At 69.0% G+C, this 111,450-nt stretch carries 105 protein-coding genes and 11 pseudogenes; 65 read left to right on the top strand and 51 right to left on the bottom strand.

Annotation, left to right across the window (positions count from 1 at the left end):
- Window positions 1–68 precede the first annotated feature (68 nt).
- Window positions 69–284 carry a DUF4177 domain-containing protein gene (locus tag ACWDAG_RS36065; RefSeq protein WP_266964598.1) on the bottom strand — a complete coding sequence of 72 codons (216 nt, stop codon included), beginning with the start codon at window positions 282–284 and terminating at the stop codon, window positions 69–71.
- A gap of 139 nt (window positions 285–423) precedes the next feature.
- Between ACWDAG_RS36065 and ACWDAG_RS36070 the strand changes: the two genes are divergently transcribed.
- Window positions 424–1,167, top strand: a complete 744-nt coding sequence (locus tag ACWDAG_RS36070) for a GNAT family N-acetyltransferase (RefSeq protein ID WP_450699769.1) — start codon at window positions 424–426, stop codon at window positions 1,165–1,167.
- Between the two features lie 80 nt (window positions 1,168–1,247).
- Here the strand turns inward: ACWDAG_RS36070 and ACWDAG_RS36075 are convergent, their stop codons facing one another.
- The 3 genes from ACWDAG_RS36075 to ACWDAG_RS36085 all read right to left on the bottom strand — a co-directional run bounded on the left by ACWDAG_RS36075 (window position 1,248) and on the right by ACWDAG_RS36085 (window position 3,878).
- The gene (locus ACWDAG_RS36075) at window positions 1,248–1,436 is read right to left on the bottom strand and encodes a YbdD/YjiX family protein (protein ID WP_450699770.1); all 189 of its coding nucleotides are present in this window, start codon (window positions 1,434–1,436) and stop codon (window positions 1,248–1,250) included.
- Window positions 1,433–3,595 carry a carbon starvation CstA family protein gene (locus tag ACWDAG_RS36080; RefSeq protein ID WP_450699771.1) on the bottom strand — a complete coding sequence of 721 codons (2,163 nt, stop codon included), beginning with the start codon at window positions 3,593–3,595 and terminating at the stop codon, window positions 1,433–1,435. The genes ACWDAG_RS36075 and ACWDAG_RS36080 overlap by 4 nt, the downstream gene beginning before the upstream one ends.
- 61 nt (window positions 3,596–3,656) lie before the next feature.
- A complete protein-coding gene (locus tag ACWDAG_RS36085) occupies window positions 3,657–3,878 on the bottom strand; it encodes a DUF3311 domain-containing protein (protein ID WP_450699772.1) in 222 nt (73 codons plus the stop codon).
- A gap of 168 nt (window positions 3,879–4,046) precedes the next feature.
- On the opposite strand from ACWDAG_RS36085, the gene ACWDAG_RS36090 reads away from it, so the two are divergent.
- The 4 genes from ACWDAG_RS36090 to ACWDAG_RS36105 all read left to right on the top strand — a co-directional run bounded on the left by ACWDAG_RS36090 (window position 4,047) and on the right by ACWDAG_RS36105 (window position 8,826).
- Window positions 4,047–5,609 (top strand): sodium:solute symporter family protein, encoded by a 1,563-nt coding sequence (locus tag ACWDAG_RS36090; protein ID WP_450699773.1) that lies wholly within the window; start codon window positions 4,047–4,049, stop codon window positions 5,607–5,609.
- Window positions 5,606–6,235, top strand: coding sequence for a sigma-70 family RNA polymerase sigma factor (locus ACWDAG_RS36095; RefSeq protein ID WP_450699774.1), 630 nt, complete (start codon window positions 5,606–5,608; stop codon window positions 6,233–6,235). Before ACWDAG_RS36090 ends, ACWDAG_RS36095 begins: the two co-directional genes overlap by 4 nt.
- Window positions 6,232–6,522 (top strand): hypothetical protein, encoded by a 291-nt coding sequence (locus tag ACWDAG_RS36100; protein ID WP_450699775.1) that lies wholly within the window; start codon window positions 6,232–6,234, stop codon window positions 6,520–6,522. The genes ACWDAG_RS36095 and ACWDAG_RS36100 overlap by 4 nt, the downstream gene beginning before the upstream one ends.
- A gap of 156 nt (window positions 6,523–6,678) precedes the next feature.
- Window positions 6,679–8,826: an MMPL family transporter gene (locus ACWDAG_RS36105; protein WP_450699776.1), complete on the top strand. Its 2,148-nt coding sequence runs from the start codon at window positions 6,679–6,681 to the stop codon at window positions 8,824–8,826.
- 38 nt (window positions 8,827–8,864) lie between these two features.
- Here the strand turns inward: ACWDAG_RS36105 and ACWDAG_RS36110 are convergent, their stop codons facing one another.
- On the bottom strand, window positions 8,865–9,374 hold the full coding sequence (locus ACWDAG_RS36110) for a hypothetical protein (RefSeq protein WP_450699777.1): 510 nt from the start codon (window positions 9,372–9,374) through the stop codon (window positions 8,865–8,867).
- 173 nt (window positions 9,375–9,547) lie between these two features.
- Window positions 9,548–9,850, bottom strand: a pseudogene (locus tag ACWDAG_RS36115) (MFS transporter); the annotation flags it as partial.
- A gap of 391 nt (window positions 9,851–10,241) precedes the next feature.
- Here ACWDAG_RS36115 and ACWDAG_RS36120 point away from each other — a divergent pair.
- From ACWDAG_RS36120 to ACWDAG_RS36135, 4 genes are all read left to right on the top strand, one after another.
- Window positions 10,242–11,807, top strand: coding sequence for a cellulose binding domain-containing protein (locus ACWDAG_RS36120; RefSeq protein WP_450699778.1), 1,566 nt, complete (start codon window positions 10,242–10,244; stop codon window positions 11,805–11,807).
- A gap of 305 nt (window positions 11,808–12,112) precedes the next feature.
- Entirely contained in the window at window positions 12,113–13,357 is a 1,245-nt protein-coding gene (locus ACWDAG_RS36125; RefSeq protein ID WP_450699779.1) for an MFS transporter, read from the top strand.
- A 114-nt stretch (window positions 13,358–13,471) separates the two neighbouring features.
- A complete protein-coding gene (locus ACWDAG_RS36130; RefSeq protein ID WP_450699780.1) occupies window positions 13,472–14,230 on the top strand; it encodes a hypothetical protein in 759 nt (252 codons plus the stop codon).
- 93 nt (window positions 14,231–14,323) lie between these two features.
- Window positions 14,324–15,388: a YihY/virulence factor BrkB family protein gene (locus ACWDAG_RS36135; RefSeq protein WP_450699781.1), complete on the top strand. Its 1,065-nt coding sequence runs from the start codon at window positions 14,324–14,326 to the stop codon at window positions 15,386–15,388.
- Between the two features lie 60 nt (window positions 15,389–15,448).
- On the opposite strand, the gene ACWDAG_RS36140 is transcribed toward ACWDAG_RS36135, so the two are convergent.
- From ACWDAG_RS36140 to ACWDAG_RS36165, 6 genes are all read right to left on the bottom strand, one after another.
- Window positions 15,449–15,622, bottom strand: a complete 174-nt coding sequence (locus ACWDAG_RS36140; protein WP_351471370.1) for a hypothetical protein — start codon at window positions 15,620–15,622, stop codon at window positions 15,449–15,451.
- A 38-nt stretch (window positions 15,623–15,660) separates the two neighbouring features.
- A complete protein-coding gene (locus ACWDAG_RS36145) occupies window positions 15,661–16,017 on the bottom strand; it encodes a PRC-barrel domain-containing protein (protein ID WP_450699873.1) in 357 nt (118 codons plus the stop codon).
- A 30-nt stretch (window positions 16,018–16,047) separates the two neighbouring features.
- On the bottom strand, window positions 16,048–16,554 hold the full coding sequence (locus ACWDAG_RS36150) for a VOC family protein (protein WP_450699782.1): 507 nt from the start codon (window positions 16,552–16,554) through the stop codon (window positions 16,048–16,050).
- A 33-nt stretch (window positions 16,555–16,587) separates the two neighbouring features.
- A complete protein-coding gene (locus tag ACWDAG_RS36155; protein ID WP_450699783.1) occupies window positions 16,588–17,022 on the bottom strand; it encodes a helix-turn-helix domain-containing protein in 435 nt (144 codons plus the stop codon).
- A gap of 150 nt (window positions 17,023–17,172) precedes the next feature.
- Window positions 17,173–17,709, bottom strand: coding sequence for a dihydrofolate reductase family protein (locus ACWDAG_RS36160; RefSeq protein ID WP_450699784.1), 537 nt, complete (start codon window positions 17,707–17,709; stop codon window positions 17,173–17,175).
- Between the two features lie 132 nt (window positions 17,710–17,841).
- Window positions 17,842–19,338: an MFS transporter gene (locus ACWDAG_RS36165; protein ID WP_450699785.1), complete on the bottom strand. Its 1,497-nt coding sequence runs from the start codon at window positions 19,336–19,338 to the stop codon at window positions 17,842–17,844.
- Between the two features lie 168 nt (window positions 19,339–19,506).
- Between ACWDAG_RS36165 and ACWDAG_RS36170 the strand changes: the two genes are divergently transcribed.
- Window positions 19,507–20,493: a sigma-70 family RNA polymerase sigma factor gene (locus ACWDAG_RS36170; protein ID WP_450699786.1), complete on the top strand. Its 987-nt coding sequence runs from the start codon at window positions 19,507–19,509 to the stop codon at window positions 20,491–20,493.
- 156 nt (window positions 20,494–20,649) lie between these two features.
- A complete protein-coding gene (locus ACWDAG_RS36175) occupies window positions 20,650–21,342 on the top strand; it encodes a haloacid dehalogenase type II (RefSeq protein ID WP_450699787.1) in 693 nt (230 codons plus the stop codon).
- Between the two features lie 49 nt (window positions 21,343–21,391).
- Here the strand turns inward: ACWDAG_RS36175 and ACWDAG_RS36180 are convergent, their stop codons facing one another.
- Entirely contained in the window at window positions 21,392–22,243 is an 852-nt protein-coding gene (locus ACWDAG_RS36180) for a helix-turn-helix transcriptional regulator (protein WP_450699788.1), read from the bottom strand.
- Window positions 22,244–22,330: 87 nt separating this feature from the next.
- Here ACWDAG_RS36180 and ACWDAG_RS36185 point away from each other — a divergent pair, with 87 nt between their 5' ends.
- Both ACWDAG_RS36185 and ACWDAG_RS36190 read left to right on the top strand, forming a co-directional pair.
- Entirely contained in the window at window positions 22,331–23,122 is a 792-nt protein-coding gene (locus tag ACWDAG_RS36185) for an SDR family NAD(P)-dependent oxidoreductase (protein WP_450699789.1), read from the top strand.
- A gap of 241 nt (window positions 23,123–23,363) precedes the next feature.
- The gene (locus ACWDAG_RS36190; protein ID WP_450699790.1) at window positions 23,364–24,170 is read left to right on the top strand and encodes a hypothetical protein; all 807 of its coding nucleotides are present in this window, start codon (window positions 23,364–23,366) and stop codon (window positions 24,168–24,170) included.
- A gap of 7 nt (window positions 24,171–24,177) precedes the next feature.
- Here ACWDAG_RS36190 and ACWDAG_RS36195 read toward each other — a convergent pair whose 3' ends face one another.
- The 4 genes from ACWDAG_RS36195 to ACWDAG_RS36210 all read right to left on the bottom strand — a co-directional run bounded on the left by ACWDAG_RS36195 (window position 24,178) and on the right by ACWDAG_RS36210 (window position 28,116).
- A complete protein-coding gene (locus tag ACWDAG_RS36195; RefSeq protein ID WP_450699874.1) occupies window positions 24,178–24,822 on the bottom strand; it encodes a LuxR C-terminal-related transcriptional regulator in 645 nt (214 codons plus the stop codon).
- A gap of 65 nt (window positions 24,823–24,887) precedes the next feature.
- Complete coding sequence (locus tag ACWDAG_RS36200) at window positions 24,888–26,150, bottom strand: sensor domain-containing protein (RefSeq protein WP_450699791.1); 1,263 nt, start codon at window positions 26,148–26,150, stop codon at window positions 24,888–24,890.
- Window positions 26,151–26,335: 185 nt separating this feature from the next.
- Complete coding sequence (locus tag ACWDAG_RS36205; protein WP_450699792.1) at window positions 26,336–26,989, bottom strand: hypothetical protein; 654 nt, start codon at window positions 26,987–26,989, stop codon at window positions 26,336–26,338.
- A 389-nt stretch (window positions 26,990–27,378) separates the two neighbouring features.
- A complete protein-coding gene (locus ACWDAG_RS36210; protein WP_450699793.1) occupies window positions 27,379–28,116 on the bottom strand; it encodes an alpha/beta hydrolase in 738 nt (245 codons plus the stop codon).
- 355 nt (window positions 28,117–28,471) lie between these two features.
- Here ACWDAG_RS36210 and ACWDAG_RS36215 point away from each other — a divergent pair, with 355 nt between their 5' ends.
- Window positions 28,472–29,059: a hypothetical protein gene (locus ACWDAG_RS36215; protein WP_450699794.1), complete on the top strand. Its 588-nt coding sequence runs from the start codon at window positions 28,472–28,474 to the stop codon at window positions 29,057–29,059.
- A gap of 267 nt (window positions 29,060–29,326) precedes the next feature.
- The gene (locus tag ACWDAG_RS36220) at window positions 29,327–29,902 is read left to right on the top strand and encodes a transcriptional regulator (RefSeq protein WP_450699795.1); all 576 of its coding nucleotides are present in this window, start codon (window positions 29,327–29,329) and stop codon (window positions 29,900–29,902) included.
- Between the two features lie 509 nt (window positions 29,903–30,411).
- On the opposite strand, the gene ACWDAG_RS36225 is transcribed toward ACWDAG_RS36220, so the two are convergent.
- Window positions 30,412–31,002 (bottom strand): TetR/AcrR family transcriptional regulator, encoded by a 591-nt coding sequence (locus ACWDAG_RS36225; RefSeq protein WP_450699796.1) that lies wholly within the window; start codon window positions 31,000–31,002, stop codon window positions 30,412–30,414.
- A gap of 93 nt (window positions 31,003–31,095) precedes the next feature.
- On the opposite strand from ACWDAG_RS36225, the gene ACWDAG_RS36230 reads away from it, so the two are divergent.
- The 6 genes and pseudogenes from ACWDAG_RS36230 (at window position 31,096) to ACWDAG_RS36255 (ending at window position 35,617) form a co-directional block, all read left to right on the top strand.
- On the top strand, window positions 31,096–31,980 hold the full coding sequence (locus ACWDAG_RS36230) for an SDR family oxidoreductase (RefSeq protein WP_450699797.1): 885 nt from the start codon (window positions 31,096–31,098) through the stop codon (window positions 31,978–31,980).
- 274 nt (window positions 31,981–32,254) lie between these two features.
- A complete protein-coding gene (locus ACWDAG_RS36235; protein ID WP_450699798.1) occupies window positions 32,255–32,791 on the top strand; it encodes a hypothetical protein in 537 nt (178 codons plus the stop codon).
- Window positions 32,792–32,957: 166 nt separating this feature from the next.
- Window positions 32,958–33,110, top strand: a pseudogene (locus tag ACWDAG_RS36240) (helix-turn-helix domain-containing protein); the annotation flags it as partial.
- 276 nt (window positions 33,111–33,386) lie between these two features.
- Entirely contained in the window at window positions 33,387–34,523 is a 1,137-nt protein-coding gene (locus ACWDAG_RS36245) for a molybdopterin-dependent oxidoreductase (protein ID WP_450699799.1), read from the top strand.
- Window positions 34,520–34,930, top strand: a complete 411-nt coding sequence (locus tag ACWDAG_RS36250; RefSeq protein ID WP_450699800.1) for a hypothetical protein — start codon at window positions 34,520–34,522, stop codon at window positions 34,928–34,930. Before ACWDAG_RS36245 ends, ACWDAG_RS36250 begins: the two co-directional genes overlap by 4 nt.
- An 87-nt stretch (window positions 34,931–35,017) precedes the next feature.
- The gene (locus ACWDAG_RS36255; protein WP_450699801.1) at window positions 35,018–35,617 is read left to right on the top strand and encodes a hypothetical protein; all 600 of its coding nucleotides are present in this window, start codon (window positions 35,018–35,020) and stop codon (window positions 35,615–35,617) included.
- Here the strand turns inward: ACWDAG_RS36255 and ACWDAG_RS36260 are convergent.
- Window positions 35,601–35,827: pseudogene (locus ACWDAG_RS36260) on the bottom strand (response regulator); the annotation flags it as partial. The gene ACWDAG_RS36255 and the pseudogene ACWDAG_RS36260 overlap by 17 nt on opposite strands.
- 114 nt (window positions 35,828–35,941) lie before the next feature.
- Between ACWDAG_RS36260 and ACWDAG_RS36265 the strand changes: the two are divergent.
- The 4 genes from ACWDAG_RS36265 (at window position 35,942) to ACWDAG_RS36280 (ending at window position 39,676) form a co-directional block, all read left to right on the top strand.
- Window positions 35,942–36,670: a glycosyltransferase family 2 protein gene (locus tag ACWDAG_RS36265; protein WP_450699802.1), complete on the top strand. Its 729-nt coding sequence runs from the start codon at window positions 35,942–35,944 to the stop codon at window positions 36,668–36,670.
- On the top strand, window positions 36,667–37,311 hold the full coding sequence (locus ACWDAG_RS36270; protein WP_450699803.1) for a TIGR04282 family arsenosugar biosynthesis glycosyltransferase: 645 nt from the start codon (window positions 36,667–36,669) through the stop codon (window positions 37,309–37,311). Before ACWDAG_RS36265 ends, ACWDAG_RS36270 begins: the two co-directional genes overlap by 4 nt.
- Before the next feature lie 125 nt (window positions 37,312–37,436).
- Window positions 37,437–38,159, top strand: coding sequence for a methyltransferase domain-containing protein (locus ACWDAG_RS36275; RefSeq protein WP_450699804.1), 723 nt, complete (start codon window positions 37,437–37,439; stop codon window positions 38,157–38,159).
- Window positions 38,156–39,676 carry a glycosyltransferase 87 family protein gene (locus ACWDAG_RS36280; protein ID WP_450699805.1) on the top strand — a complete coding sequence of 507 codons (1,521 nt, stop codon included), beginning with the start codon at window positions 38,156–38,158 and terminating at the stop codon, window positions 39,674–39,676. Before ACWDAG_RS36275 ends, ACWDAG_RS36280 begins: the two co-directional genes overlap by 4 nt.
- A gap of 597 nt (window positions 39,677–40,273) precedes the next feature.
- On the opposite strand, the gene ACWDAG_RS36285 is transcribed toward ACWDAG_RS36280, so the two are convergent.
- The 4 genes from ACWDAG_RS36285 to ACWDAG_RS36300 form a co-directional block, all read right to left on the bottom strand.
- Window positions 40,274–40,783: a hypothetical protein gene (locus tag ACWDAG_RS36285; RefSeq protein WP_450699876.1), complete on the bottom strand. Its 510-nt coding sequence runs from the start codon at window positions 40,781–40,783 to the stop codon at window positions 40,274–40,276.
- A complete protein-coding gene (locus ACWDAG_RS36290; protein ID WP_450699806.1) occupies window positions 40,716–42,974 on the bottom strand; it encodes an NACHT domain-containing protein in 2,259 nt (752 codons plus the stop codon). The genes ACWDAG_RS36285 and ACWDAG_RS36290 overlap by 68 nt, the downstream gene beginning before the upstream one ends.
- A complete protein-coding gene (locus tag ACWDAG_RS36295) occupies window positions 42,971–43,345 on the bottom strand; it encodes a hypothetical protein (RefSeq protein ID WP_450699807.1) in 375 nt (124 codons plus the stop codon). Before ACWDAG_RS36295 ends, ACWDAG_RS36290 begins: the two co-directional genes overlap by 4 nt.
- 643 nt (window positions 43,346–43,988) lie before the next feature.
- On the bottom strand, window positions 43,989–44,384 hold the full coding sequence (locus ACWDAG_RS36300) for a winged helix-turn-helix transcriptional regulator (protein ID WP_450699808.1): 396 nt from the start codon (window positions 44,382–44,384) through the stop codon (window positions 43,989–43,991).
- A gap of 323 nt (window positions 44,385–44,707) precedes the next feature.
- Here ACWDAG_RS36300 and ACWDAG_RS36305 point away from each other — a divergent pair, with 323 nt between their 5' ends.
- Complete coding sequence (locus ACWDAG_RS36305; protein ID WP_450699809.1) at window positions 44,708–45,070, top strand: NAD(P)H-binding protein; 363 nt, start codon at window positions 44,708–44,710, stop codon at window positions 45,068–45,070.
- A pseudogene (locus ACWDAG_RS36310) lies at window positions 45,067–45,216 on the top strand (IS481 family transposase); the annotation flags it as partial. The gene ACWDAG_RS36305 and the pseudogene ACWDAG_RS36310, both read left to right, overlap by 4 nt.
- Window positions 45,217–45,351: 135 nt before the next feature.
- Here ACWDAG_RS36310 and ACWDAG_RS36315 read toward each other — a convergent pair.
- On the bottom strand, window positions 45,352–45,810 hold the full coding sequence (locus tag ACWDAG_RS36315; RefSeq protein WP_450699810.1) for a MarR family winged helix-turn-helix transcriptional regulator: 459 nt from the start codon (window positions 45,808–45,810) through the stop codon (window positions 45,352–45,354).
- A 63-nt stretch (window positions 45,811–45,873) separates the two neighbouring features.
- Between ACWDAG_RS36315 and ACWDAG_RS36320 the strand changes: the two genes are divergently transcribed.
- The 5 genes and pseudogenes from ACWDAG_RS36320 to ACWDAG_RS36340 form a co-directional block, all read left to right on the top strand.
- Window positions 45,874–46,242: a VOC family protein gene (locus ACWDAG_RS36320; protein WP_450699811.1), complete on the top strand. Its 369-nt coding sequence runs from the start codon at window positions 45,874–45,876 to the stop codon at window positions 46,240–46,242.
- Between the two features lie 278 nt (window positions 46,243–46,520).
- Window positions 46,521–46,745: pseudogene (locus ACWDAG_RS36325) on the top strand (LuxR C-terminal-related transcriptional regulator); the annotation flags it as partial.
- Between the two features lie 223 nt (window positions 46,746–46,968).
- Window positions 46,969–47,385 carry a glycosyl hydrolase family 18 protein gene (locus ACWDAG_RS36330; RefSeq protein ID WP_450699875.1) on the top strand — a complete coding sequence of 139 codons (417 nt, stop codon included), beginning with the start codon at window positions 46,969–46,971 and terminating at the stop codon, window positions 47,383–47,385.
- 505 nt (window positions 47,386–47,890) lie between these two features.
- Window positions 47,891–49,033 (top strand): terpene synthase family protein, encoded by a 1,143-nt coding sequence (locus ACWDAG_RS36335; protein WP_450699812.1) that lies wholly within the window; start codon window positions 47,891–47,893, stop codon window positions 49,031–49,033.
- A 517-nt stretch (window positions 49,034–49,550) separates the two neighbouring features.
- A pseudogene (locus ACWDAG_RS36340) lies at window positions 49,551–50,014 on the top strand (LysR substrate-binding domain-containing protein); the annotation flags it as partial.
- 165 nt (window positions 50,015–50,179) lie between these two features.
- Here ACWDAG_RS36340 and ACWDAG_RS36345 read toward each other — a convergent pair.
- A complete protein-coding gene (locus ACWDAG_RS36345; protein WP_450699813.1) occupies window positions 50,180–52,861 on the bottom strand; it encodes an NB-ARC domain-containing protein in 2,682 nt (893 codons plus the stop codon).
- A gap of 202 nt (window positions 52,862–53,063) precedes the next feature.
- Here ACWDAG_RS36345 and ACWDAG_RS36350 point away from each other — a divergent pair, with 202 nt between their 5' ends.
- The 3 genes from ACWDAG_RS36350 to ACWDAG_RS36360 all read left to right on the top strand — a co-directional run bounded on the left by ACWDAG_RS36350 (window position 53,064) and on the right by ACWDAG_RS36360 (window position 54,350).
- Window positions 53,064–53,243, top strand: coding sequence for a hypothetical protein (locus ACWDAG_RS36350; protein WP_450699814.1), 180 nt, complete (start codon window positions 53,064–53,066; stop codon window positions 53,241–53,243).
- Between the two features lie 100 nt (window positions 53,244–53,343).
- Window positions 53,344–53,829 (top strand): hypothetical protein, encoded by a 486-nt coding sequence (locus ACWDAG_RS36355; RefSeq protein WP_450699815.1) that lies wholly within the window; start codon window positions 53,344–53,346, stop codon window positions 53,827–53,829.
- 62 nt (window positions 53,830–53,891) lie between these two features.
- A complete protein-coding gene (locus ACWDAG_RS36360; RefSeq protein ID WP_450699816.1) occupies window positions 53,892–54,350 on the top strand; it encodes a hypothetical protein in 459 nt (152 codons plus the stop codon).
- Window positions 54,351–54,497: 147 nt separating this feature from the next.
- On the opposite strand, the gene ACWDAG_RS36365 is transcribed toward ACWDAG_RS36360, so the two are convergent.
- Window positions 54,498–55,724 carry a cytochrome P450 gene (locus ACWDAG_RS36365; protein WP_450699817.1) on the bottom strand — a complete coding sequence of 409 codons (1,227 nt, stop codon included), beginning with the start codon at window positions 55,722–55,724 and terminating at the stop codon, window positions 54,498–54,500.
- 41 nt (window positions 55,725–55,765) lie between these two features.
- On the opposite strand from ACWDAG_RS36365, the gene ACWDAG_RS36370 reads away from it, so the two are divergent.
- Complete coding sequence (locus ACWDAG_RS36370) at window positions 55,766–56,830, top strand: 2'-5' RNA ligase family protein (RefSeq protein ID WP_450699818.1); 1,065 nt, start codon at window positions 55,766–55,768, stop codon at window positions 56,828–56,830.
- A gap of 17 nt (window positions 56,831–56,847) precedes the next feature.
- Here the strand turns inward: ACWDAG_RS36370 and ACWDAG_RS36375 are convergent, their stop codons facing one another.
- The 3 genes from ACWDAG_RS36375 to ACWDAG_RS36385 all read right to left on the bottom strand — a co-directional run bounded on the left by ACWDAG_RS36375 (window position 56,848) and on the right by ACWDAG_RS36385 (window position 61,107).
- Complete coding sequence (locus tag ACWDAG_RS36375; protein ID WP_450699819.1) at window positions 56,848–58,467, bottom strand: prenyltransferase/squalene oxidase repeat-containing protein; 1,620 nt, start codon at window positions 58,465–58,467, stop codon at window positions 56,848–56,850.
- A gap of 1,469 nt (window positions 58,468–59,936) precedes the next feature.
- The gene (locus ACWDAG_RS36380; protein ID WP_450699820.1) at window positions 59,937–60,296 is read right to left on the bottom strand and encodes a nuclear transport factor 2 family protein; all 360 of its coding nucleotides are present in this window, start codon (window positions 60,294–60,296) and stop codon (window positions 59,937–59,939) included.
- 25 nt (window positions 60,297–60,321) lie between these two features.
- A complete protein-coding gene (locus tag ACWDAG_RS36385) occupies window positions 60,322–61,107 on the bottom strand; it encodes an SDR family oxidoreductase (RefSeq protein WP_450699821.1) in 786 nt (261 codons plus the stop codon).
- A gap of 97 nt (window positions 61,108–61,204) precedes the next feature.
- Between ACWDAG_RS36385 and ACWDAG_RS36390 the strand changes: the two genes are divergently transcribed.
- On the top strand, window positions 61,205–61,723 hold the full coding sequence (locus tag ACWDAG_RS36390; protein ID WP_450699822.1) for a winged helix-turn-helix transcriptional regulator: 519 nt from the start codon (window positions 61,205–61,207) through the stop codon (window positions 61,721–61,723).
- Between the two features lie 456 nt (window positions 61,724–62,179).
- Here ACWDAG_RS36390 and ACWDAG_RS36395 read toward each other — a convergent pair.
- Window positions 62,180–62,425 (bottom strand): annotated as a pseudogene (locus tag ACWDAG_RS36395) (GNAT family N-acetyltransferase); the annotation flags it as partial.
- Window positions 62,426–62,598: 173 nt separating this feature from the next.
- On the opposite strand from ACWDAG_RS36395, the gene ACWDAG_RS36400 reads away from it, so the two are divergent.
- The 3 genes from ACWDAG_RS36400 to ACWDAG_RS36410 are packed head-to-tail and all read left to right on the top strand — an operon-like array spanning window position 62,599 to window position 63,520.
- The gene (locus ACWDAG_RS36400) at window positions 62,599–62,949 is read left to right on the top strand and encodes an antibiotic biosynthesis monooxygenase family protein (RefSeq protein ID WP_450699823.1); all 351 of its coding nucleotides are present in this window, start codon (window positions 62,599–62,601) and stop codon (window positions 62,947–62,949) included.
- Window positions 62,946–63,302, top strand: a complete 357-nt coding sequence (locus tag ACWDAG_RS36405; RefSeq protein WP_450699824.1) for a hypothetical protein — start codon at window positions 62,946–62,948, stop codon at window positions 63,300–63,302. The genes ACWDAG_RS36400 and ACWDAG_RS36405 overlap by 4 nt, the downstream gene beginning before the upstream one ends.
- Window positions 63,303–63,304: 2 nt before the next feature.
- Complete coding sequence (locus ACWDAG_RS36410) at window positions 63,305–63,520, top strand: hypothetical protein (RefSeq protein WP_450699825.1); 216 nt, start codon at window positions 63,305–63,307, stop codon at window positions 63,518–63,520.
- Window positions 63,521–63,593: 73 nt separating this feature from the next.
- Here the strand turns inward: ACWDAG_RS36410 and ACWDAG_RS36415 are convergent, their stop codons facing one another.
- Window positions 63,594–66,269 carry a glycosyl hydrolase gene (locus ACWDAG_RS36415; protein WP_450699826.1) on the bottom strand — a complete coding sequence of 892 codons (2,676 nt, stop codon included), beginning with the start codon at window positions 66,267–66,269 and terminating at the stop codon, window positions 63,594–63,596.
- 657 nt (window positions 66,270–66,926) lie between these two features.
- Between ACWDAG_RS36415 and ACWDAG_RS36420 the strand changes: the two genes are divergently transcribed.
- The 3 genes from ACWDAG_RS36420 (at window position 66,927) to ACWDAG_RS36430 (ending at window position 69,053) form a co-directional block, all read left to right on the top strand.
- Complete coding sequence (locus ACWDAG_RS36420) at window positions 66,927–67,913, top strand: terpene synthase family protein (protein ID WP_450699827.1); 987 nt, start codon at window positions 66,927–66,929, stop codon at window positions 67,911–67,913.
- Between the two features lie 98 nt (window positions 67,914–68,011).
- Window positions 68,012–68,143 (top strand): hypothetical protein, encoded by a 132-nt coding sequence (locus ACWDAG_RS36425; protein ID WP_450699828.1) that lies wholly within the window; start codon window positions 68,012–68,014, stop codon window positions 68,141–68,143.
- A 619-nt stretch (window positions 68,144–68,762) separates the two neighbouring features.
- The gene (locus ACWDAG_RS36430; RefSeq protein WP_450699829.1) at window positions 68,763–69,053 is read left to right on the top strand and encodes a hypothetical protein; all 291 of its coding nucleotides are present in this window, start codon (window positions 68,763–68,765) and stop codon (window positions 69,051–69,053) included.
- Window positions 69,054–69,520: 467 nt separating this feature from the next.
- Here the strand turns inward: ACWDAG_RS36430 and ACWDAG_RS36435 are convergent, their stop codons facing one another.
- Both ACWDAG_RS36435 and ACWDAG_RS36440 read right to left on the bottom strand, forming a co-directional pair.
- Complete coding sequence (locus tag ACWDAG_RS36435) at window positions 69,521–69,865, bottom strand: hypothetical protein (RefSeq protein ID WP_450699830.1); 345 nt, start codon at window positions 69,863–69,865, stop codon at window positions 69,521–69,523.
- Between the two features lie 15 nt (window positions 69,866–69,880).
- Window positions 69,881–70,210 carry a hypothetical protein gene (locus ACWDAG_RS36440; RefSeq protein ID WP_450699831.1) on the bottom strand — a complete coding sequence of 110 codons (330 nt, stop codon included), beginning with the start codon at window positions 70,208–70,210 and terminating at the stop codon, window positions 69,881–69,883.
- 477 nt (window positions 70,211–70,687) lie between these two features.
- On the opposite strand from ACWDAG_RS36440, the pseudogene ACWDAG_RS36445 reads away from it, so the two are divergent.
- Window positions 70,688–71,595, top strand: a pseudogene (locus tag ACWDAG_RS36445) (peptidoglycan-binding protein).
- Window positions 71,596–71,625: 30 nt separating this feature from the next.
- Window positions 71,626–71,871 (top strand): holin, encoded by a 246-nt coding sequence (locus ACWDAG_RS36450; RefSeq protein WP_450699832.1) that lies wholly within the window; start codon window positions 71,626–71,628, stop codon window positions 71,869–71,871.
- A 292-nt stretch (window positions 71,872–72,163) separates the two neighbouring features.
- Here ACWDAG_RS36450 and ACWDAG_RS36455 read toward each other — a convergent pair whose 3' ends face one another.
- A complete protein-coding gene (locus tag ACWDAG_RS36455; RefSeq protein ID WP_450699833.1) occupies window positions 72,164–72,682 on the bottom strand; it encodes a cupin domain-containing protein in 519 nt (172 codons plus the stop codon).
- Window positions 72,683–72,764: 82 nt separating this feature from the next.
- Between ACWDAG_RS36455 and ACWDAG_RS36460 the strand changes: the two genes are divergently transcribed.
- Window positions 72,765–73,379 (top strand): TetR/AcrR family transcriptional regulator, encoded by a 615-nt coding sequence (locus ACWDAG_RS36460; protein WP_450699834.1) that lies wholly within the window; start codon window positions 72,765–72,767, stop codon window positions 73,377–73,379.
- 540 nt (window positions 73,380–73,919) lie between these two features.
- Here ACWDAG_RS36460 and ACWDAG_RS36465 read toward each other — a convergent pair.
- Window positions 73,920–74,471 (bottom strand): SigE family RNA polymerase sigma factor, encoded by a 552-nt coding sequence (locus ACWDAG_RS36465; protein ID WP_450699835.1) that lies wholly within the window; start codon window positions 74,469–74,471, stop codon window positions 73,920–73,922.
- A gap of 371 nt (window positions 74,472–74,842) precedes the next feature.
- Complete coding sequence (locus ACWDAG_RS36470; RefSeq protein ID WP_450699836.1) at window positions 74,843–75,319, bottom strand: hypothetical protein; 477 nt, start codon at window positions 75,317–75,319, stop codon at window positions 74,843–74,845.
- 292 nt (window positions 75,320–75,611) lie between these two features.
- On the opposite strand from ACWDAG_RS36470, the gene ACWDAG_RS36475 reads away from it, so the two are divergent.
- Window positions 75,612–79,436, top strand: a complete 3,825-nt coding sequence (locus tag ACWDAG_RS36475) for an nSTAND1 domain-containing NTPase (RefSeq protein ID WP_450699837.1) — start codon at window positions 75,612–75,614, stop codon at window positions 79,434–79,436.
- Between the two features lie 127 nt (window positions 79,437–79,563).
- On the opposite strand, the gene ACWDAG_RS36480 is transcribed toward ACWDAG_RS36475, so the two are convergent.
- The 7 genes and pseudogenes from ACWDAG_RS36480 to ACWDAG_RS36510 form a co-directional block, all read right to left on the bottom strand.
- Complete coding sequence (locus ACWDAG_RS36480) at window positions 79,564–79,923, bottom strand: hypothetical protein (protein WP_450699838.1); 360 nt, start codon at window positions 79,921–79,923, stop codon at window positions 79,564–79,566.
- 334 nt (window positions 79,924–80,257) lie between these two features.
- Window positions 80,258–81,694 carry an NAD(P)/FAD-dependent oxidoreductase gene (locus tag ACWDAG_RS36485; RefSeq protein ID WP_450699839.1) on the bottom strand — a complete coding sequence of 479 codons (1,437 nt, stop codon included), beginning with the start codon at window positions 81,692–81,694 and terminating at the stop codon, window positions 80,258–80,260.
- Window positions 81,695–81,743: 49 nt separating this feature from the next.
- A complete protein-coding gene (locus tag ACWDAG_RS36490) occupies window positions 81,744–82,892 on the bottom strand; it encodes an MAB_1171c family putative transporter (protein WP_450699840.1) in 1,149 nt (382 codons plus the stop codon).
- Window positions 82,893–82,952: 60 nt separating this feature from the next.
- A complete protein-coding gene (locus tag ACWDAG_RS36495) occupies window positions 82,953–84,152 on the bottom strand; it encodes an MAB_1171c family putative transporter (protein WP_450699841.1) in 1,200 nt (399 codons plus the stop codon).
- Window positions 84,149–84,700, bottom strand: coding sequence for a toxin (locus tag ACWDAG_RS36500; RefSeq protein WP_450699842.1), 552 nt, complete (start codon window positions 84,698–84,700; stop codon window positions 84,149–84,151). The genes ACWDAG_RS36495 and ACWDAG_RS36500 overlap by 4 nt, the downstream gene beginning before the upstream one ends.
- Window positions 84,701–85,004: 304 nt before the next feature.
- Window positions 85,005–85,899: pseudogene (locus ACWDAG_RS36505) on the bottom strand (IS630 family transposase); the annotation flags it as partial.
- 136 nt (window positions 85,900–86,035) lie between these two features.
- Window positions 86,036–87,469 carry a glycoside hydrolase family 43 protein gene (locus ACWDAG_RS36510; RefSeq protein WP_450699843.1) on the bottom strand — a complete coding sequence of 478 codons (1,434 nt, stop codon included), beginning with the start codon at window positions 87,467–87,469 and terminating at the stop codon, window positions 86,036–86,038.
- A 423-nt stretch (window positions 87,470–87,892) separates the two neighbouring features.
- Here ACWDAG_RS36510 and ACWDAG_RS36515 point away from each other — a divergent pair.
- From ACWDAG_RS36515 to ACWDAG_RS36530, 4 genes and pseudogenes are all read left to right on the top strand, one after another.
- Window positions 87,893–88,213 (top strand): annotated as a pseudogene (locus ACWDAG_RS36515) (DUF6000 family protein); the annotation flags it as partial.
- A 118-nt stretch (window positions 88,214–88,331) separates the two neighbouring features.
- On the top strand, window positions 88,332–88,538 hold the full coding sequence (locus tag ACWDAG_RS36520; protein ID WP_450699877.1) for a hypothetical protein: 207 nt from the start codon (window positions 88,332–88,334) through the stop codon (window positions 88,536–88,538).
- A gap of 33 nt (window positions 88,539–88,571) precedes the next feature.
- Window positions 88,572–88,811, top strand: a complete 240-nt coding sequence (locus ACWDAG_RS36525; RefSeq protein ID WP_450699844.1) for a hypothetical protein — start codon at window positions 88,572–88,574, stop codon at window positions 88,809–88,811.
- A 476-nt stretch (window positions 88,812–89,287) separates the two neighbouring features.
- Entirely contained in the window at window positions 89,288–90,274 is a 987-nt protein-coding gene (locus ACWDAG_RS36530) for an aldo/keto reductase (protein ID WP_450699845.1), read from the top strand.
- Between the two features lie 416 nt (window positions 90,275–90,690).
- Here the strand turns inward: ACWDAG_RS36530 and ACWDAG_RS36535 are convergent, their stop codons facing one another.
- On the bottom strand, window positions 90,691–92,313 hold the full coding sequence (locus ACWDAG_RS36535; RefSeq protein ID WP_450699846.1) for an alpha/beta fold hydrolase: 1,623 nt from the start codon (window positions 92,311–92,313) through the stop codon (window positions 90,691–90,693).
- A 243-nt stretch (window positions 92,314–92,556) separates the two neighbouring features.
- A complete protein-coding gene (locus ACWDAG_RS36540) occupies window positions 92,557–93,093 on the bottom strand; it encodes a TetR/AcrR family transcriptional regulator (RefSeq protein WP_450699847.1) in 537 nt (178 codons plus the stop codon).
- A gap of 75 nt (window positions 93,094–93,168) precedes the next feature.
- Between ACWDAG_RS36540 and ACWDAG_RS36545 the strand changes: the two genes are divergently transcribed.
- From ACWDAG_RS36545 to ACWDAG_RS36560, 4 genes are all read left to right on the top strand, one after another.
- Complete coding sequence (locus tag ACWDAG_RS36545; protein WP_450699848.1) at window positions 93,169–94,218, top strand: aldo/keto reductase; 1,050 nt, start codon at window positions 93,169–93,171, stop codon at window positions 94,216–94,218.
- The gene (locus ACWDAG_RS36550) at window positions 94,215–94,934 is read left to right on the top strand and encodes a DUF998 domain-containing protein (protein ID WP_450699849.1); all 720 of its coding nucleotides are present in this window, start codon (window positions 94,215–94,217) and stop codon (window positions 94,932–94,934) included. Before ACWDAG_RS36545 ends, ACWDAG_RS36550 begins: the two co-directional genes overlap by 4 nt.
- Window positions 94,935–94,945: 11 nt before the next feature.
- Window positions 94,946–95,968, top strand: a complete 1,023-nt coding sequence (locus tag ACWDAG_RS36555; protein WP_450699850.1) for an SDR family oxidoreductase — start codon at window positions 94,946–94,948, stop codon at window positions 95,966–95,968.
- A gap of 573 nt (window positions 95,969–96,541) precedes the next feature.
- Window positions 96,542–96,931, top strand: a complete 390-nt coding sequence (locus tag ACWDAG_RS36560; RefSeq protein ID WP_450699851.1) for a hypothetical protein — start codon at window positions 96,542–96,544, stop codon at window positions 96,929–96,931.
- Between the two features lie 218 nt (window positions 96,932–97,149).
- On the opposite strand, the gene ACWDAG_RS36565 is transcribed toward ACWDAG_RS36560, so the two are convergent.
- Together ACWDAG_RS36565 and ACWDAG_RS36570 are read right to left on the bottom strand one after the other, a co-directional pair.
- Window positions 97,150–97,488, bottom strand: coding sequence for a hypothetical protein (locus tag ACWDAG_RS36565; protein WP_450699878.1), 339 nt, complete (start codon window positions 97,486–97,488; stop codon window positions 97,150–97,152).
- Complete coding sequence (locus ACWDAG_RS36570; RefSeq protein ID WP_450699852.1) at window positions 97,382–97,684, bottom strand: transposase; 303 nt, start codon at window positions 97,682–97,684, stop codon at window positions 97,382–97,384. The genes ACWDAG_RS36565 and ACWDAG_RS36570 overlap by 107 nt, the downstream gene beginning before the upstream one ends.
- 162 nt (window positions 97,685–97,846) lie before the next feature.
- Here ACWDAG_RS36570 and ACWDAG_RS36575 point away from each other — a divergent pair, with 162 nt between their 5' ends.
- The 3 genes from ACWDAG_RS36575 to ACWDAG_RS36585 are packed head-to-tail and all read left to right on the top strand — an operon-like array spanning window position 97,847 to window position 98,672.
- Window positions 97,847–98,122, top strand: coding sequence for a hypothetical protein (locus tag ACWDAG_RS36575; protein WP_450699853.1), 276 nt, complete (start codon window positions 97,847–97,849; stop codon window positions 98,120–98,122).
- Window positions 98,098–98,256, top strand: coding sequence for a hypothetical protein (locus tag ACWDAG_RS36580; protein ID WP_450699854.1), 159 nt, complete (start codon window positions 98,098–98,100; stop codon window positions 98,254–98,256). Before ACWDAG_RS36575 ends, ACWDAG_RS36580 begins: the two co-directional genes overlap by 25 nt.
- Entirely contained in the window at window positions 98,253–98,672 is a 420-nt protein-coding gene (locus ACWDAG_RS36585) for a hypothetical protein (RefSeq protein ID WP_450699855.1), read from the top strand. Before ACWDAG_RS36580 ends, ACWDAG_RS36585 begins: the two co-directional genes overlap by 4 nt.
- Before the next feature lie 62 nt (window positions 98,673–98,734).
- Here ACWDAG_RS36585 and ACWDAG_RS36590 read toward each other — a convergent pair whose 3' ends face one another.
- Window positions 98,735–99,271, bottom strand: a complete 537-nt coding sequence (locus ACWDAG_RS36590) for an AAA family ATPase (protein ID WP_450699856.1) — start codon at window positions 99,269–99,271, stop codon at window positions 98,735–98,737.
- A 444-nt stretch (window positions 99,272–99,715) separates the two neighbouring features.
- Here ACWDAG_RS36590 and ACWDAG_RS36595 point away from each other — a divergent pair, with 444 nt between their 5' ends.
- From ACWDAG_RS36595 to ACWDAG_RS36620, 6 genes are all read left to right on the top strand, one after another.
- Window positions 99,716–100,378, top strand: a complete 663-nt coding sequence (locus tag ACWDAG_RS36595; RefSeq protein WP_450699857.1) for a GAF and ANTAR domain-containing protein — start codon at window positions 99,716–99,718, stop codon at window positions 100,376–100,378.
- Window positions 100,379–100,479: 101 nt separating this feature from the next.
- A complete protein-coding gene (locus ACWDAG_RS36600) occupies window positions 100,480–100,977 on the top strand; it encodes a GNAT family N-acetyltransferase (RefSeq protein WP_450699858.1) in 498 nt (165 codons plus the stop codon).
- 723 nt (window positions 100,978–101,700) lie between these two features.
- Window positions 101,701–102,213, top strand: coding sequence for a hypothetical protein (locus tag ACWDAG_RS36605; protein WP_450699859.1), 513 nt, complete (start codon window positions 101,701–101,703; stop codon window positions 102,211–102,213).
- 88 nt (window positions 102,214–102,301) lie between these two features.
- On the top strand, window positions 102,302–103,144 hold the full coding sequence (locus ACWDAG_RS36610; RefSeq protein ID WP_450699860.1) for a DUF4097 family beta strand repeat-containing protein: 843 nt from the start codon (window positions 102,302–102,304) through the stop codon (window positions 103,142–103,144).
- 60 nt (window positions 103,145–103,204) lie between these two features.
- On the top strand, window positions 103,205–104,206 hold the full coding sequence (locus tag ACWDAG_RS36615; protein WP_450699861.1) for an ATP-binding cassette domain-containing protein: 1,002 nt from the start codon (window positions 103,205–103,207) through the stop codon (window positions 104,204–104,206).
- Window positions 104,203–104,994: an ABC transporter permease gene (locus ACWDAG_RS36620; protein WP_450699862.1), complete on the top strand. Its 792-nt coding sequence runs from the start codon at window positions 104,203–104,205 to the stop codon at window positions 104,992–104,994. The genes ACWDAG_RS36615 and ACWDAG_RS36620 overlap by 4 nt, the downstream gene beginning before the upstream one ends.
- A gap of 334 nt (window positions 104,995–105,328) precedes the next feature.
- Here the strand turns inward: ACWDAG_RS36620 and ACWDAG_RS36625 are convergent, their stop codons facing one another.
- From ACWDAG_RS36625 to ACWDAG_RS36635, 3 genes and pseudogenes are all read right to left on the bottom strand, one after another.
- Window positions 105,329–105,847 (bottom strand): hypothetical protein, encoded by a 519-nt coding sequence (locus tag ACWDAG_RS36625; protein ID WP_450699863.1) that lies wholly within the window; start codon window positions 105,845–105,847, stop codon window positions 105,329–105,331.
- Between the two features lie 104 nt (window positions 105,848–105,951).
- Window positions 105,952–107,907: an amino acid transporter gene (locus ACWDAG_RS36630; protein WP_450699864.1), complete on the bottom strand. Its 1,956-nt coding sequence runs from the start codon at window positions 107,905–107,907 to the stop codon at window positions 105,952–105,954.
- Between the two features lie 741 nt (window positions 107,908–108,648).
- Window positions 108,649–109,525 (bottom strand): annotated as a pseudogene (locus tag ACWDAG_RS36635) (HAD-IC family P-type ATPase); the annotation flags it as partial.
- 473 nt (window positions 109,526–109,998) lie between these two features.
- Here ACWDAG_RS36635 and ACWDAG_RS36640 point away from each other — a divergent pair.
- Complete coding sequence (locus ACWDAG_RS36640) at window positions 109,999–111,411, top strand: hypothetical protein (protein WP_450699865.1); 1,413 nt, start codon at window positions 109,999–110,001, stop codon at window positions 111,409–111,411.
- The last annotated feature ends 39 nt before the right edge of the window (window positions 111,412–111,450 follow it).

The raw sequence follows: 111,450 nt of genomic DNA on the forward strand, positions 1-111,450 counted from the left end.
CTGCGCCCCCGCGGGCGGCGCCGCGGGCCCCCCCCCCCCCGACGCTGGAACCAGTGGTACGGCCGACGCTATGCGCGGGGCCGTTCGAAGGTGAGGAGCAGGCCTTCGACCGCGCCGGGGCCGATACGTCCCTTGACGTCGGCGGAGGTGATCGCCTTGAGGCCCCAGCCGTCCTCGGCATGCTTGTTGAGAACCTTCTCCAGCTTGTCGCTGTCCAGCGCGTCACCGATCAGCGACTCCCGGAAACTGACGACCTTGTACTCGTAGGTGTAGCCGTTGCTCATGCCTGCACGCCCTCCGGTGTGTTGTTGCACTGCCCGAGGTCAGCCAATCATGCTGCGAGGCCGGCCACACTTGCGGGAGACGTGCCAGGTGCTCGCCGTGCCATCCAGTGACCTCTTCCCCTCTGACAGGATCGAGGCCATGTCGATCGATCCTGTCCCGGCCAGAGCCCGCCGCTTGTGGGAAGGACTCGCCGGAGTACCGGTCCTGTTTCCGCCGCCGGGCGGGGTCGCCGTGGTCGTCTCCCCGGAATCCGGGATGTGCCCGGCCGGCTGGGTCGGCGCAGTGGCCCTGTGCGGATCGGCGATCGTGACTGCGCCCGGCGACAGCACCATGGCGATCGTTCGCGACGCACTGCTGGGACTCCCGGCGGAGGCGGTCGTGGACGCGGCTTCGGTCCGCGCGCTGCTGCCCGTGAGCAGAGTGCTCGGTCCGGCGGTGTTGTCGTACGTGTCCCCGGAACGCTTCCGGCCCGTGCACCCTGGTGCGTCGAGGGTGGACCAACTACCCGCCGATGACCAGGAGTTGAGGATCCTGGAAGAGGCAGCTGGGTCCGAGGACGCCAGTGAGGCGGGCCTGGACGAGATCACGTCGCCCGCGTTCGTGGTCCGTGAGCGCGGTCGGGTGGTCGCCGCTGCCGGCTACCGTGTCTGGCCGTCCAGCACCGCCCACATCAGCGTGCTGACCGCACCACAGGCGCGCGGGCGCGGGCTTGCCCGGGTGACAGGCTCCGCAACGGTCGCACACGCCCTGGCTGCCGGGCTGCTGCCGCAATGGCGCGCCCGGCGCCCGGCCTCCCGGCGCGTTGCGGCCGCACTGGGCTTTGCGGAACTGGGCACACAACTCAGCATCGAGATGGCCCCGCGCTCCCGCCCGCGACCGTGAACGCGCCTTCCACGCCCACGGGAGGGGTGCGCATCACGCAGGGACGCGCACCCGCCCCGTCACAGCCGTTGCCGAAGGCGTCAGCAGCAGCGGCTGTGCGGATGGTCCTCCCGGTGGAGAGCACGGAGCACCTGATATTCGCGGCGGGTGGGCACCGGAGCGAGCGGGTGGTGACGCCGGTGCCGCTCGCAGTAGCGGTCGTACTCCGCCTCTCCGGTCAGCTCACGCAGATACCAGCGCACGCTCCGCGCCCAGGCCCGAGGGTTCATGAGCCCGCCCCCACCAACGGTTCGCCGGCCTGCTCGGGCCGGTCGATGCGGGACTCGACGTACGGCGCCTCGGTCGTCGGCAGTGGATGCGGCGACCGTACGGCCCGTGCGCACACCACCGCCGCGTTGACGATCACCACGGCGACCAGCAGCAGGAACAGGGCGATGAGGACGCCGTCCACGGTGGAGTTGGCCACCACGGTGTGCATATCGGTGGGGCTCTTCGCGGGCGGCAGGACCTGACCGGCGTCGACGGCGTCGGCGTAGCGCGCCCGCTGGGCGAAGAAGCCGACCTTGGGGTCGTCGGAGAAGATCTTCTGCCAGCCGGCGGTGAAGGTGACCGCGACCACCCAGGCCAGCGGGACGGCGGTGACCCAGGCCCAGCGCAACCGCCCGGACTTGATCAGGACCGTGGTGCACACGGTGAGGGCGACGGCGGCGAGGAGCTGGTTGGCGATGCCGAAGAGCGGGAACAGCTGGTTGATTCCGCCGAGGGGATCCGTGGCCCCGGTGTAGAGGAAGTAGCCCCAGGCGGCCACGACCAGACCGCTGCACAGCCAGATGCCCGGCTTCCAGTTGACCCGGCCGAGCGGCTTGACGACGTTGCCCAGCATGTCCTGCAGCATGAAGCGGCCCACCCGGGTGCCCGCGTCGACGGTGGTGAGGATGAACAGCGCCTCGAACATGATCGCGAAGTGATACCAGAAGGCCTTGAGCGCCGTGCCGCCGAAGACGCCGGAGAAGATCTCCGACATGCCGACGGCGAGGGTCGGTGCACCGCCGGAGCGGGCGATCAGGGACTGTTCCTCCACGGCCCCGGCGGCGTGCGTCAGCTGGTCGGGGGTGATGGTGAAGCCCAGGCCCGCGACCGCGTGCGAGGCGGACTCGGCGGTCGTGCCCAGCAAGCCTGCCGGTGCGTTCATCGCGTAGTACAGGCCCGGCTCCAGGGTCGCCGCCGCTATCAGCGCCATGATCGCCACGAACGACTCCATCAGCATCGCGCCGTAGCCGATCATCCGGACCTGGGACTCCTTCTGGATCAGCTTGGGAGTCGTGCCGGAGGAGACCAGGGCGTGGAAGCCGGACAGGGCGCCGCAGGCGATGGTGATGAAGAGGAAGGGGAACAGCGCCCCGGCGAACACGGGCCCGGCGCCGGTCGAGGCGAACTTGCTGACCGCGTCGGCCCGCAGCACCGGGGCGGCGACCACGACGCCGACCGCGAGCAGCACGATGGTGCCGATCTTCATGAAGGTGGAGAGGTAGTCGCGGGGCGCGAGCAGCATCCACACCGGCAGGACGGAGGCGACGAAGCCGTATCCGACCAGACAGAACACGAGCGTCGTCGGGCTCAGGGTGAAGACGTCTGCGAGCGAGGAGTTCTGGATCCAGCTGCCGCCGGCGATCGCGAGCAGCAGCAGCGCCACTCCGATGAGGCTGGCCTCGACGACCCGGCCGGGCCGGATGCGATGCATCCAGACACCCATGAACAGGGCGATGGGGATGGTCATCGCCACGGAGAAGGTGCCCCAGGGGGAGTGGGCGAGCGCGTTGACGACCACGAGTGCCAGCACGCCCAGCAGGATGATCATGATGGCGAAGACGACGATCAGGGCGGCGGCTCCGCCTGCCCGGCCGATCTCGTCACGGGCCATCTGCCCGAGGGACCTGCCGTCGCGCCGCATGGACAGGAAGAGCACCACCATGTCCTGCACGGCCCCGGCGAAGATCACCCCGGCCACGATCCACAGCGTGCCGGGCAGATACCCCATCTGTGCCGCAAGGACCGGTCCCACCAGCGGTCCGGCGCCGGCGATCGCGGCGAAGTGGTGGCCGAGCAGCACCCGCCGGTCGGTGGGGTGGAAGTCGACGCCGTCCTCCAGGCGCTCGGCCGGCGTGGCCCGGCTGTCGTCCGGCCGCAGGACGCGGCGGGCGATGAAGCGCGAGTAGAAGCGGTAGGCGATGGCATACGAGCCGAGCGCGGCGACGACCAGCCACACGGCGGAGATCTTCTCGCCGCGGGCGAGCGCGAGGACTCCCCAGGCGACCGCGCCCAGCAGCGAGACGGTGGTCCACAGCAGGACCGACCGCGGGGACATGCGGGAGCGGCCCGGACGTGGCGGCACCGGGAGACCGGTTCCGGGCATGGCGGACGTGGGCATGGCGGCTCCTCACCTCAAGGGTGATCAAAGGGCGATCAAGTGACAGAAAGAGCTGTACGGATCAGGGACCGTGACGGTCGTGCCTGGTCAGCGCATAAGCGGCGAGCAGGCACAGGCCGCAGCCCGGCACCCACGCGAGCTGGTACCAGTAGAAGAACGGCGTCCCGGCCAGCCGCGGGCTCGCACCGGCGTACCAGGGGACCCACAACAGACCCGCGGCGGGTGCGAGGAGCAGTACGGCGATCGCGACGCGCCGTGGTCGGTGCTGACCGGTCCGTGCCATGACCTGCGCTCCTCTCCCCGTCGCTGTCGGTCTGTGCAAGAGTTGCCCACCCCCCGGAAGTGGTTGACAGCGGATGTCCGGGAGATTTCCCGCCGGTTCTCTGTCATCGGAACGGGCCGCGTGCGCAACTCTTCGGCAAGGGCTCAGGCACACCAAGGACGGTGACCCATGGCGGACGGTGCCATGACCGCGACGTTCCTCGCCGTGATCGGCGGAGCGTCGCTGCTCGCCGTCACCGCACGCCGTCTGCACCCCACCGACCGGCTGCCGTCCCTGGAGGGCTGGGCGCTGGCCGACCGCAGCCTCGGCCCCGTGTGGACCTGGCTGCTGCTGGGCGGCACGATCTTCACCGCGTACACCTTCACCGCCGTACCGGGACTCGCCTACGGCAACGGGGCGCCCGCCTTCTTCGCCGTGCCGTACACGGTGATCGTCTGCCCGATCGCCTTCGTCCTGCTGAGCCGTCTGTGGACGGTGGCCCGCCGGCACGGCTACATCACCGCCGCCGACTTCGTGCGCGGCCGCTACGGGTCGCCGCCGCTGGCCCTGGTGGTCGCGCTGACCGGGATCCTCGCCACGATGCCGTATCTGGCGCTCCAACTGCTCGGCATACGGGCGGTGTTGACGGCCGGGGGCGTGTACCCGCGGGGCGTGACCGGCGACCTGGTGATGGTGGCGCTGTTCGCGGGGCTCGCGGTGGCCACCTACCGGCACGGACTGCGGGCACCCACGGTCATCTCGGCGCTCAAGGCCGGCGCGGTCTTCGTGTCGGTCACCGCCGTGTGCTGGCTGGTCCTGGAACGGCTCGGCGGCCCCGGCGCGGTCTTCGACGGCGCAGCGCGACGCCTCGGCGGCACGGACGCGGCCCACTCCGCCCTGCTGCTGTCGCCCCAGCAGCAGCCCGCCTACGCCACCCTCGCCCTGGGCTCGGCGCTGGCGCTGCTGATGTACCCGCACGTCCTGACGGCCGCTTTCGCCGCCGACGGCCCGCGCACACTCCGCAAGGTGTCCGTGGCGCTGCCCGCCTGGACGGGGCTGCTCGCCCTTTTCGGCTTCCTCGGCATCGCCGCCCTCGCGGCGGGAGTACGGGCGCCGAAGGGCGGCGCCGAGGCGGCCGTACCGATGCTCGTGGACCGGCTGATGCCGGCGCCGTTGGCCGGACTCGTCTTCGCCGCGATCACCGTGGGGGCGCTGGTACCGGCCGCCGTGATGTCGATCGCCGCCGCGACCAGCTTCGTACGCAATGTGTACGTCGAGTACGTCAACCCGACGGCCACGCCCAAGCGGCAGGTACGTATCGCCCGGGCGGTGTCGCTCACCGCGAAGGTGGGCGCGGTCGCCTTCGTGTTCGGGCTGCGCGATCAGGACGCGATCAACCTCCAATTGCTCGGCGGGGTGTGGATCCTGCAGATCTTCCCCGCGGTGGCGATCGGCCTGTTCACCGGTCGTCTGCATCCGCGGGCGCTGCTGGCCGGCTGGGCCGTCGGCATGGCCTGCGGCACCTACCTGGTGGTGCGAGAGGGCTTCTCGTCCGTCGTGCCCCTCGGCTTCGGCGAGCGGCCGCTGCAGGTCTACGCCGGCCTCGCGGCGCTCCTGCTCAACCTGGTTGTCGCCGTGGCCGGCACCGCGGCCCTCGAACGCCTCGGCGTTCCGCGCGGCGCCGACGCCACCCACCTGCCGTCCCGCCTGACCGTCAGGCGGCGCCCCGAGACGGGAGCGAACAACCCGTGAGACGCAGACAGCACCCCCGCGTGACGCTGCCGCAGGCCGTGGCGGCCGCGGTCACCGAACCACGCATCCCGCAGCCCACGGCCGCACCGCCCGACGCTCCCGAGGCCCTCACACCCGCACCGCGGGACCCGGCCGATCTGGAGCGCGAGGCCGCCCTTGCCCGTCTGTTCGAGGTGCACTACGCGTCGATGCTGCGCCTGGCGGTGCTCCTGGGCGCCGACGACCCGGAGAACGTGGTCGCCGAGGCGTACTACCAGATCTACCGCAAGTGGCGCCGACTGCGGGAGCCCGGGGCGGCCGAGGCCTATCTGCGCTCCACGGTCTGCAATCTGACCCGGATGCGGATACGTCATCTGCAGGTCGCCCGCAAGCACGTCGAAGGACCGCCGAGCGATCTGGTCGCCTCCGCGGAGAGTACCGCCCTGCTCCACGACGACCAGCGCGCCCTGATCGACGCGCTGCAGCAGCTGCCCGCACGGCAGCGCGAGGCACTCGTCCTGCGTCACTGGCTCGGACTCAAGGAGAGCGAGATAGCCGCCGCCATGGGCATCTCCTGCGGTTCGGTCAAGACACACACCGCGCGCGGCATCGCCGCGCTGAGCCAGGTGATGGAGGCCCGGCGATGAACGACACCTCACCGGACCGCACGGAACACGACGGCACCGAACAGGAGCTGCGCGAGGCCCTTGAGGCCTTGGCCGACGGTGTGCAGGCCGCCCCCGACGCCTACCGCACGGCCCGCGGCGACTGGCTGCGCCGCGAGCGGCGCCGCCGCCTCGTGCTGGCCGCCCTGATCGCGGTGGTCTTCACCCTCGCCACCCTGATCGGACTGTGGGTCCTCAACCAGACACCGGCCCACCCCGGCGTGATCTTCTCCGGCGCGGGCAGCCCTGGTGCCCTGGGAGGGGGCTGACCGGTCGGAGCTGAGACCACCGCCCGCCGAGCGCCCGTACGACGGCTCAGGCCGACACGGACACCGGATCGCGCAAACTTCGTCGATCCACCTGATAGTGAAGGAAGGGGGCGCAGCGCTAAACTCCCGCAACCTAAACGTGGGGAAGGTCCGGGTATGCGACGGTGGGCCGAGTTCGTTCTGAGGCATCGCAAGGCGGTTGTGGCGTTCTGGGGACTGGTGCTCGTCGCCGGCATCCTGCTGGCCGGCCGGACGACGGACCGGCTGACGATCGACTTCTCCCTGCCGGGCCAACCCGGCACGGTGACGGCTCACCGCATCGAGCACGCGTTCGGCAGCGGCGGTGACACGAACCCCTATCTGGTCTCGGTCACACTCCCCGCAGGACAGAAGATCACCGGTCACGAGAGCGACGTCGGGCGGGCGTTCACAGCCGTCGGCACAGCAGCCCCCGGCCTGCGCGTGATCGACGAGGCGAACACCGGGGACAAGGCGTTCCGGACGAAGGACGACCGCACGGCCTACGCCCTGGTGTTCTACCGGTTCAACCCGTCACCCAGCCAGAAGCTCCTGACCGATCCGATCCGGTCGGCGGCACAGCACGCCGTGCCGGCGGGCGCTGTGGTCGGCGTGACGGGGGAGGATGTGCTGGCCTCCGGCGGCGACAACGGCGGCGGGCCGGGCGTCCTCGGGGAGACGCTCCTCGGCGCCGTCGGGGCGCTGGCCGTACTCGCCTTCGTGTTCGCGTCCTTCCTGGCCCTGCTGCCGCTGGTGGTGGCCGCGGTGTCGATCCTCGCGACCTTCGTGATGCTGCTGCCGCTCACCTACGCCACCGATGTGTCGTTCATCGTGCAGTTCCTGGTCGCCCTCATCGGCCTCGGTGTGGCGATCGACTACTCGCTGCTGTTCGTCACCCGCTGGCGCGAGGAGCGCGACCACGGCCGGGAGAACCACGACGCGGTCGTCGTCGCGATGGAGCGCGCCGGGCACGCCGTGCTGTTCAGCGGTGTCACCGTCGCGATCGGTCTGCTGGCGCTGGTGGTCCTGCCGGTCCCGTTCATGCGGAGCATGGGTTACGGCGGAGCACTCATCCCCCTCGCGAGCGTGCTGACGACGCTCACGCTCACCCCGGCGATCCTGGGCGGCATCGGGCCGAAGGTCGACTGGCCGAAGATCCGGCACGAGAACCGGGCCAGCCGCTTCTGGAGCCGGTGGACCACCGCTGTCGTACGACGCCGCTGGATCGCGGCCGCCGTGGCGCTCGGCACGCTCTTCGCCCTGACCGGAGTCTTCCTCGGCATCAAGATCGGGCTTGCCTCCTCCGAGTCGCTGGCCAAGAGCGGACCGGCCTACGAGAGCCTGCAGACCCTGGAGCGGGGCGGTGTGCCGACCGGCGCCCTGACCCCCATGGAGGTGCTGGTCCGCACCGACCAGGCCCGCACGGCCGCCGCCCGGTTCGCCGAGATCGACGGTGTGAGCAGCGTGCTCGTGCCCTCCGGGCCGGCCGGCAACCGCGCCGGGCAGAGCATCGTCGTCGTCGTTCCCGACCACGAGACCGTGAACTCGAAGAGCGTCGGCGTCGTCAAACGGGTCAAGACCGCAGCGGACGGCCTGCCCGGCGTCGTCGGCGTCGCCGGTATCGGCGCGGCACAGATCGACTTCATGCACGCCGTCTACGGCAACTTCCCGCTGATGCTCACGATCATCGCGCTGCTGACCTACGTCCTGCTGGTGCGCGCCTTCCGCTCCCTGCTGCTGCCGCTCAAGGCGGTCCTGCTGAACTTGATCTCACTCGCGGCGACCCTGGGCCTGATGGTGATCTTCTGGCAGGACGGTCACGGCTCCGACGCGGTCTTCGGCATCGCGGCCACCGGCGCGATCACCTTCTGGATCCCGCTGATGGTCTTCGCGTTCCTGTTCGGACTGTCCATGGACTACGAGGTGTTCATCCTCTCCCGCATCCGCGAGGAGTACGACACCGGCCGCTCCACCGACGCCGCCGTGATCGAGGGGATCGGCCGCACCGGCCGGCTGGTCACCAGCGCCGCGCTGATCCTCTTCCTCGCCTTCGCCGCGCTCGCCTCCGGCCCCGGTACTGATCTGAAGACGCTGGCGACGGGCCTCGGCATCGGCATCCTTCTGGATGCGACCATCGTGCGGATGTTGCTGGTTCCGTCACTGGTCTCGCTGTTCGGCCCGTGGAACTGGCACCTGCCCGGCTGGGCGGCCCGCCTGCTGCGAGTGGCACCCTCGTATCCGCACCCGGAGACGGTCACGTCCAGGTCGCAGCAGCCCACGAGCTGAACTCCGGCCCGGCAGACGGCCGCCGTGCAGCGGACCCTTCAGGCGTCCAGGTCGGTGGCCTGCTCGTCGCTGCACGCCACGGCCTTGGCGGAGGGCCACTGCGCCAGCGAGATCATCCCCATCACCCGGCGGATCAGATAGAACGCCAGGGGCAGTTCGGCGCACACGGCCAGCGCCGCCGACAGCCAGATCTCCGAGGTACCGAAGGCGAGAGACACGTCGAACCACGCGTCGCAGATCAGCAGCAGGGCCGTTGCGAGAGCCGCCAGGATGACGGCGCGGTGCCGCAGCCATCCCAGAAGGGCGGTGGAGGCCATCGCGACCACGAGCAGGACGTCGAATCCCACCCACGTGACGCGCCAGTGGTGGACCTGGTACCCGGAGGGCAGGGTCACCCCCAGCAGCACGGTCCAGGGGACGAGAGCGACGGCGCAGACGGTCAGCAGTTCCAGGGTGTGCCGCCGGTGCCGGCGTATCCGCTCGAGCAGGTCGCTGTCCGGAGTCGGTACAGCGGCCCGTATGCGGTCGCCGGTCTGTGTGTCGCTCATGTCGCCCGTTCCGTTCTCGACTGTTCCGGGGTGACGCCGGTCGGGGCTGCTGTGCAGGCGTCCTCTCGTGGAACAGCAGTACGGCCAGGTTAATGCCCGCCCCGAGGACGGCAGGAGCCGGTCATGGCACGTGGGAGGCAGGAAGCGGAAGGGGGTCGCCCCTCCTGTGCACGTCATGTCGTGACGTTCACGCTGCCGCGTGGAGCGTCTTCGTCGGTGTGCGGAGTGACGACGCCTCGTCTGCGGGCGCGGTCCATCTCGCGCCATTCCGGCCGCAGTCCCGTGAGGTTCGTGGTGAGGAAGTACACGGTCCCGCAAGCGAGCAGCACCGGCACCAGGCCGACGGAGGCCACCGCCGCCCCGGCGAGCAGCCCGCCGAGAGGGATACCGGCCCAGGCCAGCGAGTCACCGAGCGCGTTGACCCGCCCCAGCATCCGGCGCGGCACTCGTTCGAAGAGGACGGCCCCGCCCTCCGGGGTCGAGTCCGGGTTGCGGGCCGGGACGAAGGTCTGGGGTGTCAACGCTCCGGTCGCGGTGGACGGCGTGCACCGCCACTTCGCAAGCCTGCGTGAAGCGGCACCCGAGATACTCGCCCTCGTGACCGGCGCACACCCGGGTTCCGCTGTCTGTGCGACCAGGGAGCCGACGAAGCGCGGCGAGGGATCTTTCCGGTCGTGTGAACCGGTGAGGAGCGGGCGCGTGTCGATCTCGCGCGTCCTTCCCGCCGAGGTCGCCATGCCTCCACACCATCTCCCGCGCCGGGCGTATGGCTTGACGGCCGGCCCATGGCTGAGTATGTACATGCCAGAGGATTGGTATGGACCAACTCTGCGGCTTCACGCGCCCACCCCCCAGTGGAGGCAGCACATGCGAAGACCATCGGTACTTCTCACCCTGTTCGCCGGGCTGCTCCTCCTGGTCCTGGCCCCACCCGCTTCCGCCGCGGGCCCACCGAACGCGGCATTCTCCAGGACATCGACGTGGGACGGCGGTTACCAAGGCGCATACACCATCACGAACGCCGGCAGCACCACCCTGTCGGGCTGGAGCGTCGAGTTCGACCTGCCCTCCGGCACCACCGTCGGCTCGTACTGGGACGCACTGCTCACCCAGAGCGGCAACCACTACACCTTCAAGAACCGTGAGTACAACGGCACCTTGGCGCCGGGCGCGTCCACTTCCTTCGGATGGGTGTCCAACGGCACCGGCACGCCCACCGGCTGCAAGCTCAACGGCGCATCCTGCACGGGTGGTTCGAGCACCGACACCACCCCGCCCAGCGTCCCGTCTGCGGTGACCGTAGGCTCCGCGACCGCCTCCTCCCTGACCGTGCGGTGGAGCGCCGCGACCGACGACTCCGGATCCGTCGCCGGATACGAGATCTCACGCGACGGTGGCACGCCCGTTACCGTCACCGGCACCTCCTACACGGCCACCGGCCTGCAGGCCGCCACGAGTTACGCCTTCCGCGTGCGGGCCCGCGACGCCGCGGGCAACGTGTCCGCCTACTCCGCGGCTGTCAGCGGCACGACCACCACCGGCGGTCAGCAGCCGAGCGGCGGCCTGTTCACCGCGCCGTACATCGACATGGGAGCGTGGCCCACGCCGAGCATGCCCGACATGGCCTCCGCGAGCGGCGTGAAGAACTACTCGATGGCCTTCATCACCGCCTCCGGCTGCAAGGCCATGTGGTTCAACGCCTACGACCCGCGCGACGGCTGGGCCAAGGACCAGATCGACACCATCCGGGCCGCCGGGGGAGACGTGAAGGTCTCCTTCGGTGGCGCCAGCGGAATCGAACTGGCCCAGGCCTGCGGCTCGGTGGACGCGCTGTACGCCGAGTACAACGCGGTGGTGACCGCCTACGGCCTGAAGTACGTCGACTTCGACATCGAGGGCGCGGCCTCCGCGGACCCGGCCTCCGTCGCCCGCCGCTCCCAGGCCCTGGCACGCCTGCAGCAGGCCCACCCGGGGCTGCGGATCTCGCTGACGCTGCCCGTCCTCCCGGAGGGGCTCACCGCGGACGGCCTGAACGTGGTGCAGTCGGCGCGCGACGCCGGCGTCGACCTGGACCTCGTGAACGTCATGGCCATGGACTACTACCGCGGCGTCGACTACGGCGACGCCGCCGTCCAAGCCGCACAGAGCACCTTCACCCAACTGAAGTCGCTCTACCCGAGCAGGACCGACGCCCGGCTCTGGGCGATGGTCGGAGTGACACCGATGCTCGGACAGAACGACGACGGCCACATCTACGACCAGGCCGACGCCCGCCAGCTGGTCTCCTTCGCCCAGGGCAAGCACCTGGGAGAGCTCGCCTTCTGGGAGGCCACCCGGGACCGCAACGCCTGCACGGGCGCGCTCTACCAGTGCACCAACATCCCGCAGTCCCCCTACGAGTTCGGGAAGATCTTCGCCGCCTACACCGGCTGAAGCTGCGTAGGCACGCCGCCTCGAGCGGGCGCAGGCGGCTTCATCGGCGCATCGGTGCCGGCCGGTCGGACACGACACATCACCGTCCGACCGGCAGGCACCGTCATGACGTAGATCACGTCGAAGTGCGGCTCGATCTTGGAATGCGCGGTCTCCTGCCGGTGCTGCACTGTTCATGGGCTTGCCCTGTTCGGGGATGCGCAGGGCAATGGTGCTCGACGCGGCCGGCCGTGGGTTCTGGACGACCTCGGCGGTTCTCCGCTTCCTTGTCGCTGCACGCTTGCGTTGAAAGGTTCACCCGCACCATGCCTCTGGCTCTGCTGGCCCTGGCTGTCGTCGCCTTCGGCATCGGCACCACCGAATTCGCCACGATGGGGCTGCTGCCCCAGATCGCCGACGGCGTGGGTGTGTCGGTGCCACACGCCGGCAACCTCGTGTCGGCGTATGCGCTCGGTGTCGTCGTCGGTGCCCCCGTGCTGACCGGCATCGGTGCGCGCATACCGCACAAACGGCTCCTGCTGCTCCTGTCGGGACTGTTCGTGGTCGGCAACATCGCCTCCGCGCTCGCACCTGACTTCGGTCTGCTGTTCGCCGCGCGTTTCCTGGCGGGGCTGCCGCACGGCGCACTGTTCGGGGTCGGCGCGGTCGTCGCCTCCCGACTGGTCGCCCCCGAGCGAGCTGCCCGCGCCGTCTCCAAGATGTTCCTCGGACTGACCGTCGCGAACATCGTCGGCGTGCCCGCCGGAACCGCTCTCGGTCAGCAGTTCGGCTGGCGGTCCGCGTACGGTGCCGTCGCCGTCATCGGCCTCGTCGCCCTCGCCGCCCTGGCCCTCTTCGTCCCTCACCAGCCACGAGGCGCCCAGTCCGGTATCCGGCACGAGGTGCGGGCCATGGGGAACAGGCAGGTCGCGATCGGCCTGGGCACGGCCGTGGTCGGATTCGGCGGGTTCTTCGCCGTCTACAGCTACCTGGTGCCGATGCTGACGCACCTGACGGGCATCTCCGACTCCTCGACCACCCTGGTCCTCGCGCTGTACGGCGTCGGCATGACGCTGGGCACGCTGACCGCAGGCCCCCTCACGGACCGTGCCCTGCGCCCGACGCTCTACGGGGGCCTTGCCCTGCTCGCCGCAGCTCTCGTGACCTTCTACTTCACAGTCCACAGCACGGTCCCGGCCCTGGTGACGATCACCTTCATCGGTGCGATGGGCGCCTTCGTCACCACGCCCATCCAGATGCTCCTCATGGCCAAGGCGAAGAACGCGCCCACGATGGCCGCGGCCTCCAACCACTCCGCCTTCAACCTGGCCAACGCGGGCGGCGCCTGGCTCGGCGGACTGGCCATCTCCGCAGGCTGGGGCTGGGCTTCCCCCGATCTCGTCGGCGCCGCCCTTGCGGTGGCGGGCCTCGGCCTCGCTGTCACGGGCGGCCTCATGGACCGGGGAGGCCGCCGCTCCGAGGTGATCACCTCATCCGCAGCGGAAGCCTCGACGGACGCGGGACACGCCACTACAGCCCGAACGTCGGCAACGCCCGGCGAGCGGACGTAGCGGCTCGCCTTCGACGCCCCCACCGGCCGCGCCCCGCGACAGTGAGCCGGGAGCAACCCGCAGAGGCACTTCTGGCGTGGTTGTGGGGGAGAGGCGGGGGCGAAGGGGGCGGGTGTGCAGTTCATCGAGGTGACCGGCCTGGCCGGGGTGCGATCGGCCGTCATCAGGTTCACGCGGCCGGGGTCAGGGCTGACCTTCGTGATCTTTCCCATGGTTCACCTCGGGGAGGCCGCCTTCTACCGGGAAGTGGCGGCACGGTTGCGTCGCGGCTGCGACCTGGTGGTCGCCGAAGGAGTCGGGGAAGGCTCGCCCGGCGCCGACTCGCTGGTCGCCTCGTACCGGCGGCTGGACGGTAGTGAACGCCTGGGACTGGTCGTGCAGGACATCGACTTCGAGGCGCTCGGACTGCCCGTGGTCTGCCCCGACATGAGCGGTGCGCAATTCCAGGAAGGGTTTCGTCGGCTGCCACTGAAAGAACGCGCGATGGTGGCCACGGTCGTGCCGGCCATGACAGCAGGCATGCGGCTGCTGGGGACGCGTCGCTGGCTCGCCCGGCACCTCGCGGTCGAGGACCTGATGAGCGAGAGCGAGGAGGCCGTGGCGGACTTCTGGCCGGGCCTGGACGACCTGGTTCTCCGCCGCCGCGACCGATTGCTGGCCAAGGCCCTCACCGACCTCGACCGGGCTTACGCGGGACGGACCGCCCCGTTCACCATCGCCGTCGTCTACGGCGCCGGCCACATGCGTGCCGCCGCCGAGACCCTGACCGGCCTCGGCCACCACGCCGCGGACGCCGAGTGGATCACCGTATTCACCCTCGACCCACCCGACAGACCCGAGCGCCGAGCCGATAAGGGCAGGCCCGCGAGCTGATCGACCGGCCACGGCCGATGCCGGCTCAAGCGATCCCGGTCAATGGCAGGCGCGCGTCGGCTTGAGCGTGCGCCATGGGGATACCCGGCGGGTATGACCAAGCTGCACCTTCCAGGCCGGAAACACCAGGACGACCCTCACGATGCCCCGGCTCCCCGGGCGCCGTCGCCGGAGGAGGCAGGACCGGACCGGGAGGTCGAACGGGCCGCTCCGGACACGCCGGCGAAGCTGCCGAAGGGGGCCTGGGCCGCCGTACTCAAAGGCAGCCTGAAGGAGTTCAAGGACGACGAACTGGCGGACCGGGCCGCGGCACTGACCTACTACGGCGTGCTGTCCTTGTTCCCGGCCCTCCTGGTGCTGGTCTCCCTGCTGGGGATCACCGGCAGGTCGGCCACCGACAGGGTGCTCAGCAACCTCAGGCAGCTGGCTCCCGGCTCGGCACGGGACATCATCACGCGAGCCGTCGAGCAGCTGCAGAACAACTCCGGGACCGGCTCGGTGATGGCCCTGGTCGGGATCGTGCTGGCGGTGTGGTCGGCATCCGGGTACGTGGCCGCCTTCATCCGTGCTGCGAATGCCGTCTACGACATGCCGGAGGGCCGGCCGGTGTGGAAGATCCTGCCGGTGCGCATCGGTGTGACCGCCGTGCTCATGGTGCTGGCGGTGATGAGCGCGCTGATCGTCGTCTTCACCGGTGGGCTGGCCCGCCAGACCGGGCAGGCGCTCGGGATCGGGGACACCGCGCTGACGGTGTGGTCGATCGCCAAGTGGCCCGTTCTGGTGCTGCTGGTCTCCATCATGATCGCGATCCTGTATTGGGCCACCCCGAACGCCAAGGTCAAGGGTTTCCGGTGGATCACACCAGGCAGTCTGCTTGCTTTGGCGATCTGGCTGGCCGCCTCCGCCGGGTTTGCGTTCTACGTCGCCAACTTCGCGTCGTACAACAAGACCTACGGCACCATGGCCGGCGTCATCGTCTTCCTCGTCTGGTTGTGGATCAGCAACCTCGCGATCCTCCTGGGCCTGGAGTTCGATGCCGAGAGCGTGCGGCAGCGGGCCATCGCCGGCGGTCACCCGCCCGAGGCCGAGCCCTACACCCAGCCGCGCGACACCCGGACCTGGGACGAGGAGGACATCCGCCGCCTGGACGACATCTGACCAGGCACGATCCCGGCGGCGAGGGCGAGAGATGGCCGACCCTCGCCGCGGCTGTCGCAGTCAGCGCGCCAGGCGGTGCTTTCGGCCGCCACGGCGGAAGCGCACAGCGCCGTACGTGAGGTCGGCGAGCAGCACGACGGCCCCGATGATCAGCAGGTAGAACAGACCGTGCGCGGCGAATCCGATGATGCCCAGAACGAGGGCCACGAGGATGAGGAACAGAAAGAGACTCATCGGCGCTCCAGTGGGTTCATCGCCTTCTCAACGGCGGCTCAGCGCCGGGCCAGGCGGCGTTCACCGCCTGCTCCCGGGGCGTAGTCGAGTTCGTAATGTGCGAAGATCTCCGGCTCGTCCGTGGCAGGCAACTCACCGTCGGTGTCGATCGCGGGAGCCTTCTTCACCACGTCCTTGGGGTGAGCGATCTTGAGATAGCCCGGTCCGACGGTCGCACCGCAGAGCGGCACGAAGACCAGGCGGCGGCGGGTGGGAAGACCCACGGTCACCGTCGCGAAGAAGGGCTCGTCGGTCGCTGTGTCGACGTAGACGGCCTCCAGGGTGCCGATCTTGTGACCGCGGGGGTCGACCACGCCGTGACCACGCCATTCACGAATGTCGCCTGCCTCGAACATCATGGACCTCCACATGAGGGGTACCCCTCATCATGTCCCTGATGTCCCCGCCGGCAGCCGGTGTGCGGCCAGGCGGAGGGGGCGGCCTTCTGCGCCGGATGAGTGCCGATCCGGATCGAATTCCATTACCTGTGTGAGCCGGATGTTGTTGCCCGAGGGGTCGCGGAAAGACGTGTCGATTCCGTACGGCTGCACTGTCGGCGGGTCGTTGAACTCGACACCTCGGGCGGACAGCTCGTCATAGGCGGCCTTGCAGTCGTCGGTCTCCAGAAACAGCGTGCCGCCCGCGCCCTTGGCCACCAGATCGGACAGCTGGGCACTGCTCGCCTCGTCCAGCATCGGCTGCCCCGGTACGGGCATCAGCACCAGCGCAGGTCCGTCCGCGCCGGGCGGGGCGACACACAACCAGCGGAAGCTCCACGCCTCCATCGTCACGTCCGCCCTGACCTCCCAACCGAGCTTGGTGGTGTAGAACTCAAGCGCCTCGTCCTGGTCGTGCACCCAGAACTGAGCATTGGCGATCTTGATCGTGGCCATGTCCGCTCCTTGGTCGATTGCCTGGGGACGACGCTAGGGAGTCGGCGATGCGGTGTCTTCTCGAAACGTGCGGTGCTGAGGCCGTGCATAGGCCATCGCCACACAGCGGGGGATGCGCACATGCCGTGCGGCGGGCGGATGAGCCGCCCGGTAGGCCTGCGGGGTCGTCCCGTACATCCTGCGAAAACTCGTCGTGAACGAGCCGATGCTCTGCGCGCCGACGGCGACGCCGATCGCGGCCACCGTCCAGTCGGTCGCAAGCAGCAGGTCGGCGGCCCGTTCGAGGCGGCGGGTCAGCAGATACTGGTGCGGCGACTCGCCGAACGCTGCCTTGAAGCGGCGGCTGAAGTGGGCGGGGGACAGCGCGGCGGCCGCAGCCATGTCGGCGACGGTGAGCGGCTCGCTGTAGCGGGCGTCCGCGAGATCCTTGGCACGGAGCAGATGACGGCCGATCGGTACGTGGACCACACGGCCTATTGTGCGGTCACCGGTAGGCCGTCGCGGCCGGGGCTTCCGCCTGGGTCGTCTCCAGCACCTCGGGGCCCGTCATACGCCGGAGAGCAGGGACGCGAACCCGCGACGGCGGGCGGGCACCCGCAAGGCCACCCTGCCGACGATCTACGCGCGCGGCACATAGGTGAGGATGACCGACCCGTTCCGCAGTCGCTTCTCGTCGGTGAGCCTGAGGCCCAGCTTCGTGGCGTCCGCGTATTCGAAGAGTCGTTGCCCTGAGCCGGCCACGACGGGCATGAACCAGAAGCGGAACTCGTCGATCAGGTGGTCTCGGATGAGTGTGGCATCGAAACGAGTGGTGCCGTACTTGATGAGGTCCTTCCCCGGCTGCCTCTTCAGTTCCGCGATCGCGCCGGACGGGTCGGGACCCAGCAGGGTGGCGTTCCATTTCGTCTCCGCCAGCGATCGAGACGCGACGTACTTGGGCATGGCGTTGATGCGGTCGATGTAGGGGTTGCCGGTGACATGACCCCAGTTCGCGTAGAAGTTCTCGTAGGTCATCCGGCCCATGACGAATGCCTCATGGTTGTCCAGCTGTTCAAGGGACAGCTCCGAGGCCTCGGCGTCGAAACTGGCCCAGCGCTCAGGGGCTTCGATGACGCCGTCCAGCGTGACGAGCGTCGACTCGATGAGCTTGCGCATCGTTGTTCTCCTTCTCTGAGTGGTCGAGCGGTGAAGTCACCGCTGCGATGGTGATCTGCTGGGCCGTCGGCAAGCCGCGGAAGGTGCCAGGCCAGGGCCGCCGGTCGGCGCAGGTCGGGCGCCGATCCCCCGTTAGTCAAGGGGGGCGGGTTGCGGGACTTGGCGGTGCTGGGTGGTTGTGGTCTGGGCGATGCCGGTGCGCCGGATGAGGAGGAAGGCGATGGGGATGGCGGACAGGGTGATGAGTCCGCAGACCCACAGGGCGGTGTGGAATCCGCCGGTGAGTGCGTAGGTGATGGAGTGGCCTCGGGCGTGGAGGTCCTGGGTTCGTGTGGCCGCCACGGTGGAGGCGATGGCGATGCCGATCGCGCCGCCGAGTTGTTGGGACGAGTCGATGAGGCCGGAAGCGACTCCCGCGTCCCGTTCGGTGACGCCGACCAGGGCTCCGATGGATACCGGGATGAAGATCCAGGTGACGGTGCCGGTGAGGAAGAGGGGCCCGGCCAGGTCCGCCCAGAAGCTGCCATGGGCGGGGGCTCGGGTCGCCCAGAGGATCCCGGCTCCGGTCAGGGTCAGTCCGGCCGCCATCACCAGGCGGATGGAGGTGCGGGTGACGAGCATCTGCGCCGGCCCTGCGAGGACTACTCCGGTCAGGCCCACGGTGAGCCAGGCGAGGCCGGTGTTCATCGCGGAGTATCCGAGTACCTGCTGCATGAAAAGGGTGCCGATGAAGATGTACCCGTAGAAGCCGGCGCCGAGCAGGAGTCCGACGGCGTCGGCCCCGGCGAGGGTCTTCAGCCGGAACAGCCGCAGCGGCAGCAGCGGCGCCTGCGACGTGGCCTCGATGGCCACGAACGCGGCCAGTAGGACCGCCGACGACGTGAGCAGGGCCACGGTCCGGGCGGCTGTCCATCCGACGGTCGGTGCCTGTGAGACCGCGTAGACCACGATCACCAGGGCCCCTGTCACGCTGATGGCGCCCAGGGGGTCGTAGCGGCGGCGTACTCCGTGCAGCCTGCTCTCCGGCACCACCCGCCGGGTCAGGAGCAGCGCGGCCCCGCCGACGATCACGTTCAGGTAGAAGATGTACGGCCAGCCCGCGTACCGGGTGAGGGCGCCGCCGGCCAGCACGCCGACGGTCGCGCCACTGGCGCCGATGGCGCCCCACAGACCGAGTGCCTTGTTGCGCTCGGCGCCCTCGGGAAACATGTTCATCACGATCGACAGCGCGGCGGGCAGCACCATGGCGGCGCCCAGGCCCTGAACACCACGCATGATGATCAGAAACGTGCCGCCTGCGGCCAGCGCGCAGGCCAGCGAGGCCGCGGTGAACAGAGCCAGCCCGGCTGTGAACACGCGCCTGCGCCCGAGCAGGTCAGCGGCTCGGCCGCCGAGGAGCAGGAACCCGCCGAAGGTGAGCGCGTAGGCGGTCACCACCCACTGCAGGTCCGCCTGCGCGAAGTGCAGCTCATGGCCGATCGTCGGCAGTGCGACGTTGACGATCAACATGTCGACCGCCGTCATGAAGTACGCCACGGCGAGCAGCGAGAACGCCCGCCACCTGCGCACCTGGCCGGATGCGGCGGCCGGGCCGCCGCCGATGTCGTTGCTGAGGTCTGTCGCGGTCATGTCTGCCTCCGTTCGTTGGTCATCAGGTCCGTAGGTTGAAACACCGGCCGTCGTGGCGATTCGCCGATGAATTCGCGCCGCAGGCGGTGTTGCACTGTCAGGAGGCGCAATCCACCGGCCCAGGTGGGTAGTGAGATGCCCTTTGGACGGTGAAAGGACGGGTCCGCCATGACCGAGGGAACCCTCGCCCGTGCCCAGGCCGGCGACGGCGAGGCATTCCGCGAGCTCATCGAGCCCTATCAACGTGAGTTGCAGGCGCACTGCTACCGGATTCTCGGATCGGTCCAGGACGCCGAGGACGTGCTTCAGGAGGCTCTGTTGGCTGCATGGCGCTCGATCGGCCGGTTCGACGGCCGATCACTTCGGGCGTGGCTGTACCGGATCGCCACGACCCGTTGCCTGAACTACCTGCGCGGCGAATCCCGCCGCCCGCAACCGGCTGACCCGCTTGATCAGGACACGCGCTGGAGCGGGCCGGTGCGGTCCGACGAGCCGTGGTGGCTGCAGCCCTACCCGGACGACCTGAGCGGCCTGGCCCCGGGCCCCGAGGCGCGCTACGCGACACGTGAGTCGATCGCTCTGTCGTTCGTGGCGGGCCTGCAGCATCTGCCACCCCAGCAACGAACCGTCCTGGTGCTCCGGGACGTGCTCGGTTTCTCAGCCGCCGAGACCGCCGGCATTCTTGGCACCACCCCGACAGCCGTCAACAGCGCGCTCATCCGAGCCCGGGCGAACCTCCCGCCCACCCCTGACCCGGACGAGGTGCCGTTGCCGCATTCCCCCGCCGAGGCCGCCATCGTCGACCGGTTCGTCACCGCGTTCGAGCGCCTCGACCTTGACGAACTTGTAGCACTTATCGCCAGCGACGTCAGGCTCACCATGCCACCCGAGCCTTTCGAACTCCGCGGACCCGAGGCCGTCGGCGAATTCCTCCTGCAAGCCCACCTGGGCCAGGACCTCAAACTGGTGCCCACCCGCGCCAACGGCCAACCCGCCCTGGTCCTTTACCTCCCAGACCCCGTCGCACCCCTGTGGCGGGCCAACGGCCTGGTTGTACTCACCCTGCGGGGCAACCAGATCAGCGCATTCACCCGCTTCGGCAACCTGGGACTGATCGCCCGCTTCGGATTTCCGCGCACGCTCCAGAGAGCGTGAACACTCAGCAGAAGCACGGCGGAATCGGGAGGCAATTCCGACGCCGACCCGACGGTGATCACCGGGGGTTCGGCTCGTATGGTGTGGAGCCGCTCGACTACGCCAACAGGGCGCGTTTGCACAGGAGTTCGAAGCCCAGCACGAACAGGAGACCGGATGGCCGAGATCTGTGACATCGAGGTCGTCGTCTTCGACGTCCTCGGAACGATGGTCGACGAACCCGGCGGGCTTCGAGCGGCACTTCGCGAGGCCGTGCCCGCGTCCGACGATGCGTCTGTCGACGAGCTGCTCACCTTGTGGCAGCAGCATGTAGAGCTTGAGCAGCAACGCATCGCGCAAGGGCATCGTGCGTACGCCACCACCGAGGTCATCGATGCAGAGGCAGCTCAGAGGGTGGCCGACCATGCCGGACTCGCCGGTCCGGCGACCGTTGCCCGGCTGGCCACAGCGGGTCAGCGACTGCCTCCCTGGAACGACTCTGTCGCCGGCCTCGAACGGCTGGCGAAGCAATTCCCCGTGCTCGGGCTCTCCAACGCCGGCCGCACCGCCCTGCTGCGCCTCAACGCACATGCCGGGCTGCGCTGGCACCAAGCCCTTTCCAGCGAAGCCGTCCTGGCCTACAAGCCGGCACCGGAGGTCTACCGGCTCGCCATCGACACCGCCGGATGTCCACCAGAACGCGTGCTCATGGTGGCCGCCCATGGCTGGGATCTTCGCGGAGCGCAGGCAACGGGGATGCGGACAGCCTACGTTCAGCGACCGGCCGGGGATCCGCCGACGAGTTCCGATGTCTTTGACTTGCGGTGCAGCGGACTGGACGGGCTGGTCAGCGCGCTGACGGCGAGGTAGGCAGACCGGCCCTGTCGGCGATGGTGCTCGCGGTCGGCGGGCTGTGGTGCTAAGGCAGATAGTGACTGGCCTCTGTTCCGAGGACGTTCAGCAGGGCGAGGGCTTCGGCGCCGGGGGAACCCGGCGGCGCGGTGAACAGCACGAGGTACTGGTCGCGGTCGGCGAGGGTGAGGGTGTCGCAGTCGACGGTGACGTCGCCGACGGTCGGATGGCGGAAGGTCTTGGTGAGCATCGGCGCGGCCTGTACGTCGTGGCGGTCCCAGAGCCGGGCGAAGTCGGGGCTGGTGTCGCGGAGTTCGTCGATGAGGCCGCTCACCGCGGGATCGGCTGGATAACGGGCGAGGGTGGTGCGGAGCTGCATCACAACGCCCAGCCGGAAGTCGGCGGCATCCGAGATCCCGTAGAGGTTCGCTTCGCCGGGCTGCGGTCCGGGGAAGGCCCGGCGGGCGAGGTTGCGGTCCTCGGGGGCGAGCGGGGTGAAGTCCTCCATGAGGGCGGCCGCGAGATCGTTCCAGGCCAGGATCTCGCAGGCGGCGGACATCACGAAGCCGGCCGTCTGCGGAAGCCGCTGAAGGAGTGCGAGGACGCTGGGGCGGACGTCGCGCCGGTGCAGTCCGGTGCGGTTCGGCGCGGTGCCGGCCAGGGTATGGAGGTGGTCGGACTCGGCGTCGGTGAGCCGCAGCGCGCCGGCGATCGCGGCCAGGACGTCGCCGGAGGGGCGTGGCGCCCTGCCCTGTTCGAGGCGGACGTAGTACTCGGTGGACATGTGGGCGAGGACCGCCACCTCCTCGCGGCGTAGGCCTGGTGTGCGGCGTCGCGGCCCGGAGGGAAGCCCGACGTCCTGCGGGCGGAGCCGCTCGCGACGGGTGCGGAGGAATGCCCCGAGTTCCTGCTTGTCCATATGCCCAGTGTGCGCGCGGCAGCGACGGCGGATCCTGGTACAGCCTGTGCCTGTATCCGGTCCGGGTGCGGCCTGACGCTGTGTGGCATGACGGACCACACGAACACCACTGACAATGCACCCGGCGGCCTGCTCACCGGCAAGGTCATCTTCATCACCGGCGCCAGCCGCGGCATCGGGGCGGCCGCGGCCCACCTCTTCGCCTCCGAGGGCGCCGCCGTCGTGCTCGCCGCCCGTGGCAGCGACGCCCTCGAAACCATCGTGAAGGAGATACGCGCCGACGGCGGCACCGCCGACGCCGTCACCATGGACCTCGCCGACCGTACGAGCATCCGCGCCGCCGTCGACCGCGTCGAGGAGCTGCACGGACGCCTCGACGGTGCCTTCAACAACGGTGCTGTGATCCAGCAGCCCGGCCCCGTCGACGCCACCACCGACGAGGACATCGACAATCAGTTCACCGTGAACTTCCGCGCGCACTGGACCGCCATGAACGCCGAGGTCGCCCTCATGCGGCAGGGCGGCGGCGGAGCGATCGTCAATACCTCCAGCATCGGCAGCCGCCGCGCCAACCCCGCCCTGCCCGCCTACGGGGCCATGAAGCGTGCCCTCAACAGCCTCACCGAGACCGCCGCGGTCAACCTGGCACCCGCGGGTATCCGGGTCAACGGCATCACCCCCGGCGGCACCGCCACGAAAATGATCGACGAATGGGAAGCGGCCACTCCCGGCATCATCGAGGGGATGACCGCCAGGATCCCGCTGGGCCGGATGGGTGAGCCCCGGGAGATCGCCGAGGCAGCCGCCTGGCTGCTCAGCGACCGCGCCTCGTACGTGACCGGCGCGATCGTCCCGGTCGACGGCGGCGCCGGCGCCTGAAATGGGGCGGCTCGGGTCCGAGCCGCCCCTTCACCTCTTCAACGAACTCGCCGTCAGCGGACGCTGACCAGTGGATCGGCGCATGGCCGGGGTATGGCAGGCCACACCCCAAGTGGATGGCGGACCACAGTGACCGGGGGAGCGCCGGTGCGACATGGTCGTCCGCATGACAACCACGTCACGACCCGCCGGCACGCACGGACCATCCCGATCCGCAGATTTCCCTGGTCGCGCAGTCGCTGTGCGCGTCGTCGTCGCCGCGGCCCTCGTCCCGGCTTTCGTCTTCGCCCCCGGCCCATTGGCGGCGAGGATGTCGGGCGGCGGCTTCGGCGACCGGCGTCACTTCATCGACAGCCTCTCCGCGTCGTTGGTCGCCTACTGGAACTCCGGGGACCGGAGCTTTTCCCCCGGCCTGGAGAGGGTTGTTGATTACTGGCTCCACTACCACATGGTCAAGGCCGCGATCGCTGCGAGCCTGCTGGCGGTGCTGATATCGCTTGCCGTTCTGCTCTGGAAAGCCTTTCTCCGGGCCGACGGGCTCGGAGCGGGACGCAGGGCCGTACTCGCGACGGCCGGGGTCGTCGTCACGGCGCTCGCGCTGGTCTCGTTGGCGGCGGTCATGGCCAACACCCAAGGGGCGATAGCGCCGTTGTCCTCACTGCTGTCCATGCTGCCGATGCATTCGTCGCACGGAGAACTCGCCAATGCGCTTCAACAGATCAGGCAGCATTTGACGGACTATCCGAACGCCGGTGACCGAACTCCGCCTGCCATCGAAGTGATGGTCAGTGACTTCGCCGTGTACCACGTGGTGATAGCCGTGGCCGCGGTGACAGTGGCGGTCGTCCTCATAGTCATGAGCGTGGTGTCTTGGAGGCGGTTTGCCAGGGCAGAGGCGTATGACAGGCGAACCAGGCGCGTGTTGAGGTCGTTCGGGCTTCTCTGGGCCGTGTTGTCGCTGCCCTTCATCGTTCTCGCCGTGGCCAACGTATCCGTCGCTGCCGACCCGGCGCCGGCGCTGCTTGCCTTCTTCAAGGGCGGATGGTGACGGATGGTCAGGCGTTGAGGTAGGCGAGGACGGCGAGCACCCGGCGGTGCTGGGCGTCGTCGGGCGGGAGGCCGAGCTTCGCGAAGACGTTGCCGATGTGCTTCTCCACCGCGCTGTTGGAGAGCACCAGCCGTCGCGCGATTGCCGAGTTGGAATGGCCCTCGGCCATCAGTGCCAGCAACTGCCGTTCGCGCGCGGTCAGCACGCCCAGCGGGTCCCCCCGGCGCTGCCCGGCCAGCAACTGGGCGACGACCTGCGGGTCGAGCACCGTAGCACCACGGGCGACGCGGTCCAGGGCGTCCAGGAACTCCTCGACCTTGGAGACCCGGTCCTTCAGCAGATAGCCAACGGCGCCGGAACCGTCCGCGAGCAGGTCGGAGGCGTAGGACACCTCAACGTACTGGCTGAGCACCAGCATCGGGGAGCCGGGCAGCTGCCCGCGGGCGGTGATCGCTGCCCGCAGGCCCTCGTCCGTATGCGTCGGCGGCATCCGCACATCGACGACCGAGACGTCCGGGCGGTGCGCGAGCACCGCCTCGACCAGGGCGGGGCCGTCACCGACCGCCGCAACCACCTCGTGACCGTCCTCGGCGAGCAGACGGACCAAGCCCTCGCGCAGCAGTACCGCGTCGTCGGCGACGACGATCCGCAGCGGGTCCCGGGCAGCAGGAGCCGACTGTGCTCCCAGCGGTACTTCAGGTGTTGATTCGTCCCGAATCATCGACATTGCAGCTCCGCGGTCACCGTTGTCGGACCGTTCTCGGGACTGCTGACCCGCAGGCGGCCGCCGACCGCCTGCACCCGATCGGCCAGTCCCTGCAGTCCATGCCCTTTGGCCAAAGCCGCTCCGCCCACCCCGTCGTCCGTCACCCAGACCCGCAGTACTCCGTCGGTGTGGTGCATTCCGACCGTGCACCGGCGGGCGTGGCTGTGCTTGGCCACGTTCGTCAGCGCCTCGGCGACCACGAAATACGCGGCCGTCTCGACGGCGGCGTCCAGCCGACGGCTGATGGGATCCGCGTCGAGTTCGGCAGGGATGAGGCAGCGCGCGGTCAGGGCAGAAAGCGCCGCCCGCAGTCCTCGGTCGGTGAGGATGGGCGGGGCGATGCCTCGTGACAGGGCCCGTAGCTCGTCCAGTGCCTGCTGAGTCTGGATGACAGCATCGGCGAGTGCGGCCCGGGCCAGTCCCGGATTGCGGTCGAAGTGATGCTGGGCGCGTCCCAGCTCCATCGCCAGCCGGACCAGCTGCTGTTGGGGCCCGTCATGGATGTCGCGTTCGAGTCGGCGCAGGGCAGCGGCCTCGGCCGTCACCGCCGCGACGGCCTGCGCGCGGGCGGCGTCGCGCTCCTGCTCCAGTCCACTGATCCTGCGGTGCAACGCGGACATGTTGGACAGCAGTGCCTTGCCGAGACCGGCTTGGGCGGCAACGCATACCCGGGTCACGAGCGGCAGGGTGAACAGCGCCAGCACGGCGATCGTGAGGGCGAAGGCGAGCCGCCCGGCCGGCGACGTCAACCCCAGACTCAGGGCGATGTGGGACCGATCGCTGCCCGCGTACAGAGTCATCGGCCGCAGTGATCCGGGCGCGACCTGGCCTCTGCGCAGAGGGTAGGTGGCGGTCGCGACTCCCACGAACCACCACAGCGCCGTCACCACCGAGGTGACCAGTACGACCGGGAGCACCATCACCGCGTGCGCCAGGTCGAGCCACAGCCCCGGGTCAGCCGCATCGGCAGGCTCCTTCGACCTCGACCTCGGCCGCCGGCCCGCGCCCGGCGCCCCGCCGCCCCGGGAACGCACCTTGCCGATCCGCCACCACTCCAGATCGCCGGGCCACCGCACCAGTGCCGACGCCCGGGTCGCGACGGCCGACCCGCTCGGCACCAACGAACCGACCGCTCCGACGCACAGGCCGCCGACCACCAGCAGCAGACCGACAACGGCACTCAACGGCGCCGTGAGGAGATACAGCGATTCCACGATCGTGCGACGCCCGACGCGGACGATGAACCCAGCGCTTGGCCGCCACCGACCCGCGACCGCGGAAGGCAACGACGCAACCATTCCCTCAGCATAAAGTCGCTGCCACCCAAGCCTTCGGCGACGCCTGGGACTTCAAGGAGACGACGGCCGGACTGCTCCACCCGCCTGGAGACGCCGAACGGTCACTGCGCTTTCTCAGGTTGAGCCTCTTCTTGCTGCTGTGATGCGGTTGTGGATGGCGGCGTGGGCTGGCGGGTGTCGGGGGCGATGTAGTAGACGGAGCTGCCCTGCTTGGTGCGCTGGGCCTGGCCCTTGGCGACGAGGTTTTCGAGCGTGGTGCGCACCACGGTGTTCTTGATGCCTCGCTCGGGGTGGGCCTGGTCGAGGGCAGTGGCGACCTCGGCCGTGGAACGCGGTTCGTTCTGCCCGGCGAGGTGTTGGCGGATGAGTTCGACCAGCGAGGGCTGTGTGGTTGTCGTAGCTGCGACGGGGGCCTTGTCGGCCGACTTACGCGTTCGTGCGCGGCTGGGCGCGGTGGTGGTTTTCGTGGCGCGGGCGGTGCTCCTCGACCGCGTGGCGGCTTTCTTTCGAGGAGCGGGCACGGCGGCCTTTTGGGGTGTGGCGGCAGGCTTGTCGGGGCCGAGAGTGATGCCGAGTGCCTGCTGCATGTTCATCAGCACGGTGTGGTCGTGCTGCAAGGTGGCCAACTGCTCCTGCAGCGCGGCGATTTCTCCGCTGACGCGTTCCTGCTCTTTGAGGTTGCGCTCGAGGTCGCTGGTGACCTGGGTGGCGTATTGCGAGGTCAGTTCCGTGGAAGCGGTCGTGTTCTCGGACATGATGCCGACCTTTCCTTGAGGTCGCGGCCGACTTGGGCCTGCGGCGGCCGCAGCGGGCCCAGGGGAGTGGCCCCCGTGTGCTGCACGACGAAGCGGGCTGCACCGCAGCACAGGGCTTGGCGTGTAGAGATAGTACGGACAGGGAGAGCAGATTGTTCCGCACGGCAACCGCCTATCTCTGACCCAATTCGGGTAGCCGGACCACGTTGCTGTGATCCGGCTACCCGACTCAAGGGGCCAGTCCCCGGCACCACCTACCTGCGCATGGTGACCGCTTTGCCGCGGACCCCGGTCGCCGCGGCGCCGTCGCCCCGACCGATCCGGCGCGGATCACCATGCCAACCGGGCTTACGGTCTGCTGATGGCCTGCCTGGCGGCTCGGCCTTACTTCACTTCAGGTGCCGGGTGAAGAACTGGGCGGCGGCCTCCCCCGCGAACTGCGGGACGCCGGTGTGACCGCCCATATTGGCGTGCAGGGTTTTCTCCTTGGAGCCGAAAGCGTCGAACAGGTCCAGTGCCGCCTGCCGATCGTTCCCTTCGTCGTCCCACTGCAGCAGGACGTGCAGCGGAATGGTGACCCGGCGGGCTTCCTCGAACGTGGCGCGAGGCACGAAACTCCCGGCGAAGAGACCGGCAGCCACGATGCGCGGCTCGACCACCGCCAGCCGGGTCCCGATGGAGATCACTCCCCCCGAGTACCCGACCGGACCGCCGATCCCGGCCAGTGACAGTAGGGCGTCCAGGGCGGCCTGCCATTCCGGGACTGCCTTGTCGACGATCGGGAGGATGAGGGCATCGATGATCTCGTCACTGACCGGCTCGTCGGCTTCCAAGGCCCGGCGCAGGGCGGCGCGGGCCTGCTCGGCGGCTGCCCAACGGGGCCGGTCACCGCTCCCGGGGAGCTCGATGGTGGCCGAGGCGAAGCCGTCCGCCGCGCAGTGCCGGGCCCGGGCCACCAGCCGGGGGTACATCTTGTGCAGCCCGCCGGGGTGGCCGAGCAGGATCAGCGGCGCCGGCGCGGACGCAGACGTGGGCGTCCACAGGATGCCGGGAATCTCACCGAGGGTGAATTCGCGTTCGAGGACGCCGTCGTCGAGGCGCTGTTCGGAAGTGAAGTGAAGGGCCATGATCGTGCCTTTCGGGGAGCGCTGTTGAACGGCACTCCCGGACGACCTATCGCCCGACCGTGACCCCGGAGGGGAGCACCCATGTCGATACGTTCACGGGTACCACCTCCTCGTTCTCTCGCACGGCCTCCGTGAAAGTAGCAGGGCCGCCGTGGTCCGCCAAACGGTTTCTTGCCCGGGCTCCGTGGCTGGATGCCAAGAAGTCGGAATCCTGCGTTGAGCTACCGGACGACCTGTATCTCCCCTTCTCATCGCCGGCAATGACGCTGCATCAACGTGTTGCGAGCTCGAAATCGACAAGCGCTTCAGGGGTGGGTCGTGAGAAGGTGCGGTTCGATCTGAGGCAGGGGGAAACGTGGGGCTGACCTACGGTTACGACATCTATCTGCGCCCTCGGAATGTCGCCAGGGCGTTGGCCAACCTGGCCGAGTTGGCGCCACCGGCCCGAGTCGTGCCGCCGCTTGAGATCACTCTGCCCGGCGGTGACCGGCTCGTCCTCCCGTTCACGTCCCGTTTCAAGAGCGAGCCGGTCGACTGCTCCACGAGCAGCACGCTCGAGCTCGACACGTCCCTCATGTTCGACGTCGATGATGCACTGCGTGAGTACGCGCGGACGAACGGCCGTGAGCCCGAGGCGGACGGGCGCATCCAGATCGGGTACATCTACGCGACGATCCGGTTCGAGTCCCTTCTGCACCCTGGCTATACGTCGGTGGAGTGCTGGGCAGCGTCATCGGGGATGAGCCGCCTGTTTGCACGGTCGGCCAACATCAGGAAGCTGTTCACAGACCTCACCGCCGACAGCGGCGGAGTGTGCTGCCTGTTCGACACTGGCGACGGTGGCCCCGAGCAAGTGTGCTGGCTCAACGGTGAACCCACCCAGGAGACAGTCTCCGGTCCCCGCTTTCCAGATCGGCGAGCGCTCGTGGCGGCTTGGCGGTGACCTGGAGCGCGTCGGCGACCTCGGCCCATCCCCTGGGGCTCGGCATCGCGTGCGAGACCGGCTTCCACAACGCACCGGCCGGGTGCCCATGACAGATCACCATGGACCGTCGGTAACGCTCATCGCACCTCAGGTGGCACACCGGTGGGACTCCGGCAGAACTCGCGACAGCGGCAATCCGGACGGCCGAATTCCTGTAGTGTTGCCTTGCGCTGGACTGGACGCTTGTGAGCGTCGCAAATTGCCCGAAGTGCGAGGAGTCGAGAAGTGCCGGAGAGGAATATCGATTTCGGCAAATTCGGCGCACGCGGTATCAAGGGACATGAAGCCGTGGCCCGCCAGCTCGACTCGCTCGCCAACTTCATCTCCACCCCGATCACCCAGCGGCGCGGACTCCTCGCACGCTTGCACTACCTCACCCGTACCGACCACGCCCGCGAAGCGGCCCGCGATGCCGGCCTTACCGTCACCGATCGCACCCTCAAGGCCTGGCTGGACGGCGAGCGGAATCCGTCGAGGAAGAACCTGGAGCGCGTTGAGGCCGTGTACTACACGGTGCGCCGTCACAATGTGGCCCGTTACCTGCTCAACCGTCTCAACAGGGAGGGGCGCGGCACACGTGTCGAGTTCCACCCGCTCAATCAGTCCCAGGTCCCGCGGCCCCATCAGCGTGAGCTCAGCTTCAGGACCCTCAATGTGCGGCACTGGGACCGCATTGTCGAGGCCTGGGCCGCCGATGATGACGAGGCCTTGGACAATGCCTGGGTGAGCGATGCTGTGGTCGACTTGGGCAGTGAGTGGGGGCAGTACGAGTACGTCTCGAACATCGGTTTCGCAGCCTGAGTCATTTCCATGACGTGGTGTGCTCGGAATGGGATCACGAGTAATTGGCGACGTCCCGCAGCTGCACCTCCTCGTCCTCGCCCACGATGGCGAGGGCGTTGCCGCTGGGGCTGAACCCCACGTCCGCTCCGGTTCTGGCGCATGACTACAGGACTTTCTGGCAGCTCCAGGATGCGAACCCAGCTCCAGGATGCGGACCCACCCAAGGCGCGGGAGGCCGATACGGCCAGCTGCTGACACGGCAGACCTGCCTGGCCCCCACCCGGCTCCAGTACCTCCACCATCCGTTGGTGATGATCCGGCGCCAGGACGAACAGACGAACCACGCCCATCTCTCCCGCCGATGACCGGAGTTCATGCCCGCCCCGCCCGCACCAGACAGATCGGCATCGGCTGCGAGTGGGTGAAGGTGTCGCAGCGCAGACCGGCATGTCCGGTGTCGGCCAACCGGTAGGGGCGGACGTCAGATGGTGCGCAATGGTGCGCATGGTGAGCGCGGTCGGAGCCGGTCAGGAGCTGGGCGTCGGCCGGTCCGCTCCGTAGCGGAGGCCGTCGAGGAGCAGGTCGAGGAGGCGTCCGGCCCGTTCGCGTTGGCCGGGAGCACTGGTGATCAGCGCGACGCCGGCCAGGCTGAAGCCGACATCGAAGGGGTCGATGTCCGGGCGCAGGAGACCCGCGTCGGCGCCGGCGCGCAGCAGGGTGCCAAGTGCGGTGCCGAGCTTGTCGAGGGTCTCGGCGAAGGGGTCCGCACCGGATGCGACCGCGGCCCGCAGGGCGTCCGCCATGCCCTGCTTGGCGGCCAGGTAGTCGATGAAGTCGTCCATCCACAGGCGGATGGCCCGGTCGGGCGGGTTGTCGGCGAGCAGCTTCGCGGCGCTGTCGCAGACGCGGGCCAGTTCATTGCGGTAGGTCGCCTCGATGAGCGCCTCCCGCGTGGGGAAGTGGCGGTAGAGCGTGGCCGAGCCGACGCCCGCGGCCTTGGCGATTGTGTCGATCGCGACGTCCGGACCCTTCTCGGAGAAGGCGCGCACGGCTGCTTCGAGGATGCGCTCCCGGTTGCGGCGGGCATCGGCACGCAACGCGCCCGGCTTGGTGGTCAAGTCTGATCCCTTCGTCCAGGGACCAGTCTAGCTGGACAACCGGGGAGGTCCCCGTTTACCGTTGCGGCTAACCGGGGAACTCCCCGGTTACGGGTGTCGGCCCGTCGCGCTCCCCAGGCAAGGAAGACCCTCATGACCTCCCCGAAGACAGTTCTGATCACCGGTACGTCCTCCGGTATCGGCCTGGCCACCGCCATCGGCACCGCCCGGGCGGGCTGGGTGACCGTCGCCACCATGCGTGACACCGGCAAGGCCGAGGCCCTGCTGAAGGCCGCCGTCGAGGCGGGTGTCGCGGACCGGGTCCAGATCAAGCGCCTGGATGTGACCGACTCCGCCGGCATCACCGCCTGCCTGGACGAGGTCGTCGCCGAGCACGGCCGCCTGGACGCGCTGGTCAACAACGCCGGCGCCGCCCAGGTGGGCACCATCGAGCAGAGCAGCGTCGACGACGTCCGCGCGGCCATGGAGGTCAACTTCTTCGGCGTGGTGGCGGTGACCCGGGCCGCGCTGCCGCACCTGCGTGCGTCGAAGGGCCGGTTGATCACTGTCACCAGTGTCGGCGGTGTCGTCGGCCAGCCCTTCAACGAGGCGTACTGCGCGGCCAAGTTCGCCGTCGAGGGCTTCATGCAGTCCCTCGCGCCGGTCGCCGCCACCGTCGGCGTCGATGTCTCCGTGGTCGAGCCGGGAGCGGTGGCGAGCGAGTTCGTCGCCAATCTCGGAGTGGACGTTTCGACGCTGCCGGCCGCCGCCGGGCCGTACGCACCGGCGCTCGAGGCCTACCTCACTCGCACCCGGCAGTCGTTCGCCAACGCCCAGAGTCCGGCCGAGGCGGCCGCCCCGATCGTCGACGCCCTGACGGTCGCCCACCCGCCCTTCCGCATCCAGACCTCGCAGTGGGCCCGCGACTTCGCTGCCACCGCCCTCGCCGACCTCGACGGCTCTGCCGTCCAGGCTCTCACCAGTGCCTGGGTGCGCTGACCCGCCGACCCGGCGAAGAAGGCGTCATCTTTCAACGCCTGAATGCATGGAGGACCTCCCGCGACCCGGACTACGCGGCCAGGAAAGCCCGCGCCCAGCACTTCTACGCGCCGTTGCGGGCTGCTGGGTGTTGGTGCCGCTCCAGGAGAGGGCAGTGTCGATGTCACGTCCGGTCCAACCATCGGCGTGCGCTCCACCGTGTTCGCGGAGGCCGCCCTCGCACGCGAGATTGAGCAACTGCTGCAAGCCGGGTACCGAAGGAACGGGGAATATCTTGGCCCGTAGAAAAGACGCCAACAGCGGACAGGCACAGGAAGTCTCGCTGTCACGCCTTCGCGACAAACGCTTCAACGGCTACCTCAGGATCCGGCTTCCGCATGAACTGGACACAGAGGTCGAGATGATCGTCGTCGCGTATATGCGCGGATCCGCGCCAGTCAGGCAGAAAATGGTCGAAGGCGTCGACAGGAGTGCCGCTGCAACACTTAGCGCGTATGGCCAGCGGATGGCGTCCTCGGCAGTCCGGACCATGTCCGTGGAGCCTCTCAAGCGCGGTCTTGTCGCTGTAAGTCTGGCGGAGGGGCGGCTCGACCAGCCCTACGACAACTTGTTCGTGCTGGCTGCCCTCAACGATGGTGCGACCCTCATCGGAACCACCCTCCAGAGCCTGCTCGCCGACGTGGCGCGTGTAATGCCTCAAGCCGGTTCGAAGGCCATTCAGGATTTCGACCAGCGACAAGAACGAGACAAATCACTTGAGTCCATGGGGCTCAGAAGGACGGGCAGCGGACAGACGTTTCTCTACGAATAACCCCTGTTCCTGACCGGCCGGGGGATCTGTACGGAATCTGCTGAGGCTGGCAGGAGTCACCCCTCCATACTGCGCAGTCGGCGGGAGGTCCTGGACACCACCATCGCTGCCGCAGTCGGCGCCGGTGGGCTGGCCACGGTACGTGCCGCCGCCCTGCGCGACACGGCCCAACACCGTCCGCTACCGGCTGCGCCGTGTCGAGGAGCTGACGAGCCGCTCCCTGTCCGATCCGCGAGCCGCGGCGGGCATCGGCGCGGCACTGCTGGCGGTCCGCCGGGCGGCCGCGTCACCCAGTGACTCGACTGCGCATGGCCAGTGACGAAGGTGTCGTCGAGTTCCGCCGGCTGAAGTGTTTCTCCGCCTCCTGCGGGTCGTATGCGTTGCTGGGGGCCGTACTCGGCCGGCCGCCCCGCGAGATGACACCCGCCCAGCCGCAATCGAAACGGACGGCATCGACCGTACTTGAACTCGGGTTCTGAGGGTCTTGGCCGCGCGTGCCCATGCGCATGGCCAAGGCCCGACCTTCGACGACGTCCCTGTTCCGTAAGGGGCTGAGGCGTTCCAGTGCGGCCCTGCGGCGGCTGAGATGGACAGCATGAGATCGCGCTATTTCCCGCCGGTGTTCAAGGGCAGACTCCACGATGCCCGCACGGCGACCTCGATCGGGCGTTGGCTGGGCCTATCCTTCGCCGTGTGCTTCGTCACCGGTCTGATCAGTCATTACATGCAGCATCCACCGGGGTGGCTGGCCAACGACCTGCCGAGTCGGCCGGTGTCGGGGTACCGAGTCACGCAGGGCCTGCATGTTGCTTCCGGCATCGCGGCGATCCCCCTGTTGCTGGCCAAGCTGTGGACGGTGTACCCGCGGCTGTTCGCCTGGCCGCCGGTTCGCTCGGTACGGCATGCGCTCGAGCGGTTGTCGGTGGCCGTGCTGGTGGCGGCTGCCGTCCTGGAGGTGGGCACCGGCCTGCTGAACACCGCCCAGTGGTACCCGTGGCCGTTCCCCTTCGTGGAGGTGCACTACGCCCTGGCCTGGCTGGTGGTGGGAGCACTGGTCCTGCACATCGCGGTCCAGGCACCTGAGATCAAGGCTCACTGGAGCCGCCGCTCGCCGGGCACGCTGGCTCTGCCGGCCGAGGACGGCCCTGATCGGCGGTCGTTGCTGGCCGCGGTGGCGGCGGCGGTCGGCGCGGTCACCGTGACGACGGTCGGCCAGTCCTTCACCCCGCTGAAGGACCTCACCCTCCTCGCACCGCGCCACCCCGATCACGGCCCCCAGGGCCTGCCCGTCAACCGGACCGCGGCCGCGGGCGGTGTCGGCACGGTTCACGGCGAGCGCTATCGGCTGACGGTTGCCGGGCCGCGCCCCTACACGCTGACCCTGGACGAGTTGCGCGCCCTGCCTCAGCACGAGGTCGAACTCCCCATCGCCTGCGTGGAGGGCTGGAGCAAGTCGGCGCACTGGACAGGCGTGCGGGTCGTGGACCTGCTGGAGCGGGCGGGTGCGCCCGAGCACGCGCGGGTACGGGTCGTTTCGCTGCAGACCCGGGGTGGATACCGGGTCTCGGAGATGGGCCACGAGCACGCGCGCGACCCGCTGACCCTGATTGCGCTGCGCCTCAACGGCGAGGAACTGGCACCCGACCACGGATACCCGGCACGTCTGATCGCTCCGAACCGACCGGGCGTGCTGCAGACCAAGTGGGTCGGGCGACTTGAGGTGCTGTCATGAGGACGACCGTGCTGCGGGTGCTGGGGGGCGCCGCCGGGCTGGCCCTGATGGGCGTCGGCGTGTCCCACCTGCTCGACGTGCGAGACGTGACGGATGTGCTGGTGTGGCTGGGCGGCGCGGTGGTCCTGCACGACGCGCTGGTCGCACCAGTGGTGCTGCTGGCCGGGCTGGTGCTGGTACGCGGCGGCGCGCGCGGACTGGTTCGCGGAGCCCTCCTGGTTGCGGGGGCGTTGACGGCGGTGGCCCTGCCTGTCCTGTTGCGCCCGGGTCCCAAGGCCAATGCCACGGTCCTTCCGCTGGACTATCCGCGCAACTGGTTGCTGACCCTGGCCGCGGTGGCCACGGTCACGGCGCTGCTGGCGACAGCGAAGGGAGTGCGCCGCGCTCGACGGCAGCCACCGCACTGAGCGCTCGCGGCCCCTCGGGTCTTACGGGTGTCTTACGCGCCGATCGACCGGGCCGGGCCCGGCCCGCCGGACTCGTACGGTGACGCGATGCGAACGCTTCGTACGACCGCACTGGTGACCGCTCCGCCCCTGCTGCTGGCCCTGGCGGGTCTGGTCCATCCGCGCCACCTCACAGCGGCGACAGCCGGTCACTGGGCCGAGCTGCACAAGGTACTGCTGCCGGTGTTCCCTCTCCTGGTACTCGGTCTGCTGGTGCCGGTATGGGGCAGGCCCCGGCGTGACATCGACGGTTTCCTCACCGTGCTGGCCTGGGCCGGTTGTCTGGACTTCGCCGCCTACTACTCCGGGTTGGACGCAGTGGCAGGCATCTCCGCCGGGACGGTGGTGGACCGTGGTGTGCACGGCGCGGTCGGGCGGCTGTTCGCGACCGGCGACGAGCTGGGCCGGGCAGGGGTGTACGGGCTGACGGTCGCCGCCCTCGCCACCTGTGCGGTGCTGTTCCGGCGCCACGGGGTCCGGGTGCTGCCCGGCGCCGTAGTTGTGCTGGGGGCGTGCTGGTCGTTCGTCGACAGCCATATCTTCTGGCCGCGGGGCGTGTTCACCATGCTCGGCTTCGCCGTCGGCTTCGGCCTGCTGACGGTTGCGGCTTCCAGGGCCGGCGATGCGCGGCCAGCTCCCTGGGACTGAAGGGCTTGGTGACATAGTCGTCCGCCCCGACCTCCAAGCCGAGGATCCGGTTCCTTCTCCTCACCCCTCGCGGTGAGCATGACCACGGGCAGTGGTCCGCTTTCGCGGATGCGGCGGCAGATCTCCCAGTCCGTCGATACCGGGCAGCATCAGGTCAAGTACCCCGGGGTCGGGGGGCTTTGCGGTGGCTCTCGCGACAACGCCCTGGCCCGTCAACATGCGCGGCACCGGACGTCAGAGACCCGTAAGGACTGCCGCCCACGTCAGAGATCCGTAAGAACAGCAAATCCCTTTTGTGGCTTTTGCATCCGTAGGGTTTGTGGGGTGATCAAGACTCCCCCTCCTTCCCCTGCCCAGGTCGACGTGGTGCTGCCCTGTCTGGACGAGGCCGAGGCTCTGCCGTGGGTGCTCGACCGGATCCCGTCCGGCTGGCGCGCCATCGTGGTCGACAACGGATCCACCGACGGGTCGGCGGACATCGCCCGCGCCCTCGGCGCCACCGTGGTCTCCGAGCCGGTGCGCGGCTTCGGCGCTGCCTGCCACGCCGGCCTGACCGCCACCACAGCCGACGTCGTCTGCTTCTGCGACTGCGACGCCTCGCTCGACCCCGCCCTGCTGACGGGCATCGCCGCGCCCGTCCTCAACGGCACCGCGGATCTCGTGCTGGGTCGGCGCCGCCCCACGACCTCCAAGGCGTGGCCCCTGCACGCCCGGCTGGCCAACCTGGAGCTGGCCCGGCTCATCCGTCGGCGTACCGGGCTGCATCTGCACGACCTCGGCCCGATGCGTGCCGCCCGCCGCGAGGCTCTGCTCGCCCTGGACCTGACCGACCGGCGTTCGGGCTACCCGCTGCAGATGGTGGTGCGCGGCGCCGATGCCGGATGGCGGGTGCGCGAGACGGACGTGCCCTACCACCCGCGCACGGGTCGCTCGAAGGTCACCGGCACCTGGCGGGGAACCTGGCAGGCCGTACACGACATGAGGGCCGTACTCGCCGAAGCGCCCGCTCCTGTGCCGACTGCTGCCGCGAGCCTCACGGGAGCCGGACGATGAGCGCCCGGCCGCCGGTGACCCTGCTGGTGATCGCCAAGGAACCGGTGCCAGGCCGGGTCAAGACCCGCCTCTGTCCGCCCTACACGCCCGAGGAAGCGGCCACGCTCGCCGAAGCCGCCCTCACCGACACCCTCCACACGGTCCTCCAGACGCCTGCACAGCGCCGGATTCTGGTGCTGCAGGGCTATCCCGGCCCCTGGCTGCCGCCCGGCTTCGAGGTCGAACCCCAGATCTCCGGTGGCCTGGACGAGCGCATCGCTGCGGCCTTCGCGCACTGTGACGACGGCCCCGCGCTCCTGGTCGGCATGGACACCCCGCAGTTGACCGCCGATCTTCTCGCCCCCGTCGGACAAGATGGCCACGACGCCTGGTTCGGACCCGCGGCCGACGGCGGATTCTGGGCGCTGGGCTTCGCCGACCCGGCCCGTGCCGGGGACCTCGTGCGAGGCGTTCCGATGTCCACCGACCGCACCGGGGCAGTACAGCGACTCAGGCTCCTCGAGGCCGGGTTGGACGTGGGTGTGCTGCCGGTTCTGCGCGACGTGGACACCGCGGCCGACGCCGCCTCGGTCGTATCGTCCTGCCCCCAGGATTCACTCTTCGCCGCCACCCTGGCCTCGCTCGCGGAGAGTGCCCGATGAGCGTCACAACAACGGGCATGCCGTCCTCCGCTGCCGAGAGGACCGAGTCCACCACTGCGGCACTACGGGCTCACGTACCGCTCCCGACCCAGCGTCAGACGCCGTCACCCCACACCGATCGACCGATGCCCGCCCGGCCGGGTGAACCGTGGACCGACGACCCTTACGTCCATGCCCTGCGCACCGCCCGCGGCCCGCTGTACCTGCGCCGCCTGACGCCGCCTGCCGACGGGGGAGCAGAGCTGCTGCCGCTGGACGTGGAGCGCTGGTGTGCCCCGCCCGACGCCGCGGACACGAGTGTCCTGCGCCGCTGCATCGGCCCTGTACTGGACGTCGGCTGCGGCCCCGGCCGCATGGTGGCCGCTCTGGCGGCGTGGGGGATGCCGGCGCTCGGCGTGGACGTCAGCCCCGCTGCCGTGGCCCGGACCCGGCGACACGGCGGAACCGCTCTGCGGCGGTCCGTCTTCGACCGCATGCCCAGGGAAGGCCGTTGGCGCACCCTCCTGCTGCTCGACGGCAACATCGGCATTGGCGGCGACCCCGAGGCCCTGCTCAGGCGCCTGCGTGCCCTCGTCGCCCCAGGCGGGTGCCTGGTGGCCGAAGCGGCTGCACACGACGTGGACGAGCGCCTCACCGTCCGCGTCGAGGACGGTGAGGGGCGCCACGGCCGCCCCTTCCCATGGGCTCGCCTGGGGACCACCGCGCTGGCGTACGCCGCCGAGTCGGCAGGCTGGATCCTGACCGGCCGTTGGACGGCTGACGGACGCCCCTTCCTGGAACTCCACAGCCCAGGACCGCGGTATCAGGACGACGCTCACCTGGACGCCGGAAGGCCTGACCAGCCATGACCGACACCGCCGCCCCGCACGAGCGGGCCTTCGTTGCGTCCGCGCAGCCGCCGTCCTCCCGGCGTACTTCGTCGACGGGCCGCGCGTCGGCCCGGATCCGTGTCCCCATCACCGTCGTACTCCTCGCGGCGCTCACCGCCACGGTCGTCGACACGCTCCGTGCGGGCGACAACCACAGTGCTCCCGGACGTCTGCTGATCGGATACGCGATTTCCTGGGCTCTGTTCGCAGCCGCAGTGTGGACCGTTCGAAAGGTACGAGGGCGCACCGCAACCGTCCTGGTGCTGACCGGTGCGGCCGCCGTCGCGGTGGCGGCGCTCGCCACCCCACCGCGCACCAGCGACGACATGTTCCGCTACGCCTGGGACGGCAGGGTCCAGGCCGCCGGAATCTCGCCGTACGCACACCCTCCGGCAGCCCCCGAAGTCTCGCGGCTGCGCGACAACTGGCTTTTCCCGCCCAACAGTTCCTGCACCGCCTGGGGCCTTCACCGCACCGACAGCGGCCTGTGCATCCGCATCAACCGGCCCACCGTCCCCACCATTTACCCGCCCGTCGCCGAGGAGTGGTACCTCGCCGTTCACGCCCTCTCCCCACCGGACAGCCGTCACAAGCCACTTCAAGTAGGCGGAGCCGTTCTGGCGTTCGGTACCACAGTCGCCCTGCTCCTCGTGCTGCGCCGACGCGGCGACCCGCAGAGGGCACCGGCGCGGGCGGCGCTGTGGGCGTGGTGCCCGGCGGTGCCCTTCGAAGCGGTGAACAACGCACACATCGACACCCTCGGGGTCCTTCTCCTGGTCCTGGCGCTGGGCACCAGCACGGCAGGAACCCGCCGCGGAGCACTGCTGGGTGCCGCGATCGCGGTGAAGATCCTCCCCGTGCTCGCCCTGCCGGGAGCGCTGGCGGGACAGCGCAGCCCGAAGCGCGTCCTGCGCGTCGCATCGGCCGCCGTCGGCACGGTCGCGCTCGCCTACCTGCCGTACGTCATCGCTTCGGGCAGCGGCGTGCTCGGCTATCTGCCCGGCTACCTCCACGAGGAGGGCTACGAACCCGGCACCGTCCGTCGCTTCGCCCTGCTGCGACTGCTGCTGCCGGACTCGGCTGCCGGACCGGCCGCGGCGGTACTGCTGGTGCTGACGGCGCTGTACGTGTGGCGCCGCGGAGACCCGGACCGCCCCTGGAGCGGTGCCCTGCTGGTCATCGGGACCGCACTGCTGCTGTTCTCGCCCAGCTACCCCTGGTACTCGCTGCTCATCGTTGCCCTCGTAGCCCTGGACGGCCGCTGGGAATGGCTGGCCGTCACACTCGCCGGCACGATCCTCTACCTCGGCGGGCGGCTGTGGCCGGGGTTCCCCTTGCAGGCATGGGCCTATGGCGGCGCCGCTCTCACTGTGGCGCTGGGTTTCTGCCTGAGAGGTGTGAGGGCAAGACGCGGCGAGCGCAACGACCGTGCGTTCCAACGGACAGTGCTCAGGCCGGCCTTCCGTGGCCATGGCGCCGGCAGCCCACGAAGCTGATGTCCGAGTCGTCGACGCCGTGCTCCTTCACGAAGTGTCGCCCAAGGGCTGTGGGCGGGCCGTTCTTGTCGGCGACGAAGGGGCTGAACCGCCCAGGTGGCGGGTCGGCCCGCGGCACGGCGGTCAGGACGTGCCGCCGCGGCGACTTGTCCGTCGTGATGTTTGCCCTGCTGCCGAAGGCGGCAGGGCCGGTGCTCGACCGGTTTGCCGAGCTCGACGGGCTGGTGGCGGTCGAAGCCCACTCCTGTGTACGGGAGTCAAGGCGCCCGGACTGCTCGACGGTGTCCCGCCGGATGCACAGCCGTACGTGCGCCGACTGGCTGAAATGCCCGCGGGGGACGCCGGGTGGCGGTGAAGATGACGGTGCGACGGTTCTTCTGTGACGCCGCCGGCTGTCTGCGGCGGACGCTCGTCGAGCAAGTTGAGGGCCTGACCGGCCGGTAAGCCCGTGCCGGGCTAGGAGTGGTGAAGAGACCTACTGATCTACTGGCCGAGACGACACGTCGCCCACAAGCGCTGCGGCAGACGCAGTTCTGCCTGGACCGACTACCGCGGCACACTCATCGGTGGTGCGGCTGATCGGTGTCGTGGCATGGGTCAGCAGCTCGCCGAGGCGGGCAGGTCGCCGTACTCGTTGCCCTTGAGGTAGACGGCGCTGACGTAGCCCTCGGCGAGCTTCACCCAGACCCTGTTGGTGAAGCCGTAGTCGCTGACGGGCTCACCGAACTCCCAGCAATAGGCGCCGCGCGGCTGACCCGCCGCCACGGTACCAACCGTGCAGAACGCACGGGCCGGCCCCGAGCGGACGTTGACGGTCTCGTACGGCACGACTGCATACGGCGCGGCCATGACGCGGGCGGCACGACCCGGATCCCGCGGCACCCCCAGGCTGCCGCGACCGCCCTCGTTCGCGCCGAACGCCTCCCTTCCGAGGCGGACGCCGAACCGGGACTCTTCAGCAGCTACCCGGCCGGCGCCCTGCACCACCAGCGCGCCCAGGCCCTCGCCACCCTCAACGAGGATGGTCTGAGGTTGCGGTTCAGTGGCGACGACTGGATTGGCCTTGGCCCTCGGGGGCAGGGGGAGGTGGCGGGCGCTGATCGCCACATGCCTCATAGCGGTGGGCGAAGTAGCTTTGAAGTCGGGCGTGGCGGAACTGGTAAACCGCTCCGGCCTGACGCAGCATCCCCCGCCGATGGGCGTCGTCGATGAATGCGATCAGCGCCCAGGGCAGCCGTCCGGTCATCGGCAACCAGATCCGTGAAAGGATCAACCATCGTCCCCAGGCATCCATACTGAGCCTGACTACGACCCCCCACACGAACCCGCCCACGAGCGCGTTCGCGAGCCCTCCCAGCGACCCGAATGCGAGCCCGAACGCCAGCCAGCCCACGAAGGACTGGAAGACCGCGGTTTTGCGGTTGGCCGTCAACAGCTCTGAGGGGCTGACCGCGATTTTGATGTCGGTGGGGGTTTGGAGCGCGAACGCAATCCCGAACACCAGTCCGACGACGAGGCCGACGGGGAACCAGGTCCAGAGGAGGGCCCACATCACGTCCATGGGCCCGAACGCGCGCCAGTCTATGACCTGGCTCGCCAGCACGCCCGCGAGTCCGCTCGCGAGCCCGATGACGAGCCAGGCCGCCCATCCGAAGAACACCCCATCCGCGAGCTGCTCCAAGGCTTCTCTTGCCCGGCCGCGGATGTGCAGCTGGATGCGTGAGGGCTCGCCCCCTTGGGACCGGAGCCCGAACCGGAGCCCCAAGGAGAGCCCGGCCACCAGCCCTCCCGCGAGTCCGCTCACGAGCCCGTACACGAGCCAGGCACGCACGCCCCCGCTGAACGGAAACGCGAGTCCGATCACCCCGTCCCAGCCCAGGTGCGCGCGTGCGAGGACGAATCCGATCAGGAGCCCGTTCGCCAGCGCGTTCGCCAGCGCGGCGGCGAGCCCGAACGCGAGTCCGCCCACGAGCATCCGTGTCGTGCGGGTGATGGTGTTGCCCAGTTGCCACCAGGCAAGGTCTTTGGTGCCGAGCCGGTCCAGGTGCCAGGCGAGGTAGCCGAGCCAGTGTTGGACGCGGTCGGGGTCCCAGCTTCGGTAGCCGTGGTGGCCGGAGCGCTGGTCGAGGGGCGGGTGCTGGTAGACGGCGGAGGTGAACGCGCCAAGGAGATGATCTTCCAGGTCCCGGGCGGTGCCGAACTGATGGGTGTCGAGAAGATCGGCGGGGTCCCGGTCCGGGGTGTCGCTGTAGATCGTGCGGGCAAGGACGACCATCAACGGGGTGGACAGGACTGCGGTGAGGTTGGCCTCTGCCGGGTTGCTCGGATGTTTGCGCAAGCGGGCCAGGACCGGGTCCCACATCGTCGCGGTGGCGGTGGCGGTGGCGGTGGCGGTGGCGGTGGCGGTGGCGGTGGCGGTTTTGCGGGTGGTGCGAGGCAGATAGTCGGCCAGGTCGGCCCAGGTGAGGTCGTCCAGTTCGATGGCGGCCGCGGCGGTCAGGACGTCGACGGCTGCGACGGCGGCGGCGTACTCGTCGGGACGGCTGGTCAGCAGCAGCGGCATCCCGGTGGCGTTCAGCGCTTCCAGTGCAGCACGGTGCAGCCCGTCGGCAATCTCATCAAACCCGTCCAGCACGGGCAGGATGCGGCCGAGCTCGACCAAGGCGGCGGCCAGACTCGATCCGGTAGGGCCGGGCGCGGCGAGACCGGGGTGGTCGCGCAGGAGTTGGTCGGTCAGCCAGTCCCGCAGCGAGGTGGTGGCTGGGTTCCACGACCCGAGGCTGAAGATCACCGGTACGAGATCGGTGCTGGTGCGGACGTCAAGGAGGTCGAGGACGAACCGCAGGGTCAGCACGGTTTTGCCCGAGCCGCCCCGGCCCAGGACCACCAGCCGTCCCGACGGTAGTTGCTGGTGGACGTCGACGACCCGGTCCAGGCGGCCGGTCAGGGCCAAGGGACCAACGGTGACCCCGGCTGCGCCACGGCGGATATTGGCCCAGTGATCTGTCAGGGCCTCGGGTGCCAGGTGCCACCGCACCGGCAGCGGGAACGGGTCATGTATCCGCTGCCGTTCCTCCTCACGCCGCCACTGCGCTTCGACCGCCTGGGCAAGCTGGTCGGCCGCTCCCGTCAAGCGCTGGTTCTCCCTCAGCGCACGGGTGGCCGAACCCTCCCGCCAGGCGGGCTGGGACGCCGGCGCCCCGTAGTTGATGGTGACGTCGCCCATCACGCGGCCGACGAAGGTGCCTGAGCCGTGGTTGTGCTGGTCACCGGCTTCCCGGCTTTGTCCGTCAGTCACCGGGAGCTGTCGTGGTTGATGGTGAGGCCGCCGAGCACGTCGCCGGCGATGAACGTTCCCGATCCCTCATTGCGCTGTACTTGCACGGTGGGGGCAGCGGACGGCGAAGTCGCCAGAGAACGCAGCTCTGCAAGGACCTCTGGGCGGCGTTCCGCGTGGGCTGCGAGGAGTGACGCCAAGGCGATACGGAGGTCGTCGTCGGCGACTCCCCGCGACAGTGCCGCCCGTGCCGCATCGCGCTCGTCCTGGGTGCCGTGCCGAAAGAGGCGGTCAACCGTCGTACGAGCGCGGCCCCATCCCAGGCGAACAGCGTCGGCGAGAATCGTTGCCGCGGCACCGGTGGCGATGGCGAGCAGTTCGGCATCAGGCATGACCGCATGATGCCAGTCCATCAACTCCCCTGTGGGGCCTTCACGTTGGCTAGGGAAAGCTGTAAACCAATGGGGCAATGCCAAGCCTGCCGCCTCGCGGACCCGGACCGGCGCACTCACAGCTGGGTGCCCATGGCGGCGGATCCCTATCCTGCTCGGACCTCAGCCTTCACCACGTCCATGCCCGGGCCCGCGCACCAACTTGTGTACCTGTCGTCGATTCCGGATCGCCATCCTCCAACGAGACGCCAGCAGACTGTTCCGCTTCGGCGTGCAGCGAACAGTGGGCTTGGCCAGCCCGGCGGCCACCGCCCCCAGCAAGGCGCGCTGGCCAGCGGCGAGAGGGTCGGCTGAGGGGTCGACGAACCTGGTCAACGGAGGCAGTTTGCGACCGGCCGAGCGGGCGGCAAGGCGCTTCCCCCGCCCGGTCATGATCCTTTGGGAGATAAGGCGCGCTTCGGCGATCAGGCCGCCGAGCGCGCCCCAACTCGCAGCTTCGACTACATGCACCTGCGCCGCCACCCGGCGAGAACTTGTCCGGCCTCGCGCGGACTCGTTGGCTCAGTGTGTGCCAGAACGGAAGCTGGAGGGTCTGGTCTTCCAACGACCAGACCCTCTGTTGTGGCGCGTAGTTCAGTGGACGTTAAGTGTTGCGGGACAGCACGTTGTTGACAGGCGAACCGGCTTCCGGGCGGTCTGCGCGCTCGCGGGCGTCGACGAGTTCGTCCCAGTGCTCGGCGGTCCAGGCGTAGACGTCCAGGAGAACGGCGAGGAGGCTTTGTCCGAGTGGGGTGAGGCAGTAGCCAGGGGACTCGGCGTCGGTGTCTCGGGTGATGAATCCGTCGCGGTCGAGTGACCGCAGTGCTCGGGTGAGCTCTTTCGGGCTCGTTCTCGGTAGCGCCCTGCGCAGCTCGCTGAACGGCTGAGTTCCCTCGCCGAGCAGGCGCATGACCAACGGCGCCCACTTGTTCTGCATCCGAATCGGCAACATCGAGGAGGGACACAGTTCGTCGAACGTCTCGGGCGAGATCCGGTTCATGGTCCAAGGGTAGGTACCCAATCGGTAACCGGGTGCCTGTCTAGCGTCGAGCGCATGACGAAAATCGTGATCTTCGGGGCAGGTGGCAGGACCGGAAGTACCGCGGTGGCCGAGGCGAGCGCACGAGGCCACCACGTGACCCCCTTGAGAAGTGCTGACGCAGACATCACCGACCCGCAAGCGGTGGCACGGGCCGCGTTGGGGCACCATGTCGCGATCGCGGCCGTGGCGCCCGCTGAGGCTGACCCGAGAGCCTTCTTCCGGGCCGCGGCACACGGCTTGGTGACCGGTCTGCAGAACGCGGGGTTGCCCGGCTGGTCTGGGTGGGCATCGCCTCTCTGCTGCCCGGTGCATCCGGGGTCCCGGCCGTCGACACCGACGATTTTCCCGCGGAGTACCGGCCGTTCTCGCTGGGGCACCGTACTGCGCTGGAGGCAATCAAGGCGTCCGGCCTGCAGTGGACAGCAGTGAGCCCTGCGGGAGACTTCGCCCCGGGCACGTCGCCCGCCGACGGATACACCCTCACCGAGGTCGGGGATCTGACCACGCGCATCAGCCGCGCTGACCATGCCCGTGCCCTGGTCGACATGGCTGAGCGGGCCGACCTGCGTCGACAGCATCTCGGGGTGATCCCGCTGTCCGCCTGCGCGAAGGCATCCATTGCTGGTGGGGGCAGACAACTGTGACCCACCGCAACGCGCCCCTTTCGCCGGAGGGCCGCCGTCGCCTGATCGGACGCTGCGCGAGTCGGCCGATCGCCCGCGTCGCAGCGGAGATGGTGATCTCACGGGCGTGCGCGTCCACGTGGGTGAACCGCTATCGCCGCTACGGTTAGCTCGGCCTGCTGGACGGCTCGTCGCGGTAGAGGGTGTAGTCGGGGTCTGTCGGTTTCCGGGGGTGCCGACACGGATTTCCGGCGCGGCTGCGCTCCTGTGCGAGCGCGACGAGACGTGCGCCGCGGAACGAGCTATGCACCCTCGTTGTCACCGCGCAGGGAATGGATCATGCTCTGCAGGATCCGGAACGCGTCTGACTGCTCGGTCTCGGTCAGGCCGGCCAGCATTCTGGTCTCGATGGACCGGACGGCTGCGCTCGCCTTCTCGAGGCTTCGTCGGCCGCGAGGCGTGAGCCGAGTGGGAAGCGCCTTCCCGACGGGTGCCGCCGCAGGCCTGGTCACGTAGCCGTCTCGTTCCAGGGCCTGGAGCAGCACGTTCATCGTCTGCCGTGTCACGAACGCGCCGCGCGCGAGCTCGGAGTTCGACAAGCCCGGTCGTTGCGCCAGCAGCTCGAGGCAGGAGTAGTGCGTCACGCTCATCCCGAGCGGCCGCAGTACTTCCTCCATGGCCGCGCGGAGGGCGCTCGACGCTTCTTTGAGCAGGTAGCCCAGTGACGTCTCCAGGTCGACGCCGACACCTTCTTGACTCATGTCAGCATTCTGACATAGCTTGCCGCGTGTCAGAAAACTGACACGAAAAGAAGGAGCGTCCTCATGCCCGCCACCGGCCCCGACTTCATCTCGCTGCAAGTGCGCGACCTTGACGCGTCGCAGGCGTTCTACGAGCAGTACCTGGGCCTCGTCCGCTCGCCGGCCGGACCTCCGCACGCCGTCGTCTTCGAGACGAAGCCGATCGCGTTCGCACTCCGCGACGTCATTCCCGGCACCGACCTCGCATCCGTCGCTCAGCCCGGCATCGGTGCCGCGATATGGCTCCACGCCACCGACGTCCAGGACATCCATGACGCGCTCGTCGCCGACGGCCGCACCATCGTCTCCGCACCGATCGACGGCCCCTTCGGTCGAACCTTCACCTTCGCCGACCCCGACGGCTACCAGGTCACGCTCCATGACCGCGCTTGATCGGTCCAACGCCACCGGCCGATCATCAGTGTGACGCCATCTTCTGCCTCACTGACCTGACGACGTTCTGCCGGCTGGAGGACCTCGGCTTCGAAGGGGTCGGCCAACAGCTGCATCCCGACCACGCCGTGTTGCTCTGCCGAGTGGTCGACCCTGATGAGGCTCCGACGCGTCAGGCCCGGCATATCGGATCAGCATGCCGCGCGGTCTAGGCTGGGCCGAAATCCACTGTCAGGCCGGGCTCGAAAGATCGCTAAATGGGGTCGAACACCGCTGCCGACCAGCGACTTGACACCCTGACCAGCCGCGAACGCGAGGTCATGCGGCTGATTGCTGCCGGGCGCACCAACGGTGAGATCGCCACGCAGTTGGTGGTCTCCCCGCTGACCGCGAAGACCCAGGTCAGCCGCATCATGGCCGAACTCGGCGCCCGGGACAGGTCTCAAGTCGTGGTCCTGGCCCACGAGTACCGCATGGTCAGCCCCGGTTTGCTCAAGGACTGACACCACGCCTGCCGCCAACCGCCCAGGGGCACCTGCAGGTTCATCGCTCGTCGCGCATGAGAGTGCGTTCTCATTCCGTCGCGCGGACCGCAGGAAGACGGCGCGTCTGCGTAGCGAGTGGCAGAAGTGCCACGTCGCTGAGACGCCACGGGGCAGCTGCCCAGACTGGCACACCACGAACCTGGAGAAGAACATCACGCCGGTCTACGCCCCCAGCGTCGGGCTGACGCCGCAGACCGACAGCACCGACCGGCTCACGGGCCAGTACATCCGGTACTGGGACGACACCACGAAGACGTCGTGGCTGTGGAACGCCGAGAAGAAGGTGTTCCTGTCGACGGAGGACGAGCAGGGCATCGACGCGGTCACCGATCTGGTCAAGTCGACCGGGGCGGGCGGCGTGATGATGTGGGAGCTCGGCGGCGACTACGCCTGCCCGGCGGACGTCCAGCCGGACACCCCGTGCGGGATGGGGTACACGCTGACCACCCGGCTGAACGAGAAGCTGGAACCGTGCCCCTGCACGCTGGAAAACCAACTGAACGGGAAAGACGAGCCAGGCTCGCAAGCGGTGACGTGCGCATCGGCGACCAGTAGAACTGGTACCGGTTCAGCTCTGGTTCCCCAGCAGGGTTGTTGACTTCAGGTTCGCCTGGGGCGCTGCCGGCGAGATCGCGCCCGGTGTGCAGGTCGGGTCCTGGAGCGGTTCGCCGTGCTCGTGAGCTCGGGGAGGTTGTGGGGAGCGGCTACGTCGCCGGGTCATCAGTGCCGTGACGCCGACGAAGCCAGCCGCCCAGCACACTCGCCGTCGAGCCGAGTGAGTCACGGGCGGGAGGTCGGCACAAGCCCAGGATGAGGAACCGGCAAAGCCGCAGGCGAGACCTCGGCTGACCGGCGTACGCGGGCGCACAGGCCGAGTCGTTGAATTTGTCGACTGTGCTTCAAGCAGCGTGCTACGCGCCTTGCTGCGCGGAACAGACGGGGGAGATCCTTTCGATTACGTGCTGAGCCAGGACACGGCCTCCCGGCCGGACATGGCGCACGAAACCCCTTCGACGCGCTTCCGCAGCTCCGTTGCACTCCGCCCGGAGCCGCAGCGCCGTGCTGGGTGAACAGCCCTGAGCTGAAAGCGCCGGAGATACCCCATGTCCAACCCGCAACCGGCAACCGACGCGGCCGCCATGGCCCAAACTGCGCGAGACGACTCGGTGTGCATTCCGCCGGTGTGGTGCCCGATCGCACCACGAATCAGTCCCTACGCCGCGCAGATCGAGGACGGCATCCACCAGTGGCTCTCACGGTTCGGGCTGGAACAGCAGACACGCCAGCGAGCCCTGGCGACCCTGTCCGGGGAATGGGCCGCACGAGTCGCGCCAGACGGCGCTGTCGAACGTCTCCAGATCTTCGCCGACTGGGTCTGCCTCGCCTTCGTCCTCGACGACTACTACGTCGACAGCGGTCCGATCATGGACCGGCCGGACCTGTACAACCCCATGGCCGCACGCATGCTGGTCCGCCTGCTTCAGCCCGACGTCCCTGTACTGGATGACAACCCGTTCAGCGAACCGTTCGGCGACATCGTCGCCCGCTTCCAACAGGTCGCCTCACCGCTCGTGTTCCACATGTGGCTCCAAGGTCACGCCCTGTGGCTCATGGGAAGCGCCTGCTCGGTCAGTGACCGCCGCGCCGGCCGCATTCGAAGCTTGGACGACCATCTGCTCATCGGCCCGCTCGACAAGGCCGAAACGGTCACCACCGCGATGATCGAGGTGGCCGAAGGTACCGAACTGCCTGCTCACGAGCGAAACCGGCGCGAGGTCCGCGCGCTGCAGCAGTCAACCAACATCCTGATCACCGGTTACAACGACATCGCCTCCTACCGGCACGAGATCCATCAGCAATCACCGGAGTCGAACCTCGTACACATCATCCAGACGCATCACGACCTGACCGGGCAGCAGGCCATGACCGCCACGGTGGCCCTCCTCAACCACGTCATGCGCTTCTTTCTCACCCTCCGCCGCCAGCTCACCCCCACGGCCGGCCCAGAATTGCTTCGGTTCATGGACCAGCTCGGACACAAGATCCGCGGCAATATCGACTGGCAGCGCACGGTACCCCGCTACACCACCGTCCTCGACGTCCCTGACAGCGGCAGCGCGCACCCGCACCTGCTCACCGCACGCGCAGGCAAGCCCCTCTACGACTTCACCGACGCTCCGGAAGGAGACGAGTTCTCCCTCCCCGCGTCTATCGGCTGGTGGTCGGACCTCATCACCGGAATTTGAAAGGTCATGCCTCTGCTCCTGGTCCCCGGGTGCAGGTTGGCTCGCGTAGCTGCCACGAGCTGTTGCCTGGGTGTTCGCGGAGGCCGCGTGGCGGGGTGAGGGCGAGGACCCGGGCGGTAGGTGTGCCGGGCCTTCGGCAGTCGTCGCAGAGTTCGACCCCGCCGAACTTGCGGTTGCTTCGGCGCGGTAGGAGGTGCGGTGGCGGCAGTTCGGGCAGGGCGGGGTGTCGGCGCGTTCCACACGGGCTGCCCCTCCGAACTCGGACAGCGGAACGCCCGCTTCACCGGTCCACGCACACGCACACGGCCCGTCGGCAGCGTGCATGTCAGCCGCTGCAACATCCGGTCCACGAAGACCAACAACAGGATGCCCCGGTCGCCAGGCAGGCGATGGCGCCCAGGTAAGTGGCGACACGCAGTCCGTTGTGCTTCTCCTGTACGTCGGCCGCCTTCCTCGGCAAGAAGGTGTGTTCGAGTCGGCCGAAGTTCTTGCGGGAAGCCAGTCCGACGACTTCAGGGGCGGGGCGCTGGACCTGGCCGTCGTCAGCGACTACCCGTCCGGTCTGCCGTCGGCCGACGGTGTCACGACGACCGTGCTGTGCGAGGACGAGCTGTTCGTGGCTCTCCCACGCGAACACCGCCTGGCCGGAGCCGAGGCGGTCGATCTGTGTGAACTGCACGACGAGGCTTGGCTCCACAGCGCGTACGGCGATCGTCCCACGATGCTCGCCGACGCCTGCGCGCGGGCGGCCTTCACGCCCAGGAAGATCATCCGGATCGCGGAGTGGACGGCGAAGTTCGGCTACGCGGCCGCCGGGTTGGGAGTGGCACTGGTTCCCTCGCCGGCCGCACGGGCGGTCCCGACGAACTCGTCCTGTGCCGCCTCACCGACCCGGCCCTGCGCGTCCATGTGGCGCTGCCTGCTGCCGCGCTGCCGGCGGCACTGGAACGGCAGGGTCTGCTGCGCGACGCCGTTGACTGAACCGTCTCCGAGCGGTCAGGTGGGGTGCGAAGTGGTCCCTCGATCTGGTTTCGGAGACCGGCGGGGGAGGGCACCGGGCAGAGCTCGCCGGTCACAGGCTTCGTGTGCGGCCCTGCGACTGCCTCTGCGGGGCGGATGCGAGGGCTTGACGGAGACTGACGAACCTCACCGGGCCTCGCGAATGCCGCAGCGGGCCAGCGCCTCGGCGACCTCGCGTGTACGCGGGTGGTCGCTGCCCTGGACACGGATCAAGTCGGCCAGCAGCGAGGTGAGAAGCGTGGCTGCCCCGCCACTGTCGCCCGAGACTTCCAGGAGTTCGGCGCGTTGCTGGCGGGTCCGCAGCGCACGTGGGTGGTCGGGGCCGAGCACGCTGTCGACCCTGGGCTGGAGGTCGGCCAACTCTGCGAGCGCCGTGGCCGTCGCGCCGGCGAGGCCGCGCCAGTAGCTCAGGTTCACGCGGTAGGTGAGAGTGGTCGGATGGTCGGCGCCGAGCGCGCGCTCGGCGTCCTCGGCCGCGGCGGTGAACTCCTCGACAGCGAGCGTGCGTTCGCCTGCCAGGCCCCGCCAGTACGCGAGGTTGTGCCGGGCGATGAGGGTGTCCCGATGGAGGCGGCCCACGGCGGACTCCAGTCGTGCCACCGCCCGCAGGTAGATGTCGACCGCTGCATGAGCGTCGCCCGCCTCGCCGGTCCACCTGCCCAGGTCGGCGAGGGCGCTCAGGGTGAGCAGATGTCCAGGGCCGTGCCGCTGTTCCAGCACCTCGACGAGGGAGGCGCAGGCGTCCCGCGCGCCGATGACATCGCCGGCCAGGCCACGGCAGAGAGCAGCGTGGCTCCGCGCGTCGATCACCAGGGCATGGGCCGTGCCGAGTACGGCGGCTGCCTGGCCGGCGAGTTCGGTGAAGTCGTTCAGGGCGGCGGCCACAGCACCCTCTTCCATCCGGAAGCGGGCCTCATACAGCCGTACCGTCAGGGTGTCCGGGTCCTTCGGGCCCAGGATCCGCTCGGCTTCACGCCGGATGCGCTCCAGCGATGTGCGTGCCGACACCGCGTCCCCCAGCTCGCCGACGGCCAGGGCGACCCGGCACCGCAGGTACAGGACATCGGGGTGCTCGTCCCCGAGGCGGGTCCGCGCCGGCTTCAGCAGCTCCTGGCAGACGTCCCGCGCCGCCGCGTCACGGCCGAGTCCGGCCAGATAGGGGCCGATTCGGCGCAGGACAGGGTGCATGCGCCCGTCCCACAGCAGGTCACCGCCCGTCGTACGGCGCAGAAATTCGACGCTGCGGTACAGGGCGGCCTCCGTCTCAGGCTCGTTTGCGCACTCCGCCGTGGACGACCAGAGCTCTTCGACCGCGTCGGCGGCTGCCACCGCCAGGCGCGCTCGGACCTGCTCCGGCACGCTCTCGCGCGCCGCGCGCTGCACGAGGGCGTGTACGTCGACCGAGGCAGGTGTGCGGGACGGGTCGTGGGTCACCAGGCTGAGCCGGTGCAGAGCGCGCAGTGAGAGGAGCACGGCCCGTTCGCCGGGCTGCGCCGGGCTGCGGCCTGTGTCGCCGTGGTCGTCCGCTCCTTGCACGATCCACCGGCGGGCCGCCGTCGTGTGCAACACCGCTTCCGTGATGCCGTCCGGTGCGAGCATCGACAGGAGTTCCAGGGTGGCCCTGGCGCTTCCGGCGGGCGCGAGAGTCTCCGCCCGGTCCAGGGCGAGCTGCCAGACGGTGGCCACGGTTTCGTCGTGTTCGTCGGCCGGGGAGGTCGCCGGCAACAGATCGGAGAGCGTCTGCCGTTGGTCCTCCACGAGTTGACGGTACGTGGTCAGGGGCAACTCGGTGTCGATGAGGAACGCCGCCGCCTGGGACAGCGCGAGCGGGAAATGGCCGAGCGCGTCCGCCAACGCACGCAGTTCCCCTTCGTCGTCCCCGACTTCGTCGGCCGTGAGCCGTGAGCGGAGGTAGTCGGCGGCCTCCTTGGGCGCGAAGGTTCCGACCTGCACGATCCGGGAGGACGAACGGATCAGCGCCGCGTCTCGCCGACGGGTCGTGACCATGCTCTTGCCGTGGTCCCCGGTCGGCCGGATGCCTCGCAGGTCCGCCGGTTCGTCGACGTCGTCCAGGACGACCAGCCAGGGCCGCGTCGTCGAACGCAGCCAGGCCAAAAAGAGGTCGGCCTGGGTCTCGTCGTCCCAACCGCTTCCACCTTCCCCGCCGGTGACCACCCGCCACGCGCGCGCGTACGCCGTGAACACGGACTGGCGGGACGAGGCGGGTACCCACACCCGTACCCCGCGGGGCTGCCGGAACCGGTGGAAGGCGGCCGCGGCGAGTTGCGACTTTCCCACTCCGCCCGCCCCCGTGAGGACGATCTCCCGGACTGCGTCGTCCCGCAGCGCGACGTCGATCGCACTCGACAGAGCCGCCCGCTCCCGCAACGAGGCCGCGTCGCTCGGCGGCCGCCCGATGACCACCTCGTCCGCGGTGTCTCCGGCCCGGTCGGCGGCGATACGCGGTGCGGGCACCGCAGGGGAGCGGGCCTCGTACGCCGCGCGCCACAGCCGCTCCCAACCAGCGATCGAGGACGGCGGACCAGCGGTGCCCGCCAGCGACTCGACGGCGCGCACGAGGGCGACCACGGCATGGAAGTCACGAGGCACCGACCGCCCGCTCAGCCACTCACCGAGGCGGCGGGCGTTGACGCTGACGCGACGCCCGGACGGCAGCGCCGTGCGGCTCGCTCGCCGGGCCAGCACCTCGTCCGACAGATCCGGCACGTGGCGCCGAAGTCGCGTCAGCGCAGCAGCGAACGCCGCTCTCGGCGGCTGCTCCGACTCCGGGGGCTCCGGCTCTTCCATCTCAGCAACTCTAGGCGGAACGCCGGGATCAAGGGACCGGTTCCCTCCTCCCGGTCCGGCCCGGTCCGGGGACTTTCCGTACCGTTCCCCCGCCCGCTCCGACCTGCCCCGATGCCGCCCGGGGGAGATTGCGCGCAGAGGGCCGGGTCGGTGGCCGATTACGGTGCCGCTCCATCGGATCCGACACGACGGAGGCAGCGACATGGCGCAGGAACAGACGGGCAGCAACCTCGGCGGTTGGAGGGCACTGGTCCTCATCGGGGTCCTCGGCAACGCCGTCGGCCTCATCGGCGGTGCACCGGTCATCACCCTCGTCGCAGCCCCAGTCGCGATCATCGGACTTATCGGTCTGATGTCGGCACGGCGCAAGCAGCGGCCGTAGCGAGCAACACAAGCGAGCAACACAGCGGAGAACCGAGCGGGGGATTCTGGATCGATCACGACATCGGTGCGCCGCACATCCGTCCTGACGGGGGAAGAAGATGCTTGCGTTCTCGGGGCTGGGGTGTCTGCCCATCGCGCTGCTGGGTGCCTTGTCGGTCATCTGGTTCCGCATCATCGACGCGCGAGGTGGCGACTGGGCGACCGCCTGCCTCGTCGCCGTTCCGTTCGCCCTTGTGCTCGGTCTGGTCGACCTGGTGGCGGCCGAGTCTCTCAACCGCGCACCGGACCCGGGCCGGTTGCCGGAAGGCGATGAAACGGTATGGACCTCCCGGCATCGGGCAGGCGGAACGCCTCTGCAGTGCTTCTCGCCGTACTTCTTGGCGGCGGCCGGTCTCTTCTGCGTCGGCTGGACGATCCAGTGGGTGCACTGGGGCGACACCGCGCCGAGGCCATCACCATCGCCGAGCGCGGCAGGTTCGCGGGTGCTCGACGCTGGGCCTTCCGAGATCGCCTGCCGGCTCTCGCCGGGCGCTGGAAGCCCGCCCCCGTGCAACGCCTGTACATCACACCGGCCGAGGTGTTGAACAGCCCGTCCCAGGCCGGACTCCGCGACCCTTTCGCCGTGATGTCCGGCATCCATGGAGGCGTGAGATTCACGATCGCGGACGCCTTCGAGCCCGAACCCTTCGCGCCCTTCCGGGCCTGGCAGCAGCACCATGTGACCGTCTGCGCCGTGCACTTGGACACCGCCTTCCGGTCCCTTCGGGTCGCACTGCGCGGCAGGCCCGGCCGACGCACCCGATACCCCCTCGAAGTTGAAACCCTGCGGCCCGACTTCGCCGAGGCACTGGTCACCGAGGAGACCATGGAGGCGATGCTGGCCGCGGAGACGATGGAGTGGTCCATCCAGGGACGGGACGTCCTCACCGTGCTCAGGGACCACCCGGCCGACACACAGGACGGCTCAACCGGGGATCAGCCGGCCGACTACGACCTCGATGCCGTCCGCGCGATCGAACGGCTCACCTCCCTCATCGCCAGGCTGCCGACCAATCTCGCCCCATGGGCTCACGACGCCCTACCGGGCCTGCCACTGGAGGATTGAAACGGCGAAGCCCCCAGGGGCTGAAGACGACGCGGCTGTCGGGGAGTAGAAGGTCTCCTCCTCGCCTTTGTCGGTGCGGACGGGCACCGTCCCCGCGCCCGCGAGGACGGTCCCACGATCATGCCCGAGTTCGGTGCTTGGCCGCGGTCACCATTCGACGGGGAGTGACACCAGGCCGTACACGGTGGCGAACCTTCGGAACGGGATCTCCTCGAAGGGGACGGCGAGCCGTAGTCCGGGCAGGCGGCGGAGCAGCGCGGGGAAGGCGCGGCGCATTTCTGTGCGGGCCAGGGGCGCGCCGAGGCAGAAGTGGATGCCGTGGCCGAACGCCAGGTGGTGGTCGGCGTCGCGAGTGATGTCGAACCGGTCGGGGTCGGCGTACAGGCCCGGGTCGCGGTTGGCGGTGGACAGCGAGAGCATCACGTGGTCACCGGCTTTGATCAGTTGTCCGCCGAGTTCGATGTCCTGGGTGGCGGTGCGGACCAGTCCGGTCTGGGCCACGGAGAGGTAGCGGAGCATTTCCTCCACGGCGGGGTTCACCGCGTCCGGCTCGTCGCGTACGGCGTGCAGGGTGTCCGGGTTCGTCAGCAGCAGGAGTGTGCCGAGGCTGAGCATGTTGGCGGTGGTGTCGTGCCCGGCCAGCAGCAGGAGGTTGGTGATTCCGGTGAGTTCCGTGTCGGTGAGCTCTGCGCCGTGCTCCCGGATCAGCCCGCCGAGGATGGTGTCGTCGGGGTTCTCACGCTGACGTGCCACCAGTGACGCGATGTACTCCCACATCGGCGCGAAGGTGTTGACGAGCTCGTCCTGGTCCAGTGTCTGGTCGAAGGCGTGGTGGGCGCGGCGCTGGAAGTCGGCGCGCTCGTCCTGCGGCACTCCGATCATCTCGCAGATCACCAGGGACGGGATGGGCAGTGCGAAGGAGGTGACGAGGTCGGTCGGGGGACCGGCTGCTTCGATGGCGTCGACCCGTTGGCGGACTATCTCGGCGACACGCTCGCCCAGCAGGTTCATCCGGCGGGCCGAGAACGCGGAGGTGACCATGCGGCGCAGCCGGGTGTGTTCCGGGGGGTCGTAGCCGAGGAAGCTGCCTGGCTGGCGTGCCGGGCTTGCGATGGCCGCGGGGCCGGTGGCTTTGGGCCTGATGAGGGTGCGAGGGGTGAGGGCGGTGCTGAACCGCCTGTCGCTGAGCACTTGGCGGGCGTCGGCGTGCCGGGTGACCAGCCACACGGGTTCACCGTTGGGGGCGAGTTGTCGTGTGAGGCTTTCCTCCTCGCGCAGGCGGAGCAATTCTTGAACGGGGTCGAAGGGCCTGGGGTGCTCGCGCCGGTAGGCAAGCGGCACGGGTGCGGCGCCGGTCGCGGTGTGATCGGCCATGGCGGGAATCCATTCGGTGCGTGAGTGGCTGAGGGGCGGGTATGGAGCGGTATCTCGCGGGCGGCACGCTCTGGCCTCAGGGCTGGTCCAAGCTGCGGGTGTACTTCACTCCCCGGCTGGCCGAGATCAAGCCGCTGGTCGATGCCTGTCGCCCGGTGCTGGAGGGGTGTGACTTCGTCGCGCCGATTCGCGACGAGTGGCTGCACGAGACCGTGGCGGTGGTCCAGGACCGGCCCGCTTCCTCGGTGACGGCCGAGGAGTTCGCGCGGTTCGAGTCCGTTTTGCGGCAGCGGCTCGGCGGACTTCCCGCCTTCACGGTGACCGCCGGGGGCGCGCTCGCCAGCCGCCACGGGGCCATGCTCGACCTCACTCCGGACGCCGAGTTCGTCGAACTTCAGCGGCGCGCCCGGTCGGCCGTCGCGGAGGTGTTCGGCGACGAAGCGGCCCGCTACGACGGCGGCCGTCCGCACATCGCCTTCGCCTACGGCAGCGGGCCCGGCGACTCGGGGCTGCTGCAGGGCCGGCTGCGCAACGCCACCGACCTGCGGGTACGGCTCACCGTGGACGAGGTACGGATCGTCGAGGCCGTCCAGGATCCACGGCGCGACGAGATCCGCTGGCAAGAGCGGGCGTCGGTGCCGCTGAAGGCCGGGCAGACGACGGTGGATGGGAATCCGTTCGATGTGGCCGTGTTCCTCGACCGGCCGCTCACCGCGCGGGTCGCGACGCACGGTCCGACCGTGCGGCCGATGTGGTACCTCTTCGAGGACCGGGTGTTCTGGTTTCTTACCGGTCCCTCGACATCGCTCAGGGACCGGGTGCGCGCCGAACCTGCCATCGCGGTCGTGGTGGACGTGTGCGACCTCGACACCGAGGAGATCAGGTACGTGTACGTGCGGGGACGCGCCGACGTCCTGCCGTACGACGTCGACAGGGTTCGCCGACTGCTCTGCCGCTATTTCGGCCCCGACGAGTCCCGCTGGGACGGGAACGTGGTACGGCGCTATCTGCGTGATGCCCCCCACGATGACCGGTTCGCCATGATCCGGCTTCAGCCGGCCCGTTGGACCGTCCGGGAGATCGACCATGACCGTAACCGCCGCTGAGCGCCACCTCGATGACATCACGGCTCACTCAGTACATGGCCCAGCGCGAGGAGGGCGTACGCGTCGGCCAGCACCGGAAGGTCATGCGGGAGCGGACGCGGGCCTGCCGAGTCGGGGATGGAGGTGAATCCACCGTCGCACTGCTGCTGGGAGATCAGCCACGTCAGGCCGTCACGGGGTACGGACGGTGGCACGGGACCGCAGCAGGTGAGCGCGAGCAGGGAGTAGGAGGTGCTCAGTACGTCGCTGGGCTCGCCCCTGCGCTGCCCCCAGCCTCCGTCCGCGTTCTGCGCACCCACGAGGTAGTCCCGGGCGAGTGCGGCCGCGCGGTCGATTCCTGCCCGCAGCCCTGCCGGTGGTTCGGACGGGTAGTGGTGCAGCGCGAAGAGTGCGCGGAAAATGGCATTGGCCTCGGCGAGGCTCCAGCCCCGTTCGAACGTCCCGTCCGGTCGTTGCTTGGCAAGCAGAAACCTCACGGCGGCGTCCAGAACCTGTGCGCATGCATCCCGCGCGGGAGTCAGGGCGCTGATGGCACTGCCGGTGACCCCGACCTCGGAGTCGTCGCCTCGCCGGTACGTGCCGAACCCACCGTCCGGGTTGGCCAGTCCCAGCAGGTACCGCTCGGCCCGAGCGATGTGCGGCGCGAAGCGCACCGGGTGCGCCGCGCGCAGGAACTCCAGGCAGTACGGGCTGCAGTCGGCGTCGCTCTGCCGTACCCGTGGCGCGTACGGCCAACCGCCGTCATCGCCCTGGTGCAGGGCCAGGAACTGCCCCATGCACACCAGCACTTCACGCTCGGCTCCCGCTCCGGCCAGCGCGAGCCCGCTCACGGCCGTGCCGAACGGCTCCCAGCCGGCGATGAAGGGAAAACCGCCGTCCGGGTTCTGACAGCGCAGCAAAGTCTCTATACCGCGGTGAATGAGCGGAGCATCGGGCTGTACGCGGCGTGCGGCGAGCAGGGCCACCAGATGCGCGAAGACATCCGCCTCGAACACACTCCGGTCGCTCCCATGGGCAAGCTGGTCCATCAGGTAGGCACGGTCGGCCTCGGTGACCGCCTCCGGCTGTCCCTGCTGCCGCGCCCGCAGGATCCTCAGCGCGCACATCTCCAGGTTCACCCACGTCGCGTATACGTCGTAGCGGACGCCGGCGAGATCGAACCGCACGGCACTGTCGACCGTCCCCAGCTCGGTCAGGAGCGTGTGGAACATGAACCGCTTGCGCGCCGATGTGAAGTGGTCGAACGACTCGAAGACACCCAGCACGTCGGAGCCGTCGCCCCGCCCGCCGCCCAGGAGCGTGTCGATGAGCGCCGCCTCCAGGATCTGGACGGCATCGGCACGCCCATCCTGCGCGCCCAGCTCGGCGCGACGAGACTCGAGATACGTCACGATGCCGCGCTGCGTCCCGGCGAAGAGCCCCTCGGCCCGCAGCAGATGCAGCATCAGCGCCGACTCGAGAACCCGGCTGCCGCAGCGGTCGCGCACCGCCCCGTCACTGTCCACCCCGCCGATCACATGCTCCCGGAGCCGCACGAGACATTCACCGCCGAGATGAATCAGTCCGGGCTCGCATGACGCGCGTAAGGAGAGCGGGGCACCCGACGAGTCGGGCAGCCGCAGCGATGCCTTCAGCATGTAGCCACCTCTGATGAGTCGTGGAGCACGCGCGCCGTGATCTGTCGAAGCGGGTGGACCCGGCCTCACCAGAAACGACGCCAGAGCTGTCTTGGGAGTCCTTCCCGCTGAGATGACCGCATCAACGGGTTGGCGATTCACCGACGCCGAACTCCTGGGGCAACCAGACCCCTGGCAGGAACGGCTTCCCCGCTCCCGCACTGGCACGACAACCGCCCCACGGCAACGAGCTCCAGACCGTGCTCGGCAGCACGGGCTTGCCCAACAGCCCAGAGAAACAACATTCTTGTGCATACCGGGCATCGACGGTGCTGCACCTGCGGCACCGCGGGAGGCACGCCGTGGCAGAGGCAGCGAGGCCGGGTTACTTCTACGTTCAGCGCGCCGAGTTCCGCGACAAGAACGGTGTCTCCGAGCGCGGGACGGTGCACCGGTGGGAGTCCGTCGGTCCCGCCGGACCAACGTTCTTCGGGCGTGACGAGGGAGGCAGAATCGTCATGGCCCGCCGATCCGCCAGCCAGCAGGCACGGGGGCACGTCGTGACCCGGCCTCCTGACCGACCGGCCCCGAGCAGTTGCTCACCGAGCCGTATCGGCGGGCGGACGAGGCGATCGGCGCCGGTCTGACCAATGCCGAGCCGCGCGATGCCCAGGCGGGCGGGTTACTCCACGCGGTGGCCATGAATCCCTGTAGCTCTCCTGACCTGGTCGGGGCGGTGTTCCATGCGGCGTCCGGTATCCCGGGCACGGAAGCGAGCCGCGACCTCACCGACCCTTACGGTCGGCCCGCCGTCGCGGTCGGCGGGCCGACCGCCTGGGCGGCAGCAACACGCTGCTGCTCGCTCCCGATACCCGGGCCTTCCTCGGCTGGGTCCTCCACCACCTCGACGGACCTGACATGGCCTGGGAGGTTCACGGCTGGACGGTCATCGTGCGCGCCGAAGCGGTCGACGAGCCGGGCTCAATTCCATGGGCAGGGGGCCTGCCACGCAACTCGGTGGGAGCCTGCAACGCCGACCGCGGGCCGCCGCCTGGTGGCCGACTGTGATGCTCAGAGGGCCTCGGCGCCGCGCCCCTTCGTGGACCATCGGGCCGCATGCCACGTCCTCCTGATGCGCGGCCTGTGCCGGGCGGGGGCTGCGCGAGGGAGAGCAGAGGACGGATGACGGCTGAAACGATCGGTGTCGCGCTGGCGGTATTGGTGGTCCTGGTGAGTTTGTGGGCCGGCGCCCGGGAGGTACGGCTGCAGATACGGCTGAGCCTGATGGGGATCTGCTCACCCTGTGCTGAAGATGGCCCCGGAGTTGCTCGCCTTGATTCCTTGGGCATGCAAGTGCTGATCTGCGGGTTGCCGAACTTGAGGCCTGGCTGTTGGTCGGGTGGCTGGGTGGGCACGAGGGCTGGGACGGGGGCGGGCCGGGGGTGGGTGGGTCTCTCCCGTGGGCGGGAACAGGTGGTGTGGGAGCGGGTTCAGGGTTCGATGGCGAGGTGTTCGATGAGGTCGTCGCGCAGCGTGAATCGATAGCGGAGATCGATGGTGCCGCCGGGGAAGTTGCCTTCGAGGTGGTGTGTGGCGATGTAGTGAGCCGTGTCTGCCTGCTGGGCATTCGTGAGGTGGATGGTGTAGGTGAATTCGGTGGCGGATCGGTCCAGCCACCGCTCGATCGCGGCGGTTCCCTGGTAGGTGTTGCCGTCGTCGATCACTGTGGCGTCGTCGGTGAACGTCGTGACCGCGGTGGCGGTGTCGTGGACGCGGTGCGCCGTGAGGTAGCGGGTGATCACCTCGGGCAGGTCGTCCGGGGTGATGGTCCGGGGCTGGTTGTCGTGCATGACGCTCCTGACGGTGGTGGCGGGTTCAGACGGTGGGGGTGGTGCCGCCGTCGATGACGTATTCGGCGCCGACGATGGCCGAGGCGCGCTCGGAGACGAGGAAGGCGACGAGCTCGGCGACCTCCTCGGGCCGGTTGGGACGGCCGAGCGGGATGCCTCCCAGGGAGTCCATCAGCCGGTCCAGCGCCGCCTCCTGGCTGATGCCGGCGTCGTGGGCGATCCGGGTGACGAGCTTGTCGGCGGCCGAGGTCTGGACGAAGCCGGGCGCGACGGTGTTGACGCGAACGCCGAGCGGGGCGACCTGGTTGGCCAGGCCCTTGCTGTAGGCGGTCAGGGCGGCCTTGGCGGAGGCGTAGGCCAGGGTGCCGTTCCACAGCGGCATGCGGCGCTGGATCGAGGTGACGTGCACGACCGCGCCCTTGCCCGTGGCGATCATGTGCGGGAGGAGTGCGCGGTCCAGGCGGACGGCGGCCAGCAGGTTCGTGTTCAGCTCCCTTGCCCAGTCGTCCTCTCCGAGCGCGGCGAATCCTCCTGCTGGTGCCTCGGAGCCGCCGAGGGTGTTGACCAGGATGTCGACGCCTCCCATACGGGCGTCCACCTCGGAGGCGACGTGGGCGGCGCCCTGGGCGGTGGACAGGTCGGCGGCGATGAACGTCTTCTCCTCGACGTCGTCGGGGCGGCTGCGGGCGGTGATCAACACGGCCGCGCCGGCCTCGGCTAGCCGTCGGGCGATCGCGGCTCCGGTGCCCTTGGTGCCGCCGGTGACCAGAGCACGGCGGCCTTCGAGGGATTCGCTGATGGATGTGGTCACGTCGTGCTCCGTTCCCTGGCACGTGTATGCGAGGCCGCTCCCGTCTCGACTGCTAAAATAGAAGCTACTAACTTCGATATTAGCAGTAACTGAGAGGATGGTCGCCGTGGCGAGCCGCATCAGGCTGGAGGACCGGGAGTGCCCGCTGTCCACGACGGTGGAACACGTCGGCGAATGGTGGACACTACTGATCCTCCACGACGCCTTCGACGGCTACACCCGCTTCGACCAGTTCCAGGAGAGCCTGGGCATCTCCTCCAGCATGCTCACCACCCGGCTGAAGACCCTGGTCGCCGACGGTCTGCTGGAGCGCCGGCCCTACCAGACCAGCCCCCTCCGGCATGAGTACGTCCTGACCGAACTCGGCCGCTCCCTGCGCCCGGTGATCATCGCCCTCGCCGCGTGGGGCAACTCCCGTCTCACGCCGACGGAGCGCAGCATGATCCTCGTCGACGCTCACACCGGCGAGGAAGTCGAGCCCGTCGTCGTCGACGCCAAAACCGGCCGCCGACTCGACGACAGCGCCGCCTACGTCTTCACCGCAGGCCCCGCAGCCAGCGACGCGATGCGCACGCGCTACGCGGCACGGCCGGCCATTCCCGCGGAAGAGGCATAAGTCCGCCCGGAGGACTTCCGCCGACGTCCGCCACGACCCGCAGGCCGCTCCGGCAGTCGCCGACGCGCCCACCGCCGCCGTCTCCGCCCGCGGACCGGGCCGGTCCGCCGAGACCACCAGAGCGGCGAGCAGGGTCGTGACCGGCACGGAGGCCACCAGGCCGATCGAGCCCACCAGTGTGTCATGATCCGCCGCCTTACCCTGCCTCCCCGCCCGCCCCGCTCGTCGCCGCACCGCGTCAAGCCAGTGGAAGCGGTCGGCAAGCCCACGCCGATACGCATCCGGATGCAGCAGCCACAGACGATCCGCCTGGCCCCCACCGCCTTGCGTTGATCTCGGAAGGCTGCCTGGCTTCGTCCACGAGAACGGACAGCGCTTCGACAGTGCTGCGGGAGGCGTTCGGTCGTCTCCGCCTGGCTGCTGTCGAGTTGCGGATCCGTGTTGGCGAGCAGGAGCTCAATCAGAGGGCGTGACCGGGGACCACATGCCGAGCCACTGCTCGGCGTCCCAGGCCTGGAACCGCTCTCCCTCGCTGAACCCCAGCTTTGCCGCGATGCGCATCGAGCCGACGTTGGCGGTCTGGGTGGTGAGCACCAACGGCTCGCCGGGAAGGACGCTGTCGAACCAGTCGAGTGCCGCCGCGCACGCCTCGCCGGCGTATCCGAATCCCCACGCCCGGGGCAGGAACCGGTAGCCGAGATGGTCATGGCTGGCTGCCAAGGAGGCTGCGGGAGTACAGGGCCGGCTGTTCTGACCGCTTCGGGAGCAGGCCGCGGCGCGGAGCGGTACTGAAGGGTCAAGAGTTGGATCCCTTGTGGATCCCTTTCGGCAAGGAGGGTGGACGAGGGGTCGGGCCCGGGACGATCGTGAACGACATGAGCGATCAACGCGTTGCACCTGTCGCGGCCCATGAGCCGCCCTACTACGCCGTCGTCTTCACCTCCCTGCGCACCGTGGCGGACGGCGGATACGGCGAGACCGCCCAGCGCATGGGCGAGCTGGTGAAGGAGGTTCCCGGCTTCCTCGGCGAGGACTCCGCCCGCACGCCCGGCGGGCTCTCCGTCACCGTCGCCTACTTCCGGGATCTGGCCGGGATCGAGGAATGGCGCAACCACACCGAGCACCGGGCCGCCAAGGCGTACGGGCGGGAGCACTGGTACGAGCGGTATTCCCTGCACATCGCCAAGGTCGAGCACAGCCACGGCTTCGTGCGGGGCGGCGCATGACCGAAGGGAGCGTCCTGGCCCTCGTTCGCGGCCGTCCTGGTCGCACTTTCCTGTCTCCTGACCGCCTGCGGAGGCAGCGGCGGCGGCTCGGAGGCGGACTCGGCACCGCCTCGCCCTTCCGCCACTCCACCCACGACCGAGCCCTCGGAGAGCAGCTCCAGCATGCCGGGCACCCCCGGCTCGCCCTCCCCGGCACGGTCGGCAACGCCACCCTCATCGCCGACGACACCAGCCCCGAGCCCCCACAGGACAGCCCCGCGTCCCCGGGTGTGCTGCGGGCTCCGCCACCATCACCCACGGCCCAGAAGACCCCTCCGTCCACACCCCGTGCGTGCGGTCCGGTACGGCAGTGACCGTGCTCCTCAAGCCCCGGGCACAGGGTGCCTGGCCGCAGCCGCGCACCAGCAACCCCATGTTGGCGCTGGTGACCTCGACCGCCACGGACGGCAAGGGCGGCACCCGGGTCACGGTTCGGGCCGCGCGCACCGGCTCGGTGACCGTCACCTGGGGACCGCAGAGCGCGCCCCTCTTTGTGCTCCGGCTGAGTGTGGCGGCGTATCGGGTGCAGTGAGCCGGACGCGCGGCGGCCGGTGCGCCCCCGGACTGGGGTGCGCACCGGCCGCCGTATGCCGGAGTCCGTCGGATCAGTCCTTACGGCCCTTGAGGCGCCGTACGTCGAAGGACCAGATGCCGCGCCCGTGGGTGGCGGCGTACAGCTTGCCGTCGGGGCCGAGGCGCAGCTGCATCACGGCCGTGGTGGGCAGGTTGTGGCCCAGGACCTGCCACTTGGTGGCGCCGGCGGGCCGGTAGAAGGTGGCCAGGTCGGTGCCGAGGGCGAGGCCGCCGTTCGACAGGAGTTTCACCGTGTTGGCGGGGACGTCGGGCAGGTTGGCCGAGATGTCCGTCCAGTCGGTGCCGCCGTTCGTCGACTCGAAGACATGGCCCACCCCGGCACCCGGGCCTTCGGTCCACTTGCGGGAGAAGCCGTTGACGGCCACGTACACGTGCTGGGCGTTGGCCGGGTCGATTTCGAAGCCGGAGATGTAGCGGTTGGGGATGGTGCCGTCGACGGGCAGGTTGAGCTGGTGCCAGCCGGTGCCGTCGGCGTTGCCGACCGCGATGCCGCGGGTGAAGCCCTGGTTGTTGCAGGGGCCGCACCAGCCGACGTAGACCGTGCCGCCGGAGGAGGCCACGGCGGTGGCCACGTGTCCCTCGCCGAGGTCGTAGGCGTTGGTCCATTCCTTGCCGGAGCGGATCGCGAAGCCCTTGGTGTTCACCCACACGTGGCGGCCGCCCGCGACCCAGGTGTTGGTGTTCTTGGCGTCGGCGGTGATCGGGGCGATGAAGCGGGCGCCCGCACCGGCCAGGTCCTTGTCCGGCGGAGCGACCTCGTACTCGGTGGCCTTGGACGGGTCGGTGCTCCACGAACCGTCGTTGACTCCGCAGTTCTGGGTGACCCACATGTCGAGGTAGACGTACTCGGCGGCGATGTTGCAGCCGTTGGCGGGGTCGGTGATGGTGTCGCCGCCGTCGCCGCCGAAGTTGGAGCCCATGACCTTGTCGTGGCCGCGCAGGATCGACTGGCCGTTGTCCTGCAGGCCGCCGGTCACCGAGACGCCGCCGTGGTCGAGGTCCTTGCCGACGCCCACCGAGTAGTACTGCAAGGTGTCGAGGGTGCCGTCGTTGAGGGACTGCCAGTCCTTGGCGTGGCCGCCGGAGTCGACGGCGCCGCTGAGCGGGCGGCGATAGATGCCGCCGTCGTTGCCGACGTACGCCCAGCTCTTGCCCTTGTAGCTGCCGATCGCGACCGCGTGCTGGTCGGAGTGGGTGGTGGGTGAGCAGTCGCCGGTCTGCTTGGCCGGGTCGATGCTCCAGCAGGGGAAGGGGAAGTTCCAGTACGGGCCCGGGGTGATCCAGCTGTCGCCGCCGTTCTTGGTCTCGAAGACCTCTTCCAGGCCGAGGTAGACGTGGTCGGCGTTGGCCGGGTCGACCTGGAGGAACTGGTTGTACCAGGACTGGATGCCGGGCTGGTAGCCGTCGCCCTGGAGGGCGGATCCGGACGCCTTCAGCTTGGTGTAGTCCGCGATCAGCGTCCACGGCCCGAACGGCGAGCCGTTCTTCGACACGTACACGCCCTTCAGCCCGCTGTCCGGGTTGGCGGCCATCTGCGCCGGGGACTGGTCGATGGCGTACAGGCGCGAGCCGTCGGCCGCCGCTGCGAACGTCACGTTGCCGACGTCGTCACTGCTGGTCGGCAGGTCGCCGAGACCGGTGGCCGGCTTCCAGCTGCCGTCGTCCTGCTGGGCGTACAGGCCGTTGTAGGTGTCGCCGCCGCGCCAGCCGACCGCGAGCAGGACCTTGTTCGGGTCCTTGGGGTCGACGGCAATGTCGTTGGCGATGTTCTTGTACGGCGCGCTCGGGTCGGACGCCTTCGAACCACCCGGCAGATAGTCCGGGTTGGGGGCGAACTCGTGCTTCCACGGGCCGGAGAGGGTGGTCGTGGAGTGCGACCACACGCCGGTGCTGGTTGCCGCCCACACCTTGGTGCCGGCGAAGCGCAGCGCGTGGATGACGGTGGACTCCAGTTCGGCGCCGCCCACGCGGTCGCCGGGCTGGAACTTGCCGTGGTGCGGGTCCGTGAGGACGTACACGCCCGTGCCCACGAAGGACGTCGCCCCCGTGTTGGACTCGCCGGTGGCGTACCAGAGCCGCTTCTGGCCATCCAGGGCGAGGGTGCCCGTCGAGAGGGAGGGCAGTTTGTCGGCGATCGGCTTCCAGTGCCCGCCGCCGGTGGTGGAGCGGAAGACGCCGCCGTTGGCGCCGCCCGCGTACACATAGCCCTGGTCGTCGGCTGCGATTCCGGTGATCCGGCCGGTCACCTTGCCCGAGCCGCCACTGGAGTTGGAGTTCACATCCCGGTAGCGGGAGTCGTCCGAGTCGTACGCCTTCTTGGTGACGTGGCCCCAGCTGCCGGTCGTGTGCTTCATCGACTGGAGCTGCTGCCAGGCCGCGCCGTAGGCGCCGGGAGCGACCACGCCGGGGGCGGTGCGGGCCTCGGTGAACTGGGCCGTGGCCTCGGCGGAGTTCTCCGCCTCGTCGGCGCCGTCGTCGTCGCCCTCGGAGGCGGCGAAGGCGGACATGCCGTGGCCGGCGTGCACCGCCTTGATGTGCTGGCGGCCGATGGCGGCCTGGTGGCGCGCCTGCCAGGGCCGGGGTCTGGTGCCGCTGGACGCCGCGAACGACTGGGTGCTGACCAGCCCGAACGCCGCGGCCACGACGGTGAAGGCTATGAACCGCCGCTGATGTCTTGGGGGCAGCATGCCCTCTCCTCCCTGCGACGGGCGTATGGGGGTGTTCCCGGCGCGGGGAAGATCTTGGCGTGCCCACAACAGTCACACAAAGGGATCACAGGAAAAAATGGCGGGGAATTTGCGTTTGGCGCTCGTTAAGGCGTGAACTTCGGTCAAACCGCCGCTATTTGCGCTTTAACGCTCGCGCTCAGCCTCGCCGAGATCAGACGCCTGATCACCCGACTCGCCGACCGCCGGCCCGTGAGCATCGACCACATCCTGCACTGGTCGCACAGGCGGCGCCGACGCCAGCACCAAGCCCGCATCAGCCACTACAAGCGACGCGGACACAGCCCATGAAACTGTCCAACACTCAGCACAAGCACCGTTGCAGTACTTGAGTCGTGCTCTGGGGTATTGCTTGTGCCTGGACCTTGTGGGCCGGCGCCCATCTGCGCGGGGGAGCGTCCCAGTGCTACATCGTCAGCCATGCGCCCCCTTGAGTGTGTCTTCGGCGCGGATCCATGCTGGATTCCTGACGATCGTCAGAACTTCCGGTCGGTTTCGGATCCAGGGTTGAGCTCGGTCCTGCCGAGCGGCATTCCCGATCGCTACCGGAGGCTCACCTCGCCGCCCGTCACAGCCTGAGCAGTCGGCGTGTCTGCGGCTCCAGCACACGAGGTTCCCGTGACCGCTCCGGTTCCTTCCCCGCACTGCCCTTTCCCTCCTGCTGTCGGCGATCACGCTGAGGCGCTCGACGCGCATGCTGCCGAATGGATGGCTGACAACCGTCTGTATGCGAGCGAGGCGAAGCTCGCCCGGTACCAAGCATCACGCTTCGGCACTTTCGCGGCACTGACATGCCCGCATCCTGAGGTTCCGCTGGAGCTGATGAAGCTCTACACCGAGTGGCTGGCCTTCGGCTTCTTCTACGACGACTGCTTCATGGACGAGTCCATTGCGCCGGACCGTGCGGCCGCCGTTGCGGAAGCGGTCATCGCGATGGTCGCCGCCTTCACACCACAGGGTGTACCTGTCGTGACACCCGTCTACGTGGACAGTGGTGGGGAGCACCGTCTTCCGATCGTGCGTGACCTGTTGGAGCGTACGGCGGCGGTCGCCCGGCCTGAGCAGTTCGAGAGGCTGCGCACCCACATGCTGCTGTGGTGGTACAGCTATCTCTACGAGCCACTGGCCCGGACTTCCAGACGCCCGGTTGCGATTCCCGCCTACTGCGTGAACCGGGTCTACAACATTGCGTCTGTGCCGTATGTGACGGTGACCCAGATCGTGGCGGCCTGCTCAGCCACTGCCCAGGAGCTGGCGCACCCGGAGGCCGTGCGCATGGGCTACCTGGCCGCCGGCCAGATGGCGTGGTGCAACGACATCCACTCCGCCGACAATGAGATGAAGGTCAACCCTGGCATCGCCCACCTGCCCGGTCTCCTGACCGCCTCCGGCATGGATGAAGCGAGGGCGATGGCCCAAGCGGTGCGCATCCACGATGCCACCATGCGCGCCTACCTTGAGACGGAGAAGAAGGCACTGACGTCGGGACTCCCAGGGCTGGCCGACTACAGCCGAGTCCTGCGGGCATGGATACGCGGCCACTACGACTGGTCCCGGGTCTCGGCCCGATACAACACTCCTTTCGCCGACGGAGCTTGCTCTTAAGGCGCTGCCGCACCCGAGGGGAACGTCCTTGGTGCGAATGGGGTGCCGCTAGGCGGATCATCCGGCGCGGGGCCGTCGACGGGAGGGAACCGTTCCCGATGGGCCTGCGCCAGTTCGTGATTGATGCCTGGTCTTGGCTGAACCACAAGCCGGTGATGGCCGATGCCGACCGCCCGTCGAGCCGGGCGTTCCCGGAGTTGGCGGCCTCGACGACACCGGTGACACGGTGATCCTCGTCGAGCGCAACGCGCGGCTGATGTGGGGAGGGCTGCTGTGGCGGGGCGAACCAGAAGGATCCCGACTCCCGGTCGATGCCTCGGGGTTCACCAGCTACCTGCACCGCCGCTTCGACCTGCACGGCAACCTCGACGGCCGCGGCCCATACAACGAAGCCGACCCCTGCCAGGTCATCCGCGACGTCTGGCCGTACGCGCAAGAACAGCCGGACGGCGACCTGCAGGTCGTGGTGGACGACACGAAGTCGACGGCGACGACCGGCACCGCGAAGGATCCATACGCCACGTCCAAGTCGGATCCCCACAACCTGGGGGAGATGGCCGACATCGATGACGGCCTGGAGTGGACCGAGACCGTCACCTGGGCCGGGCGCCGCGCCGAGCGGCGCATCATCCTGGGCGCCCCCCCGGCTCGGCCGACGCCGCGAGGACCTGACGTTCACCACCGGAGCCAACGTGACCGGCCAGCCCCACGTCATCAAGGACGCCGACTCCTACGCCCAGTTGGTCATCGGCATGGGCGCAGGCGAAGGCAGCAAGCGCAAGGTCGTCGTCGACGGCGTCCGCCACGGGCGGCTGCGCCTGGAGCACAGGCTGGAGACCAGCGAGAAGGATGAATCGAAGCTCAAGCAGCGCGCGCCGCGAGCGGCTGGCCCGACAGATCCTGCCCGTGCTCACGGAGCTGGAGATCATCGACCATCCCGCCGCCCCCATCGAGGCGCTGAGCGTCGGCGATGACGTACGTGTCCTCCTGCATGAGCCACATACCGCCTACGACGGGTGGAACCGCATCACCGGCTGGACCGTACGCCCTGGCGAGGGCGAGACCCCCGAGCGCGTGACGTTGAAGCTGGAACGCACCCTCAAGCCGGAGGAGAGCGGCGAGGAGACGGGGGCGCCGTAGATGCCGGACACGATTGCCGAACTCGCGCGCCGACTGGCCGCTCTGGAGCGGCGGGTGGCCGCCCTGGAGCGGGCCCGGCGCGCGCCGTACCCACCGTGGCGGGACCTGCCGTGCCGCTCACAGATGACACGGCGATGCCCCACTCCGCGCAGCCGCCGCAGATCCGCGCCAACCCTGGAACACACTGGAGTTCAGCGGCCGGATCGGACCGAGCCCCGCACCGTCGACGTAGCCTCCGACGCCGCCCGCCGGGAACTCCACCACGACATCACTCCCAAGGGCGAGATCATCCTGCGGGTCCAGGACGGCGGCAGCGTCAAAGCCTCCGGGCTCACCTCGACAGCGTCTCCTGCCGCATCGACGGCGAGGATGAGGAGACGTAGGAGCTGTACACGAAGACGGAAGGCCGTCCTGTGTCTTCCTGCCCGTGGGTGCGGGTTGCTATTGACGGGCACCATGCCCGCTCATCAGCACATGCCGATGTCGAGATCACCGTTGTCGAGGTAGATGGGGGCGACGTAGCCGCTCACGCCCGTCGTGTTGTCGGTGATGTACGTCCACTGGTCGTCGTACCCGACGAAGCAGTGCTTGGTGACCGAATGGCCGCGGTATCCGAGCCCGTTCACCGAGTAGCCGGTGCCGGGCCCGCTGTGGATCCGTACCCCGTCGTCGTTGAACGAGTCCGCGACATCGGACGGGCGCTGCGTCGCCGTTGTCGGCCTGTCCGCGGCCGTCGCTGTGGTCGCGACAGGCATGATCAGCGCGGCGGCGAGCGCGGCACCGGCGGTCGTGCGGGTCAGTAGTTCTCGCACGATGTCTCAGCTCCCCTACAGCGCGCCGACGTAGCAGCTGACGACGTAGCCGCTCACGCCGGTGCGGTTGTCTGTGATGTAGTCCCAGGCATAGGTCTGGCCGATGCCGTTGCCGCAGTCCTGCACCCAGTCGCCAATGGTGTAGCTGTGCACGGTCAGGCCATCACCAGGGTTTCCGAGGCCGTTGACGCCGGAACCGAGGGTGGGCTGCTGGTGGATACGGACGCCGGTCGAGTTGAAGTCGGACTGGGTGTCGTCCGCGAAGGCGTGGGACGCCGTCGCCCCCGTGGTGAACAGTGCGGCGGTGGCCAGGACGGCTGCCGCCATGCCCTTACGCATCTGCATGATTCCTCCCGTTTTTTCTGCCTGGTGCAGGGGGAGCTTGACCGTCCTCTGCACGGTCAGGCCCAGCTCTCACGTCTGCCCACCCGCATCCTGGAACGCAGGCCGGTGCAGGGGAACCTGAGAGTTCTCAGGGTGACTTGGGCATCAGGCGAGCGATGCCGCCCCTTCGGCGGGCGCGGCTGACCATGCCGTACACGGTGAGCGACACAACGGTGGCCCTCGCGACGCACTGCACGGCCACCAGAGTCACCACTGGCTTCGCTGCACTCCAGCACGCTGCAGTACCGCGGCCCGTCTGTCGATCGCAAGGAGGCCTTGTCCACAGGCATGGCACTGTGGCCGAGGACCTCCCGGATACGATGACGACTGGCTGACCCGCCACCCCATGCTTCGTAGCCAACTCCCGAGGGACTGGCCCCGGTACTGATGGGAGCCCGGCCGACTGCCATACGGCGCAGGGGAGAAGGCGAAGCGGGCGTGGCAACTGCGTTGAGCGCGGGCAGGTTTCTGTCCGTGCTGAAGCACGCGGGCCTCGGTGTGGTCGGGCACGGCACGTGGCATAACCGCAACCGCAACCGATGCGGCAACTGGGGCTCGGTGAACGGGCTCATGATCCACCGCACCGGCCCGTACTCGTCCGAGGCCGACATGGTGGAGCAGTGGCGCGTCGGCTACCACGACCTTCCCGGCCCCTGTGCCACGGCGTGATCGACGGGTCCGGGACGATCCACCTGGTCGGCTAAGGGCCGCACCAGCCACGCCGGCATGGGCGACACCGACATGCGGCTTTCGGCCATCGCGGAGAAGACGAGCCTGTCACGGGACAACGCGTCCGACACCGATGGCAACCGGCCTTTCTATGGCTTCGAGTGCATCAACACCGGCCATCAGACGTGGCCCGCCGCGCAGTTGGACGCGATGGCTCGCGCCGCCGCGGCCGTATGCCGCGCACATGGCTGGAACGAGCACAGCGTCATCGGCCACAAGGAGTGGCAGCCCGGCAAGCCAGACCCGGGCGGCATCGACAAGGACGACTTCCACGCTCGTGTCGCCCGCCACATCGAGGGCGACGGTACGACTCCGGGCAATCCCACTCCGAGGCCGACCCCACGGTACGCCGCCTTTCCGGCAGGGCGTTCTTCCACGCCGGTCGGTCCTCGCCGGTGATCGAGGCCATGGGGAAGCGGCTGATCGCCGAAGGCTGCGACTCTTACAACACACCGGTCGGTCCGGTGTGGAACGACGCCCATCGCCGCTCGTACGCCGCCTACCAGATCAAGCGTGGCTACCGAGGCCCTGAAGCCGACGGCATCCCCGGCCAGGCGACGTGGAAGGCGCCGTGCATCCCGCTCCAGGCCAGCACGCCCGAACCGACGACGACCTAGCCCGAGAAGGCCGAGAAGGAGACCGATCCCGTGCCGCAGGCACTCGCCGGCATCGCGGAGCGCACCCTGGCCCCCTACGTCCAGTCGCTGCTGGGTCTGATGGCAGCCTCCTCGACCACCGACCTGGTGTCGCTGTCGGCGTGGCAGGCCGCCGCCGTCTCCTCTCTCCCCGCAGCCCTGCCGGCGCTGAGGTCCACACTCGGCACGGCGCTCGGCCGCACCGGCACGGCCTCCTGGCTGCCGGGCAAGCACGACCCGGCCGCCCCCAAGTACTGACCGGAGGTACTCGTGCCCGAGGGAGAGATCACACTCGCACTCGCCGGACTGCGCAGCGCCCTGGAAGTCGGCCCAGCCCGTATCGACGGCCAACTGGCGCTGCTCGTGCAGCGCAGCGAACAGACCGACGAGGCAGTTGAGGAACCTAGAGCAGCGGGTGACTGCTCTGGAGAAAGCAAGGTGGCCGCTGCCAACAGTCGCAGTGCTGGCCACCGTCACCGCGGTGGCGCTGACGGCATTCGGACTGATGAGGGGCTGAACAAAGTCCCGCTGCCCGGCCCTCCTATCTCACTCAGGCGCTGAACGGCGGGGTCAGGCCGTACCGCGCGATGATGTCGGGCAGCCAGTCGGGTTGCCCGAACTCGAGCCCGTACTTGGCGGCGAGCGCCGGTATCGCGTCCTCGGTCGGCGGAGGCCCGTCGGCGAGCATCTCGGCCATCTCGCGGAAGCAGTGCTCGAAGCCGGCAGGACTGATGATCTCGATCATCCGGGCCGGGACAGGACCGGCGTTCCACATCGTGTGCAGCTCCCCGCGCGGCTTGGTGATGTAGCCGCCGGCACCGAGGACAACTTCGCGGTCGCCGGACCGGAAGCCGATCTCGCCCTCGGTGACGATCGAGTATTCGTCCTCCCGGGTGTGAAGGTGCGGCGGCACCAATGCCCCGACCGGGAAGGGGTGTTCGACGACGGAGACCGCGCCGTTGGTGTCGGTGCCCCAGAGCTTGAAGGCGACCCCGATCGAGCCGAGGTAGCCCTCACCTCCCTCGCCGGGGCGGACGATGGTGAGTGGAGGGGCCAGCGGCTCTGTCATGGCGATCACTCCTCCAGACATTTTGGAGATACACTGGCGTTCTCTTAAAAAGTCTCCGCCTCGGATCGCAGGGCGTCAACAGGTGAGCGAACAGCAGCGATCATCGAAAACGCGTGGCTACGAGATGCGCAAACGCGCCGAGGACATGGGGCGGACGCGACAGCGCATCGTCGAGGCCGCCGTGCATCTGCACGGCACCGCGGGCCCGGCGGCGACGAGCATCGCGGCGATTGCCGAGCGTGCTGGGGTCACCCGGATGACCGTCTACCGGCACTTCCCCGACGAGACCGCGCTGTTCCAGGCGTGCTCGGGGCACTGGCTGTCGCAGCAGCAGCTGCCCCAACCCGAGGTGTGGGGCATGATCGGGGATCCGGTCGAACGGCTGACGGCCGGACTCGCCGACCTCTACCGCTTCTACCGCGCGGGCGAGCAGATGCTGACGCTGGTCAGCCGCGACCTGCACGCGGCGCCCGACTCGATTCGCGAGGCTTGGGAGGCGAGGAACAGGCGCCACGTCGAGGTGCTGGCCGACGGGTGGCCGACGGCGGGTGAGCCCGCCCGGCGGGCGGTGATCGGCCATGCAGCGGCATTCTCGACCTGGTGTTCGCTCTGCCGGGAGCAGGGGCTGACGGACCGTGAGGCGGTCGAGGTCATGGTCACGCTGGTGGGAGCGGTAGGTACTGACCCAGTCACCTAGGAGTTGTCCGACGGCCCGCTCAAGGAGATAACGGGCCTCTCGGAGGGGCTCCAGCGTGTGTCCCCGTCCGGGAAGAAGAAGGCCCCGGCCTCGGCGAGGGTCACTTGGCCCTCTTGGAGAAAGACCACTGTCCAAGAGGTGACGCAGATAGGCGCGATGGGGCACCTCGGGAGGAGAAGAGGTACAGGGCCCGGTGATCACAGAGCGTCGCCCCCCCATGATCACCAGGCTGTGGTGCGAGATCGCCTCGCCGACGAGTTTGATGACGTCGTTCGCGATCTTCGCGCTCCGCCGTCGTCACGCCCTGACCCATCGGTTGGGGAACTTCGGTGATGTCCGTTCCAGGGGCAGCCGAAGCCTCGTCGCTTCGTCGGCCGGCCGCCAAGTGTGATCATCCCAGAAGGAGTTGAGCGGCTTCATCCCTTCGTGGCGTCGCCGAGAGCGCTGGATGGTGCAGTGCGTCAGACAGCGCTCCGTGCCCGTACGAAGCGGCACGCGGCGCTCCGGTGGGTCATCGCGTCCGGTGGCCGACGGCCGGGCTCACAGTGCAGGAGTTGTGGGTGTTGGAGCCAGGTCGAGGTCGTGGTCCTGAAGCTCCTGGCGGAGCTTGGCGAGCGCCCGGTGCAGTGTGCTTTTGACCGTGCCGGCCGCCATGCCGAGGGCGGCGGCCGTCTCTTCCGTGGACAGCTGTTCCCAGTGCCGTAGTACGACGACGCTGCGCTGCTGGGGTGTGAGTGTCTTCATGACGTCCATCAGTAACTGGCGGTCGGACTGCTGCTCGGTGGGGTCTTCGATGCTTGTGTCCGGTAGGTGCTCGGTGGGGAGTTCCTTTAGCTTCCGGTCCCGCCACCACTCGGTGCGGGTGTTGATCATGACGCGGCGCAGGTAGGCGTCTGCGAGTCGCTTGTCCGCTATGCGGTGCCAGTGAAGGTACGTGCGTGTGAGCGCGGTCTGGAGCAGGTCCTGGGCGTCGAGCGGGTCGGCCACCAGGCGGCGTGCGCTGCGCAGCAGAGCGGCGTGCCGTGTGCGGACGTACTCTTCGAAGTCCTGTTCCTCGTCCTGTTCCTCCCGGCGGCGCCTGTGTCCGCTCACGGTGGTTCCTTTCATGGTGGATGGATGGCGGCGGTTGCTTCCTCTGTGGAATGGCCGCCGCCCTGCTGGCGGTGCGCGGCTCCCGCGGCGGGCCCTGTGCGTTGCTTGCTGCAGCTGCCAGGCAGGCGGTCGAAATGACGACGAAGCCCCGGCTCTGGCAAGGGCTCGGGGCTTCGCCGTCTGGTGCGATCTCGTCTTGCGGGCGGCTGAGCGGGCGGGCGAGCTGGCTTGCTCGCCCTGGTGATCAGCTGCCGACGCCGTCGTGCATGCCGTGGGCTGGGTCCCTGGTCAGTCCCCTCGCGCCGGCCAGGAGCCGTGCCCATCGTTCGCCAAGACCCTCAGGCAGACGGCCGGCGGCATGCCGCTGCCTGTCAGTACTGCTCGTAGACGCCGACCTGCTCGGTGTGCGTGCGGCCGTGGGTCTGCTGAGTGACGATCTTGTAGCGGGTGCTCGGCGTCACGTCCGTGGCCTCGAACGCGTGCCAGGCACCATTGCAGTACGCGGAGCCCTTCTTCACCGTGCGGTTCAAGTCGTGGCTGTCGATCAGCCTGACCGTCATCTTTGTGCCGTCGCCGCCGTTCCAGCACTGGTACTTGACACTCAACCTGGCTACGCCGTCGTGGACGCCGAACGGCTGGGAGACCCACTTCGAGTGCCGGGGCTTGAACTTGGACTGCCAGATCGTGTGCCACGTCGCCTGTGCCTCGGAAGGAGCAGATGCGGCGTGGGTGGCCACCGGATGGGGGACCGGTGCGATGTCCGCCTGGGCGGCCGGGGCAGCCAGAGCCAGGCCGACTGCGGTGGCACCTGTGGTCATCGCCAGTGCTACGCGGTTGCGTATGTTCACGTGATTCCTCTCGTTGCACACAAACGGATCCGGAGGCACCGGCTCCAGGTCGACCCGTGGGGCCCGTGGGCGGACCCGACCGGTGCTTGCCATCGAGTTCAGCGGGTCGGGAATTGAATGGGCAGCCGGTTTCGCCGCCCTGAACAATGGACTCGCTGCAGGTCGTGGGCACGGCGTTGCGTTGGCCGAAGCAGACGCCTTCGGATTGCGCTGCTGCCACGAGGTTGCGTACGTTGTCCGGCCTCGCGCCGCGTCCACGGGGGAAGCGGGCGGCTGGAGGGGTGAGTTGTCGATGGCGGGACGTCCGGAGAGCCCACTCGATCCCAGCGTCGGGCCGGTGGCGCGGTTCGCGGCCGAGTTGCGCAAACTCCGGGCGGAGGCCGGGAGTCCGACCTACCGGGTGATGGCGCAGCGGACGAATCAGGGGGCGAGCACGCTGTCGCAGGCGGCGGCGGGGGAGCGGCTGCCGACTCTGTCCGTCGTGCTGGCCTATGTGAAGGCGTGCGGCGGTGATCCGGGGGAGTGGGAGGGGCGGTGGCGGCAGGCGGCCGCTGAAGCAGCGGCGGAACCCCGCGCCGAGGATGAGGATGCCGAGCCTCCGTACCGGGGTCTGGCCCGCTTCGAGCCGGGCGACGCCGATCTGTTCTTCGGCCGCGACGAGCTCACCGACCGCCTGGCCGAGCTGACCCGTTCCAGTCGGTTCACTGCGGTGTTCGGCCCCTCGGGCAGTGGCAAGTCCTCTCTCCTGCGTGCCGGCCTCATCCCCCGCCTGCGTGCCTCGGACCCGGCCGGCCCCCAGCCGGCCGCGCTGCGCGTCCTCACTCCCGGCGAGCACCCCCTGCGCACCCATGAGCAGCGGCTGACCCCGAAGGACGCAGGCGGAGACACGTTGCTGATCGTGGACCAGTTCGAAGAGCTTTACACCCTGTGCCACGACCCGGACGAGCGCGACCGGTTCATCGACCGCCTCCTGGCCGCCACCGATCCCGGGAGCAGACTGCGCGTCGTCATCGCCGTCCGGGCGGACTTCCTCGGCCGCTGCGCCGAGCACCCTGCTCTGACCGCCGCGTTACAGGACGCGACTGTGCTGGCCGGCCCCATGAGCCGCGACGAGTTACGCGAGGCCATCACCAAACCTGCCCAGGCCGCGGGGATGACCGTCGAGCGCTCTTTGACGGCGCGGCTGATCGAAGAGGTCTCCGGCGAACCCGGTGCGCTGCCCCTGTTGTCCCACGCTCTCCTGGAGACTTGGCACCGCCGCAAGGGCCCTGCCCTCACCGAAGCGGCGTACGAATCGGCCGGCGGCCTGCACGGTGCCATCGCCCGCACGGCCGAAGACACGTTCGGCAAGCTCACCCCCGCGCAGGCCGGCCTTACCCGGCACATACTGCTGCGGCTGATTAATCCTGGAGACGGCACGCCCGACACCCGACGGCCCACCGACCGCGGCGAACTCGTCGGCAGCGCCCCGGACACCGCACGAGCCGATGCCGACGTGGTCCTGGAACGATGGGCGCACGCCCGGCTGATCACCCTGGACGACGACGCGGTGAACCTCGCCCACGAGACCCTGATCAGCGCGTGGCCCAGGCTGAGCGGATGGATCGACGCCGAACGCGACCGCATACGCACCCACCGCCAGCTGACCGAGGCCGCACGGGCCTGGCGGGACCTCGACCGCGACCCGGGCGCCCTGTACCGGGGCACTCGGCTGGCCATCGCCCAGGAGGCGTTCGCGGCACCGGAGCGGCATGCCCACCTCACCCCACTGGAACAGTCGTTCTTGTCCGCCGGCCTCGCGGCCCGTGACCAGGAGCAGCAGTCGGCATCGCGTTCCGCCAAGCGGCTGCGCGCCTTGACTGTGACCCTGTCCTTCCTGGTCGTCCTGGCGCTGATGGCCGGCCTGGTCGCCTGGCAGCAGAACCGGGCCGGTCAGCGCCAGCGCGTCCAGGACGAAGCCCGCCGAGTCGCAGCCGTCGCGGAAAGCCTGCGCTCGTCCGAGCCCGCCATCGCGATGCGCCTCAGCCTCGCGGCCTGGAAGACAGCCGACCTGCCGGAGACCCGGTCGGCGCTGATGGGCTCCATGGAGCAGAGGGAACAGGACGCGTTCCGGATCCCGGACCAGGCGCACGATCCTGAGGTGTACCTCGACCACGACGGCCGGACTGCGGTCTCCGTCTCCGGAGAGCGGGTCACCCGGTGGGACGTGCGGAGCCATCGGCAGCTGTCCTCGTTCAGGATTCGGGGCCGGTCCGATGCCTCCTTATTGCCGGACGTCTCCCGGGACGGCCGCTTCCTGGCTGGGTCCACCGGATCCGGCATCCAGATCTGGGACCTGACCACCGGCAAGAAAACCGGACAACTGGCCGCGCGTGGCGAGGACTCAGCCTGGTTCGGGCCCAGCGGACGTACTCTCGTGACCCTCAGTCGTGACGGCGGAGCAGAATCCACGGTGCGCCTGTGGGACCTGAGACGCCGGCGCGTGGTACTCAAGCGCGGATTCGATCCCGGTGATGCACTGGGTGATGCACTGAGTGATGCCTCAGCCGGCTCGAACCCCGCCGTCGTCACGTTCAGCAACGCGAGCATGGAAACCATCAGCCCCGACGACCGTCTCACCGCGATGTGCCCCGACAAGCAGCTCGAGGTGTGGGACGTGGCGAGGCGCCACCGGCTGCCGGGCGCCTGGGAGACGGCGTTCCACAAGGGCGAATGCCGTACGGGCACCATCACGTTCACTCCCGACAGCCGCAGGGTGGCCGTCGCCTCCGGCAACGGCCTGCGTACATGGGATGTGGCGTCGGGACGTGAACTGCACCAGATCAAGCACCGCGGCCTGACGGACGTTGAGTTCAGCCAGGACGGGCGGTTCGTCGCCACAGCGGACGCCAAGGAGATTCAGCTGCGGCGGGTGGACGATCCGACCACCCCGGTGTTGCGGATCCCATGGGCCGACGGCCAGTCCCTCGGAGCCATGCGGATCGATCTCAAGGCAGGGGTACTGCGGTATGAGACAGGCAGTTCCAGCACCACGGTGTGGACGGTCTCGCTGGGGCACGCCCTTGATCCGGCCTGGCAGCAGGACGTCACTGTAAGTGCGGGCTTCAGCCCCGACGGCCGCCTGCTCGCGCTGACCCGGCAGGCCGGAGGCCGGCACCGGATGCGGCTCGTGGACGTACGGACCGGCAAGGTGGTGACCGACAGCCTGCCCACCGCGCCCTGCCCGATGGGCGACGACGGGCCGGAGTGCACAGACGTGACGGCGTTCGCCCCGGACAACCGGACCTTCGCCTACTCCAGTACGGATGCCGCGTCCGATGAACTCCCCTGGGCCAAGGTGCTGGACACCCGACATCCGACCCGGCCGACCACACTGCGGTTCCCGCCCATGCCGGATGACATCGACATCATCGACGGGATCGCTCTCACGAATGGCGGCCGCAAACTCCTGGTGTCGCTGTCCGAGGGACGCACCGAGATGTGGGACGTACGCCGGGGCGTGAGAGCCGGCAGGATGTCCGGCGTCTGGGGCGAGAGCCTGGCGGTCACGGGCGACGGCCGCCTCCTGGCAACAGCGCAGGGTGACCTCGTCGATCTGCCCTCCCGGACGGTCACCCACCGCGCACTCATGGAGGGATTGCCCACCCTCGTGGCCTTCAGCCATGACGGCAACTATCTGGCCGGAGGTGACGAGTCGGGTTGGGTGACCCTCTGGGGCCGCCACGCCCGGCACTGGTTGGCCGAGTTCCCACCCGAGTCGGGCAACGCCGCAGCCGACGGCCCCGATTCGACGATCGACGTGTCGGCCCTGGCCTTCTCGCACGACGGCGCAACGCTTGCCGTCGGAACACGGGACGGTTCCGTCCGGTTGTGGGACGTCGCCTCCCGACGCCCGGTCGGCTCGGCCTTCTCCAATCCCGGGGGCGGGGTCATGGCGCTGGCCTTCGCCGAGGACGATCGCACGCTGTACGTCTCCGCCCAGCACATGCCCGTACTGACCTACAGCGTCGATGCATCGCGGATGGCCACCGATGTATGTCGACGCGTCGGATCCGGCCTGTCGCGCGCCGACTGGCACAGATACATCCACGACGTACCGTACGCAACCTCCTGCTGAACGGGAGGGCCAGTAGGAGTGGAGTGGGCCCGCGAGAATCAGCGGGCCGAGCCGCAAGCCCTTTGATCGACACGGCACAGGCACTTCATGTGCTCGCACATGCCTGCCAGTTGTGGGCGCTACGTGTCTACCAAGCATTCCAGAGCCCGCCGTGACGGTGGCGGACCGGAGGGATGTCTGCGTCGTCAAGGTCGTGTCCGGCGTGATGCAGTCCGCGGATCCGCTGGGCTTCGAGTCGGCCCTGGAGCCGGGCCCGGCTTTCAGCCGTGGCGATCTCGGCGGAGAACGAGCCCTTTCTGCAATTGAGCACCATCCACTGCCAGGAGGTGATCCGGTGCAGCGTCTTCGTAGGGGCAGGGCGACGGCCTTCGCGGGCGGCCCGGGCCAGTTCGGCGTGCGTGTAGCGCAGGTCGTACAGGGACATGGACTCCGAAGCGGCGTCTCGGACGCGGAGTTGCCTGGGAGTTGTGCGGACGGTTCGGGACATCGAGAGCCTCCGTAGGGCCCTCTGGGCTTTCCAGAGGTACCTACGGGGGGTGCGTAGTGGTCAGTACGATTCAGCCCCCTCGTCGGTCGGACGATCTACCAGCAGGACAGTAGTCGCGCGGAGGCGTGGAGGCCGGGATTTTCTCCTCGCTCCGTTGCCAGGTCATGCCGCTCCAAGATCTTTCACGGAACCGCGGCCAGAGCCGGTTTCAAGGATCTTCATCAGCGGTGACGCCGGGGCGCTGCCCGCCCGCGCTGTGCGCGGGCGGGCTCGTGCGGGCGCGGCGCTCTGGGCGCCGCTGGAGCAGAACCTCGCACCCCGCAGCGCGCGGTTGTCAGTGAGAGTGAGAGCCGTCTGCTTCCTCGGCGGCCTTCTTGAGGCGTTCAAGCATCTGCCGCTCGGAGGGCTGCAGGGGAGGCTCGTCGAGCCGACGGGGGAGGGGGCGGGTCAGGGTGGCCAGCAGGGCGGCGGGGCGCAGGACCCGCGACGGCCGTGCCGTGAGGCTGGTGACGTCCCAGAGCGCTGCGGCTGCGTGCCAGGAGCCGGTAGCCGCGCGGGTCAGCCGGCGTGTGTAGGCGGCTGTGGCATGGTCGGCGCGGGTCGGTCTGCCTCCCCGTACGGCTGGATACAGGACGTCCATGGCGACGGCGGTGGACCAGGCGGTGTCGACGTGGCGGGCCGCGCTGCGCAGGACGCGACGGGCAAGTCCGGGGCTGGCAAGGCCGCTCTGCTGCAGGTCCTGGTAGAGGTCACGGGCGCCCAGGGCGGCCACGGAGATGCCCTGTCCGTAGGCCGGGTTGAAGGTGGCGAGGGCGTCCCCGAGCACGAGGAAGTGCTCGGGCCACAGCGGGGATTTCTCGAAGTAGCGGCGGAGGTTGCTGGTGCTGCGGCTGACTGCGACGTCCGTGAGGGGTTCGGCGCCGGCGATGAGATGGCCGACGATGGGGTGCGGCAGGCTGAGGGCGTATTCGAGGAAGCCCTGCGGGTCGCTTGGCGGTTCGCCGCCTCTGGTGCCGCCGGCGCTGACCATCCACCGGTTGCCTTCGATCGGCAGAACCATGGCGCTGCGGCCGGGCCGGCCGTGGTAGGGGTCCGCCTGGATCAGGGTCAGCGGGAAGTGCTCGGCACCAGCAGGAGTGCGGTAGATGCGGGTGGCGTTGGTGAGGCCGGAGTCGATCTTCCTTTCTGCCACGCCGCCGACGCCGATGTCCTTCAGCCACTGAAGGCTGCGCGACCCTCGTCCGCTGGTGTCGATGACGAAGTCCGCTTCCAGCTCTTTGCCGAGGGTGGAGCCGGCTTTGCTGAGGCGGACGCCCCGCACGCGCTGCGCGTTGCCCAGCAGCCCCTCCACGGCGGCCTGATGGATCGACACCTTGGCCGTCTGCTCGAGCAGCGCCTCACGCACGACCCAGTCCAGCAGCGCGCGCGTACAGGTGATCATGCGAGCGCCGTTGCCCCTGTAGCGGCGGAACCAGCCCGCGTCGGGAGCGAAGGCCAGCATGCCGTGGCCCATCGAGATCTCGTGTGCGCCTGCCGCGAGAAGTCGTTCGCGCACACTCTGCGTGAACAGAACCTCCATGGCCGATATGCCGCCGGCCATGAGCAGGTGAGCATGCTGTCCCTGAGGAACCCCTCTGCGGTTGACGGGGCCGTCGGCAAGCGCATCCCTGTCGAGGAGGACAACCTCCGTGCCGGGTGTAGCCCGGGAGATGGCCGCTGCGGCCAGCAGCCCGGCAATTCCCGCTCCGATCACGACAGCTCTCTGCGGCAACTGGCTCTCCTCGCCGGGGACAGGGGACGGTGTCATGGGGCATTGTCACTCAAGCCTGCATCCGGTCTGGTGCCGTTTCTCGCACGTGAGCCACCGCGTTCGCCAGCTCGACCAGGTCCATCGTGATGCGAAGGTTCTCGGGCGGATCGGCCGGGCCACCGGTCCGGCCCGATGCCCGGAGAATGCCATCGATGATCATCGCCTTCTGGGAGTCTATGCGCGCCGCCTCACGGCTTGCGCCGCGGTCGAGTGCGGCCGTGTACGCGGTGCGGCCGACGTGCTGGTCGACGTGTGCCGCCAGCTGCAGCAAGGCGTCGCGGATGTTCGCTTCGAGCAGGTACAGGCGGCTGCTGGGCAGTTGCCACCACAGCTGCCACCATTTGGGCTCCGCTTTCGGGGTGGTGGCCAGATTCTTCACCGCCTGCCACAGGGGTTTGAGCGCACGGTAGTTGGCCAGGCTCTGCTTCTCCGCCGCAGCGGAGGCGAGACGCGGCAGGACGAAGCCGACGGAGTAGATCAGCGCGCCGAGGGAGGCGGCAGGCGGCGCCACCGTGGTCGACAGGACGTCGAGGTTGTATCCGCACCACCGGGCAACGACCGCAGTGGCCTTGGCGAGTTCGAATCCGACCACGTCCAACAGCAGTCCGGCGAGGATCAACCGCAGCCCGATACGTAAAAGCCCCGTGACCTCGTCGCGTGCCCACCTCAGACAGACCATGCTCAAGACGATGGTGCTGGCCAGATGCCCCACCAGGTAGAGAACGATCATCTCTCGCATGTACGGGGTGTTGGCGTAGTACGTGTCCAGGTCGGTGAGCCGTTCGGTGTCCGCGTCGGCGAGGGCGAACAGCACGCAGATCGCCACGATCAGCACCCCGTACACCGCCATGCTCAGGCGGACCATACGCCGTACCCGCTCCCTCGGACCACCCCTCCAGTGGATCAACAAGATGATCAGGGAGCAACTGAATGCGGAGATCGAGCTGTACGTGATCGGGGCGCCCACGTTGGGAATGCCGGTGGCACGGTTGACCGCGGCCAACGTGGCGGGAGCCGCACAGGTGAAGCACACGGCGCCGATGAATGCGGTGGCCCGCGTGGGGACGGTCAGCGGGGTACGGGGAGCCCGCCGCGAGCGGCGGAGCAGCATGGCGGCCACCACCAACAGGAAAGCCGCCATATACACGACAAGACTCATCAGGGAGGAGTTCCGTTCCGCCAGACTGTGTGGGGGGCAGGGGTCCGCAGAATTCGCGTCTCAGGCCGACCCGGCTCTCGCAGGGCCGGAGGTGAGCGGCCGTTTCTCCCACTCGGACCTCTTGACGGCGTCGGCAATCAGAACCAGCGCGTCGGGCTCGCGCGGAAGCGACAAGGGTAGCGACGCGCCGACGAGCTCCCGCACCGGCTGCTGACTCCTTCGCTGGGTGGCCGCAGAGATCGCGGCGGCCCACGCCGCTGAAGCTGCGAGTTCCTGTGCGCCAGGCCCGCCACCGCGACGCTGCGCCGACTGCTGCAGCCTCTCCAGCTCCGCAGCATAGACGTCGTCATAGAGCCGTTGATCAAGGAGCGTCTCAATCTCGCGCAACCCGTTGAAGATGGTGCTGCGGCGCCAGGTCCCCCACAGCAGAGGGGAGCGAGGCCGCTCAAGACGCAATGCCCGTTCCCGCAGAACCGGGTCAAGCACGGCGTCCAGAGGCGCCAGGCGAACGAAGTCACGCCAGGCCGACACGTGGTGCCCCGCAACCGGCAAAAGGACCCCCGTCACCGTGAGCAGCGCACCCAGACCGGCGCACACGGGCGCGATGCCCGTGCCCAGCAGTGGCCAGTTCCGGCCGGACCACTGCGCCACAACGGCGATCAGTTTCGAGCTGCTGTAGCCGGCGCTGAGGATCGTCCCGACGCCGATCGTCACCAGGCTGGCCCGCAGCCAGGACCGCTGCTGCACCTCCGGCTCGCGGGCCCACCGCAGCGACCACAGGGCACTGACCGTCACCGCCGTCAGATGGGCAAGCAGATACAGCACGACCATCTCCGCAACCCACGGCGTGGTCGCATAGTAGGTGTCGAAGTCGGTGCGCCGCTCAACAGCGCTGTCCCCTGCGGCGAACAGAACAGCGATGCCCACCAGCACAGCCGCATAGCCGTAGATCCAGCTCCGGGCCGTCCGGCGCATGGACGGCCCGCCGCGCCAGCAGGCAATCAGGATGAGCAGCGCCGCGCTGTAGGCAGTGATCGCAGCGTAGGTCAGCGGCGCGGCCAGGTTGGGCACGCCGGTGATGCGGTTGATCAGCGCGACCGTCGGGGGCGCTCCGAAGAGGAAGCACAGCGAGGCAAACCCCAATACCCCGACGATGGCCCGCAGCGACGGATCGAGCCGGCGGCGCATCACGTCGGGCACTTTGAACAGCAGGGCGACCCACAGCAGCCCGCAACTCACATAGTTGATAACCCCGCTCATCTCCGGCTCCTCTGGTAGCCGAGCGAGTCAGCGATACGCCGGGCGGTATCACCGGCGATCACGTCCCGCTCCATCAGCGCCCGCATCTGCTGACCCACAAGAATCCCGAACAACTCGGCTTCCTTCTCCGGATCCTCGTCGAAACGCGATCGTGCCGCGGCCGCCTGCGTGCCGTGCACATGCCCCGACCCCAAAGAAGGGCCCGCCTCCGCCGCCAACTGCTCCGACGTGAGGCCGTCCTTCTGCCGCATGTGCCACAACTCGTGACCGAGGATCTGCGCCTGATGCCAGACCTCGGCATCCGCCTCCACGACGACATCGTCCTGGTGCGTGCGCTCCACCCACATCCCCGTGGCACCGAACGTGCGGGGGATACGCACACGGTGAACCTCGAGCTTCCGGTCACCACGCCACCGCTGGGCGGACGCGACCAAGGCCTCGAACAAGGCGTCCGGATGACATACGGAATTCCCTGCTGCTGCGCCGTGTTCGTCGGCGGCGAGTCTTTCCCGGATGGGACCGATCAGCATCTCGGCGAACTGATCCATCTCTCTGTCGCGTCGCCGAAGGGCCCGCCACTGCCGTATTCCAGCCAGAGGGTTCACCGCCGCTCGCTCCGGTTCGACGGAAACGATAAGCAGCGCGCTGAGCCAGAAGCCCGATACAAAGCCCAAAAACAAGGCACTTGCCTCGTATGCACCAGCCCGCCGACCTGGCCGATCACGATGCGGGCCCGCCTGTCCGAGGGGCCGCCATGGGCGAGCCCCTGGTCGACGTTGTGTGCTGGCACCGGCCATTCTCCTGAGCGCGTAGGGTGATCAGGCTGGACACAATTGAGGGTATACGCAGCGCTAAGTCAGCTGCGTATGAGGGCAGTTGGACGATGGTGAGCCAGTCATGGTCGTCCGCATGGTCGCGCATCCTGGCTGCCCGGTGGGTGTTGAGATTGTCCCAGATCAAGACGATGGGCACCTGGAGCTGGAGGTGCGCGCGCACGACCAGGTCGCGGTAGTCGCTCCAGGCGAAGGTGTCGCGTCCTCCCTTGCCCTTGTGCTTGCGGTGGCGGCGCGGCCGAAAGATCAGCCGGGAGTTCTCGCCCGGCTTGTAACAGCACATCGCGGCGATCGACCAGCGGCGCCAGGAGCGGCCCCGCACCCGCACCATCGGCGCCTGTCCAAGCCGGCCCCAGGGGCGAGCGCGTGGCGGAGTCATCGAGACCCGGCCTCGTCCTCGAAGACGATGTACGCGCTCAGCGCCGCCGCGGTCATTCCGCCTGCGGCCACACGTCCTTCTTCCACAAACCCACCGTCTGCTCGTCGCGTTCCAGTGCGCGGCGGGCCGGAGACTGCCAGGACCAGCCATGCCGGTGCAGCAGCCGCCACACGGCCGCAGACGAGCAGTCGATGCCGAACCTCCAGGCGATCGGCGCTCTGACCCGTGCCGGGGTCCACCGCTGGTCCTCCCAGCCGTGCGCGGCCGGCCCGAGGGCCAACTCCTTCTCCAGCTCGGCGAACCGGCCGTCGGACACCTTGGGACGTTTCGCCGGTCCCGTGGAGGCGAGGGCGGCCATCCCGCCCTCCTGCCAGGCATGACGCCAGCGCTCCACCGACCCCTCGCTCACCCGCAGATCCTTCGCGATCACCGCGGTCCTCTCACCGCGTACGAACCGCTCACCGGCCTGGTACCTGATCCGCTCACGAAACCGCCGCCGCTCGGCGGTCAGCCCGCCACCCTGCGCGTACCGCACACCACCGGCCTACCGCAGGGATCAGCAGTCGACAACAGCCCGAAGAGATCAGTAGGGCCGCGCGGACGTGGGGGGTCGGGGTGACGCCTCCGCGCCGGCGCCGACGTGGAGGCGCCGGCGCTCCTGGCGATGCGGGTCAGTTCGTCACACGGAAGGTGGCGTCGCTGCGGGCTGTCGCGGTGGTGATCGGGTCGAGTCGCAGCTGGTAGGCGTAGTGGCGGATGTAGTGGTCGGGGTGGTTGTACGACTGGAACGACGACCAGGTGGCGTCGGCGAGTCCGGCGACCTGCCGGAAGGTGGCGTCCGCGGCGAACTGGCTGCTGCCGTCGTTGCGGACGAGCTGGAAGTCGTAGTTGGCGTGGCGCAGGAAGTACCCGGGGTAGTTCACCGACTCGAAGGAGACGGTGCCGGTGCCCGCGAGGCCGGGCCTGATCCGGAACTGGGAGTCCTCGACGGGGCTGACGTTCGGGTCGATGCGCACGTCGAAGTTGATCTGGCGCACGTACCGGTCCTGGAAGTTGTACGACTGGAGCCGCTGCGCCGGGGTGTTGGGCCAGCGGGCGAGCACGCGGCTCTCCTCGGCGGCCGTGAGGTTCATGATCCAGCCGTGGCGCTTTTTGGTGCCGCCCATGTTGTAGCTGGTCGACGCCGGCTTCTGGTAGGCGGCGGGGTTGGAGGGGTCGGTCGTGGTGACGGGCATGTAGCCGCGGTTGGTGGCGTACTGGTCGAGGTAGAGCGCCCACTTGTCGGTGCCGTTGAACTTCATCCACATCGGGCCCTCGACCATCGACCCGGTCAGGCCGATGCCGGAGAGGTCGCCGAGTTTGGTCCAGGTGCCGAAGATGGAGTTGCTGCCTTCGAGGGTGATCTGTCCGTCGCCGGAGGCCCGTACGTAGCGGTAGTTGCCGACGCCTGGGGGCACTTCGATGATCTGGGTGTCGATGATCTCCTGGGTGCCGGGGCGGTCGATGTAGAGCTGGGGGGTGGTGATGGTGCGGAAGTCGCTGGTGTGGGCGGCGAAGATGCGGTGCTTCGTCGCGCCGTTGAAGGGGACGTTCGTGGCCCAGTACAGGACGTAGTCGTTGCTCTCGGGGTCCCAGATCGCTTCGGGTGCCCAGGCGTTGCGGCCGTCGGGGATCGCGCCGGCGACGTTGAGCAGCCACGGCTGCGACCAGGTGATCAGGTCGGTGGACTCCCACACGACTAGGTTGCGGCTGCCGTTGTTGATGGAGGAGTTCCAGTCCTGGCCGCAGCTGATGCACAGGTCGGTGGCGATGATCCAGTATTTGCTGCCGTCGGGGGATCGGACGAATGCGGGGTCGCGTACGCCCTTGGTGCCGACGGTGGAGCGCAGGACCATGCCGCCGCCGTTGAGGTCGTTCCAGTGCAGGCCGTCGGTGCTGTGGGAGAGGTACATCTGCTGGTTGGTCGCTCCCTCCCCGGTGAAGTGCACCATCAGGTAGCCGGGGTCGGCGGCGGCCGCCCGCTGGGGTGTGGTGAGGGCCTGGCCCGTGAAGAGGAGGCAGACGGCGAGCAATATCACCGTCAGCCGGGCGCGGAGCGCAGACATCGGATCTCCTGTCGGGTGCGGGTGCCACCGCCGGGCGAAGGGGGAGCGGGGTGGCGGGGGGAACTTGGTCTTGGAGTGGGCGGGACAGGACCCGGACACCGCGTGGGCCGGAAGGGGGGACCCGAACGACGGTGTGTCAGCGCTTCGCCCAAGGCGCCGTGGTGACGGCGGGTCAGGGCGTGCGAGCAGGTGCGTCCGCCCAGGTGGGGCGGTTGCGGCGCGGGCCGGGTGTCTGTGCTTCTCGGCGCCCGTGAAGACGTTTCAGGTGGGTGGCGCTTCGGCCGGAAGCATTCATAACCAACTCACTGTCCCATCAGGCGTTGAACGATATATCGAACACTGTTCGTGAAATCGGGCAGAGGCTAAATCCGGAAAAGAGAGCGCGTCAATACATCCGACACATCCGATTAACCGAACGTACAAATGAGCGATCCGGTACTCACCCGGCCCCCTGGGTGTGGCGCGCGACGGGAGACGCGACGCGGCACGTCCGATCACCACCGACGGACCCGTCGCCGCACAGGACCGACCGCGACTACCGGCGATCGACACCCTCCCGAGCCGGACGCGAGCCGGACGCGAACAAGGGCGCGACAGCGCGGAGAAATTGCCGCCACGATCACCGGCGCCGAGCTGGAAGCGTTCCTCGCCTGCGAATGGCGCTCGCGCCTCACCGCCGCCTGGCTGATCGGTGGAGGCCGGCGGGCGAGCTTCCGCGAACGCGTCGGCGACCTCTTCCTCGCCGGCGAGGTCTACAGAGGGTTGGGCGGCCGGGGAGTCGTTCTCGGCACGGCTGGCGTGGGCGCGGCACACGCCGACGGACCGGGCGCCGCGGTGCTGGACGAGGTCGTACGGGGCGGGCGTGATTTCGCTGGAGACCGCAGTGCAGATGCTGCTGGACGCGGGCTACTCGATCGAGGACGTCTCTCAGGAGGTGGCCCGGATCCGGGCGGTCGCCGAGCGGGAGGCCGTGGCCAGGGTGGCGGAGGCCGCCACGCGTATGGGTGAGCAGGATCCAGCCGGCGGAGACGACCACGAGGCCGATGGTGTGGGGGCCACCGCGGCGTAGGTGGGTTACCGGGGAGCTTAGGATTCGCTTCCCGTGGCAGACATCCCCGACGAATTGATCAAGCTGGAACGTTCCGTCGAAGACGCGCGTACGAAGCTCGCTGGCCTCGACGGTGAGGCGTACGACGCGCAGTGGAAGAAGTGGCGTAAGGCGGCCGAGGAGTTCCAGGCCGCAGTGACGGATTACGCCGGGCGCGAGGACGCGGGCGTGTCGCGGTACGTGCTGGAGCAGGCGGTGAAGAAGGCCGTGCGGCACGGCGTGCCGGAGGGCTGACGGTTACGCCTCGTCGGGCCACACGGTCAGCGTGCATGAGTGGCCTGAGCCACCAGCGGCAGAACCTAGTCAGCCGCACCCCGCGCCCCCGGGTGGGTGAACCATGCGAAGGGCTCCCCGCTCCCGCAGAACAACGTAGGGAACCCAGCCGTTCGGGCTTCCTTGCCGTCGAACCCAGTCGTGTGAGGTGCACGCGCTGGGTGGCTGTGCCGGCCGGGTGGAGTCCGCGGGGCCGTACATCGAGCTGACGTACTTGAGCCCCGTACGCGGGCGGGTGCGACGTCCGATGCTGGATTGCGTAACGGCCGGGTCGAGGATGTCGCTCCGGTCCGGCCGTTTCGCTGGCCGACTGCGCTTGATCCGGTACTGAGGGAAGTGGGGAGTCCGGCGAGTGGCATGCCGTCGTTTGACATGGAGTGCGCTCGAACTCCTAGCGTCTTGGGCAGGCGGTTCCGACGAGCTCAGGAGGCAGTAGCATGACCACAGTCCCCACCCGGCACCTCGGCGAACTGGCGGTTTCCGCACAGGGCTTGGGGTGCATGGGCATGAGCCACGGCTACGGCGTCACGGACGACACGCAGTCGATCGCGACGCTGCACCGCGCCCTCGACCTCGGGGTGACCTTCTGGGACACCTCCGACTTCTACGGCTCCGGACACAACGAGGAGCTGATCGGACGGGCCATCGCCGGGCGCCGCGACGAGGTGGTGGTGGCCACGAAGTTCGGCTTCGCCAACCGTCTGGGCGAGCCCACCCAGGTCCGGGGCGACGCCGCCTACGTGCGCCAGGCGTGTGAGGCATCGCTGCGCCGGCTGGGGGTCGACCACATCGACCTCTATTACCAGCACCGCGTCGATCCGCAGGTGCCCATCGAGGAAACCGTCGGCGCCATGGCCGAGTTGGTCAAGGCCGGCAAGGTCCGCCACCTCGGGCTGTCCGAGGCCGGCGCGGCCACCATCCGGCGGGCCCACACCGTCCATCCGATCGCCGCGCTGCAGAGCGAGTGGTCGCTGTGGACCCGCGACCTGGAGGCGGAGATCGCCCCGGTCTGCCGTGAACTCGGTATCGGCATCGTCCCGTTCTCCCCGCTCGGCCGCGGCTTCCTCACCGGCCGCTACCGCTCGGTCGAGGCGATGGCGGACAATGACGTGCGGCGCAGCCAGCCGCGTTTCGCCGACGGCAACCTCGAACACAACCTGGCGATTGTGGCCAAACTGAACGAGCTGGCCGAGGCCAAGGGCATCACCGCCGGCCAGCTCGCCCTGGCCTGGGTCCAGCACCGGGGCGACGACGTGGTGCCGATCCCCGGCACCCGACGGCAGCGAAACCTGGAGGAGAACCTCGCGGCCCTGACGGTCGAGCTGTCCTCCGAGGACCTCGCCGCCATTGAGGCCGCCGCACCGACCGAGCAGATCGCGGGCACCCGCTACGACGAGAACAGCCTCACCTTCGTCAACCGCTGAGCCCACCACCGGGTTCCCCCCCAGCCGGCCCCGGCGGCTTCTGCTTCGTGAGCCGGCCCTGAACGACTGGCGGGGCCTGCCTGGTTCGTCTGACCTCCACGAGGCGGTTCAGGCCGGCGTGGCGGCCAGTTGCCCGGAGTGCGGGCGTCCTGGAAGGTCGAGGCCGAAGGTCCCGTCTCGGCAACGTGCTGCTCTCCCCGCTGCCGCAAGCGGGCCTGGCTGCCGGATGGTGCGCGTCCAGGGGCGGACTGGGGGGAGGCAGCAGCGGACGTCGGCCGCGGTGCACGGCACCGCCTGTTCGCGCAGCTGCCGGTCCCTGGGACATCAACGATCGGTTCTGGCACCTTCATCGGGCTGGCGCGGGGCGTTGGCGGCGAGCAGTTCCTGCAGAAGTCGGACGAGTGATCCAGGGCCGGTCAGCCGTACTGCTGCAGCAGTCCGTCCACGTACGCCTCCAGGCGTTCTCCCAGCACCTCGGACGTCAGATCGTCCCGCCCCAGGTCGCGCCACGGCCCGGCCAGCTTCGCCGCGTCGGGGCAGTAGTGCAGGGCGTCGAGCAGCCGCCAGTACAGGTGGTCGGGGTCGTCGGCGAGGTCGCGGCCGCCGTGTGCCTCGTACCGCTCGCGGAACTCCAGCCCGTACGCCGGCCCGTGCAGCAGAGCGAGCGCGGTCGAGCAGTGCGCCACGTCCAGGTCGGCAGGTCCCCATGAGGTCTCGACCCAGTCCACGACACCGCTGATCCGCAGCCCCGGCCCTGCTCCCGTGAAGAGCACGTTCCCGGGGTGGAAGTCGCGGTGCAGAAAGCAGCCTTCGTACGGCGGCGGGTCGCGGCGGATCACGTCCACGGCCCGATCCCACAGAGGGCCGTGCGGGGTGCGGACCCGCTCCGGGGACGTCCACGCCTGGTACGTGCGCGGTCTCTCGTCCGGTACGAGGCCGTGGACGCGCACGAGCTGGGCCGCGAGCAGGTCCAGGCGCCGGTCGAGGTCGTCCTCGTCCACGCGGACGCGGCCGGGCAACGCGGACATCAGCAGGGTCGGGTGGTCACAGTGTTCGGCCGTGGCATCCACGGCGACCAACCCGGGAGCCGGGATGCCCTCCTGCCCGGCGAGCAGAGTCAGGACGGACGCCTCGCGGGCCAGCAGCCCAGGCGCCGCACGGCGGAAGAACGGTTTCACGAAGGTGCGTTGCACCAGTTCCGAGCCGTCGTCGAGGGTGAGTCGGCGCATCTGGGAGCTCCAACCGCCGTACAGGAGCCGGGATTCGGCGACCGAGCGGCCGGGGCCGAGCTGCTTGGCCACCCACGCACGCGTGGCCGTCCAGCCCTTGTTGTCGAGGCCGGTCAGCGCCGCCTCCACGAACTCCCGCCGGTCCTCCCCGTGATCGCGGAACCACAGCCCCAGCTGGTGCTGCGCCTCCGGAAGGTCGAACCGCGTGTACTGGGCGCGCGCGGTCAGCGCGTTCTGTACGGCCTCGGTCACCTTGGGCGGGATCACCCCGTCCGTGCCCGGCACGGCGAGCACCGCGCGGCCCTCGTACGCCCGCAGCACCTCAAGCGCTGGCGCCGCGCGCCAGCTGTCCGGCCGCCGGATGATCCCGCTGAACCGGCCCGCTCCCTGCTCGAAGGGCACATCCCACGCCTCGGCGGCATATACGGCGGGCGCGCACAGCCCCAGCGCCGCCACTCGATCCCCGTAGTGCCGGACGAGATCCGCCACCGTCTGCCCGCTCATGCTGAAGCCCACCAGGACCAGCGGCCCGTCCGCCCTCGCGTACGCGTCGATCACCGCGACGGCCTGCTCGAACCGTCGCCGCAGGCTCGACTCACCGAGCTTCCCGGTGCTTTCGCCGTGCCCGGAGAAGTCGAAGGCGACCGCTCGACAGCCGTGGGCCACGAACTCCCGGACCAGCGGAAGCAGTCGCTCCGTGCTGCCGGTGCCCGCGCCATGCAGCACCACGGCGGTCACCCCGGAGGGATCACCGCCGTACACACCCTTGAGCCGTTCTCCGTCGTGGTCGTGCGTGAAGTCGAAGAGCATGCCCCTATTCACTCACGCCGTAGTCTCCGTTTTTCGAGAGTGTCACCGTCAACATCCGACCTTGAGCTCGCTCTTGGAGCGGCGACTGAGTTCGGCGGCGTACTGCGCGAGGGGGCCGCCTGCGGCGGCGGCCCAGCCGGTGGCCGCTCCGATGGAGACGCCGAGGACCTCGCTGAGAACGGTGGGGGATCCTCGCTATGAGGTCCAAACGGCAGCGTACCCCTGCAGCCGTGAGGCCCTCCACTAGCGGTGCGTGCGGAGTCCGTCGAGGATGAGCGCGAGCATGTGGGGGGCCCGGTCCACGGGGCTGGACGCGGCACGCCACAACGCGCCGGTCAGCTGGAGGAAGTCCCCAGGTGCGGCGTCCTCACGGATGCTTCCGTCCTTCTTACCGGCGTCCAGGAGTTCTGTGATCGCGGCGATGACCGGCCCGTAGCTCTGCTCGCTGATCGCCTGGTGCACGCCCGGGGTGAGTGCGTCGCCGAGGCCGTGCTTTCGCCGCATGGCCTCGACGAGGTCCATCGTCCAGTGCCGGAGGGCTTCCAGCGGCGGCATCTGGGCCAGTAGGTCGGGCACGGTGCCGGTGATGCGTGCCACCTCGTCCTGGTTGACGGCCAGGACGAGCGCCTCGCGTGTGGGGAAGTTGCGGTACAGGGTGCCCGCGCCGACTCCGGCGCGCTGGGCGATCTGGTTCATCGACGTGCTGCCGTCCGCGGTGAGCGCTTCGCGTGCGGCGGCGAGGATGCGTGCCCTGTTCTCACGGGCGTCTGACCGGACCACGGGACCTCACGTTGCTAAGTGGAGAGTTCTCCACTACGTTATGTGGAGAGCTCTCCGAATACTTTAAGGAGCGTCATGCATTACATCAAGCTCGGCGTGACCGGCCTCGACGTGTCCCCGATCGCGATCGGTGCGATGACCTACGGCGAACCCGAACGCGGGCATCCCGTCTGGTCGAAGCGCGAGGAGGACGCGCGCCCGCTCATCAGGCACGCACTGGAGGCGGGGATCAACTTCTTCGACACCGCGAACATGTACTCCAACGGTTCCAGCGAGGAGATCCTCGGCCGCGCGCTCAAGGACTTCGCCGACCGCGATGCCGTGGTGATCGCCACCAAGCTGCGCCACCCGATGCGGCTGGGACCGAACGGCCGCGGCCTGTCGCGCAAGGCGATCATGACCGAGGTCGACCACTCGCTGCGCCGCCTCGGCACGGACTACATCGACCTCTACCAGATCCACCGCAACGACCACGCCACCCCGTGGGAGGAGACGCTTGAGGCACTCAGCGACCTCGTGAAGGCCGGCAAGGTCCGCTACCTCGGCGCCTCGTCCATGCACGCCTGGGAGTTCGCGAAGGCGCTGCACCTGCAGAGGCGGCACGGCTGGGCACGGTTCGTTTCGATGCAGGACCACTACAACCTGCTCGCCCGCGAGGAGGAGCGGGAGATGATCCCGCTGTGCCTGGACGAGGGCGTCGGCACGATCATCTGGTCGCCGCTGGCCCGCGGCCGTCTCGCCCGCGCGTGGGACGATGCCCGCTCGACGGCGCGCTCCGAGACGGACGGCGCGTACGCGGACACCCTCTACTCGCCCGAGCAGGAGGCGTCCAACCGCGCCATCATCGACGCGGTCGGACAGGTCGCGGACGCGCACGGCGTCAGCCGCGCACAGGTCGCGCTCGCCTGGCTGCGCCGCCAGCCGGTCGTCACCGCACCCCTGGTCGGCGCCGGCTCGATCCGGCAGATCGATGAGGCCGTGGCGTCTCTCGACATCGCGCTGACCGACGAGGACGTGCGCGTCCTGGAGGCCCCGTACACCCCCCGCCACGACTGGCAGGGCGTATCCGGCGAGGCCGAGATGGAGGCCATCCGCAAGCGCGTTCCCGGTATGGCTCTCGCATGAACCCCATCGTCCGCTCCGGCGCAGCTGCTCGCGCCGGAGCCCTCCTCATCCTTGTCGGCCCGCTCGTGTCCTGGGGCGCCGAGTTCATCACCGCCGCCGCATGGCAGGACCCGCCGTACTCGCCCCTGTACAACTGGGTCAGCCACCTCGGCCTGACCGGCTCGCCGCAGACCGCGTTCGGGCAGGTCGCCAACTCTCCCCTCGGTGCCGTCATGGACACCGGCTGGGTGATCTACGGCACCCTCCTGATCGTCGGCACGTTCCTCGTGTTCGACCCGCGCAAGGGCGCCCGCCCCGTCGTCATCGTGAGCCTCGCCGTCCTCGCCGGTGTCGGAGTCTCGCTCGTCGGCATCTTCCAGGGCTCCAACGCCAACGTCGACAACGGCCTGATCGCCTTCCACACCGTCGGCGCCCAGGGCGTCATGCTCGCCGGCAACATCATGGCGATCGCCGTCGGAACCGGCGGAACCCGCATCGGTCTCACCAGGGGCCGCTCGATCGCGAGCACCGCGCTCGGCACCGCCGGACTGATCGCATTCCCCCTCTTCATGACCGATGTGTTCACCGGCTGGATGTGGAACATCGGCCTGTTCGAGCGCGCCGTCATCTACCCGATCATGATCGGCCACGCCCTCCTCGGAAGCAGCGTGGCCGCCACCCAGCGCCACCGTGCGACGCACCCGCCGGCACCCCTTACCGCACGAGCCGAGAGCTGAAGGAGAGACAGATGACACGAGTGCTGGTCACCGGAGGAACCGGATTCATCGGGAGCTGGTGCATCCAGGCCCTGCTGGATGCCGGGCACATCGTCCGCACCACGGTCCGCGACCTGCGGCGCGAGCCGGCGCTGCGCTCCTGGCTGTACGCGGCCACACCGTTCGACGACGACCGGCTCACCGTCGTGCGCGCCGACCTCGAACACTCCGATTGCTGGAACGTTGCCGTCGCCGACTGCGACTTCGTCCTCCACGTCGCCTCGCCGACCCTGCGCCACACGCCGGCGAACGACGACGACCTGGTGGTCCCCGCGCGCGAGGGTGTCCTGCGGGTGCTGCGCGCAGCCCGCAACGCCGGTGTGCGCCGGGTCGTGCTGACCAGCGCCTTCGGCGCCATCGGGATCGGGCACCCCCCGCGCTCGACCCCCTTCACCGAGGAGGACTGGACAGACGTCGACAGCGACATCCCGCCCTACCAGCGGTCCAAAACACTCGCCGAACGCGCCGCCTGGCAGTTCATCCAGGACGAAGGCGGCGGCCTGGAACTGGCGGCGGTTCATCCCGTGGGGGTCCTGGGACCCCTGCTCGGCCTGGACGACCCGCCATCTCTGCGTCTCGTCCGCAGAATGCTCGAAGGACAGGTTCCCGCGTGCCCTCCCTTCGGGATGGGCTTCGTCGACGTGCGCGATGTCGCGGACCTGCACCTGCGCGCGATGACCGATCCGGCAGCCGCCGGCGAACGCTTCCTGGCCATCGCCGGGCACAGCCTGCGCGTCATCGACATCGCACGCATCCTGCACGAGCGCCTCGGTGAGCGCGCCGCGAAGGCCCCGACCCGTGAACTGCCCGTGTGGGTCGCCCGCACACTGGGCATCGTGAACCCGGAACTGCGCCTGCTCAAGCACCAGATCGGCCGGGATCTCGACGCCACAAGCTCCAAGGCGGAGAAGCTGCTCGGATGGCGGGCCCGTCCCATCGAGGACACCATCGCGGAGACCGCCGAGAGCCTCCTCGCCCACGGCGTCGGCAAATGACCGGCTCGTAACCGACCGACGCGACAGCCTTGAGGCACCGAAGGTGCGTTGGACTGGTGCCCCGGAGCGACTGTGTCCGCTGGCCTTGGGGCCGCGCCGGCGTTCGGTGCGTGCCGCCTGATTGCCCGGTGGTTGAGCGTAGACGGAGGCTCCGGACTGTCGCGGCAACCGGCATGTTCCGCAGTCGCCCGTCTCTTGGCCGGTGAAGGCATCAGCGTCGTGGGTGAAGAGAGAAGTGGCTCTGCCATCGGCAGGGCGTGTCCGCCGAGCGTCCTCATCCACGTCGCTCCTGCCGCAGGCCAGCCCGCAGCGTCAGCGGAGCTTGAAGAAGCGCCAGTTCAGAGAAGTGCCGTTGCCGAAGGAGATGGCTCCGTTCCAGACGGCTCGGGGCATCGCACACCTCCGCAGTAGCCCCGAGCACCACCAGCGTATTGACGCGCTCGCCCGCCAGCACGCCAAGCAGTCACAGCCCCATCGGCACTCCCCTACACTTTCGCCGTCACACACCTAGGGGGGTACGTGAACAGCGTTGACACGCCACGAAGACCACGGCGAAACCACATCCTCGTCGGAGTGCTCATAGCCGTGCTCGCCGCACAGTCAACAGCGCTCGTCGTCCAGCAGATACAGATCGGCGACCTGAAGGCCCAGCGCAGCACACCCGGGCCCGCAGGCCGCACCGGGCCGGCAGGGCCTCCAGGTCCACCCGGACCGCGCGGGCTGCCCGGAGTTGCGGGCAAGGACGGACAGGACGCCACTGGCACCGTCTCCACCAACAACGCGGACGTCCAGCTCACCGAGACCGAAGCCCGCGCCCACTGCGAGACTGTCGCGGACCAGGCCTACCCGAGCGGCAGCAACTCCGGTGACAAGTCCCTCGACACCCTCACCGACGCCTTCTCCGCCACCATGCACGAGAGGACCTTCCAGCAGTGCATGACCGAACAGGGCTACCCGCAGTAGGCGCAACAGCGCGCACGCCACGACGGGGGGCCCTGGCCGGGGTCGAGGCTCAGGAGCAGGCACTGACAGTCGGGCAGGGCGGCAGCGAATGCTGGCCCGCAGCGCAGGGGCGCCTTCGGCCAGACGATGCCCCGATTCGTCACGGTTCGGCGGGAAGCGCCGTCAGGGGCGCTTGAAGAGGGCGTTAGCGGCAGGCGTCGGTGTGGCTGGCGTCCTTGTCACTTCTCGGGCAACGGCTTCTTGAGCCGGGTGTACTCCTTGCCCAGCTCGACCCGCGCGCGATGCGGACCGCCGGGGGTGTTAGAGAGCATCTGATCAATGTTCAGGTCACGCTGCCCGATTCGCCGGATTCGATTCGCCAGGTTTGGTGTAGATTCTCCGCTCAGCTCGCGGCTAGTTTTGTCAGCCATGGCCCAGTGGACCATTGCGCGGGATCGCTGGGGCAGTGCTTCACAGTCCATGGCGAGGCGCCGATGCTGCATCAGCCAGCCGAACGTCCGCTCGATCACCCAGCGTTTCGCCGGGGGTTGGAATCGTTTGGTGGTGGGCCGTTTCACGACCTCGACGTCGATTCCCCCTCGCGGCCCCGTGCTGGAAGACGCTGTTCTGGGATCCGCCGTCGGCCCAGACCTTCGTCACGCTGGGATGCGAGGCGGCCAGCTCGTCGAGCAAGCGTTTTCCGCCGGTGGAGTCGTGCACCGAGGCGGCCGTGACGATGACGGCCGGGACCAGGCCGAGCGTATCCGTGGCCACGTGACGCTTACGCCCTTTGTTCTTTGCCGGCGTCGATGCCCTGACTGGCCTCAGCGGCGTTCGCAGAGTCGACCTGCCGCCGCGTGGCGCGGTGATGTACTACTTCACCAAGTGGCGCGATGAGGCACCGACCGGACCATCCACGACCTGCTGCGGAGGCAGGTGCGGGACAAGGCGCGGCGGAAGGCGGACCCGAGCCTGGTGGTGCTCGCTGCGTCCGTGCACGACAACGCTGCGGGCATCGCGTTGCTGGACAAGGTCGCCGCCGACACCGAGAACATTCAGAAGGCTCTGGTCGACCAGGGCTTCAAGAACGCCGTCGTCATGCACGGGCAGAAGGTGGGCATCAAGGTGGAGATTGTGGATCGCAACCCGGCCCGGACCGGGTTCGTGCCGATCCTCAAAGGTGGATCGTGGAGCGCGCCTACGGGATCTTGATGCTGCACCGCAGGCTGGTGCGCGATTACGAGCACCTGCCGCTCAGTTCGGAGTCGCGGGTGTACTGGGCGATGACCGCGGTGATACTGCGCCGGCTGACCGAGGCCGCCGCTGCGTCGTGGCGCAGCACATGACCGGCGGGGAGCTGACCCTCGGGGCGGTACTTGCGCGGCTGGAGGAGCAGGAACGGCAGATCGCCGCGCAGGCCGAGACGGCCAGGGAGCAGGTCGCGCAGCTGACCGCACGGCTGGACGAACTCAGCCAGGCCGCCGAGGAGGTCCGGATCACCCGCAAGACGCTGCTGGAACTGCCCGAGCCGGCCCCGCCCGCGCCGCCGGCCCCGAAGCAGCCGGACGATCCGGCCTACCAGCAGATCATGACGTTCGCCGCGGCCGATGCGCCGCTGAGGACGCGGCAGGTGTGTGAGGCGATGGACCTGGAGATCGCGCCCAACGACATCAACGACACCCGTCTGAAACTCAAGCGGCTGACTGAACGCAGAATCCTGGTCGACACTGAGCAGGGCTTGTTCACCCAGCCGCGGCCGTAGCCGTCCGCCGACACCGCGGCCAGCCCGCTCGCCCCTCCCGAAGACGCGAAACGGACATCAACTTACGCACCGCCTCTCAGCTCCTGAACTGCATCGACCACGCTGTCCACCACCTCGGTCACCGGCTTGGACGCATCGATGATCGTCGCGCCGAGGCGTTCGTAGATCGATCGCATCCGAGGATTCCACTTCAGGGCCGCTGCGAGCTCTTCGGGATGTTGACCGAATGCGTTCGTAGTGCGGGTCGCGAGCCGGTGGCGGAGGTTGTCCTCGTCGATCACCAGGCACACGATCACGTCGAAAAGATCGCGGACGTCTGCCTCGTTCTCCGCCGACCCACACAAGAACGCGATGCGGAAACGAGACTCCTCGACGAGGGTCTCAACGCGCTCACGGACGATCGCCCACCCGTATCGATCGAGCCAGCCGCTGGGAACCGGATACGGAGGATCCATCACGACCTCGCCCTTGGCTCGGTCGATCCAGCGACTGAAGCCGTCCTCGTCGGCGTCGAGCGCAACGTAGCCACGCTCTCGCAACACCCCGCAGACCGTGGACTTACCAGCCCCTGAATTACCCGTCACCCACACCAATGTCACACCGCCAGCGTAGGCATGAGCACTCCGGGCCAGCGACGCCGTTGCCGCGATCAGGCCAGGTGTAGCTTCGACCGAGTGACTGCTCCGGCACAGCCTGCGGACGGCCAAAGCCCCAGCTCAGCTACCACTGCCACGAGCTGATTGCTCCTGACCAAATGGTTCGGGGCACGGCACACCTCCGCCACAGGCCCCGAGCCTCTTCAGGCTATGCGCACCGACAGCCGGCAGCACGGCGAGGCGCTGCTCACGGCGGCGCCATCATCCATCTCATCGTCACCGTGACGACGATGCCCGCGTGTCGCACTGCCGGGAGTGATCCCCTCGCCTGCCCGTGGGTATCTGTTTCTGTGGAGATGCCATGCCCATATGGGCGGCGTGGGAGGCCTGTTCCGGGCGGGACGAAGAGCGGAGGACGAAGTGGACTGAGGTCGGTTCGCGCAGCAGATGGCGTCGTTGGCGCGGGATCTGCTGGCGCAGGATTCGGTGACCGCCACCCTTGAGCGGATCACTGCCTCGGCCACCGAGCTGGTCGACGGATGCGACGCAGCCGGCATCCTCGTGCTGCACGACACGAAGGTGGAGACGCTCGCCCCCACGCACGAGCTGGTAACCGACAGCGACCTGCTGCAACAGCAGCTGGGTGAAGGGCCGTGCTTCGACACCGCTCATAGCTCGGAGGGCGAGCGGGTCTTCCGCATCGCCGACCTCACCACTGAGCATCAGCGTTGGCCGGCGTTCGCTCCGGAAGCCCGCGCGCTCGGGGTGGGCTCCATGATGGGGTTCCTGTTGTTCACCGACGACGAGGACTTCGGCGCGCTGAACTTCTACTCCCGCAAGCCTGGTGCGTTCAGCGAGGCCAGTGAGCTGGCCGGATGGCTGCTGGCCTCGCACGCGGCGGTCGCCTTCTCCAGCGCCCGCACCCATGCGCAGATGGAGCAGGCCGTCGCCACCCGCCACGTGATCGGCGAGGCCATGGGCATCCTCATGGGCAGCCGCCGCCTCACCGAGGAGGAGGCGTTCGACGTACTGCGCCGCTACTCGCAAAAAAGCAACATCAAACTCCGTGAGATCGCCCGCCTCGTCTGCGAACAAGGCAGTCTGTCCTGACAGGACAGTGGGGCGATGAGGGCGGCCTGGTGGCTCTGCACGGATGGTTGACCAGGTAATCGGTGAGAGCCGCGGAGCCTTCGCTGACTACGCTTCCTGGCATGAATCCCGTGATCGACGTTCTGGCTCCCTCCGAGGTCGACTGCCTGGAGCGCCTGTGGGGGCAGCTCCTGGTCCACCACAGTCGGGAGGCGGCACATCTGGCGGCTCTCGGTGCGCTTCGTTCGCCCGAGGACTCGTGGCGTCTGCGGCGGGGCCAGTACCTCGAATGGCTGCAGGAGCCGCTCGCCGCGGTACTGGTCGCTCGGGACGGAAATCACCTGCTCGGCTACGCGGTCGTGCGCATCCTGGACGCCCCGGGGTCATGGCAGTGGGGGGACCAAGTCGGCGTGCTGGAAACCCTCGTGGTCGATGACGAGGCTCGCGGCGCCGGAGTCGGTCAGGCCCTTGTCAAGGCCGTGCGCGAGCGTCTCGCCAGGTCGGGTGTCCAGGTCATGAAGATCTCTGTCATCGCGGGCAATGATGACGCCCTCCGTTTCTACCAGCGGGAAGGGGCCGTCGACTTCGTGAAGACGCTGATCATGCCCGTTTCGGGGTGACGGCGCAGACCGGAGCGTCCATGCTGACCGGCCGGACACATCATCTGGAGTGCGTTGCCATCCTTGAGCTGGCGGCAAAGGGCTCCTGACCTGCGGTCTTGCTCGTGTGCATTATGTGCGGTGTGGGCGTCACGGGCGATATCTTGACGCTGAAATGACGCTCGTGACGCTCATTTGACGCTCGTTCTGATGGGGTGTCAGGCGGGTTGTTGGGCAGGTCGGGCCCTGTCCGGGTGGCGTATATCGGTGGGGCGCTGAGGGAGGGCGACGCTCTGCGCGTAGCTGCTGGATCCCGATGCTGCCGACCTGTGGGAATGATCCTTGGGTTGTTTCACGCTCGTGCCGGTTGATGGGGTCGGAAGTCTCAGAGAAGTCCCAGGGGGCTCCCACTCCTGCCCGACTCCCATTCGGCTCCATAGGGGGTGGGGCGGAGGGTGCCACCCCGACGATTTCGCGTTCGCCGGCGCGAGTGGATTGTCGTTGAGGGGCGTGAGGTGGAGCCCCGGGCGTGTGAGCCCATGGGAGTGGCGCCGGATGGTGCCATCTGGTGCCACGTGATGCCATTCCCTGCCCGCCGGGGGCGTACGAGTGTGTCTGGTGCCATCATGGCTCGGGTTGGCGCCTTCGTATTTCCGCAGCTGGGACGGCGTTTCTTCGAGCGTGCACCGCATGTGGCGCCATTCGGACTTGTCAGTGGCGCCAACATGGTGCCATCATGGCGTTATGGACCTCACTCCGTATGTCGACAACCTCCGTCGCGAACTTGCGGTGGCAGCACAAGCCGGCGGGGAAGACGCCCGCGAACTGGCCGAGCGGCTCACCGCTCCGCTGGAGTCGGCGACCCGGCTGGCCATGCTCAATGTGCTCTCCGATGCGATGGACGAGATCACCCGCGAGCTCGCTCCCGGCTCGGTCGATGTACGGCTGCGTGGACTGGACCCCGACTTCGTGGTGACACTGCCGCCTGCCGACGGCGATGTCCCCGCGATGCCGACCACGCCCGTCGAACTTCTCAAGCCTCCGACCGACGGTGACGAGGGTGGAACCGCCCGCGTCAACCTGCGTCTGCCGGCCCACCTCAAGGCCCGTGCCGAGGAGGCCGCGGGCCGCGAGGGACTGTCGGTCAACGCGTGGCTGGTGCGGGCCGTGTCGGCCGCGGTCGACGGCGGCACTCAGCCGCGTACGACGGAGAAGACCCGCACCGTCGGACAGAGCTTCACGGGCTGGGTGCGCTAGCCGCGCCCGCGCCCCACACAAAAGCACGGCACCCACACCACGTCCCACCAGCGGGGACGACCCAAGGATCCACGAGGACGGAACAGCCATGCCTTCTTTTGACACTCCCGAACCGATCTCGGTCAACGCCCACGTGGGCGCCGGTTCCATCCGGTTCACCGCGGCCGACCGCCTCGACACGGTCGTCGAGGTGCAGCCCCGTGACCCGAAGAGGGACAAGGACGTGCGGGCCGCCGAGCAGACCGAGGTCACCTACGCGAGCGGCGTTCTGACCGTCAGGACGAAGGAGCGACGCATCATCGGGCCCTCCGGCGTCGCCGACGTGACGGTCGAACTGCCCACGGGCTCACACGTCGAAATGACCGGCTCCTGGGCCCAGATGCTCGGCGAGGGCCGGCTCGGCGAGGTCCGCGTGAAGACCTCCACCGGCGACGTCCGCCTCGACACCACAGGGCCGCTGCAGCTGACCGTGTCGCACGGCTCGATCACCGTGGACCGGGTCGAGGGCAAGGCCGAGATCACCACCAGCTCCGGCAACGTGCGCGTCGGTCACGTCGACGGTCCCGCCGTCCTGAAGAACTCGCATGGCACCACGACCGTCGGCACGGTGACCGGTGAGCTGCGCGTGAACGGTGCCAACGGCGCCATGGATATCGCGCGCGCCGAGGCGTCGGTCACCGGGACCACGACCAACGGCTCCGTTCGCGTCGCCGAAGTCGTCCGTGGCGAGGTTCAGTTGGAGACCTCCAACGGCTCCATCGAGATCGGCATCCGCGAGGGCACCGCGGCCTGGCTCGACGTCAGCTCCAACCGCGGGCAGGTGCGCAACTCGCTCACCGCGTCCGAGGCCCCCGAGGAGTCCGACGACACCGTCAAGGTCCGCGCACGGACCAACTGGGGCAACATCGACGTCCGCCGCGCCAAGGGCTGAGCGACACATCCTCAACCAGCTCCGTCTCCCACCCACTTCAGCCTTCGAACGGAGGGCCTCATGCCTTCATCTGTCATGCCCACGTCCAGGTTGGTCGACGGCCATTCGTCTCCGGTCGCCATCTCCACCGTCGGGCTGCGCAAGTCGTACGGCGACAAGACCGTCCTCGACGGCATCGATCTGCGCATCCCAGCCGGATCCGTCTTCGCGTTGCTCGGCCCCAACGGTGCCGGCAAGACCACCGCCGTCAAGATCCTCTCCACGCTCATCACCGCGGACGGCGGGCAGGCCCAAGTCGCGGGCCACGACCTCGCCGCCGACCCGCAGGCCGTGCGGGCCGCGATCGGTGTCACCGGGCAGTTCTCCGCCGTCGACGGGCTGATCACCGGCGAGGAGAACATGCTTCTGATGGCAGACCTGCACCACCTCTCCAGGCGCGAGGGGCGGCGGGTGGCCGCCGATCTGCTGGAGCGTTTTGACCTCACCGAGGCGGCGAGGAAGCCCGCCTCCACCTGCTCCGGCGGCATGAAGCGCCGCCTCGACATCGCCATGACGTTGGTCGGCAGTCCGCGCATCATCTTCCTCGACGAGCCGACCACCGGCCTCGACCCGCGTGCCCGCCACAACATGTGGCAGATCATCCGCGAACTCGTCACCGACGGCGTCACGGTCTTCCTCACCACTCAGTACCTGGAAGAGGCCGACGAACTCGCCGACCGCATCGCGGTGTTGAACGGCGGCAAGATCGTGGCCGAGGGGACCGCGGAGGAGCTGAAGCGGCTGATCCCCGGCGGGCACATCCGGCTCCGGTTCACCGACCCGGCCGTGCACCAGAGCGCTGCCTCCTCGTTGAGTGAGGCTGCCCGGGACGACGATGCCCTCACGCTCCAACTCCCCAGCGACGGCAGCCAGCGCGAGCTGCGCTCCATCCTCGACTGGCTCGACGCCGCCGGCATCGAGGCATCCGAGCTGACCGTGCACACCCCCGATCTCGACGACGTCTTCTTCGCCCTGACCGGCGACGTCGAAATTCCCAACCAGCCCAAGGAGAACGCCCGATGAGCTCCCTCCCACTCGCCGTCCGCGACTCCTCCACCATGCTGCGGCGGAACCTGCTGCACGCGCGGCGCTATCCGTCCATGACCCTGAATCTGCTGCTCACGCCGGTCATGCTGTTGCTGCTCTTCGTCTACGTCTTCGGTGACACCATGAGCGCGGGCATCGGCGGCGCCCCGGACCGGTCCGAGTACATCGCCTATCTCGTCCCGGGCCTGTTGCTGATGACGATCGGTTCCACCACGATCGGCACCGCGGTCTCCGTCGCCATGGATATGTCCGAGGGGATCATCGCCCGCTTCCGCACCATGGCGATCCACCGCGGGTCGGTGCTCGTCGGGCACGTCATCGGCAGCGTGCTCCAGTCGGTCGTCAGCGTGGTCCTGGTCGGGGCCGTCGGTGTGGCGATCGGGTTCCGGTCCACCGATGCCACGGCTCTGGAGTGGCTCGCGGCGTTCGGACTGCTCGTGCTCTTCGCCCTGGCGCTCACCTGGATCGCGGTCGGGATGGGCCTGTCCAGCCCGAACCCCGAGGCCGCCAGCAACAACGCGATGCCGCTGATCTTCCTCCCGCTCATCTCCAGCACCTTCGTGCCGGTCGACGCGATGCCGGGCTGGTTCCAGCCGATCGCCGAGTACCAGCCCTTCACTCCCGCGATCGAGACTCTGCGCGGACTCCTCCTCGGCACGGAGATCGGCCACAACGGCTGGCTCGCTGTGGCCTGGTGCGTGGGCCTCGCGGTGCTCGGCTACCGCTGGGCGACGTCGAAATTCAAGAGCACCACCGGGAGCTGAGAGCCCGTCCTTCGGCTCGGTCGATCTCGCACACACTCCACGGCGGAGAGCCCGAGGCACGCGGGCCCTCCGCCCGCAGGCGTTCGGCATCCCGCTGCATCAACCACTGGTGGACTCTGCCCTTACGCCGGCAGGGGCGGCTCTGAGGAGCCCAACGGGCGTTCCGGCTCCATCCGTTATCCGCCGTTCAGCTCCTCCAGCACCTCGGCGGCAGTGCTGTTTCCCTGGTCCGCCAAGCGCCGCAGTTCGCCGAGGTCCTCCTGTTCGACGGCGAGTTCGATGAGCCGATCGGTCGCGAGCCTCCGCAGGGATGGGCGGAGGTGCTGCTCTGCGGTCAGGAAAGTCCCGATGCCCGAAGCACTGCGTGGACCGTGTCGTCGTCGATGTGCTGTCCCAGTCGCTCCATGACGTCCGCTCCGGAGCGCAGTGTTCCGCGCTCCAGGGAGCGGCGTACGCCCGTGTCGAGCTCGTGCCAGAGCAGAGGATTGGCGGCGAGCACCCGAGGGTCGAGTTCGAGGGCGTGTCCGTGGACATCTCGCAGGACCAGGTGGGAGGAGACGCCGTCGTACTGCCGTACGGCGGTCAGCGCGTCTGTGTGGATCACTCGCAGGTGCCAGGGGGTGCGGACCGCCAGCCAGCCGGGGCCCGCACTTACCCGCGGCGGGAGCAGGACGGCGCATACGGCGGTTGACAGGGTGACCCAGAGCAGGGTGCGCAGGGGTGTCAGGCTTCCCGCGTCCCAGTCGACCAGGAGGCTCATGGCGCCGAACGCCAGGGCGCAGCACAGCGCGAGGCGGGCGCTGCCACGCCAGTGGCGGTCGCCGGCCGAGCCCGCCGGTCCGCTCCGTCGCATGGCGCTGACGCTAGGCGCCGAGGCGCGGTGCGACGAGCGTCGCTAACGGGGCCTTAGCGCAAACGGGCGAATCTTGACGGGATCCTGACGCGGTCGCCCCGTGCTCAGCCGGTGTGGACGCGCGGCCGGCGGGCACGGTCCGGTTCCGCTTCGCGCAGGACCTCCCGGGTGACCGGGGCGACCTCGCCCTGACCGAAGAGGAAGAAGCGCAGGAAGTTCGCGAAGGGGCCGCCCTCGGTCCACTCGAAGTAGATGTGCGGGATGCAGCCCGTGCTGTCGCGGACGTGGAGCAGAAGTGCGGCCAGGGCGTTGGGGATGGAGGAGGACTCCACGGTCAGGACGCGATAGCGGTCGTGCAGGACCTCGCCGCGCACCGTCAGGCCCGCCTCGAACTCGGACGGGTCGGTGACCGTGACCTCGACGAAGACGAAGTCCTCCTGCTCCGGCAGGTCGTTGTCGGCCCGGATCTGCTCGATCTTGTCGCGGTACTCGGCCTTGTCGCGCCGGCCGGGTTCGTTTGCGAGGAAGCGGATGCGCCGGTGGGACATGTCGCGGACGAATCGTTCCGCCATGTCGTCCAGCTCGATGTGCGTGACGCGCAGTTCGAAGGCGCGAGCGAGCCGGGACAGCAGCGAGACGAGCATGATGCCGACGATGAAGCAGGCACCGATCTTCACGCCGTCCGGGCGCTCGATGACATTGGCGACGGTGACATAGAGAAGGACCGCGGACACCGCCGCGAAGCCGATGGTCCAGTTCCGCTGCTGGGCGCGCCGGGCCGCGATGGTCACCGCGATGGCCGCTGAGGACATCAGCACCAGTACGCCGGTCGCATACGCGCCGCCCTGCGCGTCGACGTCGGCGTCGAAGATCCAGGTGACCAGGAAGCCGACGAGAGTGAAGACGATCACCATCGGGCGAACGGCACGCGCCCAGTGCGGGGCCATGCCGTAGCGGGGCAGATAGCGGGGCATCAGGTTGAGCAGGCCGGCCATCGCGGAGGCGCCGGCGAACCAGAGGATGGCGATGGTCGAGACGTCGTAGACGGTGCCGAAGGCGCCGCCGAGATACTCGTGCGCCAGATACGCCAGCGCTCGGCCGTTGGCCTTGCCGCCGTCCTTGAACTCGTTCTCCGGGATGAGCACCGTCGTGATGAAGCTGGTCGCGATCAGGAACACGCTCATGATCAGGGCGGCGGCCGTGAGGAGCTTCTTGGTGTCCCGGATGCGGCCCTTCGGGTTGTCCTCCGTGTCGCCCGGATCGCCCTGCACGTGCGGCATGACGGCGACGCCCGTCTCGAAGCCGGACAGCCCCAGGGCCAGCTTCGGAAAGACCAGCAGGGACACGCCGACCATGGCGAAGACGTTTCCGTGCTCGGTGGTCAGCGCGCTGGTCCAGTCTGTTACCACGTGCCCGGCGGTGAGCACGTGGTACATGCCGACGGCCACGACGACGGCGTTCAGGACGAGATAGGCCACGACCAGGGCCACCGCGACGCCGATCGCCTCCAGGAAACCCTTGAGGAACACCGCGCCCAGCAGGGCCACCAGCAGCAGGGTGATGATCATCTGCTGGCCGTGGAGTGTGCTCTCCAGATGCGGGTTCTCGATCAGGTGCGTCGAGGCGTCGGCGGCCGAGAGGGTGATGGTGATCAGGAAGTCGGTGGCGGCGAAGCCCAGGAGCGTCAGGACGAAGAGTTTGCCCTGCCAGAAGGAGAGCAGCCGTTCCAGCATGGCGATGGAACCCTCGCCGTGGGGGCTCTCCTCCGCCACGCGGCGGTACACCGGAAGGGCGCCTGCCAGGGTGACGACGACGAGGACGAGGGTCGCGATCGGGGAGAGCAGTCCGGCTGCCAGGGCCGCGATGCCGGGCTGGTAGCCGAGGGTGGAGAAGTAGTCGACGCCCGTCAGGCACATCACGCGGTACCAGCGCTGGCCTCTGTGAGGGGGCTCGGGCTCGGCGTGCGGCCCGGTGTGGCCGCCCTGCTTGCCCATGTCGGACAGACCCTCCAGCATCCACGTCCGCAGTCGGCTCTGAGGCGGGTGTTCGGTGGCGACCATCGACTTGCTCTCCAGATGTGCAGCTCAGCGTGGGGCTCCGGCCATCACACGGACGGCGGCACCAGCGTAAGCAGAGAGTGACGCGTGGGCCCACGGGAGCGTGCTCCGCATGCGTCAAGACTCCGTTAAGAGCGGCGAGGCGGAGCCCCGCTGGAGGGCTCCGCCCGGCGGCCGGTGCGAGTGAGGGCTCAGCGGGTCGTGGCGATGGGTTGCCGGGCTGCGCGTATGCAGGTGTCGAGGATGTCGATCGCCGTGTCCACGTCGTCTTCGGCGTGGTCGGCCATGGCCTGCAGGCGGAAGCGGGCCGCGTCGGAGGCGACGGCCGGCTGTTCGACGAGGTGGGCGATCAGGCAGACGCGGGCGATGAGGCCGGAGGCCGTGCGACCGGTGGGGGTGTGGACATCGCCAGCCGGGAGATCCCGCCCGTGACCTGGTAGCGGATCGTGTCCAGGCGCCGGCGGTGACAGTAGCCCTGGGCTGCCCGTCTCCGCCCGGGAGCCAGGCCGGCATCAGCAGCAAAGGCCCGATGGCCGGCCATTCCGCAATCACACGATGGAGCAGCCGAGTTGAAGTGAACGGGCGCGTACCACCATGACACCAGGGCCTCCCGGCGCTGCTCGGTCAGATTCGCATCTTCGAGCTACAGAGGGGCCCTGCCTTCATGCGCGTACCACGGGAAGATCGCCCCGGCGGAGAACCTGTTCGACCCGCACCTTCCGTGATCGGTTGAGATCCGGATTCTCAGTCAAGGTCGGGCACCTGTGCGATCAGCAGGTCGATCAGTTTGATGCCTGCGAAGGGCAGCACCAAACCGCCGAGGTCGTACAGCAGCAGGTTGCGGCGCAGCAGGTCGTGCGCGGAGGACGGCGTGCAGCGCACGCCGCGCAGGGCGAGCGGGATCAGCGCCACGATGATCAGGGCGTTGAGAGTGATCGCCGAGGTGATCGCGGAGGTCGGGCTGTGCAGGCTCATGATGTTGAGTGACTCCAGGCCCGGATACGCTCCTGCAAACATCGCCGGGATGATCGCGAAGTACTTCGCGACGTCGTTGGTGATGGAGAACGTCGTCAACGCTCCCCGGGTGATGAGGAGTTGCTTGCCGATCTCGACGATCTCGATGAGCTTGGTCGGGTTGGAGTCGAGGTCGACCATGTTGCCGGCCTCTTTGGCGGCCGAGGTGCCGGTGTTCATGGCAACGCCGACGTCCGCCTGGGCGAGCGCCGGGGCGTCGTTGGTGCCGTCGCCGGTCATCGCGACCAGCTTGCCGCCCGCCTGATCAGCGCGAGCTTGTCCTCGGGGGTCGCCTCGGCCAGGTAGTCGTCCACGCCCGCCTCCTCGGCGATCGCCTTGGCCGTCAGGGGGTTGTCGCCGGTGATCATGACTGTGCGGATGCCCATGCGGCGCAGTACGGTGAAGCGTTCGCGGATGCCGTCCTTGACGACGTCCTTGAGGTGGATCAGGCCGAGGACGCGCGGCCCGTTCCAGTCGTGCACGGCACCAGCAGCGGCGTACCGCCGGAGGCGGCCACCGAGTCGGCGAAGTGCCGTGCTTCGGGCGGGACCTGGGCGCCGTACATCTGCACCCGGTCGATCACCTGCTGGGCGGCGCCCTTGCGGATGGCGCACACGGCTCCGTTGTCCCAGCGCGCGAGCAGCGTTCGGATTGGGGACTCCGGAGCCGGTGAGGCCGTTGACGTCCCGGCCTCGGCGGCGGACCACAGGAACCTATCCGCGATCGACGGGCGAACCATCCTGCTCTGCACGGAATTTGCGGCATTCATACGGGGACGGCGCGAGCGCCGTCAAGGCCCCGTCAAACAAGCCTGGCGCGCCGTCAGGAGAGCGTCAACGCGGTGCGTCCATGGCCGGATCCGGTCGCAGACTGGGCGGCAACGGGGGGACGGGCGACCGTCCGTGGCGTGACGTGGGAGGGACCGTGGCCATCACGGCCGGTACATCGCACAGACCTCAGCCGGAGGCCGGTGAGCAGTCGTCGCAGCCGGCGGTCGTTCCGCTCGGGGGCGGTCCTGGGCCGCGGCCACGTGGGGGGTCGCAGCCAGGTGGCCCGGGGCAGGACCTCCGAAAACGGGCCGTGGCCGTGCGGGCCGCTCTGCGCCGCCGTTACTGGGCCACCGTGCCTGCACGGTTGCGCCTTCTGCGCGCGGCCACGGTCCTGCTCGCCACCGCCGTGGCGGCGCTCCTGACACTCGCCGGACTTTCGGCCATGGGCACCTGGGACAGCGTGGCCGGGCGGGATGCACCCCGGACCACCAGCGCCGCCGACCTCGACCTCGCCCTCAACGACATGGACGCGCAGGCCGCCAACGTCCTGCTGTCCAGCGGAAACGCGGGCAAGGGGCGCCTGCGGACTCCGTACACGAAGGCTGTCGGTTTCTACGGTGACGCCCGGCGGGAGATCGGGCACGATCTGCGTACGCTCGCGGTCGCGGCTCAAGGGGATCGGACTGACGAGAAGACGGTGGAGAACCTCACCGATGACTTCGCCGAGTACCAGGAACTGATCGGCCGGGCCCTGGAGAACGACGGGCGGGCCGGCGGCAAGGCGGCCGCGCTCGTCGACTACCGCAGGGCCACCGACCTTCTGCAGCGGCGACTCCTTCCGGCCGCACGGACATTGGTGTCCTCCAACGACAAGGCGTTCGACGCGGAGTACAGCTCGGCACGAACCGCTCTGTCCGCCCGGATGGTCGCCGCCGTCTCGCTCGGTGTGCTGCTGTTGGCCGTGCTCGGCGCGTTGCAGTGGTACCTGGCCCGCAGCTTCCGGCGCATCCTCAACCCAGGCGTACTGGCCGCCACCGTCTGCACCCTGCTCGCCGTGATCCTCGGCAGCCAGCTGCTCACCTCCACGGCCGGCCACCTGCGCGGTGCCCGCCGTGACGCCTTCGACTCCGTCGTCGCGCTCACCCGGGCTCGGGCCATCGCCTACGACGCCAACGCGGACGAGAGCCGCTACCTGCTCGACCCCGAGCGCCGGGACCAGTACGCCGCCTCCTTCCTCGCCAAGTCGCAGCAGCTGTACGGCTTGAAGGGCGCCACGCTGTCGACGTACGACTCCGCACTCGCCACCAGCTGGCAGGCGTACGAAGCCCACCGCCACGACCTTCGCTTCACCGGCGAGTTCCGCCGCGAGCTGGACAACATCACCTTCCCCGGCGAGCGGGCCGCGGCCGAACGGACTGTGCGGGCCTATGCCGTCTACCAGCGCGACGACCGCAGGATCCGTGCCCTGCTGGCCGCGGGCAAGGAGGACCGGGCGGTCGAGTTCTGCATGGACTGGAAACCGGGGACGTCCAACGCGCACTTCGCGGCGTGGATGGCCGGGTTGGGGAAGGTGACCGACATCAACAGAGCCCACTTCACGGTCGCGGTCGACGAAGGCCGCTCGTCGGTCACCGGCCTGCTGCCCTGGGCGGGCGGGCTGCTGCTCGCCGCCGCCGCTCTCACCGCCCTTGGACTGCGGCCCAGGCTGGCCGAGTTCCGCTAGGTCATTGCGGCTCCGCTGCAATGCGGTGCCGGGCCTCCG

Source organism: Streptomyces sp. NPDC001157 (assembly GCF_053598255.1).

What these genes read in the sequence shown, in the direction of transcription:
- ACWDAG_RS36065 (WP_266964598.1), bottom strand. Translation starts at nt 284, where the DNA reads ATGAGCAACGGCTACACCTACGAGTACAAGGTCGTCAGTTTCCGGGAG.
- ACWDAG_RS36070 (WP_450699769.1), top strand. Translation starts at nt 424, where the DNA reads ATGTCGATCGATCCTGTCCCGGCCAGAGCCCGCCGCTTGTGGGAAGGA.
- ACWDAG_RS36075 (WP_450699770.1), bottom strand. Translation starts at nt 1,436, where the DNA reads ATGAACCCTCGGGCCTGGGCGCGGAGCGTGCGCTGGTATCTGCGTGAG.
- ACWDAG_RS36080 (WP_450699771.1), bottom strand. Translation starts at nt 3,595, where the DNA reads ATGCCCACGTCCGCCATGCCCGGAACCGGTCTCCCGGTGCCGCCACGT.
- ACWDAG_RS36085 (WP_450699772.1), bottom strand. Translation starts at nt 3,878, where the DNA reads ATGGCACGGACCGGTCAGCACCGACCACGGCGCGTCGCGATCGCCGTA.
- ACWDAG_RS36090 (WP_450699773.1), top strand. Translation starts at nt 4,047, where the DNA reads ATGGCGGACGGTGCCATGACCGCGACGTTCCTCGCCGTGATCGGCGGA.
- ACWDAG_RS36100 (WP_450699775.1), top strand. Translation starts at nt 6,232, where the DNA reads ATGAACGACACCTCACCGGACCGCACGGAACACGACGGCACCGAACAG.
- ACWDAG_RS36105 (WP_450699776.1), top strand. Translation starts at nt 6,679, where the DNA reads ATGCGACGGTGGGCCGAGTTCGTTCTGAGGCATCGCAAGGCGGTTGTG.
- ACWDAG_RS36110 (WP_450699777.1), bottom strand. Translation starts at nt 9,374, where the DNA reads ATGAGCGACACACAGACCGGCGACCGCATACGGGCCGCTGTACCGACT.
- ACWDAG_RS36120 (WP_450699778.1), top strand. Translation starts at nt 10,242, where the DNA reads ATGCGAAGACCATCGGTACTTCTCACCCTGTTCGCCGGGCTGCTCCTC.
- ACWDAG_RS36125 (WP_450699779.1), top strand. Translation starts at nt 12,113, where the DNA reads ATGCCTCTGGCTCTGCTGGCCCTGGCTGTCGTCGCCTTCGGCATCGGC.
- ACWDAG_RS36135 (WP_450699781.1), top strand. Translation starts at nt 14,324, where the DNA reads ATGACCAAGCTGCACCTTCCAGGCCGGAAACACCAGGACGACCCTCAC.
- ACWDAG_RS36140 (WP_351471370.1), bottom strand. Translation starts at nt 15,622, where the DNA reads ATGAGTCTCTTTCTGTTCCTCATCCTCGTGGCCCTCGTTCTGGGCATC.
- ACWDAG_RS36145 (WP_450699873.1), bottom strand. Translation starts at nt 16,017, where the DNA reads ATGTTCGAGGCAGGCGACATTCGTGAATGGCGTGGTCACGGCGTGGTC.
- ACWDAG_RS36150 (WP_450699782.1), bottom strand. Translation starts at nt 16,554, where the DNA reads ATGGCCACGATCAAGATCGCCAATGCTCAGTTCTGGGTGCACGACCAG.
- ACWDAG_RS36160 (WP_450699784.1), bottom strand. Translation starts at nt 17,709, where the DNA reads ATGCGCAAGCTCATCGAGTCGACGCTCGTCACGCTGGACGGCGTCATC.
- ACWDAG_RS36165 (WP_450699785.1), bottom strand. Translation starts at nt 19,338, where the DNA reads ATGACCGCGACAGACCTCAGCAACGACATCGGCGGCGGCCCGGCCGCC.
- ACWDAG_RS36170 (WP_450699786.1), top strand. Translation starts at nt 19,507, where the DNA reads ATGACCGAGGGAACCCTCGCCCGTGCCCAGGCCGGCGACGGCGAGGCA.
- ACWDAG_RS36175 (WP_450699787.1), top strand. Translation starts at nt 20,650, where the DNA reads ATGGCCGAGATCTGTGACATCGAGGTCGTCGTCTTCGACGTCCTCGGA.
- ACWDAG_RS36180 (WP_450699788.1), bottom strand. Translation starts at nt 22,243, where the DNA reads ATGGACAAGCAGGAACTCGGGGCATTCCTCCGCACCCGTCGCGAGCGG.
- ACWDAG_RS36185 (WP_450699789.1), top strand. Translation starts at nt 22,331, where the DNA reads ATGACGGACCACACGAACACCACTGACAATGCACCCGGCGGCCTGCTC.
- ACWDAG_RS36205 (WP_450699792.1), bottom strand. Translation starts at nt 26,989, where the DNA reads ATGTCCGAGAACACGACCGCTTCCACGGAACTGACCTCGCAATACGCC.
- ACWDAG_RS36210 (WP_450699793.1), bottom strand. Translation starts at nt 28,116, where the DNA reads ATGGCCCTTCACTTCACTTCCGAACAGCGCCTCGACGACGGCGTCCTC.
- ACWDAG_RS36245 (WP_450699799.1), top strand. Translation starts at nt 33,387, where the DNA reads ATGAGATCGCGCTATTTCCCGCCGGTGTTCAAGGGCAGACTCCACGAT.
- ACWDAG_RS36250 (WP_450699800.1), top strand. Translation starts at nt 34,520, where the DNA reads ATGAGGACGACCGTGCTGCGGGTGCTGGGGGGCGCCGCCGGGCTGGCC.
- ACWDAG_RS36255 (WP_450699801.1), top strand. Translation starts at nt 35,018, where the DNA reads ATGCGAACGCTTCGTACGACCGCACTGGTGACCGCTCCGCCCCTGCTG.
- ACWDAG_RS36270 (WP_450699803.1), top strand. Translation starts at nt 36,667, where the DNA reads ATGAGCGCCCGGCCGCCGGTGACCCTGCTGGTGATCGCCAAGGAACCG.
- ACWDAG_RS36275 (WP_450699804.1), top strand. Translation starts at nt 37,437, where the DNA reads ATGCCCGCCCGGCCGGGTGAACCGTGGACCGACGACCCTTACGTCCAT.
- ACWDAG_RS36280 (WP_450699805.1), top strand. Translation starts at nt 38,156, where the DNA reads ATGACCGACACCGCCGCCCCGCACGAGCGGGCCTTCGTTGCGTCCGCG.
- ACWDAG_RS36295 (WP_450699807.1), bottom strand. Translation starts at nt 43,345, where the DNA reads ATGCCTGATGCCGAACTGCTCGCCATCGCCACCGGTGCCGCGGCAACG.
- ACWDAG_RS36300 (WP_450699808.1), bottom strand. Translation starts at nt 44,384, where the DNA reads ATGAACCGGATCTCGCCCGAGACGTTCGACGAACTGTGTCCCTCCTCG.
- ACWDAG_RS36315 (WP_450699810.1), bottom strand. Translation starts at nt 45,810, where the DNA reads ATGAGTCAAGAAGGTGTCGGCGTCGACCTGGAGACGTCACTGGGCTAC.
- ACWDAG_RS36320 (WP_450699811.1), top strand. Translation starts at nt 45,874, where the DNA reads ATGCCCGCCACCGGCCCCGACTTCATCTCGCTGCAAGTGCGCGACCTT.
- ACWDAG_RS36335 (WP_450699812.1), top strand. Translation starts at nt 47,891, where the DNA reads ATGTCCAACCCGCAACCGGCAACCGACGCGGCCGCCATGGCCCAAACT.
- ACWDAG_RS36345 (WP_450699813.1), bottom strand. Translation starts at nt 52,861, where the DNA reads ATGGAAGAGCCGGAGCCCCCGGAGTCGGAGCAGCCGCCGAGAGCGGCG.
- ACWDAG_RS36350 (WP_450699814.1), top strand. Translation starts at nt 53,064, where the DNA reads ATGGCGCAGGAACAGACGGGCAGCAACCTCGGCGGTTGGAGGGCACTG.
- ACWDAG_RS36355 (WP_450699815.1), top strand. Translation starts at nt 53,344, where the DNA reads ATGCTTGCGTTCTCGGGGCTGGGGTGTCTGCCCATCGCGCTGCTGGGT.
- ACWDAG_RS36365 (WP_450699817.1), bottom strand. Translation starts at nt 55,724, where the DNA reads ATGGCCGATCACACCGCGACCGGCGCCGCACCCGTGCCGCTTGCCTAC.
- ACWDAG_RS36370 (WP_450699818.1), top strand. Translation starts at nt 55,766, where the DNA reads ATGGAGCGGTATCTCGCGGGCGGCACGCTCTGGCCTCAGGGCTGGTCC.
- ACWDAG_RS36375 (WP_450699819.1), bottom strand. Translation starts at nt 58,467, where the DNA reads ATGCTGAAGGCATCGCTGCGGCTGCCCGACTCGTCGGGTGCCCCGCTC.
- ACWDAG_RS36380 (WP_450699820.1), bottom strand. Translation starts at nt 60,296, where the DNA reads ATGCACGACAACCAGCCCCGGACCATCACCCCGGACGACCTGCCCGAG.
- ACWDAG_RS36390 (WP_450699822.1), top strand. Translation starts at nt 61,205, where the DNA reads ATGGTCGCCGTGGCGAGCCGCATCAGGCTGGAGGACCGGGAGTGCCCG.
- ACWDAG_RS36400 (WP_450699823.1), top strand. Translation starts at nt 62,599, where the DNA reads ATGAGCGATCAACGCGTTGCACCTGTCGCGGCCCATGAGCCGCCCTAC.
- ACWDAG_RS36405 (WP_450699824.1), top strand. Translation starts at nt 62,946, where the DNA reads ATGACCGAAGGGAGCGTCCTGGCCCTCGTTCGCGGCCGTCCTGGTCGC.
- ACWDAG_RS36415 (WP_450699826.1), bottom strand. Translation starts at nt 66,269, where the DNA reads ATGCTGCCCCCAAGACATCAGCGGCGGTTCATAGCCTTCACCGTCGTG.
- ACWDAG_RS36425 (WP_450699828.1), top strand. Translation starts at nt 68,012, where the DNA reads ATGGGCCTGCGCCAGTTCGTGATTGATGCCTGGTCTTGGCTGAACCAC.
- ACWDAG_RS36430 (WP_450699829.1), top strand. Translation starts at nt 68,763, where the DNA reads ATGAATCGAAGCTCAAGCAGCGCGCGCCGCGAGCGGCTGGCCCGACAG.
- ACWDAG_RS36440 (WP_450699831.1), bottom strand. Translation starts at nt 70,210, where the DNA reads ATGCAGATGCGTAAGGGCATGGCGGCAGCCGTCCTGGCCACCGCCGCA.
- ACWDAG_RS36455 (WP_450699833.1), bottom strand. Translation starts at nt 72,682, where the DNA reads ATGACAGAGCCGCTGGCCCCTCCACTCACCATCGTCCGCCCCGGCGAG.
- ACWDAG_RS36475 (WP_450699837.1), top strand. Translation starts at nt 75,612, where the DNA reads ATGGCGGGACGTCCGGAGAGCCCACTCGATCCCAGCGTCGGGCCGGTG.
- ACWDAG_RS36480 (WP_450699838.1), bottom strand. Translation starts at nt 79,923, where the DNA reads ATGTCCCGAACCGTCCGCACAACTCCCAGGCAACTCCGCGTCCGAGAC.
- ACWDAG_RS36490 (WP_450699840.1), bottom strand. Translation starts at nt 82,892, where the DNA reads ATGAGTCTTGTCGTGTATATGGCGGCTTTCCTGTTGGTGGTGGCCGCC.
- ACWDAG_RS36495 (WP_450699841.1), bottom strand. Translation starts at nt 84,152, where the DNA reads ATGAGCGGGGTTATCAACTATGTGAGTTGCGGGCTGCTGTGGGTCGCC.
- ACWDAG_RS36500 (WP_450699842.1), bottom strand. Translation starts at nt 84,700, where the DNA reads ATGGATCAGTTCGCCGAGATGCTGATCGGTCCCATCCGGGAAAGACTC.
- ACWDAG_RS36510 (WP_450699843.1), bottom strand. Translation starts at nt 87,469, where the DNA reads ATGTCTGCGCTCCGCGCCCGGCTGACGGTGATATTGCTCGCCGTCTGC.
- ACWDAG_RS36530 (WP_450699845.1), top strand. Translation starts at nt 89,288, where the DNA reads ATGACCACAGTCCCCACCCGGCACCTCGGCGAACTGGCGGTTTCCGCA.
- ACWDAG_RS36535 (WP_450699846.1), bottom strand. Translation starts at nt 92,313, where the DNA reads ATGCTCTTCGACTTCACGCACGACCACGACGGAGAACGGCTCAAGGGT.
- ACWDAG_RS36545 (WP_450699848.1), top strand. Translation starts at nt 93,169, where the DNA reads ATGCATTACATCAAGCTCGGCGTGACCGGCCTCGACGTGTCCCCGATC.
- ACWDAG_RS36550 (WP_450699849.1), top strand. Translation starts at nt 94,215, where the DNA reads ATGAACCCCATCGTCCGCTCCGGCGCAGCTGCTCGCGCCGGAGCCCTC.
- ACWDAG_RS36555 (WP_450699850.1), top strand. Translation starts at nt 94,946, where the DNA reads ATGACACGAGTGCTGGTCACCGGAGGAACCGGATTCATCGGGAGCTGG.
- ACWDAG_RS36585 (WP_450699855.1), top strand. Translation starts at nt 98,253, where the DNA reads ATGACCGGCGGGGAGCTGACCCTCGGGGCGGTACTTGCGCGGCTGGAG.
- ACWDAG_RS36595 (WP_450699857.1), top strand. Translation starts at nt 99,716, where the DNA reads ATGGCGTCGTTGGCGCGGGATCTGCTGGCGCAGGATTCGGTGACCGCC.
- ACWDAG_RS36600 (WP_450699858.1), top strand. Translation starts at nt 100,480, where the DNA reads ATGAATCCCGTGATCGACGTTCTGGCTCCCTCCGAGGTCGACTGCCTG.
- ACWDAG_RS36605 (WP_450699859.1), top strand. Translation starts at nt 101,701, where the DNA reads ATGGACCTCACTCCGTATGTCGACAACCTCCGTCGCGAACTTGCGGTG.
- ACWDAG_RS36610 (WP_450699860.1), top strand. Translation starts at nt 102,302, where the DNA reads ATGCCTTCTTTTGACACTCCCGAACCGATCTCGGTCAACGCCCACGTG.
- ACWDAG_RS36615 (WP_450699861.1), top strand. Translation starts at nt 103,205, where the DNA reads ATGCCTTCATCTGTCATGCCCACGTCCAGGTTGGTCGACGGCCATTCG.
- ACWDAG_RS36620 (WP_450699862.1), top strand. Translation starts at nt 104,203, where the DNA reads ATGAGCTCCCTCCCACTCGCCGTCCGCGACTCCTCCACCATGCTGCGG.
- ACWDAG_RS36625 (WP_450699863.1), bottom strand. Translation starts at nt 105,847, where the DNA reads ATGCGACGGAGCGGACCGGCGGGCTCGGCCGGCGACCGCCACTGGCGT.
- ACWDAG_RS36630 (WP_450699864.1), bottom strand. Translation starts at nt 107,907, where the DNA reads ATGGTCGCCACCGAACACCCGCCTCAGAGCCGACTGCGGACGTGGATG.